The sequence below is a fragment of the Actinomadura sp. J1-007 genome (assembly GCF_009793335.1).
Classification (GTDB): Bacteria; Actinomycetota; Actinomycetes; order Streptosporangiales; family Streptosporangiaceae; genus Spirillospora; species Spirillospora yumaensis.
Genome location: NZ_WING01000001.1, coordinates 399449 through 511341, shown reverse-complemented (window position 1 = coordinate 511341; position 111893 = coordinate 399449). Strand labels below are relative to the sequence as shown.

109 protein-coding genes, 6 pseudogenes and 1 riboswitch (1 of these 116 cut by a window edge) are annotated in these 111893 nt (G+C 74.1%); of the genes and pseudogenes, 62 read left to right on the top strand and 53 right to left on the bottom strand.

The window, feature by feature from the left end:
- Positions 1-870 carry the 3' portion of an oxygenase MpaB family protein gene (locus GEV43_RS02310; protein WP_309239411.1) on the top strand. 3 nt of this gene lie to the left of the window's left edge, so only the last 870 of its 873 coding nucleotides appear in the window; the start codon falls outside the window, past its left edge; it ends in the stop codon at positions 868-870.
- A gap of 75 nt (positions 871-945) precedes the next feature.
- On the opposite strand, the gene GEV43_RS02305 is transcribed toward GEV43_RS02310, so the two are convergent.
- Positions 946-2550: a DHA2 family efflux MFS transporter permease subunit gene (locus GEV43_RS02305; protein ID WP_160819279.1), complete on the bottom strand. Its 1605-nt coding sequence runs from the start codon at positions 2548-2550 to the stop codon at positions 946-948.
- Positions 2551-2622: 72 nt separating this feature from the next.
- Here GEV43_RS02305 and GEV43_RS02300 point away from each other — a divergent pair, with 72 nt between their 5' ends.
- Positions 2623-3204: a MarR family winged helix-turn-helix transcriptional regulator gene (locus tag GEV43_RS02300; protein WP_160819278.1), complete on the top strand. Its 582-nt coding sequence runs from the start codon at positions 2623-2625 to the stop codon at positions 3202-3204.
- Here GEV43_RS02300 and GEV43_RS02295 read toward each other — a convergent pair.
- From GEV43_RS02295 to uraH, 7 genes are all read right to left on the bottom strand, one after another.
- A complete protein-coding gene (locus GEV43_RS02295) occupies positions 3188-3487 on the bottom strand; it encodes a metal-sensitive transcriptional regulator (RefSeq protein ID WP_160819277.1) in 300 nt (99 codons plus the stop codon). The two genes, GEV43_RS02300 and GEV43_RS02295, sit on opposite strands and share 17 nt — an antisense overlap.
- A 130-nt stretch (positions 3488-3617) precedes the next feature.
- The gene (locus GEV43_RS02290) at positions 3618-4208 is read right to left on the bottom strand and encodes a histidine phosphatase family protein (RefSeq protein WP_160819276.1); all 591 of its coding nucleotides are present in this window, start codon (positions 4206-4208) and stop codon (positions 3618-3620) included.
- 31 nt (positions 4209-4239) lie between these two features.
- A complete protein-coding gene (ald, locus tag GEV43_RS02285; protein WP_160819275.1) occupies positions 4240-5358 on the bottom strand; it encodes an alanine dehydrogenase in 1119 nt (372 codons plus the stop codon).
- Between the two features lie 147 nt (positions 5359-5505).
- Positions 5506-6315: an SAM-dependent methyltransferase gene (locus GEV43_RS02280; RefSeq protein WP_160819274.1), complete on the bottom strand. Its 810-nt coding sequence runs from the start codon at positions 6313-6315 to the stop codon at positions 5506-5508.
- Positions 6316-6450: 135 nt separating this feature from the next.
- Complete coding sequence (locus GEV43_RS02275) at positions 6451-7617, bottom strand: glycerate kinase (protein ID WP_309239410.1); 1167 nt, start codon at positions 7615-7617, stop codon at positions 6451-6453.
- 141 nt (positions 7618-7758) lie between these two features.
- Positions 7759-9105, bottom strand: coding sequence for an NCS2 family permease (locus GEV43_RS02270; RefSeq protein ID WP_309239409.1), 1347 nt, complete (start codon positions 9103-9105; stop codon positions 7759-7761).
- Positions 9106-9324: 219 nt separating this feature from the next.
- On the bottom strand, positions 9325-9657 hold the full coding sequence (gene uraH / locus GEV43_RS02265) for a hydroxyisourate hydrolase (RefSeq protein ID WP_160819272.1): 333 nt from the start codon (positions 9655-9657) through the stop codon (positions 9325-9327).
- Between the two features lie 231 nt (positions 9658-9888).
- On the opposite strand from uraH, the gene GEV43_RS49195 reads away from it, so the two are divergent.
- The 12 genes and pseudogenes from GEV43_RS49195 to GEV43_RS02220 all read left to right on the top strand — a co-directional run bounded on the left by GEV43_RS49195 (position 9889) and on the right by GEV43_RS02220 (position 20853).
- Complete coding sequence (locus GEV43_RS49195; protein ID WP_375539026.1) at positions 9889-10230, top strand: PucR family transcriptional regulator; 342 nt, start codon at positions 9889-9891, stop codon at positions 10228-10230.
- Between the two features lie 15 nt (positions 10231-10245).
- Positions 10246-11397, top strand: coding sequence for a helix-turn-helix transcriptional regulator (locus GEV43_RS02255; protein ID WP_241682743.1), 1152 nt, complete (start codon positions 10246-10248; stop codon positions 11395-11397).
- Positions 11398-11423: 26 nt separating this feature from the next.
- Entirely contained in the window at positions 11424-11549 is a 126-nt protein-coding gene (locus GEV43_RS53575) for a hypothetical protein (RefSeq protein WP_302930623.1), read from the top strand.
- A gap of 173 nt (positions 11550-11722) precedes the next feature.
- The gene (locus GEV43_RS02250) at positions 11723-13045 is read left to right on the top strand and encodes a DUF5685 family protein (protein ID WP_160819270.1); all 1323 of its coding nucleotides are present in this window, start codon (positions 11723-11725) and stop codon (positions 13043-13045) included.
- A gap of 103 nt (positions 13046-13148) precedes the next feature.
- Positions 13149-14105 (top strand): annotated as a pseudogene (locus GEV43_RS49190) (AMP-binding protein); the annotation flags it as partial.
- A gap of 311 nt (positions 14106-14416) precedes the next feature.
- Positions 14417-14581: pseudogene (locus tag GEV43_RS55830) on the top strand (hypothetical protein); the annotation flags it as partial.
- 36 nt (positions 14582-14617) lie between these two features.
- Positions 14618-14806: a hypothetical protein gene (locus tag GEV43_RS49180; RefSeq protein ID WP_241684122.1), complete on the top strand. Its 189-nt coding sequence runs from the start codon at positions 14618-14620 to the stop codon at positions 14804-14806.
- A 92-nt stretch (positions 14807-14898) separates the two neighbouring features.
- A complete protein-coding gene (locus GEV43_RS02240; protein WP_160819269.1) occupies positions 14899-15597 on the top strand; it encodes a copper resistance protein CopC in 699 nt (232 codons plus the stop codon).
- Positions 15594-17828 (top strand): cytochrome c oxidase assembly protein, encoded by a 2235-nt coding sequence (locus tag GEV43_RS02235; RefSeq protein ID WP_160819268.1) that lies wholly within the window; start codon positions 15594-15596, stop codon positions 17826-17828. Before GEV43_RS02240 ends, GEV43_RS02235 begins: the two co-directional genes overlap by 4 nt.
- 80 nt (positions 17829-17908) lie before the next feature.
- Positions 17909-19138, top strand: a complete 1230-nt coding sequence (locus GEV43_RS02230; protein ID WP_309239408.1) for a histidine kinase — start codon at positions 17909-17911, stop codon at positions 19136-19138.
- A pseudogene (locus GEV43_RS02225) lies at positions 19135-19796 on the top strand (response regulator). The gene GEV43_RS02230 and the pseudogene GEV43_RS02225 overlap by 4 nt, the downstream one beginning before the upstream one ends.
- A 118-nt stretch (positions 19797-19914) precedes the next feature.
- The gene (locus tag GEV43_RS02220; RefSeq protein ID WP_160819267.1) at positions 19915-20853 is read left to right on the top strand and encodes a TIGR03621 family F420-dependent LLM class oxidoreductase; all 939 of its coding nucleotides are present in this window, start codon (positions 19915-19917) and stop codon (positions 20851-20853) included.
- 65 nt (positions 20854-20918) lie between these two features.
- Here GEV43_RS02220 and GEV43_RS02215 read toward each other — a convergent pair whose 3' ends face one another.
- The gene (locus tag GEV43_RS02215) at positions 20919-21809 is read right to left on the bottom strand and encodes a TIGR03564 family F420-dependent LLM class oxidoreductase (protein ID WP_160819266.1); all 891 of its coding nucleotides are present in this window, start codon (positions 21807-21809) and stop codon (positions 20919-20921) included.
- 89 nt (positions 21810-21898) lie between these two features.
- On the opposite strand from GEV43_RS02215, the gene GEV43_RS53570 reads away from it, so the two are divergent.
- The gene (locus GEV43_RS53570) at positions 21899-22438 is read left to right on the top strand and encodes a TetR/AcrR family transcriptional regulator (protein ID WP_160819265.1); all 540 of its coding nucleotides are present in this window, start codon (positions 21899-21901) and stop codon (positions 22436-22438) included.
- A 55-nt stretch (positions 22439-22493) separates the two neighbouring features.
- Here the strand turns inward: GEV43_RS53570 and GEV43_RS02205 are convergent, their stop codons facing one another.
- The gene (locus tag GEV43_RS02205; RefSeq protein WP_160824238.1) at positions 22494-23636 is read right to left on the bottom strand and encodes a S1C family serine protease; all 1143 of its coding nucleotides are present in this window, start codon (positions 23634-23636) and stop codon (positions 22494-22496) included.
- Between the two features lie 200 nt (positions 23637-23836).
- Between GEV43_RS02205 and GEV43_RS02200 the strand changes: the two genes are divergently transcribed.
- Positions 23837-24934, top strand: a complete 1098-nt coding sequence (locus tag GEV43_RS02200) for a hypothetical protein (RefSeq protein ID WP_160819264.1) — start codon at positions 23837-23839, stop codon at positions 24932-24934.
- Between the two features lie 114 nt (positions 24935-25048).
- On the opposite strand, the gene GEV43_RS02195 is transcribed toward GEV43_RS02200, so the two are convergent.
- The gene (locus GEV43_RS02195) at positions 25049-25621 is read right to left on the bottom strand and encodes a hypothetical protein (RefSeq protein WP_160819263.1); all 573 of its coding nucleotides are present in this window, start codon (positions 25619-25621) and stop codon (positions 25049-25051) included.
- Positions 25522-26838, bottom strand: coding sequence for a hypothetical protein (locus GEV43_RS02190; RefSeq protein WP_160819262.1), 1317 nt, complete (start codon positions 26836-26838; stop codon positions 25522-25524). Before GEV43_RS02190 ends, GEV43_RS02195 begins: the two co-directional genes overlap by 100 nt.
- A 101-nt stretch (positions 26839-26939) precedes the next feature.
- Here GEV43_RS02190 and GEV43_RS02185 point away from each other — a divergent pair, with 101 nt between their 5' ends.
- From GEV43_RS02185 to GEV43_RS02165, 5 genes are all read left to right on the top strand, one after another.
- Complete coding sequence (locus tag GEV43_RS02185; RefSeq protein ID WP_309239407.1) at positions 26940-27614, top strand: response regulator transcription factor; 675 nt, start codon at positions 26940-26942, stop codon at positions 27612-27614.
- 91 nt (positions 27615-27705) lie between these two features.
- A complete protein-coding gene (locus GEV43_RS02180; protein WP_160819260.1) occupies positions 27706-28026 on the top strand; it encodes a hypothetical protein in 321 nt (106 codons plus the stop codon).
- Positions 28023-29243: a HAMP domain-containing sensor histidine kinase gene (locus GEV43_RS02175; protein ID WP_206681420.1), complete on the top strand. Its 1221-nt coding sequence runs from the start codon at positions 28023-28025 to the stop codon at positions 29241-29243. Before GEV43_RS02180 ends, GEV43_RS02175 begins: the two co-directional genes overlap by 4 nt.
- A complete protein-coding gene (locus GEV43_RS02170) occupies positions 29240-29785 on the top strand; it encodes a hypothetical protein (protein ID WP_160819258.1) in 546 nt (181 codons plus the stop codon). Before GEV43_RS02175 ends, GEV43_RS02170 begins: the two co-directional genes overlap by 4 nt.
- A complete protein-coding gene (locus GEV43_RS02165; RefSeq protein WP_160819257.1) occupies positions 29782-30447 on the top strand; it encodes a hypothetical protein in 666 nt (221 codons plus the stop codon). Before GEV43_RS02170 ends, GEV43_RS02165 begins: the two co-directional genes overlap by 4 nt.
- A gap of 17 nt (positions 30448-30464) precedes the next feature.
- On the opposite strand, the gene GEV43_RS02160 is transcribed toward GEV43_RS02165, so the two are convergent.
- The 4 genes from GEV43_RS02160 to map all read right to left on the bottom strand — a co-directional run bounded on the left by GEV43_RS02160 (position 30465) and on the right by map (position 34041).
- A complete protein-coding gene (locus tag GEV43_RS02160; protein WP_175249964.1) occupies positions 30465-31181 on the bottom strand; it encodes a metal-dependent hydrolase in 717 nt (238 codons plus the stop codon).
- A 181-nt stretch (positions 31182-31362) separates the two neighbouring features.
- Entirely contained in the window at positions 31363-32364 is a 1002-nt protein-coding gene (locus GEV43_RS54550) for a DNA polymerase ligase N-terminal domain-containing protein (protein WP_160819256.1), read from the bottom strand.
- A 58-nt stretch (positions 32365-32422) separates the two neighbouring features.
- A complete protein-coding gene (locus GEV43_RS02150; protein ID WP_160819255.1) occupies positions 32423-33112 on the bottom strand; it encodes a helix-hairpin-helix domain-containing protein in 690 nt (229 codons plus the stop codon).
- 77 nt (positions 33113-33189) lie between these two features.
- Positions 33190-34041: a type I methionyl aminopeptidase gene (gene map / locus GEV43_RS02145; protein WP_160819254.1), complete on the bottom strand. Its 852-nt coding sequence runs from the start codon at positions 34039-34041 to the stop codon at positions 33190-33192.
- A 69-nt stretch (positions 34042-34110) separates the two neighbouring features.
- Between map and GEV43_RS02140 the strand changes: the two genes are divergently transcribed.
- Positions 34111-34302 (top strand): hypothetical protein, encoded by a 192-nt coding sequence (locus GEV43_RS02140; RefSeq protein WP_160819253.1) that lies wholly within the window; start codon positions 34111-34113, stop codon positions 34300-34302.
- 42 nt (positions 34303-34344) lie between these two features.
- Here the strand turns inward: GEV43_RS02140 and GEV43_RS02135 are convergent, their stop codons facing one another.
- Positions 34345-34944: a hypothetical protein gene (locus tag GEV43_RS02135; protein WP_309239406.1), complete on the bottom strand. Its 600-nt coding sequence runs from the start codon at positions 34942-34944 to the stop codon at positions 34345-34347.
- Positions 34945-35043: 99 nt separating this feature from the next.
- Between GEV43_RS02135 and npdG the strand changes: the two genes are divergently transcribed.
- From npdG to GEV43_RS02115, 4 genes are all read left to right on the top strand, one after another.
- On the top strand, positions 35044-35736 hold the full coding sequence (gene npdG / locus GEV43_RS02130) for an NADPH-dependent F420 reductase (RefSeq protein ID WP_160819252.1): 693 nt from the start codon (positions 35044-35046) through the stop codon (positions 35734-35736).
- Positions 35737-35806: 70 nt separating this feature from the next.
- Positions 35807-36865, top strand: a complete 1059-nt coding sequence (locus GEV43_RS02125) for an NAD-binding protein (RefSeq protein ID WP_309239405.1) — start codon at positions 35807-35809, stop codon at positions 36863-36865.
- Positions 36866-37057: 192 nt separating this feature from the next.
- On the top strand, positions 37058-37489 hold the full coding sequence (locus GEV43_RS02120; protein ID WP_160819251.1) for a hypothetical protein: 432 nt from the start codon (positions 37058-37060) through the stop codon (positions 37487-37489).
- Entirely contained in the window at positions 37486-38259 is a 774-nt protein-coding gene (locus GEV43_RS02115) for a hypothetical protein (RefSeq protein ID WP_241682742.1), read from the top strand. The genes GEV43_RS02120 and GEV43_RS02115 overlap by 4 nt, the downstream gene beginning before the upstream one ends.
- A gap of 52 nt (positions 38260-38311) precedes the next feature.
- On the opposite strand, the gene panB is transcribed toward GEV43_RS02115, so the two are convergent.
- The gene (panB, locus tag GEV43_RS02110) at positions 38312-39160 is read right to left on the bottom strand and encodes a 3-methyl-2-oxobutanoate hydroxymethyltransferase (protein WP_160819250.1); all 849 of its coding nucleotides are present in this window, start codon (positions 39158-39160) and stop codon (positions 38312-38314) included.
- Between the two features lie 223 nt (positions 39161-39383).
- Here panB and GEV43_RS02105 point away from each other — a divergent pair, with 223 nt between their 5' ends.
- The 4 genes from GEV43_RS02105 (at position 39384) to GEV43_RS02095 (ending at position 43882) form a co-directional block, all read left to right on the top strand.
- Positions 39384-40952, top strand: a complete 1569-nt coding sequence (locus GEV43_RS02105) for an MFS transporter (RefSeq protein ID WP_160819249.1) — start codon at positions 39384-39386, stop codon at positions 40950-40952.
- 14 nt (positions 40953-40966) lie between these two features.
- Entirely contained in the window at positions 40967-41623 is a 657-nt protein-coding gene (locus GEV43_RS02100) for a TetR/AcrR family transcriptional regulator (protein WP_160819248.1), read from the top strand.
- A 133-nt stretch (positions 41624-41756) separates the two neighbouring features.
- A complete protein-coding gene (locus GEV43_RS49160; RefSeq protein WP_241683212.1) occupies positions 41757-42161 on the top strand; it encodes a PAS domain-containing protein in 405 nt (134 codons plus the stop codon).
- Positions 42161-43882 (top strand): SpoIIE family protein phosphatase, encoded by a 1722-nt coding sequence (locus tag GEV43_RS02095; RefSeq protein WP_241682741.1) that lies wholly within the window; start codon positions 42161-42163, stop codon positions 43880-43882. The genes GEV43_RS49160 and GEV43_RS02095 overlap by 1 nt, the downstream gene beginning before the upstream one ends.
- 252 nt (positions 43883-44134) lie before the next feature.
- On the opposite strand, the gene GEV43_RS02090 is transcribed toward GEV43_RS02095, so the two are convergent.
- From GEV43_RS02090 to GEV43_RS49150, 3 genes are read right to left on the bottom strand one after another with little or no spacing between them, the layout of a single operon-like run.
- The gene (locus GEV43_RS02090; RefSeq protein WP_160819247.1) at positions 44135-45931 is read right to left on the bottom strand and encodes an NAD+ synthase; all 1797 of its coding nucleotides are present in this window, start codon (positions 45929-45931) and stop codon (positions 44135-44137) included.
- 59 nt (positions 45932-45990) lie between these two features.
- The gene (locus GEV43_RS49155) at positions 45991-46566 is read right to left on the bottom strand and encodes an MFS transporter (RefSeq protein WP_309239404.1); all 576 of its coding nucleotides are present in this window, start codon (positions 46564-46566) and stop codon (positions 45991-45993) included.
- Positions 46548-47228, bottom strand: a complete 681-nt coding sequence (locus GEV43_RS49150; RefSeq protein WP_309239403.1) for an MFS transporter — start codon at positions 47226-47228, stop codon at positions 46548-46550. The genes GEV43_RS49155 and GEV43_RS49150 overlap by 19 nt, the downstream gene beginning before the upstream one ends.
- A gap of 56 nt (positions 47229-47284) precedes the next feature.
- Here GEV43_RS49150 and GEV43_RS02080 point away from each other — a divergent pair, with 56 nt between their 5' ends.
- Positions 47285-48253, top strand: a complete 969-nt coding sequence (locus GEV43_RS02080) for a DUF5937 family protein (protein WP_160819246.1) — start codon at positions 47285-47287, stop codon at positions 48251-48253.
- A gap of 9 nt (positions 48254-48262) precedes the next feature.
- On the opposite strand, the gene GEV43_RS02075 is transcribed toward GEV43_RS02080, so the two are convergent.
- Entirely contained in the window at positions 48263-49303 is a 1041-nt protein-coding gene (locus tag GEV43_RS02075; protein WP_309239402.1) for a hypothetical protein, read from the bottom strand.
- Positions 49304-49461: 158 nt separating this feature from the next.
- Between GEV43_RS02075 and GEV43_RS02070 the strand changes: the two genes are divergently transcribed.
- The 5 genes from GEV43_RS02070 (at position 49462) to GEV43_RS02050 (ending at position 56975) form a co-directional block, all read left to right on the top strand.
- Complete coding sequence (locus GEV43_RS02070; protein WP_160819245.1) at positions 49462-50289, top strand: transporter substrate-binding domain-containing protein; 828 nt, start codon at positions 49462-49464, stop codon at positions 50287-50289.
- Positions 50290-50324: 35 nt separating this feature from the next.
- Complete coding sequence (locus GEV43_RS02065; protein WP_160819244.1) at positions 50325-51116, top strand: amino acid ABC transporter permease; 792 nt, start codon at positions 50325-50327, stop codon at positions 51114-51116.
- Positions 51113-51916 (top strand): amino acid ABC transporter ATP-binding protein, encoded by an 804-nt coding sequence (locus GEV43_RS02060; protein WP_160819243.1) that lies wholly within the window; start codon positions 51113-51115, stop codon positions 51914-51916. The genes GEV43_RS02065 and GEV43_RS02060 overlap by 4 nt, the downstream gene beginning before the upstream one ends.
- Positions 51917-52315: 399 nt before the next feature.
- A complete protein-coding gene (locus GEV43_RS02055; protein WP_160819242.1) occupies positions 52316-53677 on the top strand; it encodes a glutamine synthetase family protein in 1362 nt (453 codons plus the stop codon).
- 85 nt (positions 53678-53762) lie between these two features.
- A complete protein-coding gene (locus GEV43_RS02050; RefSeq protein ID WP_160819241.1) occupies positions 53763-56975 on the top strand; it encodes a bifunctional [glutamine synthetase] adenylyltransferase/[glutamine synthetase]-adenylyl-L-tyrosine phosphorylase in 3213 nt (1070 codons plus the stop codon).
- Here the strand turns inward: GEV43_RS02050 and GEV43_RS02045 are convergent.
- Positions 56957-57766 carry a phosphatase PAP2 family protein gene (locus tag GEV43_RS02045; RefSeq protein ID WP_160819240.1) on the bottom strand — a complete coding sequence of 270 codons (810 nt, stop codon included), beginning with the start codon at positions 57764-57766 and terminating at the stop codon, positions 56957-56959. The two genes, GEV43_RS02050 and GEV43_RS02045, sit on opposite strands and share 19 nt — an antisense overlap.
- Positions 57767-57771: 5 nt before the next feature.
- Positions 57772-58593, bottom strand: a complete 822-nt coding sequence (locus GEV43_RS02040) for a phosphatase PAP2 family protein (protein WP_175249963.1) — start codon at positions 58591-58593, stop codon at positions 57772-57774.
- Between the two features lie 605 nt (positions 58594-59198).
- Between GEV43_RS02040 and GEV43_RS02035 the strand changes: the two genes are divergently transcribed.
- Positions 59199-60530 carry an alpha/beta hydrolase gene (locus GEV43_RS02035; RefSeq protein WP_160819239.1) on the top strand — a complete coding sequence of 444 codons (1332 nt, stop codon included), beginning with the start codon at positions 59199-59201 and terminating at the stop codon, positions 60528-60530.
- A gap of 19 nt (positions 60531-60549) precedes the next feature.
- Here the strand turns inward: GEV43_RS02035 and GEV43_RS02030 are convergent, their stop codons facing one another.
- The 3 genes from GEV43_RS02030 to GEV43_RS02020 form a co-directional block, all read right to left on the bottom strand.
- Positions 60550-60957: an OsmC family protein gene (locus tag GEV43_RS02030; protein ID WP_160819238.1), complete on the bottom strand. Its 408-nt coding sequence runs from the start codon at positions 60955-60957 to the stop codon at positions 60550-60552.
- 69 nt (positions 60958-61026) lie between these two features.
- Positions 61027-63135: a DEAD/DEAH box helicase gene (locus tag GEV43_RS02025; protein ID WP_309239401.1), complete on the bottom strand. Its 2109-nt coding sequence runs from the start codon at positions 63133-63135 to the stop codon at positions 61027-61029.
- Positions 63136-63227: 92 nt separating this feature from the next.
- Entirely contained in the window at positions 63228-64337 is a 1110-nt protein-coding gene (locus GEV43_RS02020; RefSeq protein ID WP_160819236.1) for a helix-turn-helix domain-containing protein, read from the bottom strand.
- Between the two features lie 83 nt (positions 64338-64420).
- On the opposite strand from GEV43_RS02020, the gene GEV43_RS02015 reads away from it, so the two are divergent.
- Positions 64421-64627 (top strand): hypothetical protein, encoded by a 207-nt coding sequence (locus GEV43_RS02015; protein WP_160819235.1) that lies wholly within the window; start codon positions 64421-64423, stop codon positions 64625-64627.
- Positions 64628-64678: 51 nt separating this feature from the next.
- Here the strand turns inward: GEV43_RS02015 and glnA are convergent.
- A pseudogene (gene glnA, locus GEV43_RS02010) lies at positions 64679-66102 on the bottom strand (type I glutamate--ammonia ligase).
- 185 nt (positions 66103-66287) lie between these two features.
- On the opposite strand from glnA, the gene GEV43_RS02005 reads away from it, so the two are divergent.
- The gene (locus GEV43_RS02005; RefSeq protein WP_160819234.1) at positions 66288-66773 is read left to right on the top strand and encodes an RDD family protein; all 486 of its coding nucleotides are present in this window, start codon (positions 66288-66290) and stop codon (positions 66771-66773) included.
- 113 nt (positions 66774-66886) lie between these two features.
- Here GEV43_RS02005 and GEV43_RS02000 read toward each other — a convergent pair whose 3' ends face one another.
- Positions 66887-67582, bottom strand: coding sequence for a DUF4191 domain-containing protein (locus tag GEV43_RS02000; RefSeq protein ID WP_160819233.1), 696 nt, complete (start codon positions 67580-67582; stop codon positions 66887-66889).
- A 36-nt stretch (positions 67583-67618) separates the two neighbouring features.
- Positions 67619-68548 carry a lipoyl synthase gene (lipA, locus tag GEV43_RS01995; RefSeq protein WP_160819232.1) on the bottom strand — a complete coding sequence of 310 codons (930 nt, stop codon included), beginning with the start codon at positions 68546-68548 and terminating at the stop codon, positions 67619-67621.
- 165 nt (positions 68549-68713) lie between these two features.
- Between lipA and GEV43_RS01990 the strand changes: the two genes are divergently transcribed.
- Positions 68714-69223, top strand: a complete 510-nt coding sequence (locus tag GEV43_RS01990) for a DUF1877 family protein (RefSeq protein ID WP_160819231.1) — start codon at positions 68714-68716, stop codon at positions 69221-69223.
- A gap of 232 nt (positions 69224-69455) precedes the next feature.
- On the opposite strand, the pseudogene lipB reads toward GEV43_RS01990, so the two are convergent.
- The 3 genes and pseudogenes from lipB to GEV43_RS01975 all read right to left on the bottom strand — a co-directional run bounded on the left by lipB (position 69456) and on the right by GEV43_RS01975 (position 71973).
- Positions 69456-70132 (bottom strand): annotated as a pseudogene (gene lipB, locus GEV43_RS01985) (lipoyl(octanoyl) transferase LipB).
- A gap of 125 nt (positions 70133-70257) precedes the next feature.
- Positions 70258-70995 carry a peptidase E gene (locus GEV43_RS01980; protein ID WP_160819230.1) on the bottom strand — a complete coding sequence of 246 codons (738 nt, stop codon included), beginning with the start codon at positions 70993-70995 and terminating at the stop codon, positions 70258-70260.
- Between the two features lie 105 nt (positions 70996-71100).
- Positions 71101-71973: a TIGR01777 family oxidoreductase gene (locus GEV43_RS01975; RefSeq protein WP_160819229.1), complete on the bottom strand. Its 873-nt coding sequence runs from the start codon at positions 71971-71973 to the stop codon at positions 71101-71103.
- 32 nt (positions 71974-72005) lie between these two features.
- Here GEV43_RS01975 and GEV43_RS01970 point away from each other — a divergent pair, with 32 nt between their 5' ends.
- A complete protein-coding gene (locus GEV43_RS01970) occupies positions 72006-72320 on the top strand; it encodes a hypothetical protein (protein WP_160819228.1) in 315 nt (104 codons plus the stop codon).
- Between the two features lie 21 nt (positions 72321-72341).
- Here GEV43_RS01970 and GEV43_RS01965 read toward each other — a convergent pair whose 3' ends face one another.
- The 4 genes from GEV43_RS01965 to GEV43_RS01950 form a co-directional block, all read right to left on the bottom strand.
- Positions 72342-73067, bottom strand: a complete 726-nt coding sequence (locus GEV43_RS01965; protein WP_160819227.1) for a DUF981 family protein — start codon at positions 73065-73067, stop codon at positions 72342-72344.
- A gap of 665 nt (positions 73068-73732) precedes the next feature.
- Positions 73733-75268: a 2-oxoglutarate dehydrogenase, E2 component, dihydrolipoamide succinyltransferase gene (gene sucB / locus GEV43_RS01960; protein ID WP_160819226.1), complete on the bottom strand. Its 1536-nt coding sequence runs from the start codon at positions 75266-75268 to the stop codon at positions 73733-73735.
- Between the two features lie 46 nt (positions 75269-75314).
- On the bottom strand, positions 75315-76703 hold the full coding sequence (gene lpdA / locus GEV43_RS01955; protein WP_160819225.1) for a dihydrolipoyl dehydrogenase: 1389 nt from the start codon (positions 76701-76703) through the stop codon (positions 75315-75317).
- Between the two features lie 127 nt (positions 76704-76830).
- The gene (locus GEV43_RS01950) at positions 76831-78288 is read right to left on the bottom strand and encodes a leucyl aminopeptidase (protein WP_160819224.1); all 1458 of its coding nucleotides are present in this window, start codon (positions 78286-78288) and stop codon (positions 76831-76833) included.
- A 108-nt stretch (positions 78289-78396) separates the two neighbouring features.
- Here GEV43_RS01950 and GEV43_RS49145 point away from each other — a divergent pair, with 108 nt between their 5' ends.
- Genes GEV43_RS49145 through GEV43_RS01940 form a run of 3 tightly spaced genes read left to right on the top strand, consistent with a single transcriptional unit; the run spans position 78397 to position 79766 of the window.
- The gene (locus tag GEV43_RS49145; RefSeq protein WP_241682739.1) at positions 78397-78540 is read left to right on the top strand and encodes a hypothetical protein; all 144 of its coding nucleotides are present in this window, start codon (positions 78397-78399) and stop codon (positions 78538-78540) included.
- Positions 78501-78737 (top strand): GntR family transcriptional regulator, encoded by a 237-nt coding sequence (locus GEV43_RS49140; protein ID WP_309239400.1) that lies wholly within the window; start codon positions 78501-78503, stop codon positions 78735-78737. Before GEV43_RS49145 ends, GEV43_RS49140 begins: the two co-directional genes overlap by 40 nt.
- A 3-nt stretch (positions 78738-78740) precedes the next feature.
- Complete coding sequence (locus tag GEV43_RS01940) at positions 78741-79766, top strand: DUF1648 domain-containing protein (RefSeq protein ID WP_160819223.1); 1026 nt, start codon at positions 78741-78743, stop codon at positions 79764-79766.
- Between the two features lie 31 nt (positions 79767-79797).
- Here the strand turns inward: GEV43_RS01940 and GEV43_RS01935 are convergent, their stop codons facing one another.
- Positions 79798-80526 (bottom strand): adenosylcobinamide-GDP ribazoletransferase, encoded by a 729-nt coding sequence (locus GEV43_RS01935; protein ID WP_375539077.1) that lies wholly within the window; start codon positions 80524-80526, stop codon positions 79798-79800.
- 339 nt (positions 80527-80865) lie between these two features.
- A complete protein-coding gene (locus tag GEV43_RS01930) occupies positions 80866-81810 on the bottom strand; it encodes a bifunctional adenosylcobinamide kinase/adenosylcobinamide-phosphate guanylyltransferase (protein WP_160824231.1) in 945 nt (314 codons plus the stop codon).
- Positions 81811-81861: 51 nt separating this feature from the next.
- Between GEV43_RS01930 and GEV43_RS54545 the strand changes: the two genes are divergently transcribed.
- Together GEV43_RS54545 and GEV43_RS01920 are read left to right on the top strand one after the other, a co-directional pair.
- Complete coding sequence (locus tag GEV43_RS54545; protein ID WP_160819222.1) at positions 81862-82782, top strand: thioredoxin domain-containing protein; 921 nt, start codon at positions 81862-81864, stop codon at positions 82780-82782.
- A gap of 43 nt (positions 82783-82825) precedes the next feature.
- Positions 82826-83023, top strand: a complete 198-nt coding sequence (locus tag GEV43_RS01920) for a hypothetical protein (RefSeq protein WP_160819221.1) — start codon at positions 82826-82828, stop codon at positions 83021-83023.
- Between the two features lie 429 nt (positions 83024-83452).
- Here GEV43_RS01920 and GEV43_RS01915 read toward each other — a convergent pair whose 3' ends face one another.
- The gene (locus GEV43_RS01915; RefSeq protein ID WP_160819220.1) at positions 83453-84454 is read right to left on the bottom strand and encodes an aldo/keto reductase family protein; all 1002 of its coding nucleotides are present in this window, start codon (positions 84452-84454) and stop codon (positions 83453-83455) included.
- A 96-nt stretch (positions 84455-84550) separates the two neighbouring features.
- A complete protein-coding gene (locus tag GEV43_RS01910) occupies positions 84551-85096 on the bottom strand; it encodes a DUF3043 domain-containing protein (RefSeq protein WP_309239399.1) in 546 nt (181 codons plus the stop codon).
- 162 nt (positions 85097-85258) lie between these two features.
- Between GEV43_RS01910 and GEV43_RS01905 the strand changes: the two genes are divergently transcribed.
- The 5 genes from GEV43_RS01905 to GEV43_RS01885 all read left to right on the top strand — a co-directional run bounded on the left by GEV43_RS01905 (position 85259) and on the right by GEV43_RS01885 (position 89100).
- Positions 85259-86074 (top strand): PspA/IM30 family protein, encoded by an 816-nt coding sequence (locus tag GEV43_RS01905; protein ID WP_206681040.1) that lies wholly within the window; start codon positions 85259-85261, stop codon positions 86072-86074.
- Complete coding sequence (locus GEV43_RS01900; protein ID WP_160819218.1) at positions 86071-86349, top strand: hypothetical protein; 279 nt, start codon at positions 86071-86073, stop codon at positions 86347-86349. The genes GEV43_RS01905 and GEV43_RS01900 overlap by 4 nt, the downstream gene beginning before the upstream one ends.
- A 340-nt stretch (positions 86350-86689) precedes the next feature.
- Positions 86690-87607, top strand: coding sequence for a zinc metalloprotease HtpX (gene htpX, locus GEV43_RS01895; RefSeq protein ID WP_160819217.1), 918 nt, complete (start codon positions 86690-86692; stop codon positions 87605-87607).
- Between the two features lie 3 nt (positions 87608-87610).
- Positions 87611-88180, top strand: coding sequence for a hypothetical protein (locus GEV43_RS01890; protein ID WP_160819216.1), 570 nt, complete (start codon positions 87611-87613; stop codon positions 88178-88180).
- Between the two features lie 122 nt (positions 88181-88302).
- A complete protein-coding gene (locus tag GEV43_RS01885; RefSeq protein ID WP_160819215.1) occupies positions 88303-89100 on the top strand; it encodes a maleylpyruvate isomerase family mycothiol-dependent enzyme in 798 nt (265 codons plus the stop codon).
- A 16-nt stretch (positions 89101-89116) separates the two neighbouring features.
- On the opposite strand, the gene nadA is transcribed toward GEV43_RS01885, so the two are convergent.
- Entirely contained in the window at positions 89117-90271 is a 1155-nt protein-coding gene (gene nadA / locus GEV43_RS01880; RefSeq protein ID WP_160819214.1) for a quinolinate synthase NadA, read from the bottom strand.
- A gap of 251 nt (positions 90272-90522) precedes the next feature.
- On the opposite strand from nadA, the gene GEV43_RS01875 reads away from it, so the two are divergent.
- Positions 90523-90885, top strand: a complete 363-nt coding sequence (locus tag GEV43_RS01875; protein WP_160819213.1) for an iron-sulfur cluster assembly accessory protein — start codon at positions 90523-90525, stop codon at positions 90883-90885.
- A 287-nt stretch (positions 90886-91172) separates the two neighbouring features.
- Positions 91173-92159, top strand: a complete 987-nt coding sequence (locus tag GEV43_RS01870) for a carbohydrate kinase family protein (RefSeq protein WP_160819212.1) — start codon at positions 91173-91175, stop codon at positions 92157-92159.
- Positions 92160-92362: 203 nt separating this feature from the next.
- Here GEV43_RS01870 and GEV43_RS01865 read toward each other — a convergent pair whose 3' ends face one another.
- Both GEV43_RS01865 and GEV43_RS01860 read right to left on the bottom strand, forming a co-directional pair.
- Entirely contained in the window at positions 92363-92659 is a 297-nt protein-coding gene (locus GEV43_RS01865; RefSeq protein WP_160819211.1) for a sulfurtransferase TusA family protein, read from the bottom strand.
- A gap of 52 nt (positions 92660-92711) precedes the next feature.
- Complete coding sequence (locus GEV43_RS01860; RefSeq protein ID WP_241682738.1) at positions 92712-93851, bottom strand: cysteine desulfurase family protein; 1140 nt, start codon at positions 93849-93851, stop codon at positions 92712-92714.
- A 181-nt stretch (positions 93852-94032) separates the two neighbouring features.
- Here GEV43_RS01860 and coxB point away from each other — a divergent pair, with 181 nt between their 5' ends.
- From coxB to GEV43_RS01840, 4 genes are all read left to right on the top strand, one after another.
- Entirely contained in the window at positions 94033-94827 is a 795-nt protein-coding gene (gene coxB, locus GEV43_RS01855; RefSeq protein WP_160819209.1) for a cytochrome c oxidase subunit II, read from the top strand.
- Positions 94824-96491, top strand: coding sequence for a cytochrome c oxidase subunit I (ctaD, locus tag GEV43_RS01850; RefSeq protein ID WP_160819208.1), 1668 nt, complete (start codon positions 94824-94826; stop codon positions 96489-96491). The genes coxB and ctaD overlap by 4 nt, the downstream gene beginning before the upstream one ends.
- Positions 96492-96494: 3 nt before the next feature.
- Entirely contained in the window at positions 96495-96905 is a 411-nt protein-coding gene (locus GEV43_RS01845) for a cytochrome c oxidase subunit 4 (protein ID WP_160819207.1), read from the top strand.
- Between the two features lie 112 nt (positions 96906-97017).
- Positions 97018-98283, top strand: coding sequence for an Ig-like domain-containing protein (locus GEV43_RS01840; protein WP_309239398.1), 1266 nt, complete (start codon positions 97018-97020; stop codon positions 98281-98283).
- A 172-nt stretch (positions 98284-98455) separates the two neighbouring features.
- Here GEV43_RS01840 and GEV43_RS53155 read toward each other — a convergent pair whose 3' ends face one another.
- From GEV43_RS53155 to GEV43_RS01810, 7 genes are all read right to left on the bottom strand, one after another.
- The gene (locus GEV43_RS53155; RefSeq protein ID WP_309239397.1) at positions 98456-98806 is read right to left on the bottom strand and encodes a M48 family metalloprotease; all 351 of its coding nucleotides are present in this window, start codon (positions 98804-98806) and stop codon (positions 98456-98458) included.
- Positions 98692-99798: a M48 family metalloprotease gene (locus tag GEV43_RS01835; protein WP_254715861.1), complete on the bottom strand. Its 1107-nt coding sequence runs from the start codon at positions 99796-99798 to the stop codon at positions 98692-98694. The genes GEV43_RS53155 and GEV43_RS01835 overlap by 115 nt, the downstream gene beginning before the upstream one ends.
- A complete protein-coding gene (locus GEV43_RS01830; RefSeq protein ID WP_160819206.1) occupies positions 99795-101201 on the bottom strand; it encodes a hypothetical protein in 1407 nt (468 codons plus the stop codon). The genes GEV43_RS01835 and GEV43_RS01830 overlap by 4 nt, the downstream gene beginning before the upstream one ends.
- Before the next feature lie 48 nt (positions 101202-101249).
- Positions 101250-102074 (bottom strand): CHAP domain-containing protein, encoded by an 825-nt coding sequence (locus GEV43_RS54540; RefSeq protein WP_160819205.1) that lies wholly within the window; start codon positions 102072-102074, stop codon positions 101250-101252.
- Between the two features lie 98 nt (positions 102075-102172).
- Positions 102173-102706, bottom strand: a complete 534-nt coding sequence (locus GEV43_RS01820; protein WP_160819204.1) for a C40 family peptidase — start codon at positions 102704-102706, stop codon at positions 102173-102175.
- Between the two features lie 29 nt (positions 102707-102735).
- Positions 102736-102906: riboswitch (cyclic di-AMP (ydaO/yuaA leader) on the bottom strand.
- Between the two features lie 476 nt (positions 102907-103382).
- Entirely contained in the window at positions 103383-104297 is a 915-nt protein-coding gene (locus tag GEV43_RS01815; protein WP_309239396.1) for an NlpC/P60 family protein, read from the bottom strand.
- A gap of 377 nt (positions 104298-104674) precedes the next feature.
- On the bottom strand, positions 104675-106078 hold the full coding sequence (locus tag GEV43_RS01810) for an NYN domain-containing protein (protein WP_309239395.1): 1404 nt from the start codon (positions 106076-106078) through the stop codon (positions 104675-104677).
- Between the two features lie 128 nt (positions 106079-106206).
- Here GEV43_RS01810 and GEV43_RS01805 point away from each other — a divergent pair.
- The 4 genes and pseudogenes from GEV43_RS01805 to GEV43_RS01795 all read left to right on the top strand — a co-directional run bounded on the left by GEV43_RS01805 (position 106207) and on the right by GEV43_RS01795 (position 109203).
- A pseudogene (locus GEV43_RS01805) lies at positions 106207-107986 on the top strand (DEDD exonuclease domain-containing protein).
- Positions 107987-108063: 77 nt separating this feature from the next.
- Positions 108064-108459, top strand: a complete 396-nt coding sequence (locus tag GEV43_RS54535; RefSeq protein WP_309239394.1) for a rhomboid family intramembrane serine protease — start codon at positions 108064-108066, stop codon at positions 108457-108459.
- Positions 108417-108812 (top strand): rhomboid family intramembrane serine protease, encoded by a 396-nt coding sequence (locus tag GEV43_RS54530; RefSeq protein WP_309239393.1) that lies wholly within the window; start codon positions 108417-108419, stop codon positions 108810-108812. The genes GEV43_RS54535 and GEV43_RS54530 overlap by 43 nt, the downstream gene beginning before the upstream one ends.
- Positions 108813-108915: 103 nt before the next feature.
- Complete coding sequence (locus GEV43_RS01795) at positions 108916-109203, top strand: Lrp/AsnC family transcriptional regulator (protein WP_160819202.1); 288 nt, start codon at positions 108916-108918, stop codon at positions 109201-109203.
- Between the two features lie 103 nt (positions 109204-109306).
- On the opposite strand, the gene trpD is transcribed toward GEV43_RS01795, so the two are convergent.
- Complete coding sequence (gene trpD / locus GEV43_RS01790; protein WP_160819201.1) at positions 109307-110356, bottom strand: anthranilate phosphoribosyltransferase; 1050 nt, start codon at positions 110354-110356, stop codon at positions 109307-109309.
- A gap of 93 nt (positions 110357-110449) precedes the next feature.
- Positions 110450-110872 (bottom strand): response regulator transcription factor, encoded by a 423-nt coding sequence (locus GEV43_RS01785; RefSeq protein WP_160819200.1) that lies wholly within the window; start codon positions 110870-110872, stop codon positions 110450-110452.
- A gap of 320 nt (positions 110873-111192) precedes the next feature.
- On the opposite strand from GEV43_RS01785, the gene GEV43_RS01780 reads away from it, so the two are divergent.
- A complete protein-coding gene (locus GEV43_RS01780) occupies positions 111193-111852 on the top strand; it encodes a heme-copper oxidase subunit III (protein WP_160819199.1) in 660 nt (219 codons plus the stop codon).
- Positions 111853-111893: the final 41 nt, after the last annotated feature.

Sequence of the window (111893 nt, the reverse complement as noted above, 5' to 3'; positions counted from 1 at the left end):
CACGAGGACTTGCGCGAGGGGCCGGGCGACGACCTCGGCCTTTTCGGACCGGGATCGGTGACCTGGCGGGTCATGGGGGAGCCGGTGCTGATGGTCGGCGGCGTCCGGGCGCTGCTGCTCCAGGCGCTGCACCCGCGGTCGATGTGGGGCACCGCGCAGAACTCCGAGCTGATGGACCGCGACGCGGCCTGGGCCAGGCTCGCGCGGACGGTCGAGTTCGTGCGGATCCGCACCTACGGGACGCACCGGGAGGTCGAACGGGTCGGCCGCCGCGTCCGCAAGCTGCACTCGAAGCTCACCGGCCTGGACCTGCGCACCGGCGAGACGTTCCCGGTGGACGACCCCGAGAACCTGCTCTGGGTGCACATGGGCGAGGTCGACTCCTACCTGGACGTCGCGCGCCGCGCCGGGGTCGGGCTCTCGCGCGCCGACGCCGACGCGTTCGTCGACGAGCAGCGCCGCGCCGCCGCCGTGGTCGGACTCGACCCGGCCGACGTTCCCGCGTCGGTCGCGGAGATGAAGGACTACTACGCGGAGATGCGGCCCAGGATCTGGGCGTGCAAGGAGGCCCGCGAGGGGCTGCGCCGGATGTTCAGCCCGGACGTGCCGCGCAACCTGCTGCCGCTCAAGCTCGCCGCGCCCGGCGTCGGGATGCTCGTCGTCTCGACGCTGCCGCGCTGGGCGCGCCGGATGTACGGGCTGCCCGGCCTGCCGACGTCCGACCTCGCCGCGACGCTGACGCTCAAGGGCCTGTACCGCACCACGCACGTCATCCCCGAGCGCTACCGCTACACCCCCGACGCGCAGCGGGCGCGGCGCCTGACGCGCGAGCGCGCCGCCGGCCCGGACGCCTGGTCGATCGCTTCGTAGCGCCGCCCGCGCGGCCGCCGCGCCGCGCTCGGAGCGGGCCGGGGCGCACCGGTCGGCGCGCCCCGGCCCGCCGGGTCAGTGGGACGCGGGGAGGTTCACCGGCACGTCCTCGTCCGCCGTGCCGCCGGAGGCCGACGCGCCGTGGCGCGGCAGCAGCAGCGCGGGCACGATGAGGACGGCCGTCAGCCCGAGCGCGACCCAGAACGTGCCGCCGAACGCGTCGGCGATCTGCGGCCCGAACCGTTCGCGGACCTGCGCGGGGATCTCGCCCACGCCGCCGCCCGAGCCGCCCGGCGCCTTCGGCAGCCCCGAGCCCAGCTCGCGCGACAGGATCACCGCGAGCAGCGCTGTGCCGAACGACCCGCCGAGCTGGACGATGATGTTGAGCGCGCCGGTCGCCCGCGACACGGCGGCCCGGCCGAGCGTGGTCAGCGCGGCCGACATCGTCGGCATCATCGTGCAGCCGAGCCCGAGCCCGCGCACGTACAGGGCGGCGCCGAGCAGCCAGTACGAGGTGCCCGACTCCAGCAGGACGAACGGGATCGTGCCGAGCACCAGCAGCACCACGCCGACCGGGACGACCCGGCCCGCGCCGAGCTTGTCGGTGAGCAGCCCCGAGAACGGCATCGCGGTCGCGGCGCCGAGGCCCTGCGGCGCGAGCAGCAGCCCCGCGGCGAGCGCGCCCTCGCCGCGTCCGAGCTGGTAGTAGAGCGGGATCAGCAGCATCGACCCCATCAGCGCGGTGCCGACGAAGAACACGCCGCCCGCCGCCGTCGCGTACACCCGGTCCCTGAACAGCCGCACGTCGATCAGGGCGCGCTCGCCGAGCCGGGCGCTGTGCACCGCGAACAGCGCCACCAGCGCCGCGCCGCCCGCGAGCCACGCGATCGTGGACGGCGACCCGAACCCGCCCGAGCTGCTCGCGGTCGACAGCCCGTAGATCAGCAGCACGAAGCCGGGCGGCAGCAGGAGCAGGCCCCGCACGTCCAGGGTGGCCGCGCGGTGCTCGCCGCCCGCGCGGGGGATCTTCCACCAGGCCAGGGCCAGCGCGACCGCGCCGACCGGCAGGTTGACGAAGAAGATCCACCGCCACTGGACGTCCTCGACGAGCCAGCCGCCGAGGATCGGGCCGAGGACCGGGCCGAGCAGCATCGGGATGCCGACGATGCTCATCACCCGGCCGAGCCGCCTCGGACCGGCCGCCATGGTCAGGATCGCCATCCCGGTCGGCATCAGCATCCCGCCGCCGAGGCCCTGGACGACGCGGAACGCGATCAGGCTCTCGATGTTCCAGGCCGCGCCCGACAGCGCCGAGCCGAGCACGAACAGCACGATCGAGGTCATCCACACGCGCCGCCCGCCGAACCGGTCCACGGCCCACCCCGTGATCGGGATGACCGTGCCGAGCGCGAGCAGGTAGCCGGTGATGACCCACTGGATGGTGGACAGCGAGGCGTGGAAGTCGCGGCCGAGCGTCTGGAGCGCCACGTTCACGATCGTGGTGTCCAGGATCGCCATGAGCGTGCCGGACACGATCACCAGGCCGAGCACGATGACCCGGCGGTCGAGCCGGTCGGACTGCTCCTGGTACCCCGCCCCGGTCCCGGCTCCGGCTCCCGCCTCGGGGCCCGGCGGCCGTGTCCCGGCGGGCCCCGGGCGGGCTTTCGCGTCGTCAGGCATGGGTGCCCCCTAGAAATGCCTTGAAGTTCAACGTGTTTGCAGTGCACCACGGAATATGTTGAACTTCAAGGCATGAGTGGGGACGAGCGGGACGCCGGCTCCTCGGCCGAGGCCGATCTGGAGACGATGGTCCAGCTCATGGGCCGGATGGCGCGCCGGATGAAGGGCGCGGGCTCGCACGGCGAGGCGCGGCGGCTGCTCGACCGGATCGCCGCGGCGGGGCTCGGGCCCCGGCACGTCCCCGTGCTGTTCTCGCTCGTCCTGCACGGCCCGCAGCCGGTGGGGGTGCTGGCCGGGCACCTGGCGCTCAGCCCGGCGACGGTCAGCCAGCTCGTGGGCGAGCTCCAGCGCGGCGGGTTCGTCGACCGGCGCGCCGACGAGGCCGACCGGCGCCGCATGATCGTCAGCCTGGCCGGGCACCACCGCGACCTGGTCGAACGGTTCGCGCTCGCCCGGATCGAGCCGCTGCGGATGGCCCTGCGCGCGCTCGGCGAGGAGGAGCGCGCCCACTTCCTGCACGGCTGGGCGACGGTGGTCGAGATGATGGAGCGCTACGCGGACGGCGACACGGGCGGCGACGCGGCCGACGGCGGCGGCGCGGCGTGCGAGCCGGACGGGAGCCGGGACGGCCCGGAGGTCAGCCGCGGCGCATGAGCCGCCCGACGGCCGCCATCAGCTCGGTGGACATGACCTCCGACTTGCCCTCCTCGGCGCCCTCGGCGACGCAGTGGCGGACGTGCCCGTCCAGCAGGCCGAGCGCGACCTTGTCGAGGGCCGCCTGGACGGCGCTGATCTGGGTGAGCACGTCGATGCAGTAGCGGTCGTCGTCGACCATCCGCTCGATGCCGCGGACCTGGCCCTCGATGCGGCGCAGCCGGGTCTGGAGCTGGTCCTTGGTGGCGGTGTAGCCGCGGGTCGGGGTCTCGCTGGTGGCCATCGTCGTCCTCGCAATCGGTCCGGGGGCCGCGTCCGCGGGGCCGCCGCGGTCTACTCAACCCCCTAGGGGTATCGTATACGGCGGACCGCCTGTTCCGGCGCGCCCGGCCGCCGCGCGCGCCCGGTCCCGGTCAGCGCGGCGGGACGTTCCACGACGCGATCACCGGGCGGCCGTGCTCGGTGCCGAGCGTGGACAGGGTACCGGTGTCGAGCGCGAACAGCCGTCCCGCGGCCGGGTCCAGCCCGAGCCTGCGCGCGGTGAGCACCCGCAGCACGTGCCCGTGCGCGACCAGCACCACGTCGCCCCGCTCCAGGTGCGGCTCCGCCCGCGCGATCACCGCGTCGACCCGCTCGCCGACCCGCTCGACGCTCTCGCCCGGGTGGTCGGCGTCGCCCGGGACCACCCCGTCGTCCCACAGGAACCAGCCCGGACGCCCCTCGCGGATGGCGGCCGTCGTGATGCCCTCGTAGCCGCCGTAGTCCCACTCCCACAGGTCGGGGTCCACCTCGTCCACCCGCAGGCCCGCGAGCTCGGCGGTGCGCCGCGCGCGCTCGGCGGGGCTGGCGAGCACCCGCGCGATCGTCCGCCCGGCCAGCAGCGGCGCGACGGCCCGCGCCTGCTCCTCGCCCCGCTCGGTGAGCGGAAGGTCGGTGCGCCCGGTGTGCCGGCGGGCGCGGCTCCACTCGGTCTCGCCGTGCCGCAGGATGATCAGTTCCCCCATGGGCCCCACTGTACGGGGCGGAACGGACGGATCAGGCGGCGAGGACGTCCTCCAGCGGCGTGTAGGGCAGGTTGTGCGCCTCGGCGACGTGGTCGTACACGACCGCCCCGGCGTGGGTGTTGAGGCCCTTGGCGAGGGCGGCGTCGCCGCGCAGCGCGTCGCGCCAGCCGAGGTCGGCGATCCGCACCGTGTAGGGGAGGGTGACGTTGGTCAGCGCGTAGGTGGAGGTGTTCGGCACCGAGCCGGGCATGTTGGCGACGCAGTAGAAGATCGAGTCGTGCACCCGGTAGGTGGGGTCGGCGTGCGTGGTCGGACGCGAGTCCTCGAAGCAGCCGCCCTGGTCGATCGCGATGTCCACGAGCACCGAGCCGGTGCGCATCCGCGCGACGGTCTCGTTGGAGATCAGCTTGGGCGCCCGCGCGCCGGGGATCAGCACCGCGCCGATCACCAGGTCGGCGGCGCGCGCCTCCTGCTCGACGGTGTAGGCGTTGGAGACCAGCGTCTTCAGCCGGCCCTGGTAGATCGCGTCGATCTGGCGCAGCCGGTCGACGTTGACGTCCAGGATCGTCACGTCGGCGCCCATGCCGACCGCGATCTGCGCGGCGTTCAGGCCGGACACGCCGCCGCCGATCACCACGACCTTCGCCGGCGCCACGCCCGGCACGCCGCCCGGGAGCACGCCGCGCCCGCCGTTGGAGCGCATCAGGTTGTACGCGCCGACCTGCGGCGACAGCCGGCCCGCCACCTCCGACATCGGCGCGAGCAGCGGCAGCGACCGGTCGGGGAGCTGGACGGTCTCGTACGCGACGGCGGTCACGCCCGCCGACAGCAGCGCGTCGGTGCACGCCCGCGAGGCGGCGAGGTGCAGGTAGGTGAACAGCGTCTGGCCGTCCCGCATCCGGGCGTACTCCGGCTCGATCGGCTCCTTGACCTTGAGGATCAGGTCGCCCTCGGCCCAGACCTCGTCCGGCCCGTCCAGGATCTTGGCGCCCGCGGCGGTGTAGTCGTCGTCGGGGATCGCCGAGCCCAGCCCGGCGCCCCGCTCGACGAACACCTCGTGGCCGCGGCGGCTGAGCTCGTGCGCCCCGGCGGGGGTGATCGCCACCCGGTACTCGTGGTTCTTGATCTCTCGCGGCACGCCGATCTTCACGGGGGTCCTCCGTCAACGCTGACCAGGATGTACGCCTACAGCGTGGAGCCCGCCGGCGCGTCCCGGCCATGTCCAGTCTGTATAGGTGTTCCCCGTTCTGCTGACAGTATGTAAACCCGCGCGGGACGGGTCGCGCGCGTCCGCGGCTCAGGGCTTGCGGGCGATCCCGCCGTACATCAGGCGCTGCCCGACGCTGAGGTCGGTCGCCACCTCGGCGTCCGGCCGCCACAGCGGCAGCGGCACCACGCCGGGGTCGAGCAGCTCCAGCCCGTCGAAGTAGGCGGTGATCTCCTCGGGGGTGCGGAACCGGCCGGTGCCGAGCAGCGCGAGGTACTGCTTCTCGGCGTCGCGCGACTCCTGGCTGGACGCGCAGAAGTGGGTGACGAACAGGTGGCTGCCGGACGGGACGGCGTCCATCAGCGTGTCCACGATCCGCTGCGGGCCCTCGTCGTCGTGCAGGTGGTGCAGGATGCCGACCAGCATCACGCCCACCGGGCGGTCGAAGTCGATCAGGCGGCGGACGTCCGGGTCGGCGAGGATCTCCTCGGGGGAGCGGACGTCGGCGGTGACCACGGTGGTGCGGTCGTTCTCGGCCAGCAGCGCCCGCCCGTGCGCCAGCACGATCGGGTCGTTGTCGACGTAGACGACGCGCGACTCGGGGGCGACGGCCTGCGCGACCTGGTGGGTGTTCTGGACGGTCGGCAGCCCGGAGCCGAGGTCGAGGAACTGGCGCAGCCCCGCCTCGCCGGCCAGGTACCGCACGCCGCGGCCCAGGATCTCGCGGTTGTAGGTCGCCACGTCGTAGATCTCCGGCACGACCCGGACGATCTGCTCGACGAACGCCCGGTCGACCTCGAAGTTGTCCTTGCCGCGCAGCACCACGTCGTACGTCCGGGCGATGCTCGGCTTGGTGACGTCGATCCCGAGCGAGGCCCAGTCGTACCGCTCGTCCGCCATGTCCCATCCTCCGCGTCCATGCCGCTGTGGAGTTGTCCCGGGGCCGAGGGGCGTCCCCCGGAATGATCGTAGTTGTCCAGCGCACGCCCTGTCCGCGACTGGGCGATCTTCGTTGGAACGATCCGCGCGCGGGGGTCAGCAGGCGGCGGGCGGCAGCCACTCGTCGGCGATCGCGACCGTGAGCCGCTCCAGCAGCGGGCCCGCCTGCCGCATCCGCCGGTCCTGGTCGCGGTCGATGCCGTCCAGCGCGTACACCGCCTGGATGCGGGCCTTGCGGAGCTGCTCGCCGGTCAGGCCGCGGCGGGCGGTCACGGCGACGACGGGCGCCCCGGCGCGCGCCGCGCCCCGCGCGACCGCGATCGGCGCGCCGCCCCGCAGCGACCGCGCGTCCAGCGTGCCCTCGCCGGTGACGACGAGCATCGCGCCGCGCGCCTTCTCGGTGAAGCCGAGCAGGTCGAGCATCAGGGAGGCGCCCGGCTCGACGGTCGCGCCGAGGAACGTCAGCGCCGCGAACCCGACGCCGCCGGCCGCGCCCGCGCCGGGCAGGTCGCGGGCGCTGCGGCGGGCCGCGGCCTCGGCGAGGTCGGCCCAGCGGCGCAGGCCCGCGTCGAGCACGCGCATCTCCTCGCGGGTCGCGCCCCGGCGCGGCCCGCCCGCGAGCGCCGCGCCGGCCCGGCCGAGCAGCGGGCCCGCCGACCCGCCCGCCACCACCACCCGCACCCCCGACAGGTCGGGCAGCCCGCGCAGGTCGAGGGCGTGCAGGGAGCGCAGCGCAGCGCCGCCCGGCGGCAGCTCCTTGCCGAGCGCGTCGAGCAGCCGCCCGCCGAGGCCCTGGACGAGCCCGGCGCCGCCGTCGGTGCAGGCGCCGCCGCCGAGCCCGAGGACGATCCGCCGCGCGCCGAGCCGTACGGCGTGCGCGACGAGCTGGCCGGTGCCGAGGCTGGAGGCGGTCAGCGGGCGGGGCTTGCCGCCGGGCAGCCGCCGCACTCCGGACGCCTCGGCCAGCTCGACCACGGCGCTGCGGCCGTTCAGCGCGAGGGCGGCGGTGACCGGGCGGCCGGTCGGCCCGCACACCTCCACCTCGACCCGGCGCCAGCCCGCCGCGATCGCGGCCTCGGCGGTGCCCTCGCCGCCGTCGGCCACCGGCAGCTCCAGCAGCGGCACGTCGGGGCGGGCGCGGCGCAGGCCGGCGGCCAGGTGGCCGGCCACCTCGGCCGCGGAGAGGGCGCCCCGGAACCGGTCGGGCGCGAGCAGGACGTGACCGCGCGGAGAGGGGTCGGGTGAAGAGTCCGCGGACACCACAGCCACGCCTTTCATGCCGAGGGGTAAGGCACTACCTTCTGCTTACGCCATGACGGCACTAATTGACACCCGGATCTGCCGTGAGAGTTTCAAATACGCCGCGGGAAGGCGGGTGACGCAGGGTGCTCGCGTTGTTCCAGGCTATTTGATTCCGAAGATCTTCTCCACGACGTTCAGCCCGAAATAGACCACGAAGACGGCCGAGATCACCCACAGCAGCCAGTGCGTCCGGCGCCACCGCCCGAGCGCCGCCTGGACGAGCGTATAGGAGACCACGCCCGCGCCGATGCCGTTCGTGATCGAGTAGGTGAACGGCATGAACACGATGGTGAGGAACGCCGGGATCGTGATCCCGATGTCGTCCCAGTCGAGCTTGGCGACCTGCGCCATCATCAGCGCGCCGACCACGACCAGGGCGGGCGCGGCGGCCTGCGCGGGCACCACCTGCGCGAGCGGCGTCAGGAACAGCGTCACCGCGAACAGCGCCCCGGTCGCCAGGTTGGCCAGGCCCGTGCGGGCCCCCTCGCCGACCCCGGCCGCCGACTCCACGAACACCGTGTTGGCCGACGAGCTGGTGACGCCGCCGAGCGCGGCCGACACGCCGTCCACCGACAGCACGCGGCCGAGCCGGGGCACCTGCCCGCGCTCGTCCACCAGGCCCGCCTCGTCGCTCACGCCGAGGATCGTGCCCATCGCGTCGAAGAACCCCGACAGCACCAGGGTGAACAGCACCACCAGCGCCGTCACCACGCCCGCGCGGCCGAACCCGCCGAACAGGTCCACCTCGCCGAGCAGCCCGAAGTCGGGGCTGGCGAACAGCTTGTCGGGCATGTCGGGCGTCACCACGCCCCAGCCGCCGTCCTTGACGGACGCGTTCGCCTGGATCACCACCGCGAGCACGGTCGCCGCGACGATCCCGATCAGGATCGCGCCCTGGACCTTGCGCACGTACAGCACGATCATCAGCAGCAGCGCGAACGCGAACACCACCGTCGGCCAGGTCTCCAGGTGCCCGCCGGTGCCGAGGGCGAGCGGGGGACTGGCCGCGTTCGAGGTCACGAACCCCGAGTCCACCAGCCCGACCAGGGCGATGAACGCGCCGATGCCGACCGCGATCGCGTGCTTGAGCGCGAGCGGGATCGCGTTCATGATCCGCTCCCGGACGCCGGTCAGCGCGAGCAGCACGATGATCGCGCCCTCGATCACCACCAGCCCCATCGCCTGCGGCCAGGTCATCTCCGGGGCCGCCTGGAACGCCACGACCGCGTTGATGCCGAGCCCCGCCGCGAGCGCGAGCGGCGCGTTCCCGACCAGGCCCATGATGACCGTGGTGACCGCCGCCGACAGCGCGGTCATGGTGGTGAGCTGCGGGATCGACAGCTGCGCGCCGGTGACGTCCTTGGCCCCGCCGAGGATGATCGGGTTCAGCAGGATGATGTAGGCCATCGCGAAGAACGTGGTGACGCCCCCGCGCAGCTCGCGCGCCACGGTGGTGCCCCGGGCCGACAGCTCGAAGAACCGGTCCAGCGGGCCCCCGGCGCCGGGGGCGGCGGGGTGTCCTCGGCCCCGGCGGTACTGACGTGCGACATGGCGGCGCGCTCCGGATTCGTCCGCGCGAGGCGGGTGGTGATCACGTGAAAGGCGAGCACAGGGTAACTGCCCGCGCCCCGCCGCCGTCGAACCGGCACCCGCCGCCCGGCGGGCGCGTCAGTCGCCGCGGTAGGTGGAGTAGCCGTACGGGCTGAGCAGCAGCGGGACGTGGTGGTGCCCGCTGCCCTCCGCCACGGTGAACACGACCACGACCTCGGGGTAGTAGGTGTCGGTCCCGAGCTCGGCGAAGTACGGGCCCGTCCCGAACCGCAGCCGGTACGTCCCGGGCTCGGAGCCGCCCCCGCCGAGCGCCGTCCAGCGGCCCCGGCCGTCGGTCCGGCCCTCCAGGACGGGCCGCCAGGTGTCCTCCGCGTAGCGGTCCAGCCGTACCGGGACGGAGGCCGCCGGGCGCCCGCGATGCGTGTCGAGAACGTGCGTGGAGACGGTCATCGCGCAAGTACACCAGCCGGGGCCGGGCCGCGCGCCACCCGGCCCGTCAGGAACGGCGCGCGGTCCTGTCAGGACGGGCGCCCGGCCGTCCGGGCGCGGGCCGCCGGGTTCCGAGCATGTGACGATTGCCGGTCCTGTGCTCCCTGGTGGGAACGCTCCGCTATAGCCTGCCCTGGTGCGAATGGGACACTGGGCGGGCGCGGGCGGCGAGGAGGGGGTCACGGGCGCGCGATGGGCACGGACACGGGCGCCGACCCCCGCGTCGACTCGTACGCGCTGCTGCTGGCCTCGGTGCCCGAGCGGACGCGGTGCTCGTTCCGCGACCGGATGCTCGGCCCGCTGGAGGAGTACGACAGCGAGCGGCGCGCCGAGCTCCTGCACACACTGGAGGTCTTCCTGTCCTGCTCGGGGTCCTGGAGCCGTACGGCGACCCGGCTGCACGTCCACGTGAACACGCTTCGGTACCGAATCCGCCGAATCGAGGACCTCACCGGCCGGGACCTCGGCACACTGGAAGATCGAGTCGACTTCTTCCTCGCCCTGCGCGCCACGCGCCCGGCGAGAACCTCGTAGGCGGGTGGTCACACGATGGATCGGGAGACACTGGGGCAGCGGATCAGGGCCCTGCGCATCAGGCAGGGCGTCAGCCAGGCCCAGCTCGCCTTCCCCGAGCTTTCCGACAGCTACATCTCACTGATCGAGAGCGACAAGCGGGTCCCGGCGCCGAGCGTGGTGGACCTGCTCGCCGCCAAGCTGAACTGCTCGGCCACGTACCTGGTCAGCGGCGTCAGCGAGGACGTGGTGGACGAGCTGCGCGTCACGCTCGACTACGCCGAGATCGCGCTGCGCAACGGCGCGTCCGCCGAGGCCCGCGCCCGCTACGCCGAGGTGCTCGCCAACGCCGACGCGGTCGCGCTGCCCGACATGCTGCACCAGGCCCGCTGGGGGTACGCGCTCGCGCTGGAGGCGTCCGGGGAGCTGGAGGAGGCCGCCGCCGGGCTGCGCGACCTCGCCGCGTCCGCGTCCGCCGAGGCCGACCTCGACCACTGGGCCAAGGTGCACGTCGCGCTCAGCCGCTGCCTGCGCGAGCTCGGCGACCTCAGCGACGGCGTCCGCGTCGCCGAGGGCGCCCTGCGGCACCTGGTCGCGACCGGCGCCGACTCGACCGACGCGGCCGTCGACCTCGGCGCCGCGCTGCTCGCCGCCTACGTCGAGCGCGGCGACCTCGTCCGCGCCGGGCAGCTCGCCGAGCAGCTCGTCGAGCGCGCCGAGCGGATCGGCACCGCCCGCGCCCGGATGGCCGCGTACTGGGAGGCCGCCTACGTCGCGGAGGTGCGCGGCGGCTACGAGGACGGCGCCGCGCTCGCCGAGCGGGCCCTCGCGCTCGCCGGTGAGGAGACCGGCGGCGACCCGCGCGGCCTCGCGCGGCTCCGCGTCTGCTACGCGGGCCTGCTGCTGCGCGCCCGCCCGGACGAGCCCGCCCGCGCCCGCGACCTGCTGTCGCGCGTCCGCGCCGAGATCAGCACCAGCGCCGACGGGGAGATCGACGTCGCCCGCTGCCTCACCGAGCTGGCCCGCGCCGAGAACCTGCTGGGCCGTCCCGCCGAGGCCGTACGGCTCGCCGAGGAGGCGCTGGCCCTGCTCGGCGACGCCCCGCGCCGCGCCACCGCCGGGGCGCTCACCGTGCTCGGGAGGCGTCGGCGAAGCTCGGCCGCGGCGACCACGCCGTCGAGGCGCTGACCCGGGCCGCCACCCACCTGGAGGAGATGGAGGCGTCGCGCGAGGCCGCGCAGGCGTGGTTCGACCTCGCCGAGGTGCTCGCGGGCAGCGGCGCCGGCGAGGAGCCCCGCCTGACCGCCTACCGCCGCGCCCTCACCTGCGTCGGCGTCTGACCCCGCGGGCGGAGCGCGCCCGGCCCGTTCCGGCCGCTCCGCCCGTACCCGCCGGTGGACCGTTCCCCGGACGGGTGAACCGTTCCGGCCCCCGCCGCGTCAACCCTTGATGTCATGATCGCCCGGAACCCCGGGCCAGGGATGTGGCGAACGAGGCGGGGAGTGGGGCGGAGATGTTCGGAATCGTCCGGCCGTGCCGGCATGTGCTGTGCGGGCCGCTGTTCAAGGACTGGATGGCGCACCTGTGCGGGATGTGCCTGACGCTGCGCCGCGAGCACGGCCAGGCCGCGCGGCTCGTCACCAACTACGACGGGCTGCTGGTGTCGGTCCTCGTCGAGGCGCAGCGCCCCGACCGCTCGCCGCGCCGCAAGGCCGGGCCGTGCGCCCTGCGCGGGATGCGGACCGCCGAGGTCGTCGCCGCGCGGGCCGAGGGCGCGCGGCTCGCGGCGGCGGCCTCGCTGCTGCTCGCCGCGGGCAAGACCCGCGACCACATCGCCGACGGCGACGGCCCGTACGCGCGGCGGCTCGTCGCCGCGGCCGCCGAACGGGTCGCGTCCCGCTGGGACGCCGCCGGAGGCCGCACCGGCGCGTCCGTCGGGTTCGACCCGTCCGTGCTGCGCGAGGCCATCGGGCGGCAGAGCGCGCTGGAGTCGGCGGGCGGCCTCGGCCTGCTGGAGCTGACCGCGCCGACGGAGACGGCGGTCGCGGCGGTGTTCGCGCACACGGCCGTCCTCGCGGGCCGGGAGCGCAACGCCGCGCCCCTCGCCGAGGCGGGCCGGTTCTTCGGCCGCCTCGCCCACCTGGCCGACGCCGTCGAGGACGTCCGGGACGACCTGGCGAACGACGCGTACAACCCGCTGACCGCCACCGGGACCGGGCCCGCCGAGGCGCGCCGGTACTGCGACGACGCCCTGCACGGGCTGCGGCTCGCGCTCGCCGACGCCGAGTTCGAGAACCCGCGCCTCGTCCGCGCGCTGCTCGGCCGCGAGGTGCGCCGGACGGTCGACCGCGTGTTCGCCGCGTACCCCGGCGGCCCCGCGCCGCAGCCGCCGTACGGTCCGGGCCCGTACCAGCAGGGGCCCTACCAGCAAGGCCCGTATGGCCCTGGCCCGTACCAGCAGGGGCCCTATCAGCAGGGCGGTCAGCAGCAGGGGCAGTGGCCGGGCGGGCAACCGCCGGTGGGCGGCGGGGGCGACTCCGGCTGGGGCGGCTGGGGCGGCGGGCACGGCGGAGGCGGCGGGCACGGCGGGCGGAAGCGTCCCGGCTGGCCGGTCCCGTGCTTCACCGGCGCGCTCGTCTGCGCCACCTGCGGGGTCTTCCAGCCCGAGTGGAGCGAGCACCAGGCCAAGGGCTGCTCCGACCGCTGCTGGTGCAGCCGCTCCTGCGACTCCGGCTGCAACTGCGACGGCGGCTGCGGAGACTGCTGCAACTGCTGCGACGGCGACTGCGGCTGCGGGTGCTGCGAATGCTGCGGCTGCTGTGCCTGCGACTGCTAGCCCGCCCCCGGCGTACCCGGCGAGCGCGCCGGACGACTCTTGACCAAGCGTACGCTTGGGTGGCACGCTCGCAGGCGTGGCGATCCCCGCAACGTTCGCGAAGATGCTGCTGGAACGGGCCGGTGACGCGCGCCCCGGGCTGCTGTCCGAGGACGGGACGCGCACCTGGGCCGAGGTCGTCGCCGAGGCGCGCGTGCGCGCCGGGGCGCTGGAGGCGATGTGCCCGCCACCGGCGCCGGGGCGGCCCCGCCACGTCGGGGTGCTGCTGGAGAACGTGCCCGAGTACGTCTACTGGATCTGCGCGGCGGCGCTCGCCGGGGCGACGGTCGTCGGCGTCAACCCGACCCGGCGCGGCGCGTCCCTGGCCGCCGACGTCCGGCACACCGACTGCGACGTGATCGTCACCGACGCCGAGCACGTCCCGCTGCTGGAGGCGGTCCCGGACGGGCCGCCCGTCCACGTGGCCGGCTCGGCGGAGTACCGGCGCCTGCTCGGCGCGGCCGAGCCGGTCCACCGCGACCCCGGGCCCGGCGAACGGCTGCTGCTCCTGTTCACCTCCGGCTCGACCGGCGCGCCCAAGGCCGTCGCGTGCAGCCAGGGCCGCCTGGCGTCCATCGCCGTACGGGCCGGGGACATGGGCATCACCCGCGACTCGGTCACCTATGCCGCGATGCCGCTGTTCCACGGCAACGCGGTCATGGCGAACCTCGCGATGGCCGTCCACGCCGGGGCGGCGGTCGCGCTGCGCCGCAGGTTCTCCGCCTCGGGGTTCCTGCCGGACGTCCGCCGCTACGGGGTGACCTACTTCAACTACGTCGGGCGCGCCCTCGCGTACGTCCTCGCCACGCCCGAGCGGCCGGACGACGCGGACAACACCCTTCAGGCCGCGTTCGGGACCGAGGCGTCCGCGCAGGACATGGCCCGGTTCGCCGAGCGGTTCGGCTGCCGGATCATCGAGGGGTACGGGTCGAGCGAGGGCGCCATCTCGCTGCGCAAGACGCCCGGCACGCCGCCCGACGCGCTCGGCCTGCCGCCGGACGGCGCGCGGGTCGCGATCCTCGACCCCGAGACCGGCCTGGAGTGCCCGCGCGCCCGCTTCGACGCCGACGGGGCCCTCACCGCCCGAGCGCCGCCATCGGCGAGATCGTCGGGCTGGACGCCGCCGCCGCGTTCGAGGGCTACTACCGGAACCCGGAGGCCGACGCCGAACGGGTCAGGGACGGCCGGTACTGGAGCGGCGACCTCGGCTACCGCGACGAGGCGGGCTACTTCTACTTCGCCGGGCGCGGCAACGACCGGCTCCGCGTCGACAGCGAGAACTTCGCCGCCGCGCCCGTCGAGCGCATCCTCGCCAGGTGGCCCGTTGTGGTCATGTGCGCCGTCTACCCGGTGCCCGACCCGCGCACCGGCGACCAGGTCATGGCCGCGCTCGAACTGCGCGACGCGCCCGGCGGCCCCGGCGGTCCCGGCGCGGCGGACGGGTTCGACCCGGCGGCGTTCGCCGCGTTCCTGGCCGCCCAGCCCGACCTCGGCACCAAGTGGGCGCCCCGCTTCGTCCGGATCGTCCCGGCGATGCCGCTGACCGCGACGGGGAAGGTCGACAAGCGGCCCCTGCGCCGCGACCGGTGGGAGGCCGGCGACCCGGTCTGGTGGCGCCCCGGCCGGGACCTGGCGTACGAGCCGCTGGACGCCGGGCGGGCCGCCGCGCTCCGCGCCGAGTTCGAGGCGAACGGCCGCGCGGTCGTCCTGCGCAACCCGTGAGCGGGCTCCCGGCGGCCCCGGGCGCCACCACGGGGAGGGCTCAGTAGGGTTAGGAAGGCATCCCGTCCAGAACGAGAGATTCCGGCCTTCCGATGATGACCCTCACGCCCCGCCGGCGGTTGCGCCGCCTCGGCCTCGTCGCCGCGCTCACCGCGGCGTTCGGCACCGCCCTCGCGACGCCCGCGCTGGCGCACACCCGGCTGGTGGGCAGCACGCCCGGCAAGGACGCCTCGGCGGCGTCGGTGACCGAGGTCGAGCTGGTCTTCAGCGACACGATCGGATTCGCGAAGGTGCTGGTCAAGGACGCTGAGGGCAAGGAGTTCCAGGACGGCGCGGCCCGGCGCGACGGCGTCAAGGTCACCCAGCGGCTGAACGGGCCCCTGCCCGCCGGGCGGTACAGCGTCGCCTACGCCGTCGTCGGCGAGGACGGGCACCGCATCGAGAAGTCCGACCTGAGCTTCACGGCCACCGCGGGCACCGGCGACGCGGCGGCCGGGGGCGGCGCGGGGCAGACCACCGTGGGACCGGCCGAGCCGAAGCGCGACGTGTCCGCCGCCCACACCCACCCCGCGAAGGCCGACGAGGACGGCGGCTCGTCCGGCGCGTCCGCCTGGATCATGATCGGCGTCGGGCTGCTGATCGGCGTCGGCATCGGCGTCGCCATCGTGGCCCGCGCCAAGCGCAAGGCCGGCGGCGGTCCGCCCCGCCCGGCGGCCGGCGCCGGGGCGGGCAAGGGCCCGGACGCCGCCAAGGGCGAGGGCCCGGCGGACGACGGCGGCACGGGCCGGTGAACAGCGGCAGCCTGCGCGTCCTGCGCGCCGCGGCGGTCGCGGCGGCGGCGTCGGTCGCCGTCCTCGTGGCGGGCCTCGTCCTCGGGGGCTCGGTCGCGGAGAAGGTCATCCCCGGGCTGGGCGACGCGGGCGCCGTCACCCGCTGGGGGCTGCCGGTCTCGCGGCTCGTGATGGACCTCGGCGCGGCCCTCACCGTCGGCGCGCTCCTCGCCGCCGCCGCGCTGCTGCCCCTGGAGGGCCGCCGGGGCGACGTGCGGCTGTCCGGCGACGCGACCGGCTACCTGCGCGCCGCGTCCTGGCTGGCCGCCGCCTGGGCCGCCGCCGCGGCGGCCAACCTGGTCTTCACGGTCGCCGACGTGCTCGGCGAGCCGGTCGGCGAGATCATCACCGGCAGCGAGCTGAGCAGCTACGTCGGGCAGCTCCCGCAGGGCACCGCGCTGATGCTGGTCGTGCTGCTGACCGTCGTGGTGGCGCTGCTCGCCCGGACGACCACGACGCCCGCCGCCGCGTTCGGGCTGCTCGCCCTCGCCGGGATCGCGCTGCTGCCGCCGCCGCTCACCGGCCACTCGGCGTCCGCCGCCAACCACTCGGTCGCCGTCACCGGCGTCGCGCTGCACGTCGCCGCGATCGCGCCGTGGGTCGGCGGGCTCGCGGTCGTCGGGGCGCACGCGCTGCGCGGCCGGGCCCGGCTGGACGTCATGGCCGGGCGGTTCAGCCGGATGGCGCTGTGGTGCTACGTCGTCGTCGGCGCCAGCGGCCTGGTGAACGTGATCGCGCGGCTGCCCGACCCCGCCGAGCTGCTCAGCACCGACTACGGGCGGCTCGCCCTCGGCAAGATCATCGCGTTCGCGGCGCTCGGCTGGTTCGGCTGGTGGCACCGGGAGCGGACGCTGCCCGCGGTCTCCGCCGGCAAGCCCTGGGCGTTCGCCCGGCTCGCCGCGGTCGAGGCCGCGGTGATGGCCGCCGCGATGGGCCTGGCCGTCGCGCTCGCCCGCACCGCGCCGCCCGCGCCGACGGCCGAGGAGAGCGCGGTCAAGGCCCTCATCGGCTACGACATGCCCCCGCAGGTGAACCCGGGCCGGCTCGCGTCGCTCTGGCAGTTCGACCTGTTCTTCGCGGTGCTGGTGATCGTGCTCGGCGGCGTCTACCTCGCGGGCGTGGTCCGGCTGCGGCGGCGCGGCGACGCGTGGCCGCTCGGCCGCACCGCCGCCTGGTTCACCGGGCTGATCACCATCGTGCTCGTGACCGAGACCGGCGTCGCCAAGTACGCGCCGATCCTATTCAGCGTGCACATGGTCCAGCACATGGTGCTGAACATGCTCACCCCGATCTTCCTGGTCGTCGGCGCGCCGGTCACCCTCGCGCTGCGCGCGTTCAAGCCCGCCCGAGTACGGGGCGACCGGGGCCCGCGCGAGTGGCTGACCGCCGCGCTGCACAGCCGGTTCACCGCGCTCATCGCGCACCCCGCCGTCGCGACGGTCATCTTCGTCGCGGGGACGTTCGTGCTGTACTTCACCCCGCTGTTCGAGTCCGCGATGCGCAACCACCTCGGGCACATCGCGATGACGGCGCACTTCCTGCTGGCCGGGAGCCTGTTCTTCTGGGTGCTGCTCGGCGTCGACCCCGCGCCGAAGCGGCTGCCGTACCCGGGGCGGCTCCTGCTGCTGTTCGTCACGATGCCGTTCCACGCGTTCTTCGGCATCGCGCTGATGAACCTGTCGCAGCCCCTGGCCCGCGGCTGGTACGCGGCCGTCGATCCGGCGTGGGGCACCTCGGTGCTCAAGGACCAGCACACCGGCGGCGCGATCGCCTGGGCGTTCGGCGAGATCCCGACGTTCATCGTGCTGATCGTCCTGGCGTTCCAGTGGTACTTCGACGACCAGCGGCAGGCCCGCCGCGAGGACCGCAAGGCCGACCGCGCGGAGGCGCGCGGCGACGGCCGCCCCGAGGACGATGAGCTGGCGGTCTACAACGCGCGCCTCGCGAAGCTCGCGGAGAAGGACGAGAAGGCCCGCGAGGACGAGCGGACGCGCCGTTCGGCCGACGCGGCGGGCAAGGCGGCGGCGAAGGCGGGCAAGGCGGAAAAGGCGGCGGCCAAGACCGCCAAGCCCGCCAAGCCCGGCAAAACCCCCAAGGGCGGCGACGTCGGCGAGACCGGCGAGGCCGGCGAGGCCGATGCGCCCGACGACCGGGACGAGCCCGCGGGGGACGAGCGGGCGCCCAAGTCCTGACCTCGGATTTCCCCTCGCGGGGGAGGCGGCCCGCCGCGCGGGGGAGGAGAACGGGCTGCGCGTTCTGCCAGGATCGTCGTGTGCACCGCATCCTCCGTCCGCTGATCGCGGGGACCACCTGGCGACGGTGGTCCTACCTCGTCGTGGGCGGGGCGCTGCTGATGCCGTACTGGTTCCTCGCGATCACGATCACGCCGGCGCTGTCGTTCCTCGGGACGGTCGCCAAGTTCCTCCTCGTGCTGCTGGTGCTGCCCGCCGCCGGGACGTTCGTCACCGGGCTCGTCCCGACCGTGCGGCTGCTGGAGAGCTCCATGGCGAAGGAGCTGCTGGGCGGGCCGTGCGCGGCGCTCGTGCCCGGGTCGGCGCGGTCGTGGGAGAGCCGGTTCCGCACGGCGGCGTGGTTCGGGACGCACCTGTTCACCGGCGTGGTGGTGAGCGGGCTCAGCCTCGCGGTCCCGCCGTTCGCGGTGGTGCTGATCATCGCGCCGCTGGTGTCGTGGGACGGCCGGTTCCTGGAATCGTGGGGCTGGAGCGGCGCCTGGCACCAGTGGCCCGCGCCGTTCGCGGGGCTGGCGGCCCTGGCGGCGCTGGCCGCGGTGATCGTCGCCGCGGGCGCGCTGCTGTCGCGGCTCGCGCCGCGCTTCCTCGGACCGTCCGCCGCCGAGCGGCTCCATGAGATGGAGGCCCGCGCGGTACGGCTCGCGGAGCGCAACCGGCTCGCGCGGGAGCTGCACGACTCGGTCGGGCACGCGCTGAGCGTGGTGACCCTCCAGGCGGGCGCGGCGGGCCGGGTGCTCGGCACCGACCCGGAGTTCGCGCGCGAGGCGCTCGGCGCGATCGAGGAGTCGGCCCGCGCCGCCCTGGAGGACCTGGACCACGTGCTCGGCCTGCTGCGCGAGGACCCGTCCCGCACCGCGCCGCAGCCGACCCTCGACGATCTCGAACGGCTGCTGGAGCAGACCAGGATCGCCGGGGTGCGGCTCGACGCCGAGGTCGGCGCGGAGGTGGCGCACGTGCCCGCGGCGGTGTCGCGCGAGGCGTACCGGATCGTGCAGGAGGGCCTGACCAACGCCCTGCGGCACGCGGGGAAGGTGCCGGTGCGGCTGCGCATCGGCGTGACCGGAGACAGACTGGAGATGGCGATGAGCAACCCGCTGGGCGCGCCCGCGCAGGGCGGCGGCCACGGCGGCGGGCGCGGGCTCCGCGGGATGCGCGAGCGCGTCACCGTGCTGCGCGGCCGGATGAGCGCGGGCCCCGACGGCGACCGCTGGCGCGTGCGGGTCTCGCTGCCGCTGAGGTCCGGGTCATGACGGTCCGCGTGCTGCTGGTGGACGACGAGCGGCTGATCCGCGCCGGGCTCGCCGCGATCATCGGCGCGGAGCCGGACCTGGAGGTCGCGGGGGAGGCCGCCGACGGCGCGGAGGTCCCCGGGCAGGTGGCGCGGCTGCGCCCGGACGTGATCCTCATGGACGTGCGGATGCCGAAGCTGGACGGCATCCAGGCGACCCGCCGGATCCTGGCGACCGCCCCGAGCCGCCCAAGATCATCGTGGTGACGACGTTCGAGAACGACGAGTACGTCTACGACGCGCTCAAGGCGGGCGCGAACGGCTTCCTGCTCAAGCGGACCCGTCCCGAGGAGATCCTCCAGGCGATCCGGATGGTGGCGAACGGCGACAGCCTGCTCTTCCCCGCCGCCATCCGCGCCCTCGCCGCCGAGCACGCCCCCTCGGGCGGGGCGGGGCCCGCGCCGGGCGCGCCCTGGCACGGGCGGCTCACCGAGCGGGAGGCGGACGTGCTGCGGCTGATGGCCAAGGGCCGCTCGAACGCCGAGATCGCCGCCGAGCTCTACGTCAGCCCGCAGACCGTCAAGACGCACGTCGGCAACCTGCTCGGCAAGCTCCAGGCCCGCGACCGCACGCAGGCCGTCATCCTGGCGTACGAGACGGGCTTCATCACCCCGGGCTGACCGGGCCCGCCGAGAACGCGGGGGCTTCGGCCTCAGACGGCGTTCGCGGGGGGCGCAAGGGTTACGCGAGGGGCGTAGAGGGATGCTCCGGACGGGCGGCGCGGGGCATGATCGGGCGATGAGAGGTTTCCGTTTCGGGTTCAACTTCTTCGACATCAAGTCCCGCCAGGACTTCATCGACCAGTGCCGGCGCGGCGAGCGGTACGGCTACGACGTGGCGATGGTGCCCGACCACCTCGGCTCCCCCGCGCCGTTCCCGACGATGGTCGCGGCGGCGGAGGCGACCGAGCGGCTGCGCGTCGGGTCGCTCGTGCTGAACGTGCCGTTCTGGAACCCGCACCTGCTCGCCCGCGAGATCGCCTCGGTGGACCGGCTCACCGGCGGACGGCTGGAGGTCGGGCTCGGCGCGGGCCACATGAAGTGGGAGTTCGACGCCGCGGGCATCCCGTGGGAGCCGTTCGGCGCGCGCGCCGCGCGGATGGAGGACACGATCGAGGAGCTCGGGCGGCTGTTCGCCTCGTCCGGCTACGAGGAGCGGGCGGCCGTCAACGAGTTCTACGGCCTGGCCGGGCTCGAACCGGTGCAGCGGACCGGGTTCGGCGGGTCGGGGCCGCCGCTGCTCGTCGGCGGGACGGGCGACCGGGTGCTGCGGGTCGCCGCCGAGCGCGCCGACATCGTGGCCGTCGCGGGGACGTACCAGGCCGAGGGCAGGCCGCCGGGGACGCTGCTGCTCGGCACGGCGGAGCAGGCGGAGGAGCGCGTGGCGTTCGTCCGGGAGAGGGCCGGGGAGCGGTTCGGCGGCATCGAGCTGAGCGCGCTCGTCCAGCAGGTGCGGGTGACCGGTGACCGGCGGGCGGCGGCCCAGGAGCTCGCCGCCAAGCACCTGCCGCACATGAGCGTGGAGCAGGTCCTGGACACGCCGTTCCTGCTGCTCGGCACCGAGGAGCAGATCGCCGAGCAGCTCCTGGCGGGCCGCGAGCGGTTCGGGTTCACCAACATCACGGTGCACGCGCCGTTCATGGACGCCCTGGGCCCGGTGATCGAGCGCCTGCGGTAGCGCGCGGGCGGCGGGCGGGCGGTCAGCGGCCGGCGGGCCGGCGGAGGACGGCGGTCCGGCGGCGGTCAGCGGAGGGAGGCGAGGAGCTCGATGAGCTCCCGCTCCCGGCCGAGGGGGCTGACGAGCAGGTCGGTCGTCCCCGCGTCGCGGAAGCGGGCCACCTGGCGGCCGATCTCCCGCTCGTCCCCGGCGATGATCGTCTCGTGCACGCCGGACAGGCCCTGGCGTTCGAGGTGGGCGCGGTAGCCGGGGAACGACCCGGCGAAGCCGAGCCGCTCGGCGAGGGCGGCGCGGGTGCCCTCCGCGTCGTCCGTCAGCGCGACCACGACGCCCGCGAGGACGCGCGGCGCGGGCCGGCCCGCCGCCGCGGCCGCCTTGGTGATCGCCGGGACGATGTGGTCGGCGATCGCGGCGGCGTTCGTCCAGGTGGTGACCGTGCCGTCGGCGAGCTCGCCCGCGAGGCGCAGCATCACCGGGCCGAGCGCTGAGATGATCACCGACGGCGGGGGCGTCCCGGGGACGTCCACCCGGCCCGAGGCGCTGAGCGTCTCGCCGCGGAACCCGACCTCCTCGCCGCGCAGCAGCGGGCGCAGCGCGGTCAGGTACTCGCGGACGTGCCGCACCGGGCGCTCGTACGGCAGCCCGTACTGCTCCTCGATGATCTGGGGGTGGCTCGGGCCGATGCCGAGCGTGAACCTGCCGCCGGCAAGGGCCTGGGCGGTCATCGCCTGCGCGGCCATGGCGAGGGGGTGGCGGGAGTAGGTCGGCACGATCGCCGTGCCGACCTCCATCCCGGGGGCCTCCCGCGCGGCGAGCGCCGCGACGGTGATCGCGTCGAAGTCGGTCGTCTGGCCGAAGAACGCGCTGTCGAGCCCGGCCTCCGCGGCGTCCCGCGCGAGGCCGGTCAGCGCGTCCAGGGGCGCGGCGCCCGCGATGGTGAACAGGCCGATGCGCATGGTTCCTCCAGGATGAATCGGATATTCCGGTTCCGTTTTCGCCCTAGGGTAACCTGAACTCAGGATTCCGGTTAAGGGGGGCGGGAGGCGTGCGAGCCGACGCGCGGCGCAACCGCGAGCGCATCCTCGCGGCGGCGCTGGAGCTGTTCGCCGAGCGGGAGCCCTGCGTCCCTATGGAGGACATCGCGCGGGCGGCCGGGGTCGGCGTCGGCACGCTCTACCGGCACTTTCCCGACCGCGCCGAGCTGGTCGAGGAGATCGGGGCCGACGCGCTGCGCGGCCTGAACGCGTTCGTCCGCGAGCGGTCCGCCGGGGACGCGCCGCGCTGGGAGGTGCTGCGCCGGGTGGTCGAGTACTGCGCTGGCCGCCCGTTCGCGCTGATCAAGAAGCTGGCCGAGGACGGCGGCACCGGGCGCCCCGAACGCCGCGCGCTCCAGCGGGAGTGCGGCGCGCTGCTCGCCGGGCTCGTCGCGGACGCGCAGCGGGAGGGCACGCTGCGCCGGGACGTCACGCCGAGCGAGGTCGTGGACCTGCTCGGCGTGGTGGTGTGCCGCCCCGGCGCGCGCGCCGACGACCCGCTGACCACCGTGATGATGGACGGCCTGAGAGCCCGGACCCCGCACGGGTAGCGGGGCCCGCACGGTAGCGGGGCCCGCGGGACGGCTCCGGGCCCCGGCGGCGCGGTCAGGTGCCCGGGAGCTCGCCCAGGGTGATGTCGGCGGTCCGCTTCGAGCCGTTCCGCGACTGGAGCTGGACCTTGGCCTTGTCGCCCGGCCGCAGGGCCGCGAGGACCTCGGCGAGCTCGGTCTGGTTCGGCGTCGGCGTGCCGTTCACCGAGAGGATCAGGTCGCCGGTCGCCACGCCCGCCTTGGCCGCGCCCCCGCCCGACTCGACCTCCGTCACTGTGACGGCCGTCTCCCGGCCGCTCCGCGGGTCGATGATCGTACGGACCGTCACACCGAGCGCGGCCCGGCCCGACTGGGCCACCTTCCCGTCCCGGACGAGCTGCGGGACGATCCGCTTGACGGTGTTGCTGGGCGTCGCGAACCCGATGCCGACGGCCGCGCCGCCCATCTGCGGATCCGAGGCGGCGGCCGTCGGGACGCCGATGACCTGCCCGTTCATCGTGACGAGCGCGCCGCCGCTGTTGCCCGGGTTGATCGCCGCGCTGGTCTGGACGGCGTTGCCGATCGTCGCGCCCGGGAACGCCCCCTCGCGCTTGGTCGACACGGTCCGGTTGAGCGCCGAGACGATGCCGTTGCTGACGCTGCCCGACAGCCCGAGCGGGTTGCCCATCGCCAGCACCATCTGCCCGACCCGCACCGAGCCGGAGTCGGCGAACGCGGCCGGGCGCAGCGACCCGCCGCCGACCCGCACTACGGCGAGGTCGTCGGGCGCGAACGCGCCGACCAGGGTGGCCTTCATCGGCTGCCCGCCGCTCGCGGACGTCACCTCGATCCGGTCGGCCCCCGCCACCACGTGCGCGTTGGTGACGATGTCGCCCCCGCCGTCGTAGACGACCCCCGAGCCCTCGCCCCGGTCGGTCTCGATCTTGACCACCGAGGGCAGGACCGCGTTGACGACCTTCTCGTACTGCTGCTCGACCTCGCCCGCGGTACCGGCGTCCGGCACCGGGGCCGCCGATCCGGACCCGGACCCGGAACCCGAGCCGGAGCCCGAGCCCGAGCCCGGCGCGGGGCTCGCCGGGGCCCGCCTGCCGGTCCCGTTCGCCGCGCTGCCGTCCTCGGCGCTCCCGCCGCACCCGGCGAGCAGCAGCGCCCCGGCGAGGGCGACGGCGCCCGCGCCCGCGGCCGTGCCGCACTTCATGTCCACCAGAGACCACCTCCGGTGCGGTTCTCCCCGGTCCGGGAACGCCGCGCCAGCACGGCGCGCGGCGCGCCCGCCATCTTTGGCCGCATCGGGTCCCGGCTTTACCCGGAACGATCCTCGATCCCCGCTTACACCTCGTTTACCTGCGGTTCGTTATGAATGAGGCAGTAGGGACGAAGGCCGACGATCGGGGGATCATGGACGCCGTAACCCTGTCCGAACTGCGCAAGCCGCGGGCCTTCCCGGCGGTGTCGGTGCTCATGCCGACGCACCGCCGCGGGCCGGAGAACCGGCAGGACCCGATCCGGCTGCGCAACCTCCTGGCGGAGGTGCGGCGGCGGCTGAGCGCGGACGCCCGGGTGCCGCCCGACGCCGCCGAGCAGATCGTGCGCGGCCTGGAGGACGCCGCCGGGGAGCTGGACCCCCGGCACGCCGCCGACGGGCTGGTCCTGTTCGCGGCGCCCGGCGGGGAGCGCCACGCGTTCGCCATCGACCAGCCCGTGGACGAACGGGTGATCGTCGACACCGGCTTCGCGACCCGCGACCTGGTCGCCGCCTACACCCGCGCCCGGCGCTACTGGCTGCTGTCGCTGTCGGACCAGTGCGACCGGCTGTGGGACGGCGAGGGCGAGGAGCTGGCCGAGGTGACCGCCGCCGGGTTCCCGGTGCGGCCCGGCGCGGCCGAGGACGAGGGGTACGGCGGCAGGCTGTCGCCGCGCGCCGGGCAGACCGCCGACGAGGCGCGCCGCAGGCGCCTGCGCGACACCCTCGCCGCCCTGGACCGCGTCCTCGCCCGGGACCGGCGGCCCGTGGTCGTCGCGGGCGTCACCCGGCACCAGGCGTACTTCGACGAGATGGCCGGGCCGCACGTGACCGTCGCGGGCCGGATCGACGGCAGCCACGAGGGCGCCGCGCCGAGCACGCTGGTGGAACGGGCCAGGCCCGTCCTGCACGCCTACGAGGACCTGCGCGAGGTCGCGGTCCTCGCCGAACTGGAGGCGGCCCGCTCGCTCCAGCGGTACGCGGGCGGCCTGTGCGAGGTGCTCGGGCTGGCCGAGGAGGGACGCGGCGAGCACCTGGTCGTGGAGCGCGGCTACTACGCCGCCGCGGTGCGGACGGTCGAGGAGTTCGTGCCGGTCGAGGGCCGTCCGGGCGCGCTGAGAGGCGCCGACGTCGTGGACGACGTGGTGGACCACGTGATCGAGACCGTCCTGGAGTACGGCGGCGAGGTGACGTTCGTCTCGGACGGCTTCCTCGTCGACCACGACCGGATCGCCCTGGTCACGCGCTTCTGAACGGCCGCGCCCCTCCCGCGCCGAGCCCCGGCCCCGCCCCGGTCGCCGAACGCGGCCGGGGCGCGAGGCCGACGTGCGGGCATGCCGGCATGCCGGCGTGCGGGCGTGCGGGCGTCAGCCGCAGGACGGGGCGTACCAGGCGACCCAGCGGAGGTTCCAGGAGCGGTGCTCCTCGGGACGCCAGCCCGCGGGGTGGCGGGGCCAGGACGCGGCGACGGGAGCGCCCTCGGGCAGGCCCACGACGACCGTGCAGACGCCCGGGGCGGGCTGCCCGGCGCGGGTGTCGGTGCGGCCGATCCGCGTCCACCACACCGGGTACATGAGCATCGTCCGCAGCCGCCAGTCCAGCGACGGATCGACGGCCACCCCGCCGGAGACCGCCGCGCGCGCCAGCGGCGGGACGGGCTCGACCCGCTTCGGCGAGGGCCCCGCCACGAACGTCGCCGCGGCCACGTTGACCCCGGCGAGCAGGAGCGCGACGGCGACCGGAGCGCGCCCGCCCGCCCGGCCCGCCCCGAGGAACGCGCACAGCAGCCCGAGCGCCGCGAACGACGCCGCGACGAGATGCAGGGCCGTGCGGTCGCCCGTCAGGAACGAGGTCTCCGGGAAGTCGAACGCGATGTAGGAGTGGGTGCGCAGCCGTTCGCCCGCGTACGCGGTGACCCAGAGCCCGGTCCCGGCGAGCACGAGCGCGGCCCCCGCGGCGCACCGTGCCGCCGGGCGCGTCCCCGCCCTGACCAGGACCGCCGCCCCGCCAGGGCGTACACCAGGGCGAGGCAGGCCAGGTAGCGGCCGTACACGAAGTTGCCCACCCGGTGCTCGTCGGGCAGCGCCGCCGACGAGGCGTACGCGATCCCGCACGTGGCCGCGAGCAGCGCGCCCGCCGCGACCCGCGTCCCGGCGGGCGTCCGGCGCCGCAGCAGCGCCGCGGCGACCGCGACGAGCCCGGCGCCCGCCAGCCCCCAGGTGGAGACGACCAGGTACCAGACCTGCCCGGCCGCGCCGGACAGCGCCCACGCCTGCCCGTCGAGCGTGGTCAGCCGGTGCTCCAGGTTGCCCGCGAGGTCGCGGGTCCCGCCCGGGTACAGCGCGGCCTTCAGGGTGTCGTTCAGCCACGACTCCAGCAGGTAGACCGCGACGGCGGCGGCGAGTCCCGCGAGGCAGGCCCGCGCCCACGCCGCCCGCGGCGCCCCGCCCCGGGGCGCCCCGCCCTGCGGCCCGTCCTCCCGGCCGCCCGCGCGCGGCGCGCGGAACCAGGCGTACGCGGCGAGGACGGCGAGCGCGCCGACGTGCACCGCCAGCAGGACGCTGCCGCGCGAGTGGACGCACGCCGCGCAGCCGACGACGGCGCTCGCGGCGACGGCGTCGCGCGCCCGGCCCGCGCGGGCGAAGCGGTCGAGCAGCAGCAGCCAGCCGAGCACGAGGACGGGCAGGACGGCGTCCGCCAGCGCGAACGCGCCGAACACCGTGACCGCCGGAAGCAGGGCGGCGGCCCACGCCAGCGGCAGCGCGGAGCGGCGGGACAGGCCGAAGCGCCGCGCCGCCAGGTAGCCGAGGGGGAACAGGCACGCCCCCGCCAGCGCGTTGATCACCAGGACGATGGTGTAGACGGTCACCGGATCGTGGCTCGCCCAGTACGCCGGGGCCAGCAGCAGCGGGTAGCCGGCCTGGTAGAACGTGTTGTCCGACAGGTCCGCGCCGTGCCCGCCGGCGAGCCAGCGCGCCGCGACCAGGTAGCCGGTCTCGTCGGGGTTGGCGACCGGGCCCGTACGGGCGCGGGCGAACCAGAGCCGCACGCAGACCTGCGCGAACCAGCCTGCCGCCAGCAGCCAGGGCAGCATGCGGCGGGGGCGCCGCACGGGAACGGCCGCCGTGCGCCGAGGGGGATCGATCACGAGCGTCATGCCCTCAACCGTCACGGCGGGCTGTCCCGATCGCGTTCGGGAAATGTCCGGATCCTGTGACACGGCCGGGACCATTGGGCCGAATGTCCGATAATGCTCGGGTGGCCAGCATTCTGTTCGTCGAGGACGACCCGTCCGCCAGGGCCGCCCTGGAGCTCGCGCTGACCCGGCAGGGCCACAGCGTGACCTCCCGGGCGACCGGGGAGGACGGCCTGGACACGCTGCGCGCCCGCCGCCCGGAGATCGCGATCCTGGACGTCATGCTGCCGGGCATCGACGGCATCGAGGTCTGCCGCCGCATCCGGCGCGACGACGACCTGCCGGTCATCCTGCTCACCGCGCGCGGCGACGACCTGGACGTGGTGCTCGGCCTGGAGGCGGGCGCGGACGACTACGTCGTCAAGCCCGTCGAGCCCCGCGTGCTGGACGCCCGGATCCGCGCGGTGCTGCGCCGCGCCGAGCAGACCCACGCCGACCGGTCCGCGTACGGCGACCTGATGATCGACCGGTCGGCGCTGCGGGTGACCAAGGGAGGCCGCGACATCCGCCTCACCCCGACCGAGCTGCGCCTGCTGCTGGAGCTGACCCGCCGCCCCGGGCAGGCGCTGACCCGCCAGCACCTGCTGTCGGAGGTGTGGGAGCACACCTACCCCGGCGACTCGCGGCTGGTGGACGCCTGCGTGCAGCGGGTCCGCGCCAAGATCGAGGACGAGCCGGCCGAGCCCCGGCTGATCGAGACCATCCGGGGATTCGGCTACCGCTTCGTGGCGCCGTGATCGCGGCGGCCCGGCGCGGACGCCCGAAGCGGCTCCGGACGCCGCGCCTCGTTCCGCCGCGCCTCGTTCCGCCGCGCCTCGGACCCGGCCGGTGGCCCTCGCCGGGGCGGCGCGCGGGGGCCCGGAGGACGGGACGCGGCGCCGGTGGTTCACGGGGCTGCGGGCCCGGCTCGCCGCCGCGTTCACGGCGGTCGCGCTGCTGGCGTCGGTGCTGGCGTCCGGCATCTCCTACGTGCTGCTGCGCAACGCGATGCTCCAGCGAGCGCAGGACACCGTCCTCGCCGAGGTGCGGCAGACGCTCGCCCGGCAGGTCCCCCGCAGCTCCCGCCGGACGTCAACAAGGACCTCGGGCTGGAGCTCGCCGGCACCCTGGCCACGGCCGGCGGGCGCAAGGCGGCGGCGGTGCCGATGACGTTCGACGGGACCGTCAACCTCCCCGCCCGGACGGCGCTGGACGTCCCGGTCAGCAAGGCGTTCGCCAAGCGGGCGCAGAAGGGGATGGTGTTCCAGCGCATCGTCCGGGACGGCAGGCCGTACCTGCTGGTCGGCACCCGGATGTCGGAGTACACCACCACCGAGGACGAGCCCTGGCGCACCTCCCCGCCGGTCGTGTACGTCTCGGCGAGCCTCGCGAAGGAGGCCGCCGACCTCAGCTCCTACACCAAGGCGATCGGCATCGCCGACCTGCTGGCGCTGGTCGCGGCGCTCGCGCTCGCGCTGCTCGCCACGCGCGGCGTGCTGCGCCCCGTGCGCCGCCTCGGCGACGCCGCGCGCGCCCTCGGCGACGGCGAGCTCGCCATCCGGCTCGACGTGCGGGGCCGGGACGAGCTGGCCGACCTCGCCCGCACGTTCAACGGCACCGCCGAGGCGCTGGAGCGGACCGTCACCGAGCTGCGCGCGATGGAGGCGGCGTCCCGCCGGTTCGTCGCGGACGTCTCGCACGAGCTGCGCACGCCGCTGACCTCGATGATCGCGGTGACCGACGTGCTGGCCGAGGAGACCGCCGCCTCCGACGAGGGCGGCACGGCGGCGCGGCTGATCGTGGCCGAGACCCGGCGGCTCGGGCAGCTCGTCGAGCACCTCATCGAGATCAGCCGGTTCGACGCCGGCGCCGCCGCGCTCGTCCTGGACGACGTCGTCGTGGCGGACGCGGTCGCCGCGACGCTGCGCGCCCGCGGCTGGAGCGACCGGGTGGAGGTGGACGGTCCGGGCGACCTGGTCGCCCGCCTGGACCCGCGCCGGTTCGACGTGGTGGTCGCCAACCTGGTCGGCAACGCCCTCAAGCACGGCCGCCCGCCCGTCCGGGCGGCCTTCTCCGCGTCCACGCGCGCGGGCGTCCCCGGCTTCGCGCTGACCGTCACCGACCGCGGTCCGGGACTGCCCGAGGACCTGCTCTCCGTCGCGTTCGACCGGTTCGTCAAGGCGGAGGCGGCGCGGTCCCGCAGCGAGGGCAGCGGCCTCGGCCTGTCGATCGCGCGGGAGAACGCCGTCCTGCACGCGGGCACCCTGGACGCCGCCAACGCCGCGGAAGGCGGCGCGGTGTTCACCTTGTGGCTCCCCCTGGAGCAGAACGAGCCCCCGCCCGAAAACCAACCGGAGCGAAGGAACCGCCCGGAGGAACCCGAGTGAGCGCAAGGCCCCGACCACCCCTCCGGACGGCGGCGCGGTCGCTCCTGCCGGCGGCGGCGCGGCCGCTGGCCGCGGTGGCGGCCGCGGTGGTGCCCGTCGTGCTCGCCGCCGCGTGCGGCGTCCAGCCGACGGGGATCGTGAGCGCCGGGGCCGGGCCGGTCGCGTCCGGGTACGCGGCCGACGTCACCGTGTACCTGGTCCAGGGCGCGCGGCTGCACCGGGTCACGCGGCCCGGCCGTCCCGGGCACCCCTACCTGGCCATCGAGCAGCTCTCGGTCCCGCCGACCACGCAGGACCGGCGCCGCGGCCTGACCACCGAGATCCGGCGGCCCCTCAGCGCGCAGGCGGGGGACCGGCCGGGGCAGCTCGTCGTCGCCGAGTACGGCGGGCCGTACCTCACCCGCTGGACGCGCCTGGCCAAGGCGCAGGTCGCCTGCACGGCCGAGGCGATCCCGGGCGTCTCGTCCGTCACGCTGGCGACCTGGGAGGACGCGCTCAACCGGCGGGTCCCCTGCGCCGGCTACCGGGACCTGCTGGCATGAGGGGCCTGCGGCACGCGTGGACGGCCGCGGCCGGCCTGGTCCTGCTGGGGGCCGCGGCGGGGGCGGCCGGGGCGGGCTGCGGCATCCAGCCGACCGGCATCGTGACCGCGGGCGACGGGCCGCCCGCCTCCGGGCAGGCCGGTCCGATGACGGTCTTCCTCGTCGGCCCGGACGGACGGCTCGCGTCCACGGTGCGCCCGGGACTGCCGGGCCACCCGTACGCGGCGGTCTCGCAACTGGCCATCCCGCCCACCAGCGGGGAGCGGCGCCGCGGCCTCACCACCGCGGTCCCGGAGCCGCTGCGGCTCTCGGCCCGCTCGTCCCCCACCCAGGGCGGGCCGACCGGCGGCGTCCTGGACGTGGACGTGCGGCTGGACGTTCGGCTGGACGCCAAGGACGCCGTGGCCGAGCTCAGGAAGCGGCAGCCGCTGTGGTCGCGCCGGGCGCAGGCGCAGGTCGCGTGCACCGCCGAGACGATCCCCGGCGTCACCAAGGTACGGCTCACCGGCCTGGTCAGCTTCAAGCCGGGCCCGCGCACGCGGCCGGGCATGGACAACAGCGTCTGGGTCACCGGCCTGCTCGGCGCGGACCTCCGGGAGTGGGAGGACCTCGGCTGCTCGGACTTCCCCGACCTCCGCCCCGCCGCCCCCCGCGCCCCCTGACCGGCCGCGGCGCGGGGTCAGCCCTTGGTGAGCCAGCGGGTGGTGACCTCGCCGATCACCGAGCGGATCGCCATCACCGCGATGCCGAGGGTCAGCAGCGGCGCGACGACCCAGCGCTCGACCTTGCCGTCCGTACGGGGGATCACCGGGACGTCGAGCCGCCAGGGGAACGGCCACAGCACCGGGCACCCGCGCGGCGTGAGGCAGTCGCCCGCCACGTGCGCGAGGCAGCCGAGCGTCACGGCGAACCCGACGAACGTCATGTCCAGGTCGTGCATGGCCCACACCGCGATGCCCGCGACCGCGCAGTCGGCCAGCGCGGACTGCGGCTCCTTGCCCTCGAAGTCCAGGCCGATCCCGCGCAGCCCGAAGCCGACGATGACGAACAGCGCGGCCCACCAGCCGTACACGAGGTTGGTGGCGAGCCAGTCCATCGCCCAGCCCATCGCGACCGCGAACAGGATCGAGTGGGTGGCCTGCCGGTGCCCGCCCGACGCCTTGCCGACCCACTTGCAGAACGTGTGGGTGATCGGGCCGAAGGTGTTGGCGATGCGGCCGTTGTGGTGGTCGACGTCGGGCAGCAGCGCCGCGCCCGCGCACACGACCGCCCCGGCGGCGAGCTGCGCGGGCGACAGGTGGATCGCGTGGTCGCCGAGCCACTCGTCCCGGCTCAGCACGGGAACGGCGGCCAGCCACGCGAGCGCCCCGCTGAGGGCGTGCGTCTTCCCCATCATGCGCCGTTCCCCCGCCTATCCGCCCGTTTCGCCCGCACGGCCGGACTCTAGCCCGCTAGTGATCGTTTTCAGCGGCGACGCGCCGAAAGTGGGCGATACGTCCGTTTGATGCGCACGCGGGCCCGGCGGTTCCGCCCCGGCGCGTCGCGGAGCCGCGCCGGAACGGGACGAACGCGGGGGGTCAGAGCTTGAGCAGCCGCCAGGCGCCGGAGCGCTCGCCCGGCTCGTACGGCGAGTCGAGCCGCTTGGCGACGACGCCGCGCAGGCCCCGCTCCTTGGCGGTGTCGCGGACGGCCCGCCCCTCGCCCGGGTACCAGGGCGCGGTCTGCCAGCGCGGCCCGGCGAGGCCGAGGTCGCCGAGCCGCTCGCGGCGCTCCTCGTACGGGACGTCCAGCAGCGGATGCCCGTCCAGGTGCAGCAGGTCGAACACCAGGTACGTCTCCTGGCCCTCCACCGAGGCGAGCTCACCGTCCAGGACGACCCGGCGGGCGCCGAGCGACTCGCCGAGCGGGCCGCCGAGCCCCGCCGGGGACCGCGCCTCGCGGCCCCGGCCGTCGGTGAAGCGCGTCCGGCCGCCCTCGACGTACGCCAGCAGCCGCCGCCCGCCCCACGCGAACTCGAACCCGTAGTGCTCCTCGTCGCGCGGCAGCCGGGCCCGCTCCTGCGGCAGCATCGGCCGCACCCGCTCCGGCAGAGGCTCGGCGTCGGGGTCGGCGGGCGGGTCCATCCGGTGGATCATCCAGTTCTTGCCGCGCGTCCTGAACAGCGCGTACAGCCCGGTGACGCGGGAGCCGTGGAACACGGCCTTCACCTCGCGGTCGGTCCACTTGCGCGTCTCGTACGTCCCCCGGTCCCAGATGTAGACCTCGCCGCCGCCGTACTCGTCCGCCGGGATCTCGCCCTCGAACGCGGCGTACTCCAGCGGGTGGTCCTCGGTGTGCACGGCCAGGTGGTTGGTCTTCGGGCTCCACGGGACGCCCTTCGGCAGCGCCCACGACACGAGCACGCCGTCGCGCTCCAGCCGCAGGTCCCAGTGCAGGCTGGACGCGTGGTGCTCCTGGATCACGAACGTGTCGTCGTCGCCGTGCGGGAGGTCGCGCTCGTCCGGCACGGGCTCGGGCGTCCTGCCCGCGTCGCGCTTGCCCCGGTACTCGGCGAGGCGGTCCTGTCTCTTCTCGGCCACATCCCGTGCATACCCGCGCCGGCGCGGCCAACCTCGGGGGCCGCCGGGACGGCGCGCGTCAGCGGACGAACACCGCGTAGTCGGCGATGTCGCCGGTCAGCGCCGGGGGCAGGCCCGCCAGCGCCGCCAGCTCCTCGGCGGACACGAACCCGCCGGTCTCCTCCCGCACCCGCTCGATCCGCACGGCCAGCTCGGGCGTGATCCCGGGCAGCAGGGTGAGCACCTCGGCCGGGGCGTGGTTGACGTCCACGAGACCGCCGTCCTTGTACTGGCGCGGCAGGTCGGGACGGCCGATCCGCAGCTCGCGGGCCAGGCCCGGGTCGTCGGACGCGAGCCGGCGGGCCTTGTCGCGCAGCAGCCGCTGCTGCCGGACCCGTTCCACGACGGCGTCGTTGCCGAGCCCGGAGAGCCCGTCGGGGTCGAACACCCGGCGCCGGATCAGGAACGCGTGCCCGCAGCCGACGACCGCGAGGACGAACATCAGGATCCCGACGAGCCGCTGCGCGCCGTCCTGCTTGCCGACGTCCGGCATCAGGGTCACCAGCAGCACGAAGATCGCGATGTAGACGGCGGAGGAGACCAGCAGGTGCGCGCTGCGCCGCCACAGCGCCGCCCCCGCGAAGGTGAAGGGGGTGGCGTAGCCGAGGGTGAGGAACGGCAGCGCCGCCCACGTCACGCTCAGCGCCGCCCGGCCGGGCGGCATGCTGTCGGAGGGGACCCGCGGTTCGTACGGCGCTGGGGCGTTCATCTAGAGGATCTCCCGGCCGGTATGGGTGATGTGGACTCTAGATCCTTTTTGTACCCGGGCGAGCGGCCGGGAGGGGGTTATGGAAGGGTCAGGATCTCGTGGCCGTCATCGGTCACCAGCAGCGTGTGCTCGAACTGCGCCGTCCGCCTGCGGTCCTTCGTCACGACCGTCCAGCCGTCGGCCCACATGTCGTAGTCGAACGACCCGAGCGTCAGCATCGGCTCGATCGTGAACGTCATGCCCGGCTCGATCAGCGTGGTCGCCGCCGGGTCGTCGAAGTGCGGGACGACCAGGCCCGAGTGGAACGTCGTCCCGATCCCGTGCCCGGTGAAGTCGCGCACCACCCCGTAGCCGAACCGCTTGGCGTACGACTCGATGACCCGGCCGATCACGTTGAGCGCCCGGCCCGGCTTGACGGCCTTGATGCCGCGCATCATCGCCTCGTGCGTCCGCTCGACCAGCAGCCGCGACTCCTCGTCGACGTCCCCGCACAGGAACGTCGCGTCGGTGTCGCCGTGCACGCCGTCCACGAACGCGGTGATGTCGATGTTGATGATGTCGCCGTCGCGCAGCACCGTGTCGTCGGGGATGCCGTGGCAGATCACCTCGTTGATCGAGGTGCACAGCGACTTCGGGAACCCGCGGTAGCCGAGCGTGGACGGGTAGGCCCCGTGGTCGAGCATGAACTCGTGCCCGATCCCGTCGAGCTCGTCGGTGGTGACCCCCGGCCGGATGTGCTTGCCGACCTCTTCGAGCGCCTGCGCGGCGATCCTGCCCGCCACCCGCATCTTCTCGATGATCTCAGGGGTCTTGACGTCGGGCTCGCCGGTCTTCGGGCGCTTCTTTCCCACGTACTCCGGCCGCGCGATGTGCGCGGGAACCTTGCGCATGGGAGACACGTGACCGGGCCGGAGTAGTTGGGTCGTCATAGTGATGGAGTGTAGTCAGCCGCGGCCGGGCACGAATCCGGAGGCGGCGGCGAGAGCGGAGGATTCCCCATGAGCGGTGACGAGACCGACGGCGACTGGTGGTTCTGCCTCAGGCACATGCGGGTCGAGCACGGGCCCGGCTGCCCGGGCAAGGACCGGATGGGCCCGTACGCCTCCGAGTCCGACGCGGCCGGCGCGCTGGCCCTCGCCCGCGAGCGCAACGAGGCGTGGCGGCGCCAGGACCGCGACGAGGACGACTGAGGACGACCGGGAGCGCCCTCCGGACGGGTGTCCGGAGGGGGCTCAGTCGAGCGTGGGGCCGCTGACCGTCTCCAGGAGCCTGGCGAGCCGTCCCCGCAGGCCCCTGCCGCGCTCGGCGCGGAGCGCGGCCGGGTCCTCGCCCGCCGCCGCGCTGACCAGGTGCTGGGCCCCGTCGAACGACACGAGGGGCTCGCTCGCGGGCACGGTCAGCGCCTCGTGCGCGAGGCCGCGCAGCTCCTCGTCGCCGCCCTCCAGCGCGAGGATCACCGCGCCCGTGCGGCGCGCGTCGTCGACCCGTTCCAGCAGCGGGACGGGCGCCTCCTCCTCGGCGACCACGAACAGCGTCTCGCCCCGCCGGGCCTCCTCCAGCCGTTCGAGCCCGACCTTGAGATGCGGCGGCGCGTCCGGCGGCGGCGCCCACCGCACCAGCGTGGGTGCGAGGCCCGGCAGCCCGCCGAGCCTGCTCTCGTCGTCGAGATGCGCCGCCAGGTGCCACGGGTCGTCGCCCGGGGTGCCCACGAGCATCAGCCCGCCCGGCGTGCGGGACGTGACCCGCAGCGCCCGTCCGAACTCCTGGGTGCGGTCCAGCCAGCCCGTGGCCGCGAGCACCTCGCGCAGCATCGTCACCTGTTCGGCGTCCACGGGACCATGGTGCCTCACGTCCCGCCGGGAGCAGGCGGTTTCCGGCACCCGGGAGGCCGGATCGGTCCCGCCGGGACGCCACCTGGCAGACTCGCGGACATGACTGAGCAGCAGAAGACCCCGTACGACCTGCCCGACGCGAGCGGCCTGAGCATCGGCATCCTCGGCGGCACCGGCGACCAGGGCAAGGGCCTCGCCCGCCGGTTCGCCCTCGCCGGGCACCGGGTGACGATCGGCTCGCGCAAGGCCGAGCGCGCCCAGCAGGCCGCCGACGACCTCGGCGCGGGGCTGCCGGTCCGGGGCGCGGAGAACCCGGTCGCGGCGGGGGAGTCCGACGTGGTGATCGTCGCGGTGCCGTGGGACGGCCACAAGGCCACGCTGGAGTCGCTGCGCGCGGAGCTGAGCGGCAGGATCGTGGTCGACTGCGTGAACCCGCTCGGCTTCGAGAAGGGCAAGGGCATGTACGCGCTGCCGGTCGAGGAGGGCAGCGCCGCGCAGCAGGCCGCCGCCGTCCTGCCGGACAGCCGCGTGGTCGCCGCGTTCCACCACGTGTCGGCCAAGCTGCTGCTCGACCCCGAGGTGGACGAGATGGCGCTGGACGTGCTGGTGCTCGGCGACGACCGGGAGGCGACCGACCTCGTCCAGGCCCTCGCCGGACGCATCCCCGGCATGCGCGGCATCTACGGCGGCAAGCTGCACAACGCCCATCAGATCGAGGCGTTCACCGCCAACCTGATCTCCATCAACCGCCGCTACAAGGCCCACGCCGGGCTGCGCATCACCGACGTCTGATCGGGCGCCGCGGCGACCGCGGGCCCAGCGCGCGGGCGCGGGCGCGCCGGGGATTCACTATCGTGGCGGGGTGATCGAGGAGGGCCCCTCGGGGGGACGGCCCAGGGTCCTGCTGCCCAAGGCCCGCGTCGGCCCGCTCCGCGCGGTGCTGAAGCGCGTCGGCATCGCCCTGCTGCTGCTGTTCGCGGTCGTCGCCGTCGTCTACCTCGGGCGCCGCGGCTACCGCGACACCGCCGGCGGCACGCTCTCGCTGCTCGACTGCTTCTACTACGCCACCGTGAGCGTCTCCACGACCGGCTACGGCGACATCACGCCGGTCAGCGAGACGGCGCGGCTGGTCAACACCGTCTTCGTGACGCCGGTCCGGGTGCTGTTCCTGATCGTCCTCGTCGGCACCACCCTGGAGGTGCTCGCCGAGCGCACCCGCGAGGACTGGCGCAAGACCCGTTGGAGGGCCCGCGTGCGCGACCACATCGTGGTGGCCGGCTACGGCACCAAGGGCCGCAGCGCCATCAAGACCCTGCTCGGCAGCGGCGTCGACCGCGAGTCGATCGTCGTGGTGGACCCCGACCCCCGCGTGGTCGGCGAGGCCGCCGAGGCGGGCTTCGTCGGCATCGTCGGCGACGCCACCCGCAGCGCGGTGCTGAAGCAGGCGGCGGTGCAGCGCGCCCGCGAGATCGTCGTCGCCAGCGCCCGCGACGACACCGCCGTGCTGATCACCCTGACCGCCCGGCAGCTCAACCCCCGGGCCGGCATCCAGGCGGCCGTGCGCGAGTCGGAGAACGTCCCGCTGCTGCGGCAGAGCGGCGCCGACCACGTGGTCACCTCGTCCGAGGCGGCCGGGCGGCTGCTCGGGGTGTCGACCGGCCAGCCGCACGTCAGCGAGGTCATCGAGGACCTGCTCGACCAGGGCAGCGGGCTCGACCTGGTCGAGCGCGACGTGCGCCCGGAGGAGACCGGCGGCCCGATCTCGGCGGTGCCCGAGCCCGCGCTCGCGATCGTCCGCGACGGCCGCACGCTGCCGTACGACCACGCGGCCTGCTCCCTGCTGCGGGACGGCGACCGGCTCATCGTGGCGCGCTCGTCCCCGCGCGCGGGCGAGCACGCCGCGGACGGCGAGGAGCGGTAGCCGTACGGCACCGGGTTCCACCGGGCGCCCGCGCGGACGGGTGGCCGCGGGGCGATTCTTCCGGGACCGGCCGGAGCGGAGCCTGGACGGCGCGCGTCCAAGTGCGCATGTTGGGGGATGGGACTTTTCCGGTCATCGCGCCGTTCCCGCCCCGGCGCGCCATATGATCGGAACGCGACAGGGCAGGTGAAGATGAGGCAGATCCGGTCGGCGGACCCGTGGAGCACGTTCCTCACCACTCAGGGACGCGGCGCAGGCGTGACCGCCCCCCGCTCCGTCCCCCCACCGGCGGAGCCGGCCCGCACCGGGCAGGGCCACGGCGACGACGTGGGCGCCGCCGACGCGCGCGGCCGCGTCCTCGAACGGCTCCGCGCGGCCCGGGGCCCGCTCACGCTGGAGCAGATCCACCACGCCACCCGGCTCGGGCTGCTGGAGGTCGCCGACGCCGTCGAACGGCTCCGCGACCAGGGCCTGGTCGCGGTCGAGCACGAGATCGACGAGGTCGTCCGGCTCACCGGCGACCCCGCACCCGGCACGGACGGCCCGGCGGCGGGCACGGGCGGCCCGGGGCCGGGAGCGGGCGGCGCGCGCGGCGCGGGGAGCGCCGGCGGGCCCGCTGCATGACCGGTTACCTCGTCGCGGTCTCGCTGAGCTGCCTGGTCGGGGTCGCCGAGCTGATCAGCCGCTACCGGGACCGCCCGGCCACGCTGCTGCGCGTCCCGAGCACCTGGGCGTACGTGCTGATCAACGGGGCGGCCGGCGCGGGGTCGCTGCTGCTGCTGCACACCTTCGACTGGAGGTTCGGCGTGCGGTCGCCGGACGTCGCGTCCGCCACGCAGGTGCTCGTCGCGAGCCTCGGCTCGATGATGGTGTTCCGCAGCGCGGTGTTCACGGTGCGGGTGGGCGACGAGGATGTGGCGGTCGGGCCGAGCACGCTGCTGACCTCGCTGCTCGCCGCCGCCGACCGCGGCGTGGACCGGATGCAGGCCAAGACCCGCGCGCAGGAGGCGGGCGAGATCATGCGGGGCGTGTCGTTCGCCCGGTCGCGGCTGGCGCTGCCCACCTACTGCCTCGGCCTGCTCCAGAACGTCTCCGCCGAGGACCAGGCCGACCTGCGCACGGCGGTGGACGCCCTCGCGGGCAGCGAGATGACCGACGGGCAGATGGCGCTCAACCTCGGCCTGCTGCTGATGAACGTCGCCGGGCCGGACGTGCTGAGCGCGGCCGTCGACACCCTCCGCGAGGAGATCTCGGCGGACCCCCCGAGGGCGTCCGTCCCGCCGCCCCGCAACGGCGCGGGGAGCGCGGGCGGCGGACGCGCCGGAGGCTCCGGGCAGGGGGACGGCTCGCACACGCCCGAGGCCGCACGCGCGAACCCCGACGCGACGGCCTGACCGCGCCGCGAGGGGCGGGCGGGCCCGCGCGCCGGGGTCCGGGGCCCGGGGATCAGCGGTAGGAGTGCTCGGGCGCCGGGTAGACGCCGTTGACGACCTCGTCGGCGTACGTGCGGGCGGCGTCGCCGAGCGCGGCGCCGAGGTCGGCGTACTTCTTGACGAACTTGGCGGTGTGCGGGGTCAGCCCGGCCATGTCCTGCCACACCAGGACCTGCGCGTCGGTCTGGTTGCCGCCGCCGATGCCGATCGTCGGGATCGACAGCGACGAGGTGACGCGGGCGGCCAGGTCCTCGGGCACGCATTCGAGGACGACCGAGAACGCGCCCGCGGCCTCCAGCGACTTGGCGTCGGTGAGCAGCTCCTCGCCGGACTCGCCGCGGCCCTGCACCCGGTAGCCGCCGAAGACGTTCACCGACTGCGGGGTGAGGCCGAGGTGGGCCATCACCGGGATGCCCGCGGCGACCATGGCCTCGACCTGCGGGAGGATCCGCCGGCCGCCCTCCAGCTTGATCGCGTGCGCGCCGGTCTCCTTCATGAACCGGGTCGCGTTCGCGAGCGCCTCGGGGACGCCGGTCTGGTACGAGCCGAACGGCAGGTCGGCGACCACCATCGCCCGCTTGGAGCCGCGCACGACGGCGGCGGCGAGCGGGATCAGGTCGTCCACGGTGACGGGGATGGTCGAGTCGTAGCCGTAGACGACCATCGCGGCGGAGTCGCCGACGAGCAGCACGGGGATGCCGGCCTCGTCGAAGATCCGCGCGGTGAGCGCGTCGTACGCGGTGAGCATCGGCCACTTCTCGCGCCGCTCCTTGGCGGCGGCGATGTCGCGTACGGTGACCCTTCGCCCCTGCTGGCCGCCGTAGAGGGCGGTCGGCTGCGCGGGCGCTGCTGAAGAAGACATGGAGTACCTCCGGTCTCGAATCGCCACGGTGGCGTATCCGGACGGAACCGATCGTGCCACTTGGTGAACGATTCGGGTACCCCTCCCGATTCCTGATCTCCGTCACATCCGGGCGTCCGAGGCGTCCCCGGGAATACAAAACGATACGGTTGCGTATCGTAGAGGGGAGGCGTACGCTCGACGCCGTATTACGAAACGTACTCGTATCGAATTTGGGAGCGACTTGGATCCGCAGACCATCCACCGGCGGCGCTGGCCCATCCTCGGCGTGCTGACCGTCGGCCTGCTCGTCGTCGTGCTCGACAACACCATCCTGAACGTGGCGCTCAAGACGATCGCCGACCCCGACGAGGGCCTCGGCGCGACGCAGAGCCAGCTCGAATGGTCGATCAACTCCTACACGCTGGTCTTCGCCGGCCTGCTGTTCACCTTCGGCGTGATCGGCGACCGGATCGGCCGCAAGCGGGTGCTCATCGGCGGCATGGCGGTCTTCGCCGTCGCCTCGCTGCTGTCGGCGTACGCCCAGACCCCCGACCAGCTCATCTGGGCCCGCGCCCTGATGGGCCTCGGCGGCGCCGCGGTCATGCCGCAGACACTGTCGATCATCACCAACGTCTTCGAGCCCGCCGAGCGCGCCCGCGCCATCGGCATCTGGGCCGGCGCGGTCGGCCTCGCCGTCGCGATCGGGCCGGTCACCGGCGGCCTGCTGCTCGCCCACTTCTGGTGGGGCTCGGTCTTCCTGATCAACGTCCCGGTGATCGCCGCCGGCGTCGTCGCGATGGTCTTCCTCGTGCCGGAGTCGCGCAACCCGAGCCCGGGGCGGCTCGACCCCGTGGGCGTCCTGCTGTCGATCGTCGGCCTGATCGTGCTCTCGTACGGCATCATCCAGGGCGGCGAGAAGGGCGCCTGGCTGGAGTTCGGCGTGCTCGGCCCGATCGTGGCCGGCCTCGCGGTGCTCGCGCTGTTCGTCTGGCACGAGGCCCGCGCCGACCAGCCCGCGTTCGACGTGCGGCTGTTCCGCGACCCGCGGATGTCGGCCGCCGTCGCGTCGATCGCGCTGTGCTTCTTCGCCGCGGCCGGGGTGTTCTTCTTCTCCAACTTCTACATGCAGTCGGTGCGCGGCCTGTCCCCGCTCCAGTCCGGCGCGATGGTGCTGCCGTTCGCGGCGGCGCAGCTCGTCTTCTCGCCGCGCAGCGCGGCCATGGTCCGCCGGTTCGGCGCCAAGGCCGTCTGCACCGTCGGCCTCCTGCTGGTCACCGCCGCGCTCGTCGGCTACCAGTTCGTCGGCACCGACACCCCGCTCTGGGTGCTCGGCCTGGTCTTCTTCGTCCAGGGCACCGGCATGGCCAACGTGATGCCGCCCGCGACCGAGTCGGTCATGTCGGCGCTGCCGCGCGAGAAGGCCGGCGCCGGATCGGCCGTCAACAACGTCGCCCGGCAGGTCGCGGTCGCCATGGGCGTCGCCGTCCTCGGCTCGGTCGTCGCCCAGGTGTACCGCGACGACCTGCGCGGCGACCTGGCCGCGCTCCCGGCCGGCGCGCGCGAGGCGGCGGGCCAGTCGATCGAGAGCACGCACGCCGTCGCCGGACGGATGGGGCCGGCGGGCCAGGCCCTGATCGACCCGGCGAACGCCGCGTTCGTCCACGCCATGCACACCGCCGCGATCGCCGCCGCCGTCATCGCGTTCCTCGGCGCGATGGTCGTGCTGAAGTGGATGCCGGGACGGGACGCGTCCGCGCCCCCCGCGGCTCTCCCCGAGCCCGAACGCGAGCCGGAGGACGCCCGGGTATGAGAGCGTGACCTGCGATGACCGAGACGACAGACCGCGACACCGCGCCCGCGACGGCGCCCGGCCGCCCCGCCGACCGCGGGGCCGGCCGGGCCGCCGGGACGGGCCGGGCCCCCGGCCGCCCCCGCAGCGAGCGCGCCGAGAAGGCCATCATCGAGGCCACCCTGGACCTGCTCGGCGCGGAGTCGGGCGTGGACGGCGTGTCGATCGAGGCGGTCGCCGCCCGCGCGGGCGTCGGCAAGACCACGATCTACCGGCGCTGGCCCAACAAGGAGGCGCTGATCGTCGGCGCCCTCGCCGAGGCCAAGCCGCCGCTGCCCGAGCCCGCGGGGGAGTCGGTCCGCGCGGACCTGGTGGCCCTCGCGTCCGCCCTCGCCGCGGACCGGCGCGCCAAGTACGGCAGGTGCTTCTGGAACGTCGTCGGCAGCGCGGAGAAGTACCCGGGCCTGTACGCGCGCTACCAGCAGGACGTCATCGAGCCGCGCCGGGAGATCATCCGCGGGGTGCTGCGGCGCGGGGTCGAGAGCGGCGAGCTGCGCGCCGACCTGGAGTTCGAGGTCGCCGTGGCGATGCTCGTCGGCCCGTTCTCGGTGAAGACGCCGCGCAACCGGCTGCCCGCCGGATACCCCGAAGCGGTGGTGGACACCCTGCTGAGGGGCGTCTCGGCGGGATAACGATCAGGTGCCGGGCCGCCGTTTTCGGCGCGGTAGTCGTGATCTTCTCCCCCGATCCGGCGTCATGCACCATACTGGCGCACGGGAGTGGTAGGACGACCGGCTGTCTGGAGCGCGTCAGGTGAGATCCGTGATGGCGCCGCGAGGCGATGCGCCCGCCGCCGATTCGGCGTCCCGCACCCTGGTCCTCGGCATCGACGGTGCGCGCCGCATCGTCCGCTGCGGCCCCAACGCGGCGGCCGTGCTCGGCCGCGAGCCGGGGGAGCTGATCGGCCTCGCGGCCGCGGACCTGGTGGGCGAGGAGAGCAAGGCCGAGCTGGAGGGGCTGCTGGAGGCGATCGCCGCCGGCCAGGAGCGCACGGCGGTGCTGACCGTCCTGCGCGGCGGCCCCGCGCCCGGCGGGGCGGGCCAGGGCGGCGAGGCCGGGACCGACGCGGTGGTGACCGCGCAGCCCATGCTCGGCGACGACGAGCCGGGCGGGCTGCTGTACGTGCGGGTCGCGCTGCCCCGAGCGAGCGCTACCAGGACCCGGGGCTGATGCGCCGGGCGCTGATGGACGACCCGCTGACCCGGTTCGGCGCGTCCCTCGACCTCGACCAGAGCGCGCGCGGCCTCGTCGACGTGATCGTCCCGCACTACTGCACGACCGCGTCGGTGCTGGTGCTGGAGAGCCTGGTCGCCGCCGACGAGGTGCACGCCGAGTCCGGCTCGGCGGTGCTGCGCCGCATCGCGGTCACCTCCGACGACCGCAACCCGATGTGGACCGCGACGTTCCCGGTGGGGGAGGTGCTGATCTACCCCGAGGGCACCCCCTACCGCGAGGTGCTCGACACGGCCCGCCCCGTCCACCTGCCGCACGTCGACGTCGGCGCGGCGAGCGACATCGCCAGGCGGTGGCGGCGGCACCCGGTGAGCGACCTGCTCACCGGCGTGTCGATGGTGCTGCTGCCGCTCATCGCCAAGGACACGCTGCTCGGCTTCATCGCCTGCACGCGCGTGCCGGGGTTCCGCAAGTTCGACGCCTACGACGTCGAGATCGGCATGGAGTTCGCGTCGCGTGCGGCGATCGTCATCGACAACGCGCGTTTGTTCAGCCGGGAACGCGCCACGGCGCTGACACTACAGCGCAGCCTGCTGCCCAACCGGCTGTCCGCGCCGTCCTCGGTGGAGGTGCGGCACCGCTACCTGCCCGGCAGCAAGCTGGTCGAGGTCGGCGGCGACTGGTACGAGTCGATCGCGCTGCCCGGCGCCCGCGTCGCCCTGATCGTCGGCGACGTCGCCGGGCACGGCGTCCGCGCGGCCGTCACGATGGGGCGGCTGCGCACCGCGCTGCACACGCTCGCCAACCTGGAGCTGCCGCCCGCCGACGCGCTGCACGTGATGCACGAGCTGATGATCGAGCTCGGCGAGCAGGAGCCGCACTTCGCCACCTGCGTCTACGCGGTGTACGACGCGACCACGGGCACGATCGAGGTCGCGTCCGCGGGGCACCTGCCGCCGCTGCTGGTCTCCCCGGACGGCGCCAACGACTACCTGACGATCCCGCCCGCCCCGCCGCTCGGCGTCTCGGGCGGCGCGGCGATCGAGAGCCGCGAGTTCACCGTCGAGGACGGCAGCGTCTTCGTCATCTACACCGACGGCCTGGTCGAGAACCGGGGCCGCGACATCGACGACGGCCTCGCCCGCCTCCAGAACATCTTCGGCCCCGGCAGCACCGAGCGCCCGATGGAGGACCTCGCCAAGGCCACCCTCGCCGGCGTCTACGCCGACCACCACCGCGACGACATCGCCGTGCTGATCGCCCGGCTGAACCGCCTCCCCGAGGACCGCCGCGCGTCCTGGACGTTGCCGTCCGACCCGGCGGCCGTCCGCCGCGCCCGCGGCCTCGTCCGGTCCCGGCTGGACGAGTGGGGCCTCGGCGACCTGACCTACACCACCGAGCTGCTGGCGTCCGAGCTGATCACCAACGCGCTGCGGTACGCGCCGAACGACCCGATCGAGCTGCGGCTGCTGTTCGAGCGGACGCTCGTGTGCGAGGTGCTCGACCGCTCGGCCGCGCTGCCCCGGCTGCGGCACGCCGCCGACGACGACGAGAACGGCCGGGGCCTGCTGGTCGTCAGCCAGCTCGCCCACCGCTGGGGCACGCGCCGCACGGCGGCCGGCAAGGTCGTGTGGTGCGAGCAGACCGTCCCCGGCATCGACCCCGACCCGTCGGAGCCCGCGTCGAGCTGGCCGGGCGAGAGCCACCACCGAGAGTGACCCGCCGGCGCGCCCCCGACCGGGCGCGCCGTTCACGCCGTCCGCGCCCACCGCACGTCCGCGCCGTTCGTGCGTCCGCGCTGCCCGTGCGCCCGCGCCGCCCGCGCCGTCCGCGCGTCCGGGCTGCCCGTGCGTCCGCGCTGCCCGCGCGTCCGGGCCGTCCGCGCGTCCGGGCCGTCCGCGCTGCCCGTGCGTCCGCGCTGCCCGTGCGTTCGGGCCGCCCGCGCGCCCGCCCGTGCCGTTCCGCTGGGGTCAGCGGGTGCCGGGCTCTCGCCAGCGGTTGGTGATGGGCACGCGGCGGTCGCGGCCGAAGTTCTTCGGGGTGATCTTGGGGCCGGGCGGGTACTGGCGGCGCTTGTACTCCGCGAGGTCCACCAGCCGGATCACGCGCTCCACCAGCGCCGGGTCGTGGCCCGCCGCGACCAGGGCGTCGCGGCCCATGTCGCGCTCGACGTAGTCGACGATCAGCGGGTCGAGGATCGTGTACTCGGGCAGGCTGTCGCGGTCGCGCTGGCCCGGCCGCAGCTCGGCGGACGGCTCCTTGACGATGATCTCCTCGGGGATCGGCTCCTCCTCGAACGGGTGCAGGAACGGCAGGTCGGGCCGGCCGACCGCGCCGTTGCGCCAGCGGGCGAGCCGCCACACCATCGTCTTGGTCAGGTCCTTGATCGGCGCGAAGCCGCCCGCCGAGTCGCCGTAGAGGGTGGAGTAGCCGGTGGCCAGCTCGCTCTTGTTGCCGCCGGTCAGCACGAGGTGGCCGTCCTGGTTGGACAGGCCCATCCACACGTTCGCGCGGATGCGGGCCTGGAGGTTCTCCTCGGCGAGGCCGTCGAGGTCGAGCTCGGCCTCGAACGCCTCGACCATGCCGCGGATCGGGACGACGCGCGAGTTGATGCCCTGCCGCTTGACCAGCTCCTCGGCGTCGGTGACCGACCCCTCCGAGGAGTAGCGGCTCGGCAGCAGCACCGCGTGCACGGCGGCCGGGCCGATCGCGTCGGCGGCGATCGTGGCGACCAGCGCCGAGTCGATGCCGCCGGACAGGCCGAGGATCACCGACCGGAAGCCGTTCTTGCGGACGTAGTCGCGGGTGCCGAGCACGAGCGCGCCGTACACCTCGGCGAGGTCGGGGAGCGGCTCGGCGACCGGCTGCGGCGCGACGGCGTAGGCGGGCGGCGGCCCGGCGGACACCGAGTGCCGGTCGACGGTGATCGTGGTGCCGTCGAGCGCGTCCACCGGCGTGCGGCCGGGCCGCACGCCGGGATCGGCGGCGGGCAGCGCCAGGTCGGCGATCAGCAGCTCCTCGGTGAACTGCGGGCCGCGCGCGAGCAGCGTGCCGTCGGCGCCGACCACCATCGAGTCGCCGTCGAAGACCAGCTCGTCCTGGCCGCCGACCATGTTGACGTAGGCGAGCGCGCAGCCCGCCTCGCGGGCCCGCTCGGCGCACAGGTCGAGCCGGACGTCGTCCTTGTTGCGCTCGTACGGGGAGGCGTTGATGGCGAGCAGCAGGCCCGCGCCCGCGGCGCCGGTGACGCTGACCGGCCCGCCGTCCTGCCAGAGGTCCTCGCAGATGACGGTGGCGACGTCCACGCCGTTCAGCCGGACGACGGGCAGCCGGTCGCCGCGCACGAAGATCCGGTACTCGTCGAAGACGCCGTAGTTGGGCAGGTGGTGCTTGGCCGAGCGGACCAGCACCTCGCCCCCGCACAGCCACGCCGCCGCGTCCAGCGGCGAGCCCGCGGGCTGCCCGGCGCGCACGAGGCTGACCGTGCGGCGGTCGAGGTAGCCGGTGACGACCGGCAGGTCGCCGAGGCCCTCGGCGGCGAGGCGGCGCGCGACGCCGTCGAGGGCGCGCTGGGACGCCTGCACGAACGAGGTCCGCAGGGCGAGGTCCTCGACCGGGTAGCCGGTCAGGAACATCTCGGGGAACGCCACCAGGTGCGCGCCGGCCTCCGCGGCGCGCCTGGTCCATTCCACGAGGAGGTCGGCGTTGCCGTCGAGGTCGCCGACGGTCGGGTTCACCTGCGCGAGAGCGATCCGGAGCTGTGCCACGCGCCCCAGTCTAGTTCGGGCGATCTGGTCTCGTCACTCTGACGAGAAGTGGAGGCCGCTCAGACGGCCAGGACCCGGCGGCGGCGGATCGCGGGGGCCAGCGCGAGCTGCCCGAGCGCGGCCACCAGGCCGAGGGCCATGCAGCCGAGCCACAGCGCGGACGTGCCGCCGAGGCCGAGGAGCTGGGTGCCGCCGAGCGGCGCCAGCAGGAACCCGCCCGACCACGCGAGCCCGTACAGCCCGCCGTACCGGCCGCGCAGGTGCGGCGGCGCCAGGTCGGCGACCACCGCCTGGATCACCGACGCGGCGACGATCTCCCCGACCGACCACACCAGGATCGTCGCCATGTACGACCACAGCGACCCGGCGAGCGCGGTCAGGCCGTACCCGACCGCGACCGTGGCGGCCCCGGCGACCATCACCAGGCTGTGGTCGCGGCGGGCCAGCCAGGCGTTCACCAGCGGCTGCACGATGATGATCAGCACGCCGTTGGCGGCGATGGCCAGGCCGTACACCTGCGGCCCGAGGCCCTGCTCGCGCATCGCGAGCGGCATCGTGGTCATGCCCTGCATCAGCACGAACGTGTAGACCAGCGTGATCAGCACGTACGCCACCATCACCCGGTCGCGCAGCACGTCGGCGAACCGGCCCGGCCGCTCCCCGCGGTCGCGGGCGCGCGGGTCTCCGGGACGGCCCGCCACACCAGCGCCCCGAACGCCACGCACGTCACCGCGTCGATCCAGAACAGCCACAGGAAGCCCTGCTGGGCGAGCGTCCCGCCGAGCACCATCGCGAACGCCCAGCCGAGGTTGACCGCCCAGAACAGCAGCCCGAACGCGCGCGGCCGGTCGTGCACCGGGATCAGGTCGGCGACCATCGCCTGCGCCGCCGGCCGGTACATGTCCAGGACCAGGCCGAGCACCAGCGCCGCCGCGCTGATCGCGAGGATGCCCTGCGCGTACCCGAGGGCGAGCATCCCCGCCCCGGTCGCGAGCATGGCGAACGTCAGCGTGGCGCGCCGCCCGATCCGGTCGGCGAGCACGCCGCCGACGAGCTGGCCCGCGAGCGACCCGGCGCCGAGCACCGCCATGACCAGGCCCGCCTGCCCGAGCGATAGCCCCCGCATGGTGGTCAGGTAGAGCCCGAGGAACGGCTCGACCATCGTCCCGAGCCGGTTGAGCAGGCTGCCCGCCCACAGCACCCAGAACTGCCGGGGGAGCCCGCCGACGCGCGTGTGCACGAACGCGCCGAGCCGCCCGCGCGGCGGGATGACAGCAGAGTCGCGCAGTGTGGTCACTTACCCGATCCTCGGGGCGGGCGCCCGACCGGCGATAATCATTTAGTGAGGGCTAAATGATCGAGCTGGTGTTCGCGCCGGACGACGTGGCGCGCGTCCGGTTCGCGTTCTCCCCGCTGTGGGAGCTGGTGCGCAGCGTCCGGGTGCTGAAGGACCCGTCCGGGTACGCGCTGCACCTGCCGTGGGCGCACGCGGTGCACGCGTCCGCGCGGGGGCTGGACCTCGGGCCGCTGTGGGAGCTGGTCCCTCCGGCGGGCTACATCCCCGACTTCCTCACGCCGCCGCCCGAGACGCCGTTCCCCGACTTCCACGCCGAGCTGGACGCCGTGCGGGCCACGCCGCCGGAGGTGGTCGCCGGGGAGCTGCGCTGGATCGACCCGTCCTGGGGACGGACCGAGGCGTGGAACGATCTCGCCGCCGAGCCCGAGCGCACCGTGGAACGCGTCACCGCCCTGCTCGACGACTACTGGGCCGTCGCGCTCGAACCGTTCTGGGAGCGGATCCGCGACCTGCTCGACGGCGAGCTGCTGCGGCGCGCGCGGGCCCTCGCCGCGCAGGGCGCCGAGGGGCTGTTCGCCGACCTGCACCCGACGGTCGCCTGGGCGACCGACACGCTGCGCGTCGACCGGGCCCGGGGGCTGCGCTACCGGAGCGAGCTGGCCGGGCGCGGACTGCTGCTCGTGCCGAGCGTGTTCGTGTGGCCGCACGTGTCGGTGATGATGCCGCCCTACCAGCCCGTCCTCAGCTACCCGCCGTACGGCGTCGCGACGATCTGGGAGGCCGCGCCCGCCGCGCCGCCGGACGCGCTCGCCGCGCTGATCGGGCGCCGCCGCGCCGAGCTGCTCCTCGCCCTCGGCACGCCCGCGTCCACCACCGACCTGGCGCGCCGGATGGGCGTCACGCCCGGCGCGGTCAGCCAGCACCTCGGCGTCCTGCGCGCCTGCGGCCTGGTCGCCGGGCACCGCCTGGGCCGCCGGGTCCTCTACACGCGGACCGGTTCGGGCGACGCCCTCGTCAACGGGTGAGGGCGGCGGTCAGCGCAGGGACGCGAGGGCGTCCAGGCGGCGGGCCCGGTCCGGGTCCTCGGGGACGCCCCCGGCGTAGCGGCCCGACTCGGCCAGCCACTCCAGGTGGGCGCGCGGGGTGTCCAGCAGCACCGCGACCACGCGTGTGGCGGCCGTGCGCTGCTCCTCGGTCAGGCGCAGGTGGCCGAGGGTCTCGGGGAACGCGGCGACCTCGGCCTGCACGTCGGCGGCGCGGGCCGCGATCCGTTCCACCACGAGGCGCGCGGCCTGCTCGGCCTCCACGCCCCGCGCCGCGGCGATCACGCCGACGAGGTTGTGCACGTCGCCGCGGGCCGCCTCCAGGCCGTACGACACGACGTCGTTCGACCAGGCGACGACGTCGGCGGTGCCCTCGGAGACGAGCTTCCACGCGGGCGTACCGAGCACCCGCGCGGGCATCTCCACGCCGAGCACCGGCTCGACCAGGTCGTAGAGGAACGGCCCGCACGCCCGGCGGCGCGCGAAGGCGTACCCGTCCGGCGTGAGGCGCCGGCCGACGCGGCGGCGCACGGCCTCCTCGGCGCAGGCCGCGCGGTGGTCCTCCATGTGCTGGAGGAAGCGGCGGCGCCAGTCGCGGGACGTCCCGGGCGTGGTGAGCAGCCACAATTCGGCGAGCGCGGCCTCCAGCGGCCGGGCGCCGGGACGGGCCCGGCCGCGCCGCACCGCCCCGAGCAGCTCGTCGTACAGCCCGTACACGGCGGTCGCGCTGCCCGCGAACGGCGCGCGGTCGACCGTGTCGTCCAGCGCGAACGTCCAGGTCAGCCAGCGGGCGAACAGCTCCACCCGGTCCAGCTCGGCGGCCGGGAACGCGCGGGCGGCCATCCGCTCGCAGTGCGCCCGGCCGAGCGGGGTGGTGTCGGGGTCGCCGAGGACCAGGCCGATACCGCGCGCCCACGCGTCCAGGCGCTCGCCGAGCTGCCAGGCGCCCGGATGCACGGCCGACGGGGCGGCCAGCGGGGCCGCCCGGTCGGTCAGCGGGAGAAGCAGCGAGACGTCCACGACCCGGCCCACGCTAATGATCGACCGGGGGCCGGGCCGGTGATCGCCACGTCAATTTTCGGGAAACGGGCCCCGGAACGGGGGAGGACGGTGGGTGGACCGCCGCGTGCGGGCACGCGAGCGCGCGGCGTGGCATAGTTCGGTCACCTGCGAGATCACCAGGAGGAAGCGTGTCCGGACGAACCCCCCGCCGTCGGGCGCTCGTGGCGCCCGCCGTGCTCGCCGTGCTGGCGCTCGCCGCGTCGGCGTGCGGCGGCGGCGACGGCGCCACCGTCAAGGGCGTGAAGGTCATCGACAAGGGGGCCCTGACGACCTGCACCCACCTGCCCTACCCGCCGTTCCAGGTGGAGCGGGGCGGGAAGGTCGTCGGCTTCGACGTGGACCTGATCGACCTGGTCGCCAAGAGGCTGGGGCTGCCGCAGAAGGTGGTGGACACCCAGTTCGAGACGATGAAGACCGGCGCGGCGCTGAACGCGGGCAAGTGCGACCTGGTCATGGGCGGCATGACGATCACGCCCGACCGCACGCAGATGATGGACGTCTCCAAGCCCTACTTCGACGCCACGCAGGCCCTGCTCGCCAAGAAGGGCAGCGGCGTCAAGACCCTGGACGACGTCAAGTCCCGCAAGCTCAAGATCGGCTCCCAGTCCGGCACCACCGGCGAGGACTACGTCAAGGGCAAGGGCTTCGACCCGAGCTCGTTCGACAACTCCAACGCCGAGCTCGACGGCCTGCGCACGGGCCAGGTGGACGTCATCGTGCAGGACTACCCGGTCGTGCGGGGCTGGCTGAAGGACCCCGCCAACTCCAAGTACGAGATCGTCGCCAACCTCAACACCGGTGAGAAGTACGGCTTCTGGTTCCGCAAGGGCTACAACCCCGAGCTGGTCAAGCTGACCAACCAGGCGATCGACGAGGCGAAGGCGAACGGCTCGTACAAGGCCATGTACGAGAAGTGGGTCGGGCCGATGCCGAAGACCGGGGCCGGCCCCTCGTGACCGCCGAGCCGTTGAAGGCCGGGCCGGCGCCCGGGATGTCCCGCCGGCGCCGGCGGCGGCTCGTCCTCGGCGGGCAGTACGGCGCGTTCGTGGTCGTCGTCGCGGTGCTCGCGGCGCTGGCGGACTGGCCGCAGCTCCAGGACAACTTCGCCAACTACGGCAAGGCCAAGGGGCTGTTCCCGGAGATCCTGACGGTCGGGCTGCGCAACACCGTCGTGCTGACGGCGCTCGGGTTCGCGATCGGCCTCGTGCTCGGGCTCGTGCTCGCCCTGATGAGGCTGTCGTCGGCGGCGCCGTACCGGTGGACGGCGACCGCCTACATCGAGGTGTTCCGCGGCCTGCCGCTGCTGCTGATCTTCGTGTTCGTCGGGTTCGGGGTGCCGCTGGCGTTCCCGGGGCGGACCGTTCCCGGCGGCACGACCGGCGCGGGCGCCCTCGCGCTCGGGCTGGTCGCCGCGGCCTACATGGCCGAGACGATCCGGGCCGGCATCGAGGCGGTGCCGAAGGGCCAGATGGAGGCGGCCAGGTCGCTCGGCATGCCGTACGGCCGGGCGATGGCCTCGATCGTCATCCCGCAGGCGTTCCGGATCGTGATCCCGCCGATGACCAACCAGCTCGTCCTGCTCTGCAAGGACTCCTCGCTGATCATGTTCCTCGGCATCTCGCTGGGCGGCCGGGACCTGACCAAGTTCGGGCGCGACCTCGCGGGCCAGCTCGGCAACACCACGCCGATCGTGGTCGCGGGCGTCTGCTACCTGATCATCACCATCCCGCTGAGCCAGCTGGCCCGGTGGCTGGAGGCACGGCAGCGGAGGGGAGAGCGGTGAGCGCGCGCAAGGGGCCCGGGGGGCCCGCGGAACCCGCCGGGGACGCCGGCGCGGCGGCGATCGAGATCCGCGGGCTGCGCAAGTCGTTCGGCGACAACGAGGTGCTGAGCGGCATCGACTTCCACGTGGACGCGGGCGAGGTGGTCTGCGTGATCGGGCCGTCCGGGTCCGGGAAGTCCACGCTGCTGCGCTGCGTCAACCTGCTGGAGGAGCCGAGCGCGGGCACGGTCCGGGTCGCCGGCGCCGAGGTCACCGACCCCGACATCGACATCGACGCCGCGCGGCGCCGGATCGGGATGGTGTTCCAGTCGTTCAACCTGTTCCCGCACCTGACCGCGCTCGGCAACGTGACGATCGCGCAGCGCAAGGTGCTCAAGCGGGACCGGGCCGAGGCCGAACGGGTCGCCCGCGCCAACCTGGAGCGGGTCGGCCTCGCCGACAAGGTGGCCGAGTACCCGGGGCGGCTCTCGGGCGGCCAGCAGCAGCGGGTCGCGATCGCGCGGGCCCTCGCGATGGACCCGCGGGTGATGCTGTTCGACGAGCCGACCTCGGCGCTGGACCCCGAGCTGGTCGGCGACGTGCTCGGCGTCATGCGCGAGCTCGCCGAGGACGGCATGACCATGCTCGTGGTCACCCACGAGATGAGCTTCGCCCGCGAGGTCGCCGACCGGGTGGTGTTCATGGACGGCGGCGTGGTCGTCGAGGAGGGCCCGCCGTCCCGGGTGCTGGACGACCCGGAGCACGAGCGGACCCGGACGTTCCTCGCCCGCGTCCTCGACCCCGCCGGGCAGGGCCCGTGACCCCGGCCGGACCCGTGACCCCGGCCGTCGCCGGGACAGTGGCCGGGGCCGCCGCCGGGGCGTGAGCCGCCGCGATCGGGGCCGGGGCCGTGATCGGGGCCGAGGCCGTGCCGGGCCCGGCCCCGTATGGCACAGTTGAGATGCCGGTATGCGTGTTTCGTGCTGGTCGGAGGCGCGCGGCGGGACCGTTCCGGTGGACGGCCGGCCGCCGTCCCCGGCCCGTAACGTCGCGGTAACAGCCGGCGGGCATACTGCACAGTGGCCAGACCTGCCGACACCTGCGGAAACTCCGTTCGGCGGCGCCCGGCTCGGGTACGCCTCCGGCGACGGGGCACCCCCGCGGACCCTCCGGAGGGCGTCCGGGCGGGTGTCGGCACCGCACCATCGAGGGAGAAGGCTTTGGACCGACAGCAGGAGTTCGTGCTCCGCACCCTGGAGGAGCGTGACATCCGCTTCATCCGGCTGTGGTTCACCGACGTGCTCGGGTTCCTGAAGTCCGTCGCGGTCGCGCCCGCCGAACTCGAAGGCGCCTTCGGCGAGGGCATCGGCTTCGACGGCTCGGCGATCGAGGGCTTCGCGCGGGTGTTCGAGGCCGACATGATCGCCAAGCCCGACCCCGCCACCTTCCAGGTGCTGCCCTGGCGCAGCGAGGCCCCCGGCGTCGGCCGGATGTTCTGCGACATCCTGATGCCCGACGGGACGCCGAGCTTCGCCGACCCCCGCTACGTCCTCAAGCGGGCCCTCGCGCGCGCCGCCGACCTCGGGTTCACCTTCTACACCCACCCCGAGGTCGAGTTCTTCCTCCTGAGCGACAAGCCGGAGGACGGCCGCGAGCCGCAGCCCGCCGACGCGGGCGGCTACTTCGACCACACCCCGCACAGCGCCGCGCACGACTTCCGGCGCAACGCGATCATGATGCTGGAGTCGATGGGCATCTCGGTCGAGTTCAGCCACCACGAGGGCGCGCCCGGCCAGCAGGAGATCGACCTGCGGTACGCCGACGCGCTCACCACCGCCGACAACATCATGACGTTCCGGCTGGTGATGAAGGAGGTCGCGCTGGAGCAGGGCGTGTTCGCCTCGTTCATGCCGAAGCCGTTCACCGAGCATCCGGGCTCGGGCATGCACACGCACATGTCGCTGTTCGAGGGCGACCGCAACGCGTTCTACGAGCCGGGCGCCGAGTTCCAGCTCTCCAAGGTCGGGCGGGCGTTCATCGCGGGCCTGCTGCGGCACTCCGCCGAGATCACCGCCGTGTGCAACCAGTTCGTCAACTCCTACAAGCGGCTGTGGGGCGGCGTCGGGTCGGCGGCGGGCGCCGGCGGCGAGGCGCCCTCCTACATCTGCTGGGGCCACAACAACCGCTCCGCGCTGGTGCGCGTCCCCATGTACAAGCCGCACAAGGGGCACGCGACGCGCATCGAGTTCCGCTCGCTGGACACCGCGGCCAACCCCTACCTGTCGTTCGCCGCGATCCTCGGCGCCGGCCTCAAGGGCATCGAGGAGGGGTACGAGCTCCCGCCCGGCGCCGAGGACGACGTGTGGGCCCTCACCTCCGCCGAGCGGCGGGCGCTCGGCATCGAGCCGCTGCCGCAGAGCCTGGACGAGGCGATCCACGCGATGGAGCGCAGCGAGCTGATGGCCGACGTCCTCGGCGAGCACGTCTTCGACTTCTTCCTGCGCAACAAGCGGCAGGAGTGGGAGGAGTACCGCCGGCAGGTCACCGAGTTCGAGCGCAAGCGCCTCATGGCCGTCCTGTAGCGGCGCGCGGACGGAGACGCAATCGAGATCCGACCCCCGCGCCCGTCTCCGCGCCTCCGGCGCGCCCTCGGAATACGGTGATGACGTGAGCGAGCCGTGGACTCCCGACCGCCGTCCCTCCCTCCCGGGCCGCCTCGCGCGGCTGGGCTTCACCGACCCCGGCCGCGCCGAGCGGTTGCTGCTGGGCGCGGGACGGGACGGCGCCCCCGCGATCGGCGACGACCTCCTCGACTCCCTCGGCGGCACGGCCGACCCAGATCTCGCCCTCGGCGGGCTGCTGCGCCTGCTCACGGCCGCCGACGAGGCCGGCCTCGGCGGCGGCGTCCGGGAGGCGCTCGCCAAGGAGCCGGGCACCCGCGAGCGGCTGCTGGCCGTCCTCGGCGTCAGCGACGCACTCGGTGACCATCTCGGACGGCACCCCGAGCACTGGCGGGTCCTGCGCGACGACGGACCGGTCCTCGTGCCGCCGCCCGCCGCGCCGGTCGCGCCCGCCGAAGGCGCTCCCGAGGGCGGTTCCGGGGACGGTTCCGGAGACGATTCCGGGGACGGGGCCGTCCCGGCGGGGCCCGGCGCCCGGCCGGAACCGGCCGTCCTGCGGGCCGACCTGCTGCGCGCGGTCGGCGCCGACCCGTCCGACGCCGAGCCCGTGGCGCGCGACGCCGAGCCCGCGACGCTCGTCGCGCTGCGCGTCGCCTACCGGGGCCGCCTGCTCGCGCTCGCGGGCCGCGACCTGACCGGCGTCGCGGGCGTCGCCGACGTGGCGGGCGAGCTCGCCGACCTCGCCGCCGCCGCGCTGGAGGCGGGCCTCGCGATCGCCCGCGCCGAGGTCCCCGGCCACGAGGCGTGCCGCCTCGCGGTGATCGGGATGGGCAAGTGCGGGGGCCGCGAGCTCAACTACGTCAGCGACGTCGACGTGGTGTTCGTCGCCGAGGCCCGCGGGGACGGCGACGCCGGCGCCCCGGTGGACGAGGACGCCGCGCTGCGCACCGCGACCCGGCTCGCCTCGGCGATGATGCGGGCCTGCTCGGCGAGCACCGTCGAGGGCTCGCTGTGGGACGTGGACGCCGCGCTGCGTCCCGAGGGCAAGGCGGGCCCGCTCGTCCGCACCCTGGCCAGCCACCGCGCGTACTACGAGCGCTGGGCGAAGACCTGGGAGTTCCAGGCGCTGCTGAAGGCCCGCCCGATCGCCGGGGACGCCGGACTCGGCCGCCGCTACCTGGACGCCATCGCCCCGATCGTGTGGAGGGCCGCCGAGGGCGTGAGCTTCGTCGAGGACGTCCAGGCGATGCGGCGGCGCGTCGAGACCGACCTCAACCAGCGCACCGCCGAGGCCGAACGGCAGCTCAAGCTCGGGCCCGGCGGGCTGCGCGACGTGGAGTTCGCCGTCCAGCTCCTCCAGCTCGTGCACGGGCGCGGCGACGAGTCGCTCCGCAGCCCGACCACGCTCGACGCCCTCGACGCGCTGTCGCGGGGCGGCTACGTCGGGCGGGACGACGCGGCGGCCCTGGCGTCCGCCTACCGGTTCCTGCGCCGCGTCGAGCACCTGATCCAGCTCCACCGGCTGCGCCGCACGCACACCGTGCCGGACGACCCGGCCGACCTGCGGCGCCTCGGCCGCGCGCTCGGGCTGCGCACCGACCCGGTGGGGGAGTTCACCGCGCTGTGGCGGCGGCACGCCCGCGAGGTGCGCCGCATCCACGAGAAGCTGTTCTACCGGCCGCTGCTGCGCGCGGTGGCCCGGCTGCCGGGGGAGGAGGCGAGGCTCACCCCGGAGGCGGCGCGGGCCCGCCTGGTGGCGCTCGGCTACGACGACCCGGCCGGGGCGCTGCGGCACATCGAGGCGCTGACCGCCGGGGTGTCGCGGCGGGCGGCGATCCAGCGGACGCTGCTGCCGGTGATGCTCGGCTGGTTCGCCGACGCGCCCGACCCGGACGCGGGCCTGCTCGGGTTCCGGCGGGTCAGTGACGCCCTCGGCACCACCCCCTGGTACCTGCGGCTGCTGCGCGACGAGGTGACCGTGGCCGAACGGATGGCGTGGGTGCTCGGCTCCAGCCTGTACGCCACGGACCTGCTGCTGCGGGCCCCCGAGGCGGTGACCATGCTCGGCACGGCCGCCGAGCTGACGCCCCGCCCGTACGAGTCGCTGCGCTCGGAGGCCCTCGCCGCCGTGCGCCGCCGCGCCGAACCCGAACCGGGCCCGGCGGGCGCTCCCGCCGCGCCGGGGGGCGCGGCGATGCCCGCCGAGGACGCCGTCGCGGTCATCCGGGCGCTGCGCCGCCGGGAGCTGTTGCGGGTCGCGGTCGCCGACCTGCTCGGCATGGTGGACGTCCGGACGGTCGGGGAGGCCCTCACCGACATCGCGACCGTCACGCTGGAGGCCGCGCTGCGCGTCGCCGCCGGCAAGGTCGAGCTGGAGGCGCGCTCGCCGCTGCCGACCCGGATGGCGGTCGTCGCGATGGGCCGGTTCGGCGGCCACGAGCTCGGCTACGGCAGCGACGCCGACGTGATGTTCGTGCACGACCCGCTGCCCGGGGCGGACGACCGGGAGGCGAGCCGCGCCGCGCATGCCGTCGCCGAGGAGATGCGGCGGCTGCTGTCGCTGCCCGCGCCCGACCCGCCCCTGGAGATCGACCCCAACCTCCGGCCGGAGGGGCGGCAGGGGCCTCTGGTCCGCACGCTCGCGTCGTACGCGGCGTACTACGCCCGCTGGTCCGAGCCGTGGGAGGCGCAGGCGCTGCTGCGCGCCGACCCGCTGATCGGCGACCCGTCCCTGCGCGAGCGGTTCCGGGCGCTGATCGACCCGCTGCGCTGGCCCGAGGACGGCATCGACGACGACGCCGTCCGGCAGATCCGCCGGCTGAAGGCCCGGATGGAGTCCGAACGGCTCCCGCGCGGCGTCGAGCGGCGCCTGCACACCAAGCTCGGGCCGGGCGGCCTCGCCGACGTGGAGTGGGTCGCGCAGCTCCTCCAGCTCAGGCACGCCCACGACGTGCCCGCGCTGCGCACGACCCGTACCCTCGCGGCCCTGGACGCCGCGGTCGACGCCCGCCTGCTGGACGCCGCCGACGCCGTGGAGCTGGCGGACGCGTGGCGGCTCGCCACCCGCATCCGCGGCTCGATCATGCTGGTGCGGGGCCGCGCGTCGGACCTGCTGCCGACCGACCACCACAAGGAACGCAGCGCGATCAGCCAGATGCTCGGCTACCCGGGCACCGGCGACCTGCTGGAGGACTACCGGCGGCACGCCAGGCGGGCGCGGGCGGTCGTGGACCGCGTCTTCTACGGCGCGACCGACTGACCCTGGCTGCGTTCGGGCACGGCGGCCCGCGCCGCGCGCACGGTGACCTCGGACACCGCGAAGCCGAACGCCAGGGCGGCCATCCCGCCGACGGCGTCGAGCAGGTAGTGGTTGGCCGTCCCCATGATCACCACGATGGTGGCCGCCGGGTACAGCGCGGCGAGGACCACGGCCCAGCGCCGCCGGGTGATCCCGATGATCACCACCGCGCACCACAGCGACCAGGCGGTGTGCATGGACGGCATCGCGGCGTACTGGTTGGACACCGAGGCGGTCGGCCCCGAGTCGTAGATGCCCCACGTGCCGAAGCTGATCACGGTGTCGGTGAAGCCCGGCAGCATCCGCGGCGGCGCGAGCGGGTAGAGCCAGAACCCGGCCAGCCCGATCAGCGTGGTGGCGAACAGCATCGTCCGGTAGCGGCGGTAGTGGCCCGGCTGCCGGACGTACAGCCAGACCAGCACGCCGATCGTCATGACGAAGTGCAGGGTCGCGTAGAAGTAGTTGGCGGCGACCGCGACCCAGCCGTGCGCGGTGAACAGCCGGTTGAGCGCGTACTCCACGTCGAGGTTCAGCGCGTACTCGAGGTTGAGGATCGCGTAGGCCCGGTGCGCCGCCATCGCGTGGTCGGTCGGCACCAGGTTGCGCACCAGCTCGTACGCGCCGTAGCAGAGCAGCATGATCAGCAGCTCCGGCCACAGGCGCGGGCGGGCGGCTCCGGCGCGCGGGCGGTCCGTCGTGGTCGCGGCGGCCGTACCGCGGCCGGTCCCCGAGGCGCCTGCCGAGGTGGCCATGGCCTCTAGGGTCTCAAATGCCCGATCCACGTGCGCCACCGGCCGTCGCGGAGTCGGCCCGGCCGCTCCTCGCCCGGTCGAACGAGCGCCGGGCGAGCCCGCGGCCCGCGCCCGCGCCGCCAGGACCCGTTCGGGCAGTGCCGGTAGAGCACCCAGGAGACCGCCAGGCTCCCCAGGATCAGCACGACGCCGGCCACCGCGTCCAGGACGTAGTGGTTGGCGGTGGACAGGATCACGAACACGGTCGTCGCCGGATAGAGCACGCCGAGCAGCTTGGCCCACCGCTGGGACGCCATCCGCACCAGGATGAACCCGCACCACAGCGCCCATCCGGCGTGCATCGAGGGCATCGCCGCGTACTGGTTGGTGAGGCTGCCGGACGCGTCGCTGGCGTACAGGCCGAACGAGTGCAGCGCCGTCACCGGGTCGACGAAGCCCGCGCTGTCGAGGAACCGCGGCGGGGCGAGCGGGTACAGCCAGAAGCCGACCAGCGCCACGCCCGTCGCGACCATGATGGACGTGCGCAGCCACCGGTACTGGTTGGGCCGGTAGCGGTAGAGCCACACCACCACCCCGAGCGTCACCGCGAAGTGGGCGGTGGCGTAGAACATGTTGGCGGTCCGCGCGAGCCAGGGCACCTGGAGGAGCATCCGGTTGAGGCCGAGCTCCACGTCGAGACCGAGGAACCGTTCGGCGCCGAGGATCTGGTCGGCGTGCCTGAACGCGGGGGCCGTCCCGTCCTGGTGCAGCACGATGCGCGTCAGCGTGTAACCGCTGTAGAACAGCACGATCAGCATGAGCTCACGCCACACCGGAGGTGCCGTCATCCGGGGCACCCGGAGGCGGGCACCCCGTCGCGCGTTCTCGCCGCCGGCTCTCTCGGCCTGCGCTCGGCGAGCTGCTGGGGGGGCGGTTTGGGCCATGCTACCTATCTTTGCCTCGCGGGCACCTTTTGAGATCACCGCGACGAATGGTCTTCATCTCAGCCTTGAGTAGTACGACCCCGACGCGGTGTCCGGACTTTCGGGGGAGTGCCCCTGGGGGTCTCCACCCGGGTACGGGCCGGGGTGCGGCGCTGTCGATTTGATCAGGAGTCAGCATAGGAGGCGATGGGTACGTCAGGACCGTCCCCCCGGCACTTGATCGGAGGGGACGAATGCCGCGGAAGGCGTCAATACCCGTCACGGTGGTCGTTAGCGCCGCCGCGCTGGCCGCTATCGGACCGGCCGCCTGCGGCGTGTCGGACTCCCCCTCGGGAGCCACCCCCGCGACCGGCTCCGTGCCCGGTCCGGCCCGTTCGGGGCGTTCGGGCCCCGCCGGCGGCCTGCCCGCCTCCATCACCGGGCAGCGGCCCGAATGGCGGGCGTGCCAGGGCCTGCCGAAACCCGTACCCGGTACATCAACGCCTCCTTCGGGCTTCCAGTGCGCCACCGTGAAGGTGCCCCTCGACTACGCCAGGCCCGGCGGCGACACCATCGGGCTCGCCCTCCTGCGCGTCAAGGCGACCGACCCGTCCAAGCGCGTCGGCTCGCTCGTGTTCAACTTCGGCGGCCCCGGCGGCGACGGCGTCACCGCGCTCGCCCAGTCCGCCGGGAGCTACCGCACCCTCAACACCCGGTACGACCTGATCGGCCTCGACCCGCGCGGCGTCGGCCGCAGCGCCCCCGTCACGTGCGTGGACGACCGCCGGATGGACGAGATCAACGCGCAGGACGACTCGCCCGACGACGCCGCCGAGGAGAGGGCGCTCACCGCCGCCCGCGAGTCGTACGACAGGGGATGCGCCGCGCGGTCGGGGCGGCTGCTCCCGCACGTCGGCACGCCCAGCGCCGCCCGCGACCTGGACGTCGTCCGGACCGTGCTCGGAGACCGCGGGCTGCACTACTTCGGCGTGTCGTACGGGACGTGGCTCGGCGGCAGCTACGCGCACCTGTTCCCGCGGGCGGTCGGGCGCGCCGTGCTGGACGGCGCGGTCGACACGAGGATCAGCACCGAGGACCTCGACCTCCAGCAGGCCGCCGCGTTCCAGCGGGCCCTGCGCAGCTTCGGGACGGCGTGCGCCGGGCTCGGCCGGGACGCGTGCCCCCTCGGCCGCGACTCCGCGTCCGTCGTCGCGGCCATCGGCACGCTCCTGGACGGCCTGGACAGGGCGCCGCTGCCCACCTCCGGCGGGCGCAGGCTCACCCAGTCGCTCGGCACCACCGGCGTCAGCGCCGCGCTGTACTCCGAGCAGGCGTGGCCGACGCTCGCGCAGGGCCTCGCCGAGGCCGTCCGGCAGCACGACGGCACCACCCTCCTCACGCTCGCCGATCTCCAGAACGGCCGCGAGGACGACGGCCGCTACTCCAACCTGTCGGCCGCGAACACGGCCATCACCTGCGCCGACACCCCGGACCGCTACACCGTCCAGGATGTCCGGCGCGTACTGCCGAAGTTCAGGAACGCCTCGCCGGTGTTCGGGCCGTCGATGGCGTGGAGCATGCTCCAGTGCACCGGCTGGCCCGTCAGGGGCGACGCCGCCGCGCAGCGGGTGGCGGCCCCGGGCGCGGCGCCGATCCTCGTCGTCGGCAACACCGGCGACCCCGCCACCCCGTACGCCTGGGCACCGGCGCTGGTCAAGGAGATCGGGAAGAGCGCCGCGCTCCTCACCCTCAAGGGCCAGGGCCACGGCGCCTACGACACGAACGACGCGTGCGTGCGCGCCGCCGTCGACGCGTACCTGCTGGACGGCAGGGTCCCCGCCGACGGCACGACCTGCGGGTGAGCCAGGCCCGGAGCGCCGGTCACGTCAGGGTCACCGGGACGACCTGCTCGACGGTCATCGGCTCCTTCAGCGCGTTGCCGACCGTGCAGTAGCTGTCGTGGACCCGCTTGGCGACCTTGGCCAGCACCTCCGCCGCCTGGTCGTCGCCCTCCGGCAGCTCCACGTCGTAGGTGACGGTGATCGTCCCCAGCCGGCTCGTCGCGATCTTGTCGGCGGACACCCGCGTGGCGAGCCGCACCATCCGGTGGCCGCGCTGCGCGGTGAGCGGCTCGACCGAGACCAGCTCGCAGCCGCCGAGCGCCGCCAGCATCAGCTCGACCGGAGTGAACGCCCCCTCGACCCCCGACTCGCCGATCGCGACGCTCGCGCCCCGGTCGTTGCTGGCCTGGAAGCCGTCGCCGGTCCGCTCCACCCTCACCTCGGGCATGGGTTCCCCTTCGGTCGCAACACTGTCCGCCCATCGAAACACGGCAGGTGGGCCGCTTCTTCCCCGGGGTCAGGAAACCTCGCGGGCGCCCGCGTCCAGCCGTTCGCGCTCCTCCTCGACGATCCGCCGGGCGAGCGAGGACTCCGATACGTCCACCGCCTCGGGCGCGGCCTCGGCGAGGTCGCTGCGCCGCGCGTACGCGTCGAACAGCCGCGCCTTGGTCCCGAGGATCTCCAGCATCCGCTGGTCGACGCCGCCCGGCGTGAGCAGCCGGTGCGCCTGGACGCGGCGCGCCTGCCCCATCCGGTGCGCCCGCGCGACCGCCTGCTCCTCCAGCGCCGGCTTCACCTGCGGCTCGCAGATGACCACCACGGAGGCGGCCTGGAAGTTGAGGCCGACCCCGCCCGCCTGGATCTGCGCGAGCAGCACCCCGTGCCCGTCCCCGGCGGCGAACGCGTCCACCATCGCCTGCCGCCGCACCGCCGGCACGTCCCCGGTGATCGGGCCGACCACCCCGTCGCCGAGCGCCTCCCGCACGGCCGCCAGCACGTCCCGGAAGAACGAGAACACGACCACCTTCAAGCCGTTCTCCGCCGACTCCTGCACCAGCTCCACCAGCCGCCGCAGCTTCGCCGACTCCGCCGGGACGGCGTAGGCCGCGCGCCGCATCGCCATGAAGTTGCCGTCCCGCACGGCCTGCCGGTACGCCTCCGCGTCCGCCTCGCCCATCTCCTCCCACTCGTCCACGCGGACGACCTCGGGCAGTTCGAGGAGCACGTCCTGCTGGTTGCGGCGCAGGTACACGGGCGCGATCCGCGCGCGGAACGCCTCCGGCCCCGCGATCGCGTCCACCGGCCGCACGTCCGCCGCGAGGTCGGGCCGCAGGAGCGCGACGAGGTTGCGGAACTCCGCGACCCGGTTCTCCATCGGCGTCCCCGTCATGAACAGCACCCGCTCGGCCCGCCCGCACCACGCCGCGACCGCCTGGGAACGGCGCGCCTCCGGGTTCTTGACGAAGTGCGCCTCGTCCACGACCAGCAGCTCCACCCGCACGCCGCCCGGCACGCCGAGCGCGTGCAGGCTGTCGAGGGTCGTCACCGCGACGCCGCCGTCCCGCGCCCAGTCCGCGAGCACCGCCGCCCGGTCCGGGCCGTGCGCGGCGACCGCGGGCAGGTCGCTGCGCGCGCGGAACTCCCGCAGCCAGTTGACCAGCACGCTCGCCGGGCACACCACCAGGAAGCGCCCCCCGCCCGCCGCCGCCAGATGCGCGATCACCGCGATGGCCTGCACGGTCTTGCCGAGCCCCATCTCGTCCCCGAGCAGGACCCGCCGCTGCGCCAGCGCGAACCGCGCCCCGAACGCCTGGTAGCCGCGCAGCGACACCCGCAGCCGCGACTCGTCGAGCGGCTCGGCCCGCACCCGCGCCGCGAGGTCGTCCGGCAGATGCCCTTCGCCCGCGCCGCGGTCGGGCTCCAGCGCGGCGATCTCGGCGAGCAGCGCCCGGTACTCCGAGGCGTCCGCCTCGAAACCCGCCCACGCCTCGACCCCGGGCACGTCCGGCCGGAGCAGGTCGGCCGACACCTGGGCGAGCAGCAGCCCCGTCCCGGCCCGCCCCTCCCGCTCCACGGCCTCCGCCACCCGCGCGAGCGCCGCGCGGACCGCCTCCCGCCGCCGCGCGCGAACGAACCGCATCCGCCACCTCGACCGCGCCGGCCGCGCCTCCTCGACCGCCGCCGCGAGCCGTTCCACCAGGCCCTCCGCGGCCCGCGCCGCCCGCACCCGGTCGGGCCCGGCCGCCACGAGCCGGTGCAGAGCCACCACAAGAGCGGTCACCCGCGGATCCCGCTCGCCCGCGTCGAGCCGTACGGGCGCCGCCCGCACCGCCGCCTCCTCGATCTGCCGCGCCGCCGCGTCCATGGCGTCGGCGGTCTGCGCCCCCACACCGGGCAGCAGCCGCAGCCCGTTCCGCCCCGCCCGAAGCACGTCCCCGACCGTCTCGAACCCGGCCTTCTCCAGCGCCCCGAGCCGCAGCCGCCCGGACGTCACGTCCCTGAGCCGTTCGATGGGGATCGCGGCGAGCTGCCGATCGACCACCTCCCGCCGAAGCGGCTCCAGAACCCCCAGCACCTCCGCCCGCGCCCGCTCGTGATCGCGGATCAGCGCCTCGGCCGCCCCCACCAACTCACCCGCATCACGCAGAACGTCCTTAGCCCCCGCCATAGCGAACGTCCCTCCACCACCCGACACCCCGCCCAGAATGCCACGCCCCTTCAGCGCAACTCCCCGACCCGCCCCCCAAGCCGCCCCGACCCGAGCCGTTCGGCGATCCCGGCGAGCTCCGCACCGAGCAGCCGGGCCGCCTCCCGCTCGCCGGCCTGGAGCCTGACCCGGCCGAGCTGGTAGACGAACTCGCCCGCCCACTCCGAGCCGCGCATCTCCCCGGGCAGAGCCTCCAGCCCTTCGTTCAGGGTGTCGGCCGCCTTCTCGTTGAACCGGGGATCGTCGCGCCCGAGGTACCGGTAGGCGAGGCCGCGCTGCAACTCGAAGAACCCCGGCACGTGGTAGTAGAGCCAGGGCGGCGCCTCCTCCCGGCGCTCGCGCGCCGCGGCGGCCTGCTCCTCCGACAGGTCGAGCATCCGCCGCGTCTCGGACGCGTCCCCGAGCATGGCGTGCCCGCGCGCCTCCTGCGCCGCGGAGATGGCGCGCTGCCCCGGATAGAGCCCGTCACCGCGGAGCGCGGCGGCCGAGAGCCCGATCACCGGTCCCGGCGTCCCGTTCATCCACGCGAGATGCCCCTTGAAGGACAGGACCTCCGACACCAGATCGACGTCACCGCTCTCCACAGCCCACTCAAGCGCGCGATCGAGCCATCCGTTCCCCCCGGCCAGATCGCCCACGTTGGCCCGCAGCCAGCCGTAGAACTGCGCCCACTGCGCGGCGACGTGGACGACCTTCACCCGAACCGGCCCGCGCGCCTCGATCACCAGACGCCGCAGAACCACCAGATTCGCCCGAACGGGTTCGAGCAGCGGAGCCGACCCGACGGAGTCCTCAATACGTCGCTGCGCGTCGAGGACGACGGCAAGTGATTCGACGACTTTCAAATCCGTACGCACGGGCCGTCGCGCGGCGAGCAGGAGCCGTTCCTCATCGTCGGGGGTCAGTGCAGGACGGGCCGGGGAGGTGCGCGCGAGCGCTGTGAGAGTTCCGTCGGCGCCCAGTGCGTGGTCGATCTGCGCGGCCATGTCGTCGGACGGCGGTTTGAGGTCGCGGGAGATCCGCGACAGGTGGCCGGGGTCGGCGGGCAGCGTCTTCGCCAAGGCGCGCAGGCTGACGCCTCGTTCGGCCATGAGCGCCCGCATCTTCTCGCCAAAGGTCACAGCCTCACCCGCTTCGCACCGGGATGGTCCGTTGTGGGTGCTGCCCGCGCCGGTGGGGCAACCGGTCAACGCCTTCCACGCTAATGCGCGGTGCGCTCGGATGGTGGGCGGAGCGGCGCTCGTACCCCGGATGGTCGATCATCAGGGCTGAGCCGCGCGGGAGGTGGTGGGCGCTCCGCAACCCGGTCGTGGACGAACGGGGGCAGGTGGTGCCGTACGCCGTGACCGCGCTCGACCGCGACACGTACGGGGAGCTCGCCGAGGCGTTGCGCGAGCAGGCGGGGCCCTAGTCGCGGCGGGGGCGCGCCGAGCGGTGCGGAGGGCCGGCGCGCCCCGTACGGCTAGATGTCGTAGTAGAGCTCGAACTCGTGGGGTGGGGGCGGAGGCGGATCGGGTCGATCTCGAACTCGCGCTTCATCGCGATCCACGTCTCGACGAGGTCGGGCGTGAAGACGCCGCCCTCCAGCAGGTAGTCGTGGTCGGCCTCAAGGGCGGCGAGGACCTCCTCCAGCGACCCGGGGACCTGCGGGATCGCGCGGGCCTCCTCGGGCGGCAGCTCGTAGAGGTCCTTGTCGACCGGCTCAGCGGGCTCGATCTTGTTCTTGATGCCGTCCAGGCCCGCCATCAGCATCGCCGAGAAGGCGAGGTACGGGTTGCAGGACGGGTCGGGCACGCGGAACTCGACGCGCTTGGCCTTCGGGTTGGAGCCGGTGATCGGGATGCGGATGCAGGCCGAACGGTTGCGCTGCGAGTAGACCAGGTTGACCGGCGCCTCGTACCCGGGGACGAGCCGGTGGTAGGAGTTCACCGTCGGGTTGGTGAACGCCAGCAGCGACGGCGCGTGCTTGAGCAGGCCGCCGATGTAGTAGCGGGCGTTGTCCGACAGGCCCGCGTAGCCGACCTCGTCGTAGAACAGCGGCGAGCCGTCCTTCCACAGCGACTGGTGGCAGTGCATGCCCGAGCCGTTGTCGCCGAAGATGGGCTTCGGCATGAACGTCACGGTCTTGCCGTTGGCGCGCGCGACGTTCTTGACGATGTACTTGTAGAGCTGGAGCTGGTCGGCGGTCTTCAGCAGCGTGTCGAACCGGAAGTCGATCTCCGCCTGCCCGGCCGTGCCGACCTCGTGGTGCTGCATCTCGACGTGGATGCCGCTCTCCAGGAGCTGCGCGACCATCTCCGAGCGCAGGTCGGTGTAGTGGTCCATCGGCGGTACGGGGAAGTAGCCGCCCTTGTACGGGGGCTTCGCGCCGAGGTTGCCGCCCGCCTCCTCGCGCCCGGTGTTCCACGCGCCCTCGACCGAGTCGAGGTAGTAGTAGCCCGCGTTCTGCTTGGTCTCGAACCGGACGTCGTCGAAGATGTAGAACTCCGCCTCGGGACCGAAATAGCACGTGTCGGCGATGCCCGTGCCGCGCAGGTAGTCCTGGGCCTTCTTGGCGACGTTGCGGGGGTCGCGGCTGTACGGCTCGCCCGTGAGCGGGTCGTGCACGAAGAAGTTCAGGTTCAGCGTCTTGTGCTGGCGGAACGGGTCGAGCACGGCGGTGCTCGGGTCCGGCAGCAGGAGCATGTCCGACTCGTGGATCTCCTGGAACCCGCGCACGGAGGAGCCGTCGAACATCAGCCCCTCGGTGAAGACGCTCTCGCCGAAGCTCTCGACGGGGAACGTGAAGTGCTGCATCTTGCCCGGCAGGTCCACGAACCGGCAGTCGACGAATCGGACACCTTCGTTCCTGATGAAGCTCAGGACCTCATCGGCGCTGCTGAACATCCAGCCTCCTTGGGGCGCTTTCGGCTTCCGGCAGGCTACGGACGGGCCGTTTCCCGTCCGTGTCCCATATGTTTCGACTGTGTTACGCGTCACTCCGCGCGGTACGGCACCTGCCCCTGTCCTCCTGTCCCTGCCCCAGGGGAGCCGGATCGGAAACGCTGGAAGGACCGGATAGCGTAGAGGCCATGAGCAGTGGCAAGCAGCGCCAGGCCGCGCAGGCGCGATGGACGCAGACGTGGCTGGGGGGAGCGCGCGCGGCGGGCGTCGACCTCGGCAAGCCGGGCGAACGGCTCGGGCTGCCCGAGACCGGCAGCGGCTCCGCCGCCGGGTACGGCCGCCGGCTCGTCGCCCTGTTCGTCGACTGGGCGCTGTCGCTGCTCGTCGCCGGCCTGCTCGCCCGCGCGTTCGACTGGACCCCGTCGCAGCGCAGCATGTGGACGCTGGTGATCTTCGGGATCCAGGCGTGGATCCTGGTGTCGCTGATCGGGACGACCATCGGCAAGCGGCTGTGCGGCATCCGCGTCGTCCGCCTCGACGGCCGCCCCGTCGGCCTCGGCTGGGGCCTCGCCCGCGCCCTGCTGCTCATCGTCGTCGTCCCCGCCATGATCTGGGACCGCGACTACCGCGGCATGCACGACCGGGCGGCCAACACGGTCGTCGTCAACATCTGACCGCCCCGCGCGGAGGAACGCAGCCGTCCCGAGACGCGAAGAGCGCCCCCGAGGGGGCGCTCTTTTCGTTCGCGGGGCCGGGGACGGGACCGGGCCCGGGGGCCGGAAAAGGGTCAGCGGGTCTTCGGCTTCGGGCCCTTCGGCATCCGGGCGCCCTTCGGCATCGGGCCCTTCGGCATCTGCATCGAACGGGGCAGGGCCTGGAGCCGGTCGTTCAGCTCGGAGACCTGGCCCTTGGTGAGGTTGCGGGGCAGCTTCATCAGGTGGCGCTGGAGCTTGCCCACCGGGATCTGGCCCTCGTCGTCGCCGACCTGGACGTCATAGATCGGCACCTGCTGGGCGGCGCGGGAGATGCGCTTCTTCTCCGCGCCGAGCAGCGGGCCGACGCGGCTGCGCGGGCCCTCGGAGACCAGGATCACGCCGGGGCGGCCGACCGCGCGGTGCACCATGTCGAGGTTGCGGTTGCCGCTGACCGCCTCGGTCACCGTCCAGCCGCCGCGCATGTTCTTCAGGATCGCGGCGGCGGCGCCCGGCTGCCCGGCGATCACCTTGTACTGGGCGCGCTGCGCGAGCTGCCCGAAGACGATCATGCCGACCGCGAACGCGGCGAGGACGCCGAGCGGGATGAAGAACCAGAGCTGGCCGATGAGCAGCCCGATGAGGATGACGACGACCAGGGTGCCGATCGCGGACGCGAACACGATCGGCAGGGCCTTCGGGTCGGCCTGGCGGAGCACCTGGGCGACCATGCGGATCTGCTTGAAACGGCCCGGACGCTCCTGGGCCCCGTCCGTGGGCTTTTTCGACATGTTCTCAAGGATAGTCGTGTCGTACCCCTCGAACGTTCACCCCTGGCGGGCTTGGATTGCTTGTTGGTAGAGGCGGCCGGCGCGGTAGCTGGAGCGGACCAGGGGGCCGGACATGACGCCGGTGTAGCCGATCTGGTCGGCTTCGTCTTTGAGTTCGATGAACTCGTGGGGTTTGACCCAGCGTTCGACGGGGTGGTGGCGGGGGGTGGGGCGCAGGTACTGGGTGATGGTGATCAGTTCGCAGCCCGCGGTGTGCAGGTCGCGCAGGGCGGCGGAGATCTCGGCGCGGGTCTCGCCCAGGCCCAGGATCAGGTTGGACTTGGTGACCAGGCCCGCTTGGCGGGCGCGGGTGATGACCTCCAGGGAGCGTTCGTAGCGGAACCCGGGGCGGATCCGCTTGAAGATCCGCGGCACCGTCTCCACGTTGTGCGCCAGTACCTGGGGGCGGGCGGAGAACACCTCGGCGAGCTGGGCGGGGTCGGCGTTGAAGTCGGGGATCAGCAGTTCCACCCCGCAGCCGGGCAGCAGGGCGTGGATCTGGCGGACGGTCTCGGCGTACAGCCACGCCCCGCCGTCGTCCAGGTCGTCGCGGGCCACCCCGGTCACGGTGGCGTACCGCAGGCCCATCGCCGCCACCGACTCGGCCACCCGCCGCGGCTCATCGCGGTCGAGCGCCGCGGGCTTGCCGGTGTCGATGTTGCAGAAATCGCAGCGCCGCGTGCACTGGTCCCCACCGATCAGGAACGTGGCCTCACGGTCCTCCCAACACTCGAAAATATTGGGACACGCCGCCTCCTGACACACCGTATGCAAACCCTCGCTCTTCACGAGGCCGATGAGCTCCCGGTACTGCGGCCCCATCTTCAGCCGGGTCTTGATCCACTCCGGCTTCTTCTCGATGGGGGTCTGGCTGTTCCGGGCCTCAATGCGCAGGAGCTTGCGCCCCTCAGGTGTCACCGTCGTCACCCGTTCAGGGTACGTCGCGTTGATCGGGGTCGGCACATCGGCCGGAAACCGCCCGTCGCGCGGCATACGGTGTGCTTATTCCCGCGTTTCCACCCTCCGTAGCAGTGGATCTCTTTAGGGTGACTCCCTGTCGTCACGCTCCACAGTTCGCGCAGGAGGGCCGCCGTGGGTCTGGGAATGTCGTACCTCAGGGTGCCGCCGGAGCTCGACGGGGAGCACGATCCCGCCCGGATCGCCCGCCGGGTCTTCGGCGACCCGGCCTGGCGCGGGCGGCCCCCCGGCGAGCTCCTCGACCTCGGCGGCGCGTGGCAGGCGCTGCACTATCTGATCACCGGGGACCCGTGGGACGGCCCGGAGCCCGGCTGCGACGTCGTGTGCGGCGGCCGGCTGCTCACCGAGGACGGCTCCGAGGAACTGGGCGCGGACGTGATCTACCTGGCGCCCGACCGCGTCAAGCTCTGCGCCGACCACCTGGCCGGCACCCCGTTCCGCGCCGTGGCCGCCCGCTTCGACCCCGCCGCGATGGTCAACGCGGGCGTCCAGGACGCCGGCCACCTCGACCTGCGCGCCCGCGACCGCGTCCTCGAACCCGCCTACACGGCCCTGACCCGCCTCTTCGCCGCCGCCGCCACCGAAGGCCAGCCCATCTACAAGACCATGTCCGAGACCCCCTGACCCACCCCCCGAGCCCGCGCCCGCACACGCGAGAGCCCGGCCCTGCGCAGGCGAGAGCTCGCCCCCCGTGCAGGCGAGATCGTGGCCCCGTGCAAGCGGGATCGCGCCCCGTGCAAGTGGAGGCGCGGCGCGGGCATGACCGACTTGCGCGGCGAGCGGGCGCGCGCGGGCGTGCCGGGCGGGGTGCGCTCGGCCGCCGGGGCCGCGGGTGTCGTGGGTGTGGCGGGACGGGTTAGACGCCTAGTTGGGCCTTGGTGCGGTGGAGGGTCTCGGTGGCGCCGAGGATGCCGGCCAGGTGGCGTTCGACCAGGGGGGTGACCTCGGCGACCGGGACGGGGCGGCCGAGCTCGCGGACGAGGTTCGTCGAGCCCGCGTCCCGGATCCCGCACGGAACGATCCGGTCGAACCAGTCCATGTCGTTGTCGCAGTTGAGCTGGAAGCCGTGCATCGTCACGCCGCGCGACACCCGGATGCCGATCGAGCCGATCTTGCGGTCGGGGCGCCGGGCACCCACAGGCCGCTGCGGCCCTCGACGGTGGTGGTCTCCAGGCCGAGGTCGGCGCAGACCGCCATCATCATCCGCTCCAGCAGCCGCACGTACGCCACGACGTCCACGGGATCGGGCAGCCGCAGGATCGGGTAGCCGGTGAGCTGCCCGGGGCCGTGCCAGGTGATCTTGCCGCCGCGGTCCACGTCCACCACGGGGGCGCCCGCGTCGCCGAGCGGCCGGTCGAGGGCCTCGGTGCGCTTGCCCGCCGTGTAGACGGCCTGGTGCTCCATCAGCAGCACGGTGTCGGGGATCTGGTCGTCGGCGCGGAGTTCGTGCGTGCGCCGCTGGAGGTCCCAGCCCTCCTCGTACGGCACCGCCGCGGTCCCGAAGCCCGCGTGCACGATCACCAGCCGCTCGATGCCGAGGGCGGGGGGCGGTTCGGGGGGCGCGCCCGCCTCGCGTACGTCTACGTCACTCACCCGGCCAGCTTATGCCTCGTTCGGCGCATGGCCAGAGCGCCCCCGGTGGGAGCGCCGAACGGGGGCTACAGGGAGGCGAGGAGGCGGGGTTCGAGGCGGCTCTCCTTGGCGGAGCCGTTCCCGTCGGGCTCGATCCGGTAGGCGCCCGCGTCCTTGCGGTACGACACGGCCTGGACGAACTCGGTGCCCACGTAGTGCAGGCCCACGGCCTCGTCCGCCGCGTACCCGCCCGGCAGCGAGCCCTCGCCGACGAGCTGCTGGAGCAGGGGGCGGCGCTGCGGGTCGCTGTCGTAGTGCACGCCGCACGAGTACGGCAGGATCCCGAGGCCGTCGTCGAGGGGGCGGAGCTGCGGGCCGTACGAGTCGGTGTTGCCGCCCACGTGCCAGCACAGCGCGCCCGCGCTCTGCCCGGACAGCACGACGCCCGCCCGCCACGCCTCGCGCATGATGTCGTCCACCCCGTGCAGCCGCCAGAGGGCGAGCAGGTTGGCGACGCTGCCGCCGGACACGTAGATGATGTCCTGGGCGAGCAGGTGCGCGCGCATGTCGTTGACGTTGGGCATCGGGAACAGCGCGACGTGGCTGATCTCGGCGTCCAGCTTGGCGAAACCGGCGTAGAACCGCGCGATGTACTCGGCGCCGTCGCCGACGGCGGTGGTCAGGAAGCACAGGCGCGGCCGGTCCTGCCCGGTGAGGTCGAGCGCGTAGCGCAGCAGGGGGCTCGGCGCGAGGCCCTCCCGCCCGTCCGGGACGAACGTCCCGCCGCCGATGGCGAGGATGTGCGGCTGGCCGTCGGTGCTCATCTTTTGCGCTCCCTTGCTCGCGTGACCCTTGCCCATGCGCCGATGCTCACCGTCACCGTATGGCTACCGGTCGGGATCGGGCCTCACTTTGACGTTTCTTGGGATTCATCCGCCGAGGGCGGTTTCCAGGTCCGTCGTGAAGCGGAAGCCCGCCTTCTGCAAGCGGTGCGGAACGACCCGCTGGCTGATCAGCGGCCCCTCGTCCGCGAACTCCCCGAGCGCCAGTTTCAGGGCCGCGCGCGGTACGGGCAGCACCGCCGGGCGCCCGAGCGCCTTTCCGAGAGCGCGCGTGAACTCGGCGTTGGTCACGGGTTCGGGCGCGGTCAGGTTGACCGGGCCGTCCAGGTCGTTGTCGATGAGGAACCGGAGCGCGGCGACCTCGTCGTGCAGGGAGATCCAGCTCGTCCACTGCCGCCCGTCGCCGAGCCTCCCGCCGAGGCCGAGCTTGAACAGGGGCAGGATCTGCCCGAGCATCCCGCCGTTGCGCGACAGCACGATGCCCGTCCGCGGGTGGACGACCCGTACCCCGGCGTCGGCGGCGGGCGCGGCGGCGGCCTCCCAGTCGCGGACGAGCCCGGCGAGGAACCCGCCGCCCAGCGGGGCGTCCTCGCCGGTCTCGCGGTCGCCGGTGTCGCCGTAGTAGCCGATCGCCGACCCGGAGACGAACACGTCCGGCCTCCGGTCGGCAGCGGCGATCGCCTCGGCCAGCGTCCGCGTGCCCAGCACGCGGCTGTCGCGGGCCTTGCGCTTGAAGGCGGGCGTCCACCTGCGCCCGATCGGGGCGCCCGCCAGGTGCACGACCGCGTCGGCGCTCTCCACGGCCGCCGGGTCGACGTGCCCGTACGGGTCCCAGCGGGCCTCGTCCGGCCCGTCCGGCTCGCCCCGTACCAGCCGGACGACCTGGTGCCCGTCCGCGCGCAGCGCCCGCACCAGCGCCGTTCCGATGAGCCCCGACGAACCCGACACGGTCACGTTCATGGCCCCACCCTAGGGTGTGTAGCCTCCAGGGCATGTCGAAGATCCCCACCGCCGCCGTGGCCGCCGCCGGACTCGTCGGCGGGTACGCCACCGCCCGCTTCACCCGCCGCCGCCCGCTCGGCGGCGCGGTCCTCGCCGGGGCGGGCGCCTACTGCGCGAGGGAGTGGGCCCGCACGTCCGGCCCCAAGGGCGCGGCCGCGCTGCTCACCGTCTACCTCGCGGGCTTCGGCGGCTCGCACCCCCTCGCCAAGAAGGTCGGCGCCTGGCCCGCCGTACTCGGCGCAGCGGCCGTCACCGCCGCGACCGCCTACACCGTCTCCGACCGCCGGCCCCCCACCCTCTCCTGACCCGCGCGTTTCGGCCCGTTGTCACATGGTGTTGACGATGAGGCCGATGTGGGTGAAGTAGTTGAGTGCGCCGAAGATCAGGAAGAGGGCGCCCGCGACGGCCCAGCAGATGCCGACGGCCCTGATGATGGGGCCGGCCGGCGTGTTGAGGGCCGCCGGGAACAGGACGGCTCCGACGCCCACCAGGGCGTACAGGAGCGAGATGAACGTCGCCTCGATCATGGGGTGGCCCGAGAGCAGGCCCGAGATCGGCTCCTGCTCGGGGGCGGCGAACAGCTCGTACCACAGGCCGGCGGCGGCGATGGCGAAGCAGGCGAGGCCCATCCCGAGGATGAAGATCGAGATCGGGCCCGCGAGCCCCTTCACGTGGGCGGGCCGGTCCGGGCTCTCCTCCAGGAGCTTGCCGCGCTTCCACAGCAGCAGCGCCGCGAACAGCATCAGCACGCCGAACGCCAGCGCCGGCTCCCCGAAGATGATGTTGTCGAACGGGAAGCCGCCCGCGGCGAGCGGCCACGTCAGGGTCATGTGCAGGCCGGTCAGGGTGAGGATCGTGCCTAGCACCCCGTACGCCAGCGCCCAGCCCTCGGTGTGCAGGACCGCGCGGGGGGCGACCAGGCGGCGGCCGAGCTCCACCGTGAGCAGCAGCCCGGCGCCCGCGGCGACCGCCATGATCGTGTTGTAGGTCGGCATCTCGGCCCAGTTGATCTTCAACGGGGCGTCCGCCGCCAGGTGCGCCGTCGTCCACATGGCTCCCCCTCGTGTCCGTTACCGCCGGAGGTACCCCGCGGGGGGACCCGCGCGTTGATCTTGGGCGAGATATGAACACCCCTTGGCCCGAACCGGGCCCGCCCAGCGCCGGACCGGCCCGGACCGGCCCGGACCGGCCCGGAACGGCGCGGAACGGCCGCCGGGGACCGCTGGTCGGAGGCGGGAGGGACGGTGCGGAGAGCGGGTGCGGGGCGCGAGACCACCCGCCGGGCGGGGACGGGGGATGGGGGCGGGGACCTGTCGCCGGGCGGGCGAGGGCCGGCAGCCGGAGGGCCGTTAGCCGGAGGGCCGGAGGGCCGGAGGGGCGGTGCGAGGAGCGGGTGCGGGCCGCAGTTCGGCCGCCGGACGGGGACGGGGGCGGAGACCTGTCGCCGGGCGGGCAAGAGCGGCTGCCGGGACCGTTAGCGGGCGGTGTGAGGAGCGGGTGCGGGAGGTGAGATCGGCCGCCGGGCGGGGACGGCGGCGGGCTCTGTTGCCGGGTGGTGGACGGTCGCCGGGCGGCGGGGAGCGGAGGCGGGGCGGCAAGGGAGCGGGCGGCGGGGGCGGGGGAACGAACGGGCGGCGGTCGGGGGAGTGGGGGTCTGAAACGCGGGACCCCGCCGTCCCGGAGGGGCGGCGGGGTCGCGTGGTGTGCTGGGGGTGGGTCAGAGGCCGAGTTCGGCCTCGAAGTTGCCCTCCTCCAGGCGGTGCTTGATCGTGGCGAGGAAGCGCGCGGCGTCCGCGCCGTCGATCAGGCGGTGGTCGTAGGTCAGCGCCAGGTACATCATCGACCGGACCGCGATGACCTCGCCCAGCTCCGGGTCGTCGATGACCGCGGGGCGCTTGACGACCGCGCCCGTCGCGAGCATGCCGACCTGCGGCTGGTTGAGGATCGGGGTGTCGAACAGCGCGCCCCTGCTGCCGGTGTTGGTCAGCGTGAACGTGCCGCCCGCGAGCTCGTCCGGGCTGACCTTGTTGGTGCGGGTCCGCTCGGCGAGGTCGGCGATGCGCTGGGCGAGGCCGCCCAGGTTGAGCTGCCCGGCGTTGTGGACGACCGGGACCATCAGGCCCCGCTCGGGCACGTCGACGGCCATCCCGAGGTTCTCCACGTCGTGGTAGGTGACCTCGTTGGTCTCGCTGTCGATCACCGCGTTCAGCTTCGGGTGGACCTTGAGGGCCTCGACCGTGGCGAGCGCGAAGAACGGCAGGAACGACAGCTTGACGCCCTCGCGGGCCTGGAAGTCGGCCCTGGCCCGGTCCCGCAGCCGCGCGATCTTGGTGATGTCCACCTCGACCACGCTGGTGAGCTGCGCGGAGACCTGGAGCGACTCGACCATGCGGCGGGCGATCGTCTGCCGGATGCGGGTCATCTTCTCGGTCTTGCCGCGCAGCGCGGCCTGCTCGGCCGGGGCGGCCGGCGGCGCGGACGGCGCCGGGCGCGCGGCCTGGGCGGGAGCGGCCGGAGCCGCCGCCGGGGCCGGGGCCTGCGGCGCGGGCGCCGCCTGCTGCTGCGCCGCCTGCTGCTGGGCGGCCTGGGCGGCGCGGGCGGCCTCCAGGACGTCCTGCTTGCGGATGCGGCCGCCGACGCCGGTGCCCTCGACCGAGGACAGGTCGACGTTGTGCTCGGCGGCGAGCTTGCGGACGAGCGGCGTCACGTACGGGCCGTCGCCGGACGGGGCGGGCGCCTGGGCGGCGGCCTGCGGCTGCGCGGCGGGCGCCGGGGCCGGCGGCTGCGGGGCCTGCTGCTGCGCCGGGGCCGCCTGCGGCTGGGCGGCCTGCGGCTGGGCGGGCGCCTGCGGCTGCGCGGCGGGCGGCGGCCACGCGGCGGGCGGCGGGGCCTGCTCGGCGGCGGGCGCGGCGGGCGCGGGCGGCTGCTCGGCCGGGGCCTGCTCCGGCTCGGGCGCCGCCTGCTCCTGCGGCGGGGCCTGCTCGGCCGCGGGCGCGCCGCCGGACGGCGCGTCGCCCTCGTCGCCGATGATGGCGAGCTCGGCGCCGACCTCGACGGTCTCGTCCTCGGCGACGGTGATGCTGGTCAGAACGCCGGACGCGGGCGAAGGGATCTCGGTGTCGACCTTGTCGGTCGACACTTCGAGAAGCGGCTCGTCGGTCTCGACGCGCTCACCCTCCTTCTTCAACCAGCGGGTGACGGTGCCCTCGGTAACGCTCTCACCGAGCTGGGGCATGGTGACGGAGACCGGCATGGCTCTCAGCGACTCCTTCGGAATTTCTAGATGAAGCGTGCGGCGTTCAGCCGTGCACGTGCAGTGGCTTGCCGGCGAGCGCGAGGTGTGCCTCGCCGACGGCCTCGGACTGGGTCGGGTGGGGGTGGATGAGCTGGGCGACCTCGCCGGGCAGGGCCTCCCAGTTGTAGATGAGCTGGCCCTCCGCGATGAGCTCGCCGACCCGCGCGCCGACCATGTGGATGCCGAGGACGGGTCCGTCCACGGCCGCGATCACCTTGACCTCGCCCTGCGTCCCCAGGATCTTGCTGCGGGGGTTGCCGGCCAGGTCGTAGGTGACCTCGTGGGTCTCGTACCCGCGCTCCCGGGCGGTGGCGGTCGTGATGCCGACCGACGCGACCTCGGGGTCGGAGTAGGTGATGCGGGGCACGCCGTCGTAGTCGATCGGGGCGGGGGTGAGCCCGCCGAGCCGTTCGGCGACGAGGATGCCCTCGGCGAAGCCGACGTGGGCGAGCTGCGGGGTCGGGATCAGGTCGCCGACGGCGGAGATGGTGGGGACGCTCGTACGGCACAGCTCGTCCACCTTGACGAAGCCGCGCTCGGTCTCGACGCCCGCCTCGGCGAGGCCGATCCCGTCGGAGACCGGGCCGCGGCCGACCGCGACGAGCAGCAGCTCGGCGTCGATGGTCTTGCCGCCCTCCAGGGTGACCGCGACGCCGCCCTGCGTCGGCTTGGCGCTCTCGAACCGCGTGCCGAGCTCGTACTTGATGCCGCGCTTGCGGAACGCGCGCTCCAGCCGCTTGGAGCTCGACTCCTCCTCCAGCGGCAGCAGGTGCGGGAGCGCCTCGACGATCGTGACCTCGGCGCCGAACGAGCGCCAGACGCTGGCGAACTCGACGCCGATCACGCCGCCGCCGAGGACGACGACCGTGCCGGGGACGTGCTCCAGCTTGAGCGCGTGATCGCTGGAGATCACGCGCTCGCCGTCGATCTCCAGGCCGGGCAGCGACCGCGGCGCGGACCCGGTGGCGAGCACGATGTGCCGCCCCTCCACGGTGCGGGCCCCGTCCGGGCCGGTGACCTCGACGGTCGTCGGGCCGGCCAGCCGGCCGTCGCCCTCGATCACCTCGATGCCCTTGGACCGGATCAGCCCGGTCAGGCCCTTCACGGTCGTCGTGACGACCCTGTCCTTGTAGGCGTTGACGCCCGCCACGTCGATGCCCTCGTAGGCGACCTTGACGCCGAACGCCGCCGCGTCGCGGGACTGGTCGGCGATCTCGGCGGCGTGCAGCAGGGCCTTGGTCGGGATGCAGCCGCGGTTGAGGCACGTGCCGCCGAGCTTGTCGCGCTCGACCAGCGCGACCGACTTGCCGAGCTCGGCCGCGCGCAGCGCGCACGCGTACCCGCCGCTGCCACCACCTAGGACCACGATGTCGAAGGGGCCGCTGTTGGCCACTGGACGCTCCCTCTCCCGTTATTCGCGCCGTCGGGGCGCCTTGGGCGGGGCGGGTCGCACCGGTGCCGGGCCCCCGCCGCCACGAGAAACCTCTTCACTTCTCCTACCCGGGAACACCGGGAGGCCGCTACAGAATCCCCGCCGCCAGATCCTCGGCGACCTGGACCAACGTACGTGTCGCCGCTCCGGTGCCGCCCTTGGGGGTGTACCCGTAGGGCTCGCCCTTGTGGAAGGCCGGGCCGGCGATGTCGAGGTGGGCCCAGCGCACCCCGTCCGGCACGAACTCCTTGAGGAACACGCCCGCGACCAGCATGCCGCCCCAGCGCTCGCCGCTGATGTTGGCGATGTCGGCCACCGCGGAGTCGAGCCCCTTGCGCAGCTCCGCGGGCAGCGGCATCCCCCACGACGCCTCGCCGGCGCGGTCGGCAGCCGAGACAACCTTCTCACGAACGTCGTCGTCGTTGGCCATGACCCCGGCGGTCCGGGCGCCGAGCGCGACGAGCTGCGCGCCGGTCAGCGTCGCGACGTCCACGATGAGGTCGGGGTCGTCCTCGGTCGCGCGGACGATCGCGTCGGCCATGACCAGGCGGCCCTCGGCGTCGGTGTTGAGCACCTCGACGGTCTTGCCGCCGTAGATCCGCAGCACGTCGGAGGGGCGCTGCGCGCTGCCGGACGGCATGTTCTCGGCGATCGCGAGGTAGCCGACCACGTTGACCTCGGGGCCGATCTTGGCGATCGCGCGCAGGGCGCCGAGCACCGCGGCGGCGCCGCCCATGTCGGACTTCATCCAGTCCATCGAGTCGGCGGGCTTCAGCGATAGGCCGCCCGAGTCGAACGTGATGCCCTTGCCCACGAGCGCGAGCGTCTTGGCCGCCTTCGGGTGGGTGTAGGCGAGGCGGACCAGCCGCGGCGGGTTGGCCGAGCCCTGCCCGACGCCCGCGATGCCGCCGTAGCCGCCGTCCACCAGGGCCTTCTCGTCGAGCACCTCGACGGCGAGGCCGGTCTCCTCGGCGACCCGGGCGGCGGTGCCGGCGAGGTCCTCGGGGACCAGGTCGGACGGCGGGGTGTTGACCAGGTCGCGGACCAGGTTGATCGACTCGGCGAGGACCGTCGCCCGCTCGACGGCGGCGGCGTCGGAGCCGAGGACGCGCAGCTCGCCGACCGGGTCCTTCTTCTCGCCCGTGCGGTACGCGCCGAAGCTGTAGTTGCCGAGCAGGGCGCCGAGGGCGACGGCCTCCACGCCGCCGGGCAGCGCCACGGCGACCTTGGCCGAGCCGGCCAGCGCCCGCACGCCCGCGCCCGCCGCGCGCCGTACGGCCTCGTCGTCGGGGTCGTCGCCGAGCCCGACGGCCACGACCACCCGCGCGGGGATCGCGCCGAGCGTCGGCAGCTTGGTGACCTCGCCGGCCTTGCCGGTCGCGCCGAGTGCCCGCAGCCCTTCGGCGAGCCGTCCGCCGAGGGCCTTGTCGAGGTCCTCGGCGCCCGCTGCCGGGCGGGCCCCGGAGTCGCCGGGGGAGACCCCGATCACGATGGCGTCGACGTCGAGGGTGGCCGGGGCTGCGCTGTCAAGGCTGATGCTCGTCACGTGCTCTGATGTTAGTCGTCCCGGTGACCGGTTTCGCCCTTTTGGATCAAGCCTTACCTTCTCCCCGTTCGCCCGGATGGCATTAATGGTGCTAGTTTCATTGGCACCATGTTGATCAGGCTGGCCGACGACGACCCCCGGCCCCTGCACGAGCAGGTGGCGTCCGCGATCCGGCGCGCGATCGCGGCGGGGAGGCGCCGCCCGGCTCCCGCGTGCCGCCGGCGCGCGAGCTGGCGGACGCGCTCGGCCTGAACCCCAACACCGTCCTGCGCGCCCTGCGGCGGCTCCGCGACGAGGGGCTGCTGGAGTTCCGGCGGGGCCGCGGGATCCGCGTCGCCGCCCGTCCCGAGCGCGCCGACCTGGTCCAACGGGTCCGCGCGCTCGTCGCCGACGCCGAGCGGGCGGGCGTCACCCGCGCCGAGCTGCTCGCGCTGATCGAAGGAGTGTGACCCATGGCCTCCCGTCCGGACCCCGGCCCGGCCCCCGTCTCGCGCCGTTCCCTCGTCCTCACCGTGTCGCTCGCCGCGGTCGCCGGGCTCGCGCTGATCCCGGTCGCGCCGCTGGCGCTGCGCGACCGGCTGCCCGACCCGCTCGCGACGCACTGGGGCGGTGGCGGGACGGCCGACGGGCACGCCTCGTTCGGGGCCAATCTCGGGTTCCTCCTCGGGCTGTGGATGGTGTTCTGCGCGGTGGCGCTGCTGTGCGGCTGGACGGCGTGGGGCCGCCGGTCGGTGCGGGCCTGGACGGCGGGCCTGCTCGGCTTCGGGGCGGGGATGACCGCGGGCGTCCTCGCGACCATGCTGCGCGCCAACCTGGACCGGTCCACCTGGCGGGACGCGGGGACGATCGGCTGGCCGGTCGTCGCGCTCCTGATCGCGGGCTCGGCCGCCATCGGGCTCGCCTGCTCGCTGCTCGGCCGGATCGGGCCGGAACGGGGTCCGGAGGCCGCCCCGGCCCCGGAGGACGCGCCGCGCATCGCCCTCGGCGCCCGGGAGCGCACGGTGTGGATCGGGTACGTCCGCAGCACGTGGATGGTCGTGCTCGGCGGCGTCCTCCTCGTCGGCGGGTCGATCGGCACGCTCCTCGCCCTCCTGCTGCCCGGCTCGCTGGTGCCGGGGAGCACGCCGGCGATCGCCGCGGCGTGCCTGCCGCTGACCGGCGCCGTCGGGCTCGCCCTGTCGTTCGTCCGGGTGACCGTGGACGCGCGCGGGCTCGCCGTGGCGTTCGGGCCGTTCGGACGGCCGGTGCGGCGCATCAAGCTGGACCGGATCTCGCTCGCGTGGGCCGAGGACCGTTCGCCCGCCCAGGCCGGGGGCTGGGGCTACCGGATCAACGGCCTCGGCACGACGGTGATGCTGCGCGGCGGCGAATGCCTCGTCGTCCGCCACGGCGACGGCCGCGACTTCGCGGTGTCGGTGGACGACGCCGAGCGCGCCGCCGCCGTCCTCAACTCCCTCCGCGAGCGCTCCGCCGCCTGATCCGGCGCGGTCCTGCGGCCCGACTGGGCGGTCAGGGGCGGGCGGCGAGGACGATCAGCGCGGCGGTCGCGGCGGTCTCGACCAGCGCGCCGAGCACGTCGCCGGTCACGCCGCCCAGCCGGCGCACGGCATGGCGCAGCAGGAGCAGCGCCGCGCCGACGCCCGCGGCGACGGCGGCCAGCGCCCGCGCGACGCCGCCCGGCCCGTCGGCCGCGTACGCCGCCACGGCGGCCACGAGCACGACGGCGGTCGCCGCGGCGGCGGCGCGCGGCGGCACCGTCCCGGCGACCAGCGCGCCGAGACCGCCCGGCCGCGCGGACGGCACGCCCGGCCCGCACGCCCACGGCAGCGCCAGCCGCCCCGTCACGCCCGCGACCAGCGCGGCGGTCGCGGCGTGCGGGGCCGAGGCGAGGCAGGTGGCCTGGACGAGCAGCGTCAGCACCAGCGTCACGACGCCGAACGGCCCGATGTCCGACCGCTTCATGACGGCGAGCGCCTCGTCCGCCGGACGGCCGCTGCCGAGGCCGTCCGCGAGGTCCGCGAGCCCGTCCAGGTGCAGCGCCCGGGTGATCGCCGCCGTCGCGGCCACCGCCAGGACCGCGCGCGGCAGCGGGGACAGCCCCGCCAGGTCCCCGCCCACCAGCACCAGGGCCGCGGCCCCGCCCGTGATCAGCCCGACGGCCGGCGCGCAGACCATGGCGCGCCGCGCGGTCCCGCGCCCGGCCTCCCCGGAGAACGGCAGCGGGACGACCGTGAGCAGCGTGACCGCCAGCCGCAGCCCCGCCCCCAGCGCCCCGCCGCGCCCCCGCCGCCCCGGCCCCTCACCGCGCCCCCGCCCGCCGGCACCCCGCCGAGTCCCCGCCGACCCAGCGCCGCCCCGCTGTCCCGCCTGTCCCGCGCCTCCCCGCTGTCCCGCCTGTCCCGCCTGTCCCGCGGCTCACCGCTGTCCCGCCGACCCGGTGCCTTCCCGTTGTCCCGCCGACCCGGCGCCGCCCCGCTGTCCCGACTGTCCCGCGCCGCCCCGCTGTCCCGCCCGTCCGGCGCCTCACCGCTGTCCAGCCTGTCCCGCGCCTCCCGGCTGTCCCGCCCGTCCGGCGCCTCACCGCAGCTCCGTCACGCGTCCGGCCACGACCAGCGCGGCCTCATCGGACTCGGCGGCCAGCCGCTGGTTGACGGTCCCGAGCACGTCGCGGAACGCGCGGCCCGCCCGGTTGTCCGGGACGAGCGACAGCCCCACCTCGTCGCTCACCGCGATCACGTGCGCGGACGTGCCGCGCCACGCCGCGACCAGCTCGTCGATCCGGGACGCCGCGCGGGACGGGTCGTCCCACGCGTCCGCGCCGTCCATCACGGCGGCGACCCACGTCCCGATGCCGTCCACGAGGAGCGGGCCCTCTGCGGACGCCAGCACGTCCGCGAGGCCGGTCGTCTCGACGGTCCGCCACCAGGACGGCCGCCGCCGCCGGTGCGCCTCGATCCGCGCCGACCACTCCGCGTCGCCGTCGCGGACCGCGCCCGTCGCCACGTACGTCACGTCCCCCTGGGCGATCAGCCGCAACTCCGCCTCCGCCGACTTGCCCGACCGCGAACCGCCCAGCAGCAGCGTCCGGTACGGACCGGCGAGCGGCCCGCGCCAGTACCCGAGCCGCCGCTCCAGCTCCTCCGCCGACGGCACCCGGTGGTCCACGTGCACGGCCATGACCCGCGTCATGTCCGTCACCGCCCCCGCGTTCCGCAGCAGGCCGAGGTGCTCCGGCGCCCCGGCGAGGTCGAGCAGCACCGCGTCGTACACCGCGCCCGGCGCCGGCTCGGGCCGCGCGCCCGGCCCGGAGGCGACGAGGAGCCGCCCGCCCGCCGGGGCGTCCGCCTCGTACCCGCCCGGGACCTCCCGCCGCGCGCACGCCTCCAGCGGGACGCCGTCCACCCGCACGCTGGTCGGCTCGTACCTGACGCCCGCGATCCGCAGCCGGTTGCAGGACGCGCAGCGGCAGCCGCGGACGGGCCATCCGCCGGGCCCCGCGGTGCCCTGGAGCTCGATCTTCATAACGGACACGGACGCTACCCTGGTCGTTCCCGTGAGCGCGAAGGAGACCTGGTGGGCAACCCCCCGAACACGCCCTGGCCGCAGCAGCCGGGTCCCCCGCAGGGACCCTACGGCCCACCCGGAAACCCGCCCGGAGGCCCGCCGCCCGGCGGCGGTCAGCCGGGCCCGCCGATGGGCCCTCCACCGCCGGGACCGTACGGCGCGCAGGGCCCGCAGTGGGCGCCCGCCGGGCCGCCGCCGCCCAAGAAGGGCGGCGCGGGCCTGGTGATCGCGCTCGTCGCCGGCGCCCTGGTCGTCGTCCTGGCCGCGGTCGGCGGGATCGTCTACGCGATGAGCGGCGGGGACGACGCGAGCGACGCGGACGCCGGCCCCGAGGTCGAGCTGAGGGTCGGCCAGATCGCCGGCGGCGCCGAGGCGCGCCCCGAACCGGACGGCAGCCTCACCATGGTGCGGCCCGGCGTCGTCCGGCCCGTCGTGGACGTCTACGAGGACTTCGCGTGCCCCCACTGCGGCGCGTTCGACCGGATGCACGACCCGATGCTGAAGCAGCTCGCCGTCGCGGGACGCGCCAAGGTCGTCTTCCACCCGATGGTGGTCTTCGGCGAGAGCGTGCAGCCCGCGCGCGACAACGCGATGCGCGCCGCCGCGGCCCTGCGCTGCGTGGGCGACGGGGCCCGCTGGCTCGCCTACCAGGACGCCGTCTACCGGCACCAGCCCGCGAGCCTTGAGACGAAGGGCTACGCGACCGCCGACCTGGTCTCGTACGGGGCGCCGGTCGGCCTCACGGGCGACGACTTCGCCAAGTGCGTCGAGAGCCAGCGGTACGCGCCGAAGGTGGCCGAGGTCAGCCGCCGCTACATCGCCGGCGGCGTCCAGGGCACCCCGTCCGTACGGGTGGACGGGCGCACGCTGCCCACCACCGACACCGGCAGCGCGGACGCCCTGCGCCGCGCGATCGAAGCCGCGGGCTGATCGCAGCGGCTAGTCTCACGGGCGACGAGGGAGGTCGAGCGGTATGGCGTGGAGCTGGCGGCTGGAGAAGACCGGCGGGCAGGCGGCCGGGACGTCCGAGGAGACGTTCCCGACGCAGGCCGACGCGGAGTCGTGGCTGGGCGAGAACTGGCGCGCCCTGCGCGAGGAGGGCATCGACACGGTGACGCTGCTGGACGGCGACTCCGACGTCTACCCGATGAGCCTGCTCGACCCGGAGTGACCTTCCGCGCCGCCCCGCCCCCCGCCGCGGACGCGCCCGGCACCCCCGAACGAGCCCGCGGCGACGGCCTCCGGGCACGCCCGGGAAGCGCAACGCCCGCCGGTCGCTCAACGCGCGCTGGTCGCTCAGCGTGTGGCGGTCGCTCAACGCGTGCCGGTCGCTCGAGCGGCGGCCGTTCAACGTGCGGCGGTCGCTCAACGCGTGCCGGTCGCTCAACGCGCGCCGGTCGCCTCAACGCGCGCCGGTCGCTCAACGCGCGCCGGTCGCCCAACGTGCGGCGGTCGCTCGACGCGTGTCGGACGTTCGACGCGTGCCGGTCGCTCGACGCGTGCCGGACGCCTCAACGCGCGGCGGACGCCCAACCCGCGCCGGTCGCCCAACGCCCGCCGGTCGCTCAACGCGCGGGGGGCGCTCAACGCGCGGCGGGTGTCAGGGGCGTTGGGCGGGGCTGATCGTTCGCGACGGGTCGCGGATGACGACCGGGCCGAGCACGTCGTCGATGCGCCGCAGCACCTCGGCGTCGAGCTTGACCCCGGCGGCCCGGACGTTGTCGCGGACCTGCTCGGGGCGGGACGCGCCGACGATCGCGGCCGACACGTTCGGGTTCTGGAGCGTCCAGGCGATCGCGAGCTGGGCCATCGTGAGCCCGAGCTCGTCCGCGATCGGCCGCAGGTCCTGGACGCGGGCCAGCAGGTCGTCGCTCAGGTACCTCTTGATCATGTCGGCGCCGCCCCGCTCGTCGGTGGCGCGCGACCCCGCCGGCGGCGCCGCCCCCGGCTTGTACTTGCCGGTCAGGACGCCCTGCGCGATCGGCGACCACACGATCTGCCCGAGCCCCTCGCGCTCGGACAGCGGGACGACCTCCTCCTCGATGACCCGCCACAGCATGGAGTACTGCGGCTGGTTCGACACGATCCGGTCCAGGCCCATCTCGTCGGCGATCCTCAGCGCCCGCTCGATCTCCTCGGCCCGCCACTCCGAGACGCCGACGTACAGCACCTTGCCCTGCCGGACGAGGTCGTCGAACGCCCGCATCGTCTCGTCCAGCGGCGTCTCGTGGTCGAACCGGTGCGCCTGGTAGAGGTCCACGTAGTCGGTGCCGAGGCGGCGCAGCGACCCCTCGATCGACTCGCGGATGTGCTTGCGGGACAGTCCGCTGTCGTTCGGGCCGCTCCCGGTCGGCCAGTAGACCTTCGTGCAGATCTCCAGCCCCTCGCGGCGCAGCCCCTTCAGCGCCCGCCCGAGGACCTCCTCGGCGCGGGTGGCGGCGTAGACGTCCGCGGTGTCGAACGTGGTGATGCCCTCGTCGAGGGCCGCCGCCACGCACGCGCGGGCGGCGTCCTCCTCGACCTGGGAACCGTGGGTGAGCCAGTTCCCGTACGCGATCTCGCTGATCTTCAGGCCGCTGCGGCCAAGGTGTCGGAACTCCATGGGACCGACCCTAACGGCGTGTGATCGCCCTCACCCGCCCAGGTGCCGGTCAGGCCGGACGGCGGCGGGAGCGGGGGAGGGGGTTCGGCGCGGCGGTCAGATCTTGTCCTTCTCGCCGATCTTGACCTGGGGGGACGGCACGCGCAGGCGGCGGATCTGCATGGCGCGCATCGCCGCGTACATCCCGAGGCCCTTGCGGTCCTCGTCGGGGAAGCGGGCGGCGGCCAGCTTCTTGATGCCCGTGTTGAGCATGAAGCCCTCGATGAACACGATCGCGAGCAGCACCGGCGGCGCGAACAGCACCAGCAGCTTGGCGGCGGCGATCGGCAGCAGGCTCAGCACGACGATCAGGAACATCGCGTACATGAGGTACGACGCGAACGTGCGGCGGGAGTCGACGTAGTCGCGGGCGAGCCGGCGGACGGGCCCCTTGTCGCGCTTGAGGAGGTACTTCTCCTCTCCCTTGGCCATTCCCTCGCGGGTCCTGACGCGCTCGGTGGCCTGCCGTTCACGGGTCTTCTTGTACGCCTCCTTGCGGGTGGAGGGCGCGGTGATCGGCTGGCGGCGGCGCTTCTCGGCCTCGCTCCGTTTGGGCGTGGGCCGGCCCTTTCCCCCCGGCTTTACTACCTGAGGAGGATTCACGGGGGCTTCCTGGGTACGACGTCGGAACACGGGATCAGCCTACCGGGTGCGAACATCGTGGCTGCCTCGCGCGTTAACGCGTAGGGTGATAAGACCCCAGCAGTGGTCATTGAGCCCAGTTGGTGAACTGAGCTACAGCACGAAGGGACCGGCGCCAGCGCGATGAGCGTGATGAAGCGAATGTCGATGATCTTCAAGTCCAAGGCGAACAAGGCCCTGGACCGGATGGAGGATCCTCGTGAGACCCTGGACTATTCGTATCAGCGCCAGCTCGAGATGCTGCAGAAGGTCCGTCGGGGTGTCGCCGACGTCGCGACCTCGCGCAAGCGCCTCGAACTGCAGATCAACCAGCTCGAAGGGCAGCAGAACAAGCTGACCGACCAGGGCAAGAAGGCGCTCCAGGTGGGCCGCGAGGACCTCGCCCGGGAGGCGCTGACCCGGCGGGCGGGGCTGGACAGCCAGCTCGGCGACCTGCGCGCGCAGTACCAGCAGTTGCAGGGCGAGGAGGAGAAGCTCACCCTGGCCTCGCAGCGGCTCCAGGCCAAGGTCGACTCGTTCCGCACCCGCAAGGAGACGATCAAGGCCACCTACACGGCGGCCGAGGCGCAGACCAAGATCAACGAGGCGTTCTCCGGCATCTCCGAGGAGATGGGCGACGTGGGCCTCGCGATCCAGCGCGCCGAGGAGAAGACCGAGACGATGAAGGCCCGCGCCGGGGCCATCGACGAGCTGCTCGCCTCCGGGGCCCTGGAGGACTTCTCCGGGCCGAAGGACGACATCCAGGCCGAGCTCGACCGGATGGGCTCCGGGCCGGGCGTCGACCTCGAACTGGAGGCGCTGAAGGCCGAGCTGGGCCAGGGTCCCGCGCCGAAGGAGCTCAACCAGGGCACCTCCGCCGCGCAGCCCCAGCAGCAGGCGCAGCAGCAGGACGCCCCGCAGCAGGCGCCGTGGCCGCAGAAGCCCGGGGGTGCCCAGTGATCGTCCGGCTCATGGGCGAGGGCCAGCTCGACGTCGCGGCCGACGAGCTGTCCTCCCTCAACACGCTCGACGACGAGCTCGAGGCCGCCATCGAGTCGGGCGACGAGACGCTGTTCCGCGCCGCCCTGCACGCGCTGCTCGACAACGTGCGCAAGGTCGGCAAGCCGCTGCCCGCCGACAGCCTCGCGCCGTCCGAGCTCATCCTGCCGCCGGCCGACGCGCACATCGACGAGGTGCGCTCGATGCTCGGCGACGAGGGCCTGATCCCCGACTGATCCCGGGCTCTGGAACGACCCCCAGGGCCCGGGGACCGGCCGGGGAGGTCGTACGCCGGGGTACGGGAGTGCCCGGCGCTCCGCATCCGCCGCCCGACCGGCGCCGCCCAGGCGGCCCCCCGGCGGTCCGGCGTTTCCCGTGCGGGCCGCGCACGGCGGTCCGGCGGTACGGCGCGCGCCCGACGGCCCGCCCGGCGGCGCCGGCCGTCGCGGTGGCCGCCGGCGCGGCGCGAACGGCCCGGCCGTCCTGCGGGCCGCGGGCCCGGCTCCCCCTGGCGCGGGCACAAAACCCGTGCTCCGCACGTTGTCAAGTATGAGTTGGGGAGAACAGGGGGATCGGATGACCCGGACGCGCTATGCCTCCGACCGGGGGCTGACGTCGCGGATGCTCGTGACCATGTTCCTGCTGGGACTGGTCTATGTCGTCTTCGTCGGGGCGTTCTTCGTGATCGCGCCGAAGTGGGGGATGGTCGCCCTCGCGGTGGCCGTCGTGTTCATGCTCGCCCAGTACTTCTTCTCCGACAAGCTCACCCTGTTCGCCATGCACGGCCGCGAGGTGACGCCGGAGGAGGCCCCCGAGCTGCACGGCGTGATCGACCGCATCAGCGCGATGTCGAACGCGCCGAAGCCGAAGGTCGCGATCGCCGACACCGACGTGCCGAACGCGTTCGCCACCGGGCGCAACCAGAGCAAGGCCGTGGTGTGCGTGACGACGGGCCTGCTGCGGCGGCTCGACCCGGTCGAGCTGGAGGGCGTGCTCGCCCACGAGATGGCGCACATCGCGCACCGCGACGTGGCGGTCATGACGATCGCCTCGTTCCTCGGCGTCTGCGCCGGCCTGATCACCAGGTTCGGGCTGGAGTGGGGCCTGTGGGGCGGCTTCAACCGCCGCGACAACGACCAGAACACCGGGATGATCCTGCTCGCCGTGGTCGCCGTCAGCGCGGTCGCCTACGCGATCAGCTTCCTGCTGACCCGCGCGCTGTCGCGCTATCGCGAGCTGTCCGCCGACCGGGCCGCCGCGCTGCTGACCGGACGGCCCTCGTCCCTGGCGAGCGCGCTGACCAAGGTGTCGGGCGAGATCGCGCGGATCCCGAGCCGCGACCTGCGGTCCGCCGAGCCGTTCAACGCGTTCTTCTTCGCCCCGGCGTTCACCAAGGGGTTCAGCGTCTCCTCGCTGTTCTCCACGCACCCGACGCTGGACAAGCGGCTCGCGCAGCTCTCGAAGATCTCCGACCAGCTCAGCAGGGGAGCCTGACCCGTGGGATTCCTGGACACGCTGCTCGGCCGCTCCAAGCCGGCCAAGCCCGACCTCGACCGCCTGTTCGCGCTGTCCACGGCGGCGATCACGCTGGAGGCCGCGACCGGCTTCACGCCGACCGGGCTCGGCTCGGTGTGCTTCCGGGCCGCCGAGGGCGGCGCGTTCGCGCAGATCCAGCGGGACGTCCAGCAGCTCCTCGACGCCGACGAGGGCCCGAAGGTCGAGCTCAGCACCGACGCGTACGGCTACACCTGGCTGCTCGCCAGGCACGCCCCCGAGGAGCTGCCCGCGCTGGTCACCGACCTGCACGCGGTGAACGCCTCGCTGGAGTCGGGCGGGTTCGGGCCGCACCTGCTGTGCTCGCTCGCCGGGTTCACCGGCCCGGACGGGCGGCGCCTCGCGCTCGTCTACCTCTACAAGCGCGGCACGTTCTACCCGTTCGCGCCGCTGCCCGGCGACAAGCGCGACAACGCGCTGGAGATCCAGGTGAAGGGCGCGGTGGGAGCCGACCTGCCGTTCGAGGAGGACCTCGCCCGCTGGTTCCCCGTGTGGGGAGCGCCCGGCCTCTGAGCCACGGCCTCTGAGCCCCGGTCTCTGAGCCCCGCGCGGGACGCCCTCCGGACCGCTTACGCCCGGCCGCGAGGTGTGACATCGTCGGGGAAGCGATCTGGACGAACAGCGCGGGAGGGGTCATGACGGCAGGGACCTTGGATCACCACCGCTACTGCGACGCGACCGAGGCGCAGCTCGCCGCGATCCTCGACGCCGCGGACGCCGCCGGGCCCGACGAGCCCGTTCCGGGCTGCCCCGGCTGGACGGTCGGCGACCTGCTCCGCCACCTCGGGTACGTGCACCGCTGGGCGGGCGGGATGGTCGAGGTCGCCGCCCAGGACGTCGTGCCCATGCGCGACCTCGCGGGAACGGCCCCGAAGGACCCCGCCGAGCTGCGGGCCTGGTTCGTGGACGGCGCGGCGGCGCTGCTCGCGGCGCTGCGCGCCACCGACCCCGAGACCGTGATGTGGGCCTGGGGGGCCGGGGGCCGCGCCGGGTTCTGGGCGCGGCGGATGCTGCACGAGAACGCCGTCCACCGCTGCGACGCCGAGGTCGCCGCGGGCCGTGACCCGGCCGTGGACGCCGACATCGCCGCCGACGGGATCGAGGAGCTGCTGGGGCTCCTCCCGCGCGCGTCCATGTTCGCGCCGAAGACCGCGAACCTGCGGGGCAAGGGCGAGGTGCTCGCGCTCGCGGCGCCCGACGCCGGGGCCCGCTGGCTGCTCCGCCTCCAGCCCGACGGCTTCACCTGGACCCGGGAGGACGCCGCCGCGGCAACGGGCGGCCCGGACGTCTCCGACGCCCAGGCCGCCGTCCGCGGGAACGTGTCGGACCTGTTCCTGTTCCTGTGGGGCCGCCGCAAGCTCGGCGACCCCCGGCTGGAGTTCTCCGGCGACGACGCGCTGCTCGTCCACTGGGTGGAGAACTCGGCCCTCTGACCGGCTCCCCGTCCGGTTACGGGAGCGCGAGCATCTGGTCGAGGGCCAGGCGGGCGTAGTGGGCGGTCTCCTCGTCCACCCGGATCTGGTTGACGACCCGCCCGTCCGCGAGGGACTCCAGCGAACGGACCAGGTGCGGCAGGTCGATCCGGTTCATGGTCGAGCAGTAGCAGACGGTCTTGTCGAGGAACATCACGTTCTTGTCCGGGTGGGCGTTCGCCAGCCGCCGGACGAGGTTCAGCTCCGTGCCGACCGCCCACGCCGACCCGGCGGGCGCGGCCTCCAGGGTCTTGATGATGTACTCGGTCGAGCCCACCCGGTCCGCGGCCGTGACGACCTCGTGCCGGCACTCGGGGTGGACGAGCACGTTCACGCCCGGCACCCGGGCCCGCACGTCGTCCACCGAGTCCAGGCTGAACCGGCCGTGCACCGAGCAGTGCCCGCGCCAGAGGATCATCCGCGCGTCCCGCAGCTCCCGCTCGCCGAGTCCGCCGCCGGGCCGGTGCGGGCTGTAGACGACGCAGTCGTCCAGCCCGAGGCCCATCTCCAGGACGGCGGTGTTGCGGCCGAGGTGCTGGTCGGGCAGGAACAGCACCTTCGACCCCTTCGCGTACGCCCAGTCCAGCGCCCGCCTGGCGTTGGACGAGGTGCACACGACCCCGCCGTGGCGGCCGACGAAGCCCTTGATGTCGGCCGAGGAGTTCATGTAGGTGACGGGCACCACGTCGCCGGCGATCCCGGCGTCCTCCAGGACCTCCCAGCACTCCTCGACCTGGTCGAACGTCGCCATGTCGGCCATCGAGCAGCCCGCCGCGAGGTCGGGCAGCACGACCCGCTGGTGGTCGGCGGTCAGGATGTCGGCGGACTCGGCCATGAAGTGCACGCCGCAGAACACGACGTACGGCGCCTCGGGCCGCGCCGCCGCCTCCCTGGCCAGCTTGAACGAGTCGCCGGTCACGTCCGCGAACTCGATCACCTCGTCGCGCTGGTAGTGGTGGCCGAGCACGAAGACCCGCTCGCCGAGCGCCGCCTTGGCCGCGCGGGCACGTTCCACCAGGCCGGGGTCCGAGGCGGGCGGCAGCTCCCCGGGGCAGTCCACGCCCCGTTCGCTCGCCGGGTCCGATCCGCTGCCGAGCAGCAGCAGTGGAAGGTCGCGCACTGGAGTGGTCACGGGAGTTCTCCCTCCTGCGACGGGGGACTTATCGTCGCTTTGACGACTAATGATGGCACACGGGCGGGCGGGGCGGCGCGGGCAGGGGGGTGTGACGAGGACCGCACCGGGTAGGTGCGTGAAACACTCTGGAAAAGCGGAATGGCCTCATCGCGAGGTACGTTGTCCTACGTTGAGAGGCGTAGGACGACCTCGACGACAGCGACAGTTCGCCGCCACGGGCGGTGCAGTGAGACCCGGGAGCTGAACTTATGACGGTTTCAGGCGAGACCACGCAGGAGACCACGCAGCAGGGCGTCGTCCTCACCGACGCCGCCGCCGAGAAGGCCAAGGGCCTGCTCGAGCAGGAGGGCCGCGACGACCTCGCCCTGCGTGTCGCCGTGCAGCCGGGAGGCTGCTCGGGCCTGATCTACCAGCTCTTCTTCGACGAGCGCGAGATGGACGGCGACCAGGTCCAGGACTTCGACGGCCTGAGCGTGCGGGTCGACCGGATGAGCGCCCCCTACCTCACCGGCGCGACGATCGACTTCGTCGACTCCATCGAGAAGCAGGGCTTCACCATCGACAACCCGAACGCCTCGGGCTCCTGCGCCTGCGGCGACTCGTTCAACTAGCGGCTCCCCGGCCCGCCGGCCCCGACCGGGGCGGCGGACCGTCACGGACCGCTCACGGAACGGCCCGGCACGCTCGAAGCGGCCGGGCCGTTCCGTCGTGTCCGGCCGCCCCCGCTCCAGCCTCGGTCGAGGCGCGATCCAGGGGGCCCAGGGACGCCCCGGTAGGGGTGTGCGCCGACTGCGTTGTGTGGTGCCATGGCAAGTAGTCTTTCCTGGCCCGCGAATCCTTAGGTGGGTTCGGAACAGCCGGCGAGAAGCCGGACGAGACCAACGAGGAGAGCGACGCCGTGCGCATCGCCGTGACAGGGTCCATCGCCACCGACCATCTGATGTCCTTCCCCGGAAGGTTCACCGACCAGCTCCTGCCCGACCAGCTCGACCGGGTGTCGCTGTCCTTCCTGGTCGACGATCTGGAGATCCGGCGCGGCGGCATCGCCGCCAACATCTGCTTCGCCATGGGCAACCTCGGCAAGGAGTCGATCCTCGTCGGCTCGGTCGGCGCCGACTTCGACGACTACCGCTCCTGGCTCGACCGGCACGGCGTCGACACCTCCTCGGTGCACGTGTCGGAGCTGCACCACACGGCCCGGTTCCTGTGCACCACCGACCAGGACCAGAACCAGATCGCCACGTTCTACGCGGGCGCGATGCGGGAGGCCCGCTCGATCGAGCTCCAGCCCGTCGCCGACCGCGTCGGCGGCCTCGACCTCGTCGTCGTCAGCCCGAACGACCCCGAGGCGATGAACCGGCACACCGACGAGTGCCGCACCCGCGGCATCCCGTTCGCCGCCGACCCGTCCCAGCAGCTCGCCCGGATGGACGGCGCGGACGTCCGCCGCCTGATCGACGGCGCCGCCTACCTGTTCACCAACGAGTACGAGAAGGCCCTCTGCGAGGAGAAGACCGGCTGGAGCGAGGCCGAGATCCTCTCCCGCGTCGGCATCCGGGTCACCACCCTCGGCGCCAAGGGCGTCATGATCGACCGCAAGGGCGAGGAGGGCGTGCACGTCCCGTGCGCCGCCGTCGCGAAGCCCGGCGACCCGACCGGCGTCGGCGACGCGTTCCGCGGCGGGTTCCTGTCGGCGACCGCGTGGGGCCTGTCCCTCGAACGCGCCGCCCAGGTCGGCAACGTCATCGCCGCCTACTCGCTGGAGGCCCCCGGGCCGCAGGAGTACGCGTTCGGCAAGGAGGCGTTCCTGGCGCGGCTGACCGACGCCTACGGCGCCGACGCCGCCGCGGAGATCGCCCCGCACCTCTCCTGCCCCAGCCCATGACGCGCTGAACGGCCGCGCTCCGCTCCGGCGCGGAGCGCGGCGACCGCCCGCCCCAGCGCGCGTCGCTGCACGGGGCGCGGCGCGGTCCGCATGTGCGGCGCGCGGTCCGCATGTCCGGCGCCGGTCAGTACGTGCGGCCCGCGGTCAGTACGTGCGGCGCGCGGTCAGCATGTGCGGCGCGGGTCAGCACATGCGGCGCGGGGTCAGTACGTGCGGCGGATGTGGAAGCCCCAGCCTCGCGGCAGCTGCTCCTCGCGGACGAAGTCCTGCGACTTCATCCGGCACCAGGCGGGCACGTCGGTGCGGGCGGCGACGTCGTCGGCGAGGACCGCGACGATCTGGCCCACCGGGACCTCGCGGATCCGCTCGGCGAGCATGATGATCGGGATCGGGCACTTGCGGCCGAGCGCGTCGATGACCAGCACCGGCGGCGGACCGGCCGGGGCGGGGGGCGGCGCCGCGGGCTCCGCGTCGCGGCGCGTACGGCCTCGGAACCTCATGGGCGTGACCGCCTCCCTTGGCTGGCCATCGGGGTGAACGGGATCGCGGGAGTCATGCCGGGCCCACTCCGGCGGTGCGGCGGAGCCGGGCGACGGCGTCGGGGAGCACGGCGAGGAAACGCTCCACGTCGGACGAATCCACCGCACGCGGCAGCGATACCCGCACGTTCCCATGCGTAATCACGCCCATCGCCTCCAGCACATGACTCGGTCGCAGCGTATCCGCCGTACACGAGCTGCCCGACGAAACCGCGAAACCCAACCGGTCCAGTTCCGTCAGCAGAGCCTCTCCCTCCACGTACAGGCACGAGAACGTGACCAGATGTGGCAAGCGCCGCACGGGGTCGCCGACGACCTCGACGTCGGGGACCGTGCGCGTGACGCTCTCGCGGATCCGGTCGACGAGCGCCGACAGGCGCGGCGCGTCGCCCTCCATCTCCGACCGGTACGCCTCCAGCGCCGCGGCGGCGGCGACGGCGCCCGGCACGTTCTCGAAGCCGGGGACGCGGCGGCCCTCCCGCTCGTCGTCGGGCAGCGGCGACCGCCAGCGCGTCCCCTTGCGGATGACCAGCACGCCCACGCCGGGCGGGCCGCCCCACTTGTGCGCGCTCGCCGCCAGGAACGACCAGCCGTCCGGCACGTACATCCGCCCCACCGACTGCGCCGCGTCCACGAGCAGGGGGACGCGGGCCGCGCGGCACGCCTCGGCCGCCTCGGCGACGGGCTGGACGGTGCCGACTTCATGGTTGGCGGACTGGAGGCACGCGAGCGCGGTGTCGGGACGCAGCGCGGCGGCGAACTCGTCGGGGTCCACCCGCCCGCTCCGCCCGACGCCGACGACCGTGACGGAGCCGCCGTCGCGCTCGTGCGCCTCGGCGGTGTGCAGGACGCTGGAGTGCTCGACCGCGCTCACCACCAGATGCCGCCCGACACGCCGACGCGCCCGGAGCGACCCGAGCATCGCCAGCTGGACGGCCTGGGTGCCCGAGGTCGTGAACGCGACCTCGTCGGGACGGACGCCGAGGACCCCCGCGACGCGCGCGCGGGCCTCGTCCAGCCGCACGCGGGCGCGCCTCGCGCCGCCGTACAGCCGGGCCGGGTCGGCCCACGCCCCGTCCAGCGCGCGCAGCAGCGCCTCCCGCGCGGCGGGATGGAGCGGCTCGGTGGAGGCGGCGTCGAGATAGCCTGCCAAGGCGCTCAGGTTAGCCACGCCAGAACACTAACCGGGCACCCGATCAGGGGTCGGCGCGACCCTCGCGCTAGTGTGTCCACCACACGTGTAACAACTGATCTCACCGCCCGGCAGGCCGGGCTTTCATCCGTGGGGAAGGCATTCCGTGAGTCCGACCCGCTCTAGGGAGCGGCGTACGCCTGTGCGCAGTCGCCGCGCATTGAAAAGCGCCGGCGCGCTAGGGCTGCTGGCGCTGTCCGCCACCGCGTGCAGCGGCGAGGCGTCACGCCTGGGCATGCCCGAGCCGATCAGCGACCAGGCCGAGCGCATGCTGAAGCTCTGGCAGGGCTCCTGGATCGCGGCGTTCGCCGTGGGCGCCGTGGTCTGGGGACTGATCATCTGGGCGGTGCTGTTCCACCGCAAGCGCTCCGATGACCTGCCGCCGCAGGTGCGCTACAACATGCCGATCGAGATCCTCTATACGGCGGTCCCGTTCGTCATCATCGCCGTGCTGTTCTACTTCACCGCGCGCGACGAGAACTACGTCGAGAAGACCACCAAGAATCCGGCGGTCACGGTCGACGTCATCGCCTTCCAGTGGAGCTGGCAGTTCGACTACAAGGAGAAGGACGCGTCGGGGCGCGAGCAGAAGGTCGCCTCGGTCGTCGGCACTCCGGTGGCGCCCAACGCTCCGCACGGTGCGAAGCCCGTGATGACCATCCCGGCGGGCAAGACGGTCCGCGTACGGCTGCACTCCAACGACGTCATCCACTCGTTCTGGGTACCGGCGCTCCTCTACAAGAAGGACGTCATGCCCGGCTACAACAACGAGTTCGAGTTCACGGCGAAGAAGCAGGGCACCTACGAGGGACGCTGCGCCGAGCTCTGCGGCGTCGACCACAGCCGGATGCTGTTCCAGCTCCAGGTCGTGTCGCCCGAGCAGTACGCCAAGTTCATCGCCGATTCCAAGGCCAAGATCGCGGGGGGTGCGCAGTGACCACGATCAGTCACGCACCGAGCGCGCCGATCGCCGCGTCGCGGACGAGCAAGGGGCGCATCATCGCCTCCTGGCTGTCGTCCACCGACCACAAGGTGATCGGCTACCTGTACCTGATCACGTCGTTCGTGATGTTCCTGCTCGGCGGCGTCCTGGCGCTGCTGATGCGGGCCGAGCTGTTCAAGCCGGGGCTCCAGATCCTGAGCAACGAGCAGTTCAACCAGATGTTCACGATGCACGGCACGATCATGCTGCTGCTGTTCGCGACGCCGCTGTTCGCGGGGTTCGCCAACGTGGTCATGCCGCTCCAGATCGGCGCGCCCGACGTGGCGTTCCCGCGGATGAACATGCTGGCCTACTGGCTGTTCCTGTTCGGCGGCCTCATCGTGCTCGCGGGCTTCCTCACGCCGGGCGGCGCCGCCAGCTTCGGCTGGTTCGCCTACGCGCCGCTGTCGGACGCGGTGCGCTCGCCGGGCGTCGGCGGCGACATGTGGGTGATGGGCCTGGCGATGTCGGGCTTCGGCACCATCATGGGCGCGGTCAACTTCATCACCACGATCCTGTGCATGCGCGCCCCGGGCATGACGATGTTCCGGATGCCGATCTTCGTGTGGAACATCCTGCTGACCTCGATCCTGGTCCTGCTGGCGTTCCCGGTCCTCGCCGCCGCGCTGCTCGCGCTGGAGGCCGACCGCAAGCTCGGCGCGCACGTGTTCGACGCCGCGCACGGCGGTGCGCTGCTCTGGCAGCACCTGTTCTGGTTCTTCGGGCATCCGGAGGTCTACATCATCGCGCTGCCGTTCTTCGGCATCGTGACCGAGATCCTCCCGGTGTTCAGCCGCAAGCCGCTGTTCGGCTACATCGGCCTGGTCTTCGCGACCATCACCATCGCCGGCCTGTCGATCACGGTGTGGGCGCACCACATGTTCGTCACCGGCCAGGTGCTGCTGCCGTTCTTCTCCTTCATGACGTTCCTCATCGCGGTGCCCACGGGGGTGAAGTTCTTCAACTGGGTGGGGACCATCTGGAGAGGACAACTGACGTTCGAGTCGCCCATGCTGTGGTCGCTCGGATTCCTCGTCACGTTCCTGTTCGGCGGTCTGACCGGCGTCATTCTGGCGTCGCCGCCGATGGACTTCCAGCTCTCCGACTCCTACTTCGTGGTGGCGCACTTCCACTACGTCGTGTTCGGCACCGTGGTCTTCGCGATGTTCGCCGGGTTCTACTTCTGGTGGCCGAAGATGACCGGCAAGATGCTGAACGACCGGCTCGGCAAGCTGCACTTCTGGATGCTGTTCCTCGGCTTCCACGGCACGTTCCTCGTCCAGCACTGGCTGGGCGCCGAGGGAATGCCGCGCCGCTACGCCGACTACGCCAACGAGTTCACCGGGCTGAACCAGGTCTCGACGATCTCCTCGTTCGTCCTCGGCCTGTCGATGCTGCCGTTCTTCTACAACATCTACATCACGGCGAAGAAGGGCAAGAAGGTCGAGGTCGACGACCCCTGGGGCTACGGCAACTCCCTGGAATGGGCGACGTCCTGCCCGCCGCCCCGGCACAACTTCAACTCGATCCCGAAGATCCGGTCCGAGCGGCCCGCATTCGACCTGCACCACCCGAAGGTGGGCGCCAAGGGCGAGCTCGCCGGGACGAAGGGGGAGTAGCCGATGCGCGTTCAGGCGTTCATGTTCTACGGGTGCGCGGTCTTCTTCCTCGCCACCGACGTCGTCTACTGGCTCTGGTCCAAGGACTGGACGGGCACGACCGCGCTCGCCCTGTCCATCGGGCTGGCCGGCCTGATCGGGTTCTACATCCACTTCACCGTGCGGCGGCTGGAGAGCTCCAACGGCGGGCCGCTGTACGAGGACGACCCCGAGGGCGACATCGCCGACGCGGCGGGCGAGCTGGGCTTCTTCAGCCCGCACAGCTGGTGGCCGCTGTTCCTCGGCCTGTCGGCCGCGCTGATCGCGCTCGGCGTGGTCTTCGGCTGGTGGATGGTCTTCCTCGGCACCGCCGCCATGCTGATGTCCACGATCGGTCTGGTCTTCGAGTACTACCGGGGTCACTTCGCCCACTGATCGGTAAAGGACGTTCAAGGGGGCGGAGGCCCGCGTTTACGCGGGCCTCCGCCCTTTAATAATGACCTCGTACACGTACGCACGGTGACATCTCAGTGACGGGGGAGCGACGGTGGGCGTCGGCGTTTCGGGACCGAGGGACCGGGGGCGTCGGGCCGCCGCGTTGCTCCTCGGGGTGGCGGTGGCGGCCGGGGCGGCCGCCTGTTCCAGCGATGACGCGCCGGACGGCAAGGACGCCGTCCGGCTCTCGGTCTCGCCCGGCGGCGGCGGCGACCGGCTCCGCCCCGAGAGCGAGATCGCCGTGCGGGCCAAGAGCGGCACGATCGAGAACGTGTCGGTGCTGTCCAAGGGCGGCGAGCAGGTCGAGGGCTACCTCACCCCGGACCGGACCCAGTGGCGTTCCCGCTGGTCGCTGAACCCCGGCGCCGCGTACACGGTCAACGCGACCGCGCTCGGACGGGACGGCAGGACGCAGAGCGTCAACAGCAGCTTCGCGACCGAGAAGGCGGAGAAGACGGTCGCGATGACGGTCGAGGCGCCGTTCAACAAGGAGACGGTCGGCGTCGGCATCCCGATCATCATGCAGTTCGACCGTCCGGTCACCGACCGCGCCGCCGTGGAACGGGCCCTGGAGGTGCGCTCCAGCAAGCCGGTCGAGGGGGCCTGGCACTGGTTCGGCGACCGGGAGGTCGTGTTCCGGACCAAGAAGTACTGGCCGGCGCAGACGAAGGTCAGCTTCCGGGCGCACCTGAGCGGCGTCCCCGCGGCCAAGAACGTCTACGGCGGCAAGAACTACACCGTCGACTTCAAGATCGGTGACGAGCACATCGTGAAGGCGGGCGAGAACTCGCACATGATGACCGTCCGCAAGAACGGCAAGAAGGTCCGCACGATCCCGGTCAGCATGGGCATGGGCGGTGCCGAGAAGTACACCACCACCAACGGCAACCACCTGACCATGGAGAAGGCGAGCCCGGTCATCATGGACTCGTCCACGGTCGGCTGCGGTCCCGGCTGCGCCGGCTACTACCGGCAGACGGTGTACTCGGCGGTCCGGATCTCCGACAGCGGCGAGTACGTGCACAGCGCGCCCTGGTCGGTCGGCTCCCAGGGCAACAGCAACGTCAGCCACGGCTGCGTCAACGTCAGCCCGTCCGACGCGAGCTGGTTCTACGACTTCTCCTACCGGGGCGACCCGTTCAAGGTGACGGGGACGAGCCGGGAGCTGGAGCCGGAGAACGGCTGGGGCTACTGGCAGCTCAACTGGGCCGACTGGATGAAGGGCAGCGCGCTCAAGCGCTCGGTGACGGCGGGCCCGCACCCCTCCGGCCCGCAGACGGCGGGCTCCCAGGCCGCCGACGCGGGCGCCGGCGCCTGACCCCGCCCCCGGTGGGGGACAGCGGACCCCGGCGGAGGACAGCGGGCCTCTGGCCCGAGGCAGCGGTCCCGGCGGGGGACAGCGGACCCGGTCCGGGGTCAGCGGTCCCGGTCCGGGGCAGCGGTCCTAGCGGGGGTCAGCGGTCGCGGCCCGGGGCAGGGGTCCCGGTGGGTCAGCGGTCGCGGAGGGGCGGGGGGACGGGGGCGTGGTGCATTCTGGCCCAGTCCCTGGCCATGGCGATCCGTTCGGGGCCGGCCGGGTGGGTGAGCCACAGCAGGTACTCCACCGGGTCCGGGGCGAGGTCGGAGATGTTGCGCACCGACAGCTCGTGCTGCATCGACGCGAACGTGCCCGGGTCGCGCGTGAGGTCGAGGGCGTGCGCGTCGGCGCGGGCCTCGATGTGGCGGCTCACGAGGTTCTGGACCGGCGTGCCGATCTGCGTGGCGACCGCGACGAGCGCGAGCAGCAGCGCCGCCGAACGGGGGTCGGACGCACCCGTTCCCCTGCGCGGCTCGGCCGGCACGTCCACCCCGCGCGCCGCAGGAGCCGCGGAGAGGTCAGCAGGAGCTGGAGGAGGCAGATCGCCCCGGCGACGCCGAGCGCGCCCACCAGCGTGCCCCACAGGACGTCGTTGTGCTTGGCGTGCCCCAGCTCGTGCGCGACGATCGACTCGATCCGGTCGCGGGGCGACTTGAGCAGCGTGTCGTACACCACGATGCGGCGGGTGGAGCCGAAGCCCGACACGTACGCGTTGAGGGACGTCGTCCGGCGGGACGCGTCGGCGACCAGGACGTCCTCGACGGGCACGCCGTCGCGGGACGCCATCGCCAGCAGGTCGGTGCGCAGGTCGCCCTTCGGCAGCGGGTGGAACCTGTTGAAGACCGGCTCCACCGCCACCGGGTAGAGGAACGACACCGCGACGACCAGCGCGAACCCGCCGCCCGCGGCGCCCGCCCACCAGTACCGGGGGAACCGCCGGACCAGCGCGTAGAGCAGCAGCAGCGCCACCGTGTAGATCACCCAGGTGACGCCGAGGGACTTGAGCTGGTCGACGAGCCAGGCGGGCCAGGACTGCGTGGAGACGCCGTAGCGGCGCAGCACCGACTCGCTCCAGATGTCGAACGGCAGGCCGCACAGCCGCAGCACCGTCGTCAGGACGACGGCGGCGAGCGCGATCCTGAGCGGCCAGCGCCGCACCCGCGCGGTCGTCCAGCCGACCAGGCGGGAGCCGGCCGGGCTCAGCCCGAGGGCGAGGACGACCACGAGCCCCGCGACCAGGCCGGCGTAGGCGGGCGGGTTCACCGCCGAGTCGAACGCCCGGGACCTGGCGATCTCGCCGGGGGAGAAGTCGAGCGCCGGGTCGGGGGCGGCGTGCCCGCCGGGGACGTGGCCGGGCAGCGGGTTCCACGGGGTGGTCAGGGCCAGCACGATCCCGACGGCGGCGAACAGCACGGCCGCCGTGACGGCGGCGGCGATCCTGGACGTCCGTGCGCCGCTGCCGGCCGGCTCGCTCATCCCAGCTCCTTGGTCAGGTGGTCGCGCCACAGGGCGGTGAGGCGGCCGGGGGTGAGGCCGAGCACGTCGCGGAGGGCGGCCGCCTCGCCGGCCCGCCCGGCGGCCCGGTAGAGCCGCACGAGCGCCGTCTCACCGTACCGGTCCGCGATCATGCGGCAGGCGAGCCAGGACTCCTGGTACGCCTGGGAGAGCCGTCCCGAGCCCGCGTCGAACGCGGCGGCGCCCGGCAGCGCGGAGGGGAGCCGTCCCGCCGCGACCTCGCGGCGCAGCTCGCCCGCCGCGGTCCGGGCGTCCACCTTCGCGCCGCGGTAGCCGACGTAGTCGGCGAAGCCCTCGATGAGCCAGAGCGGGGTGCGGCCGTCGCGGGCGCCGCCGGTCGCGACGTGGGTCAGCTCGTGGGTGAGGACGACGTCGCGGCCGAGCGCGTTCAGGCGGCCGAACGTGGCGGGCGCGATGATGATCCGGTCCTCGCCGCGCCCGCCGCCGGCGGCGGGCGCGACCGCGGCGAGCGCCGCGATCTCGTGGAGGTCCTGGCCCTCGCCGGCGAGCGCGGAGGCGCGGGCGGGGTCGGCGGGGACGAGGGCGACCGCCCGCCGCGCCCAGCCCCTGCCGAGGACGGAGGTGACGGCGGGCACGGCCGCGTCGAGGCGGCGCGCGATCTCGTCGAGGTCGCCGGCGTCGCCCGCGACCAGGCAGGAACGGCCCCGGACGGCGCGCAGCATCCCGCCGTCCCAGATGTCGGGGTCGTCGGTGAGGCCGCGGCGCGCGCCGTCCCCGACGATCCCCCAGGCCCCGGACCTGGGCGCGAACGCGAGGTAGCGGGTGCGGGCCACCTGGCCCCGGTCGAAGCCGCGCAGCCGGTAGCGGAGCTCCAGACGGACGACCGCCGTGCCGGCGCCCGCGTCCGCGCCGCCGTCCGGGGCGGCGGACTCGACGCGGACGAGCCGTTCCTCCCATGACTCCAGGGGCAGTGCGCGGAGGTTGTCGAACACGCGGGCCTGGGCGGCCTGGAAGGCGGCGGGCGCGGAGCCGACGGTGGCGAGGAACGCGGCGCGGTCGCCTTCCCGTACGGCGCGGGAGCGGTTGGCGAGCACGACGCGGGCTGGGCCGGGCTCGAACGGCACGGCGGGCGACGCGGAGGCCGGACGCGAGCCCGAACGGCCCGAACGGTCCGAGCGGGCGGCGGCGAGACCGGCCCCGGCGGCGACGCAGGCCGCCGCGCCCGCCGACCCGAGGAGCAGCGCCCGGCGCCGTGTCAGCCGCGCCCCGCCGCCGGAGCCCTCCGCAACCTCGGGGGCCTTCGGGGCGGGCGACGGCTCGGCCGGGGAGGCGGACGGCGCGGCCCCGCCCTCGGGCCGGTCGGTGCCGGTCCGAGGGCGGGGCCCGTCGGCGTCGTTCGCCATGCGCGCGATCCTATTCAGAGCACCCGGGTGCCGATGACCGGCGCCGTGTCAGCCCGCGTACTCGGGGTAGCCGTAGCCGACGATCTGGTCGGCCGAGCGCTCCCGGACGCGGACGGCGTTGGAGGTGTTGCCCTCCACGGCCTCGACGCCGTCGTCGGTGCCCTTGACGACGAGCCCGACGTGGTCGATGTCGTCCTCGGACCCGCCGCCGTCCCAGGAGTAGAACACGATCGCGCCGGGCTTCGGGGTGGTGCCCCAGCGGTCCTGCTCCTTGAACCAGCGGGCGTGGGCGACCGTCCACGCGTCGCTGCCGAACTGCTCGGAGAACCCGAGCCGTTCGCCGATCCAGGAGACGAACATGTCGCACCACTGGGCGTCGGCGTACTCCTGGACCGAGCCGCCGTCGCGCGCGACGGTCTGCCTGGCCCGGTCGGTGGACATGTACCAGTTCTGGAACTTGGTGGTGCCGCCGCCGTCCTCCTCCGTGCCGACCTGCGACCTGGCCAGGTCGATGGCCTGGGCGGCCGTGGGCCGTTCGGCCTCGGGCTTCGGCTTCGGCTTCGGCGCGGACTCGGGATCGCCGGCGGGCGCCGCCGCCCTGGGGGAGGCGGCCTGCTTCGGTACGGCTCTCGCGCCGTCCTCCGCCTTCTGGCCGTTCCCCGCCTTCGGGTCGGCCTTCGTGCTCCGCCCGCCGGCCGCCGCCATGTCGGTGGCGGCGGCGGAACGCCCGGCGCCGTCGGACCTGTCGGGGCCGACCACGGCCGCCTGGGCGGTCGCGGCGGCGGTCCCGAGCACGGCGGCGCCGACGACGAGGCTGCCGGTCGTGCGGAGGGTGAGCGAGAGCCTGTTCTGCTTTCGGTGTCTTCCAGTCACAGCGGGCCACTCCGGAAATGGGAAGGGGCGCGGCCGCCGCCGGGGGATAGGGGGCAGGCGGCGGCCGCGCCCTGGTACGGGACGGTCGGGAGAGCGCCCTAGTAGGGGCGTACGGCGCCGGAGAAGGACTTCTTCCGGTAGGCGTCGAGCTTCACGACCTTCACGTGGCTCCCGCTGTGCGGAGCGTGGATCATGTAGATCTTCTTGCCGACGTGCTTGGTGACGATCCCCACGTGGCCCTTGCCGTTGAAGAACACCAGGTCACCCGGGGCGAGCTTGTTCCAGGAGACCTTGTTCCTCACGGCGCTGTACTGGGCGCCGGTGACGCGGGGGAGTTTCACGCCGGCCTTCTTGTACGCCCACTGGGCGAGACCGGAGCAGTCGAACGCGTTCGGGCCCGCCGCGCCGTAGCGGTACGGCTTGCCCTTCTTCGCGTGGGCGTACTTGAGCGCCTTCTGCGCGGTCTTCTGCCGCTGCGCCCAAGTCTTGTGCTGAGCCTGCTTGACGACCTTGGCGACCGGTACCGCCTTGGCGGCGGCGTGGGCCGGGGGCGCGTGCACGCCCGCGACCAGGGGGAGGGCCACCGCGGTCGCGGCCACGAGACCGCCGGCGAGGCGGGCGGGCCGGGCCATGCTGATGACAGCGTTGCTGGACAGGGGTCACTCCTTCTTCCAGACGCCTACCGGGTTAGCTGACGGGTTCGGGCGTGGAAGGTGCCCTACGGCCGGGCCCGTGGGCCCCGGCCGATTCACCCCGTTGCCTGGTCCAGGGGGCTGGACCGGGCGGTTGGGTCCCCGGCTCCGCGCTGTGGCGGACTCGGCGCTGCCGCTGGCGTTCTCCCGGGCGCGATGGGGCCCGTGCACGGGACCCTTGTGTCCCGGTGCGGAGGAGCGGCGCTGAGTTGTGCAGAAGCGGCGGGCCCCGGATCCGACGTGGCGCGCTCTCAGCGCCATGCACGCTGCGGCGTGCGCACGGTTCGGCCGGGCCGGCCATGGGGGTCGCGGCACGTGGTTCGTGCCGCGGCACGGCGGTCGAGCCGCCGTGCGGGGCGCGGCGCATGGGAGGCGTCGCGTGGGACGCGGCGGCTGGAAGGCGCCGCGAGTGGTGCCAAAGTACCAAAGGGCAAGGCTTAGGCAAATCCCGGGCAAAAAACTTTACTTTGCAGGTCAGCGCGGGTACGCCGGGCGTCCTGCCCGTCCCCGGGAACGCCGAAGGCCCGCCGTCCGGTCCTGAGCGGACCTGGAGGGCGGGCCTGGACGTCGCGCGGCCGGGACCCGGAGTGAGCCCTGCCGGGTGGCCGTACGGCCGCTACGGGCGTCCCGCGCCGTAGTAGTTCGAGGCGTAGTAGCCGGAGGTGATGTCCACGACCTCGACGTTCTTGCCGGTACGCGGCGCGTGGATCATCTTGCCGCCGCCGACGTACATGCCGACGTGCCCGAGGCTGTTGAAGAACACCAGGTCGCCGGGCTGGAGGGAGCCCTTGTCGACGCGCTTGGTGGCGGCGTACTGGGAGTTGGTGGTGCGGGTGATGCTGACGCCCGCGGCGCCCCACGACTTCATCGTGAGGCCGGAGCAGTCGTACGAGCTCGGGCCGGTGGCGCCGTAGGAGTACGGCTTGCCGAGCTGCGCGTACGCGAAGTTCAGGGCCTTCGCCGCCGAGCCGCTGGCGGGGCCGTGGTACGAGCCGCCGGTGCCGCCGCCCTTGCCCGGGGTGTCGGCCTTCTGGCCGAGCTTGGCGAGCAGCTTCTTCTGCTGCGCGACCGACTTGTCGATCTTCTTCTTCTGGTCCCGCAGCTCCTTGGCCTTGCCCGCGACCTCGTTGTAGCCGGTCTGGGCCTGCGCCTCCTGGCGGCGCAGCCGCTGCGCGGAGGTGAGGAACTGGGCCAGCTCGCCGTTGCGGTTCGACGAGAGCTGCGCGAGCACCGACGCCTGGTCGAGCACGGCCTGCGGGTCGCGGCCGCCGACGAAGCCCTGGACGTCGCCGGTGTCGCCGTTCTTGTACGCCGAGGCGGCCATCTCGGCCATCTTGCGGCGCTGCTCCTCGAACGCGGTCTTCTCGGCCGCGCTGGACTTCTTGGCCGCCTGGAGCTTCTTCTTGGCGACCTTGAGCTGCTCGTTGACCTGGTTGTACTTCTCGACGAGCTGGTCGACCTGCTCGTTCAGTCTGGTCAGCTTCTTCTGGACCTCACTCGCGCTCGGCTTCGGCGCGGCCTGCGCCGTCACCGCCGGAATGCTGAAGGAGGCCGTCACGGCCAGGCAGGCGGTCGCCGCCAGCCGCCGCGAGGCGCCGCCCCCCAGGGCACCGCTCCGCTGGCTCCGCGAACGCGCGGAGGCCCCGGTGAGATCTTTGGCCACGGTCGAAATCGCCCCTCTCATCCAAGACGTCAGCGCCCGACATTAGCGATGGCCCACACCCGTCACAACCGAATCGTCACTCTTGCACTGGTTATTCGTGGAACACCCACTTTGTGTGAGCACAAGATCACTTACCGCTCCCGACAGCACGGGTCAGCCCCGCGTTCCGCGCGGAACGGCGCACCGGACGCGACGCGGGGGACACCGGTGACCTGAGTGGCAAGGGACCCGGACGGCTCGTACGGCTAGCCGCGGCCGAGCCGGCGCAGCAGCAGGGTGGACGGCGCGGGCCGCGCGCCCGCCCGCCGCGCCGCGTCCGCGACCTCCCGGTCGGACGACACGACCACCAGCGCGCGCCCGTGCGGCTCGGCGCGGACCAGCTCGCCGATCAGCTCGTCGGCGGTCTGCCCGGGACGGCTGAACAGCACCCGCACGCCGCGCGGCGCGGCGATCGCGACCGGCGCGTCCAGCTCGGCGCCGTCGAACACGCAGGTGACCTCGGCGCGGGTCTGCGCGGCGAGGCCGCCGAGGCCCGAGAGCAGTCGGCTGCGCTGGTCGGACAGCGGCAGCTCGCCGTAGCCCGACTTGGTGACGTTGTAGCCGTCGACGACGAGGTGCACGCGCGGGAGCGTCAGCAGCCGGTCGAGCAGTTGCGGGTCGCTGTCGGACAGCGCGCGGCCGGGCAGCGCGCCGTGCGCGAGCCGTTCGGGCTCCAGCCCGCCGACCGCGTCGGCCGGGCGCCCGATCGTGGACGGCAGCGCCAGCTCGCGGCGCACGCCCTGCGCCGCGTCCACCAGCGTGTCGAGCAGCATCCGCAGCCGCACGTCGTCGACGTTGCGGCCCTCGCGCGCGGCCCGCCTGGCGGCCTCGGCGTTGGCCTCGGCCTGCCCGACCCGCCCGCGCAGCTTGCGCAGCTCCTTGTCGGCGGCCGTGGCGACCTCCCGCGCGGCGGCCAGCTCCCGCTCGCTCACCGCGGCGACCTCCTCGGCCCGGTCCTGCGCGGTGCGCGCCTTCGCGCGCGCGTCGTGCAGCTTGCGGCGCAGCTCGGCCACCTCGGACTTCGCCTCGCGCAGCTCCGAGCGCAGCTTCTCCAGCTCGGCGGCGCGGGCGGAGCGGGCGGCGGCCAGCTCCTCGCGCAACGCGGCGACGCGGCGTTCGGCGGCCTCGCCCTCGACCGCGCTCGCGGACCGCTCCAGCTCCTCGCGCGCCGCCTCCACCAGGCCCGTCCACCCCTCGGGGCGCAGCAGGTAGGCGATGGCGGCGACCGCCACCGGGTCGGCGGCGGGCGGCACGTCGCGGGCCTCGACCGCGTCGACCAGGTCGGGCTGCGCCTCGCGCAGCGGCGCGGCCACCCGCAGCCGGAACGCCTCGTCCTTCTCCAGCAGCGCGGCGATCGGCTGCCCGGCGAGCTTGGCGCGCTTGCGGCGCTCGAACCGCGCGAACGGGCGCAGCTGCGCGGGGACCTCGTCGGACGGCAGCGCGCCGAGCAGCTCCGCGGCGGTCTCCACGACGCTCTGCCGGACCGCCTCGGGCAGGGGACGGGCCAGGCGCTCCGCCGCTTCCGGGCCGCTGTCGATGATCCCGCTCCTCCCAGACCGCTGCCGGTGCCCCGCGCTCTTCCGGGTGACAGGGTGTCTTCCCCGGGGCACAGGCACCTTAACCAGCACGGACACATGATCGGCCGGAACGCGCGCCGCGTGCGCGCCTCCGCCCCCGCGGCCACCGGTTCACCCTAGCGGGCGCGGCTCTGTCGGTGGCGTGCTCTACGTTCGCGGGCATGACGGCTGCGCACGGCGTCCAGGGAACCCTGGACGAGCTCGGTACACCCCTGGCCGAGGTCACCTTCGTGGTGGTCGACCTGGAGACCACGGGCGGGTCGCCGTCCGAGTCCGCCATCACCGAGATCGGCGCGGTCAAGGTGCGCGGCGGGGCCGAGCTGGGCGACTTCGGCACGCTGGTCGACCCCGGGGCCCGGTCCCGCCGTTCATCACCGCGCTCACCGGCATCACCACCGCGATGGTGACGGCCGCCCCCGGATGGACTCGGTGCTCCCCGCGTTCCTGGAGTTCGCGCGCGGCTGCGTGCTCGTCGCGCACAACGCGCCGTTCGACATCGGGTTCCTCAAGGCCGCGTGCACGGAGGGCGGCTACGCCTGGCCCGCGTTCCCCGTGGTCGACACCGTCGACCTCGCCCGCCGCGTGCTCACCAAGGACGAGGTCCCCAACTGCAAGCTCGGCACGCTCGCCCGCTACTTCCGCGCCGCGACCGAGCCGACGCACCGCGCGCTCGCCGACGCCCGCGCCACCGTCGACGTCCTGCACGGCCTGATCGAACGGCTCGGCTCGTTCGGCGTGACGTCGCTGGAGGAGCTGCGCGGCTTCGCCAAGGCGCCCACCTCCGAGCAGCGCCGCAAGCGGCACCTCGCCGACGAGGTGCCGAGCGCGCCCGGCGTCTACCTGTTCGAGGACGACGCCGGCGAGGTCCTCTACGTCGGCAAGAGCGGCGACCTGCGGTCCCGGGTGCGCAGCTACTTCACCGGTTCCGAGACGCGCTGGCGGGTGCGCGAGATGGTCGGCCTCGCCGAACGGGTCCGTCCCATCGTGTGCGCGACCGGCCTGGAGGCCGAGGTCCGCGAGCTGCGGCTCATCGCCGCGCACAAGCCGCGCTACAACCGGCGGTCCAAGTTCCCCGAGCGGGCCCTCTGGCTCAAGCTGACCGTCGAGCCGTTCCCGCGCCTGTCGGTCGTCCGCGAGGCGCGCGCCGACGGCGCCTCCTACCTCGGGCCGATGGGATCGCGGCGGCAGGCTGAGGAGGCGCGCGCGGCGCTGCACGAGGCCGTCCCGCTGCGCCAGTGCACGCAGCGCCTCACGCTCCGGCTGATCGAGCGCGGCCGGGCCCGCACCTGCGCGCTCGCCGAGCTCGGCCGCTGCGGCGCGCCGTGCGACGGCCGCGAGTCGCCCGACGCCTACGGGGTGCACGCCGAGACGGCCCGTTCGGTGATGGAGGGCGACGTGCGCCCCGTCGTCGCCGCCGCGCAGGTGCGCATCGACCGGCTCGCGTCCGAGCTGCGCTACGAGGAGGCCGCCGCCCAGCGCGACCGGCTCGCCGCGTTCGTCCGCGCCGCCGCCCGCGGGCAGCGGCTCGCGGCGCTCGCCCGGCTGCCGCAGCTCGTCGCCGCCAAGCCCGCGTTCGACGGCGGATGGGAGCTGTCGGTCGTCCGCTACGGCCGGCTCGCCGCCGCCGGGACGATCCCGCCCAACGCCCACCCGCGCCCCTACGTCGACGCGCTCATCGCGACCGCCGAGACGGTGTTCCCGCCCGCCGGGGGAGCGCCCGGCGGCGTCGCGCTCGGCGACGGGCCGTCCGGCGGGGCCACGGCCGAGGAGATGGAGTGCGTGCTGCGCTGGATGGACGCCCCGGGCGTACGGCTCGTCGAGGTCGACGGCGACTGGACCTGCCCGGCCCACGGCGCCGAGGGCCTGCGCCGCTGGATCGACAACGCCTACGCGCCGGTCGAGCCGGACGAGCGGCGCCGGTCCGGCCGCCCGCTAAGGTGACGGATGTATCCGGCGCCCCCGCGTTCCGGTGAAGCGTGCGTTCCGGTGATCCGGCGACTCGGTGAGGACTCCCGTGCATGGCCCTGCCCCTGTATGACAGCCAGCCCGCGAGGCGCGTCCCTTGGGTCACGTACCTGCTGGTGGCGGTCAACGTCGTGGTGTTCCTGCTGTCGCCCATGGCGCAGGTGTCGGGCTGGTACGGCGAGGGCCGCGTGCGCGAGTGCAAGACCGACCAGTACAGCTACCGCTACGGGGCCGTCCCGGACGAGCTCACGTCCGGCGAGCAGCGGGCGATGCCCCCGGACGTCGCCGGGCGCTGCGGCGACCCCACGTTCCGCAAGACGCCCTGGGTCTCCGCCTTCACCTCGATGTTCGTGCACTCGGGGCGCTGCACCTGCTCGGCAACCTCGTCGCGCTGTTCGTCGTCGGGATGGGCGTGGAGGACAGGCTCGGCCGATGGCGCTACCTGCTGAGCTACCTGCTGTTCGGGCTCGTGGCCGTCTACGGGTTCGCCTACACCTCGCCGCACTCGTCGGCGCCGCTGATCGGCGCGTCCGGGGCCATCGCGGGCGTGCTCGGCGCCTACCTGGTGCTCAACCCGCGCGGGCGGATCGTCAGCCTCGTCCCGCCGGTCGTCGTCGTCCGGCTGCCGGTGTGGGTGGTGCTCGGCTACTGGTTCGTCCTGCAATGGCTGTCGCTCGGCGACGAGGAGAGCAACGTCGCCTACACCGCGCACATCTACGGCTTCGCCGCGGGCATGCTGTTCGGGCTGCTCGCCCGCCGCGCCGGACCGTCCCGCGGCCCCATCTCCCTCAGCCGCGGCTGACCGCCCGGCCCGAACGCCTCGCGCGGCCCGCATGGCACGGCGGGGACGGGGGCCGTCGGGCCCGCGGGTAGAGTGCAGTCCGTTCCGAATCGGGAGGGGTGCAGTGGTCACTGCCATCGTGTTCGTCAAGGCCGACGTCGCGCGCATCCACGAGGTGGCCGAGACGATCGCCGCTCTGGACGGCGTCAGCGAGGTCTACTCGATCACCGGCGCGCACGACCTGATCGCGATGGTCCGGGTCCGCCGCCACGAGGAGCTGAACGACGTGATCCCGGGACGGCTCAACAAGGTGCCCGGCATCGTCGACACCGAGACCCACATCGCCTTCCGCACCTACTCCCAGCACGACCTGGAGGTCGCTTTCTCCCTGGGCCTCCCCGACGCCGACTAACCCCCCGCCGCCACGGCCCCGCCCGGCGCGCCCGTCACGTCCCGCCCGTCCCGTCGTCCCGTCGCGGTGGCCGGGCCGCCGCGGGGGCGTCTCGCCGTTCGGGTCAGTTCTTCAGGGCGCGGCTGAAGGCCACCCAGCGGTCCAGGAGTGTGCTCGCGGCACCTGTGTCGATCGCCTGGGCGGCCCGCTCGTACGCGGCGCGCAGCGTCTCGGTGAGCCGGTCGGGGGGCGGCGTGCCCTCGTAGGCCGTGATGAGCGCGGCGGCGTTGAGCAGCACCATGTCGCGGACCGGGCCCGTCCGGCCCCCGAACAGCTCGCGCGCCACCCGCCCGTTGAACGCGGCGTCGGCCCCCCGCAGGTCCTCCGGCCGCGCCGGGGGGATGCCGAGGTCGGCGGGGTCGAACACGGTCCTGGTGGAGGTGCCGTCCCGGACGACCCACACGGTGGACGTGCCGGTGGTGGTCAGCTCGTCCAGGCCGTCGTCGCCGCGGAACACCAGCGACGAGCAGCCCCGCTCGGCGAACACCCCCGCGATGATCCCGGCCATCCTCGGGTGGAACACCCCGACCGCCTGCGCGCTCGGCCTGGCCGGGTTGGTCAGCGGGCCGAGGAAGTTGAACACCGTCGGCGTGCCGAGCTCGCTGCGCGCCTTGGCCGCGTACCGCAGCGCCTTGTGGAACCGCGGGGCGAAGCAGAACGTGATGCCGAGCTCCTCGGCGACCCGGGCCGTCTCGGCGGGCGGCAGGTCGATCGCGACGCCGAGCTCCTCCAGCAGGTCGGCCGAGCCGCAGGACGAGGTCGCGGCGCGGTTGCCGTGCTTGACGACCTTCACCCCGGCCGCGGCCCCGACCACGGCGGCCATGGTGGAGATGTTGACGGTGTGGGCCCGGTCGCCGCCGGTGCCGACCAGGTCGCCGAACCGGCCCGGGACGTCCACCAGCGTGGCGTTGTCGAGCATGCCCTCGGCGAGGCCCGCGACCTCGGCGACGGTCTCGCCCTTGGCGCGGATCGCGACGGCGAAGCCCGCGATCTGCACGTCGGTGGCGTCGCCGCCCATGATGCGGTTCATCGCCCAGGCGGTCTCCTCGCTCGTCAGCGACTCGCCGTCGAGCAGGGCGTTCAACAGTGCGGACCAGGTCGTTCGCGCGTCCATTCGTTCCCCCAGGGTCGGGTGGGGCCCGCGGGGGCGCGCGGGTGCCGGGCCCCTGGGACGGGGGCTCGCCCCCGCCTCCCCGGCGAGCGGGTCTTACAGAGCCGGAAGGCGGTCGCCGGCCCGCCAGCGCATGAGGTCGGCGACCGCGACGGCCAGCGCCATCGGGTCGAGCGGCAGGCTCACCACGGCGTCGGCGCGGGACCAGGTGGCCAGCCAGCCGTCGTCGCGCCGCGCGATGATCGCGAGCACCGGCGGGCAGTCGTACACCTCGTCCTTGGCCTGGCGGCACACGCCGAGCCCGCCGGCGGGCTGCGCCTCGCCGTCCACCACGACCACGTCGATGCCGCCCTCGTCGAGCCTGGCGACCACGGCCGGCTGCGTCGCGACCTCGACGTACTCGACCGTCGGGAGGTCCGCGGCGGGCCGGCGCCCGATCGCCATCCGGATCTGGGCGCGGGTGTTCGCGTCGTCGCTGTAGACGAGGATCTTCATCGGGCTCTCCGGGGCGGTGCTCATGGCAGTGAAGGCTACCGGTTCGGGTGCGCGGGCACGAGATCCCGGGGCCGGTTCGATGTTACCCGCGGGTGACCGCGCGTTGCCGCGCGCGTGGCCGGGCACGCGCGCGGGCCTCCGGCGGCCCTCGCGGGGGCGCTCCGCGCGCGTCCCGGGGGTGTCGCGTGCGGCGGCGCCATCGCCAGATCGTTACCAGGAGCCCGTAACGCCTGGTGCGCAAGGGATTCGGGACGTCGGGAGAGCGCTCGCGAGGCGATCTCGGGACACGCTCGGGAACTCCAGAAGGGGGGTCATGCGTCGGTACCCGAACCGGTGACGTAATAATGCTGCCCGTGGCAACAGCATCCGCGATAGAGACAACACCTCACGCTCGGGCAAATCGTCCCAATCTAGTCAGCGTGGGGACGATCGTCTGGCTGTCGTCCGAGCTGATGTTCTTCGCGGCCCTGTTCGCGATGTACTTCACGATCCGCTCCGTGACGATCGGCCAGTCCGGGCACGACTCCTGGCCCGGCGCCAACCTGAACCTGCCCCTGTCCGCCGTGAACACCACCATCCTGGTCCTGTCCTCGGTGACGTGCCAGATGGGCGTGTTCAAGGCCGAGGCCGGCAAGGTCGGACGCGACGGCGGGTGGCTGAACTTCCGCCGGTGGGGTCTGCGCGAGTGGTACGTCCTTTCGTTCCTCATGGGCGCGTACTTCGTCGCCGGTCAGGCGTACGAGTACTACTCGCTCGTCAAGGAGGACGGCCTCACGCTCTCCTCCTCGGCCTACGGCTCGGTCTTCTACCTGACCACCGGTTTCCACGGCCTGCACGTCACCGGCGGGCTGGTCGCCTTCCTGTTCGTGCTCGGACGCACCTACGCCGCGAAGCGCTGGACCCACGAGCAGGCGACGAGCGCGATCGTCGTGTCGTACTACTGGCACTTCGTGGACGTGGTCTGGATCGGCCTGTTCGCGACCATCTACCTGCTCGACCTGTAAACGCCGTGTCCTTGGGGCCGAAGCCCCGGGGTCTGGGGGCC

Coding starts and splice junctions, on each gene's coding strand:
- GEV43_RS02305 (WP_160819279.1), bottom strand. CDS start 2,550: ATGCCTGACGACGCGAAAGCCCGCCCGGGGCCCGCCGGGACACGGCCG.
- GEV43_RS02300 (WP_160819278.1), top strand. CDS start 2,623: ATGAGTGGGGACGAGCGGGACGCCGGCTCCTCGGCCGAGGCCGATCTG.
- GEV43_RS02295 (WP_160819277.1), bottom strand. CDS start 3,487: ATGGCCACCAGCGAGACCCCGACCCGCGGCTACACCGCCACCAAGGAC.
- GEV43_RS02290 (WP_160819276.1), bottom strand. CDS start 4,208: ATGGGGGAACTGATCATCCTGCGGCACGGCGAGACCGAGTGGAGCCGC.
- GEV43_RS02280 (WP_160819274.1), bottom strand. CDS start 6,315: ATGGCGGACGAGCGGTACGACTGGGCCTCGCTCGGGATCGACGTCACC.
- uraH (WP_160819272.1), bottom strand. CDS start 9,657: ATGACCGTCTCCACGCACGTTCTCGACACGCATCGCGGGCGCCCGGCG.
- GEV43_RS49195 (WP_375539026.1), top strand. CDS start 9,889: ATGGGCACGGACACGGGCGCCGACCCCCGCGTCGACTCGTACGCGCTG.
- GEV43_RS02255 (WP_241682743.1), top strand. CDS start 10,246: ATGGATCGGGAGACACTGGGGCAGCGGATCAGGGCCCTGCGCATCAGG.
- GEV43_RS53575 (WP_302930623.1), top strand. CDS start 11,424: ATGGAGGCGTCGCGCGAGGCCGCGCAGGCGTGGTTCGACCTCGCCGAG.
- GEV43_RS02250 (WP_160819270.1), top strand. CDS start 11,723: ATGTTCGGAATCGTCCGGCCGTGCCGGCATGTGCTGTGCGGGCCGCTG.
- GEV43_RS49180 (WP_241684122.1), top strand. CDS start 14,618: ATGCCGCTGACCGCGACGGGGAAGGTCGACAAGCGGCCCCTGCGCCGC.
- GEV43_RS02240 (WP_160819269.1), top strand. CDS start 14,899: ATGATGACCCTCACGCCCCGCCGGCGGTTGCGCCGCCTCGGCCTCGTC.
- GEV43_RS02220 (WP_160819267.1), top strand. CDS start 19,915: ATGAGAGGTTTCCGTTTCGGGTTCAACTTCTTCGACATCAAGTCCCGC.
- GEV43_RS02215 (WP_160819266.1), bottom strand. CDS start 21,809: ATGCGCATCGGCCTGTTCACCATCGCGGGCGCCGCGCCCCTGGACGCG.
- GEV43_RS02205 (WP_160824238.1), bottom strand. CDS start 23,636: ATGAAGTGCGGCACGGCCGCGGGCGCGGGCGCCGTCGCCCTCGCCGGG.
- GEV43_RS02200 (WP_160819264.1), top strand. CDS start 23,837: ATGGACGCCGTAACCCTGTCCGAACTGCGCAAGCCGCGGGCCTTCCCG.
- GEV43_RS02190 (WP_160819262.1), bottom strand. CDS start 26,838: ATGACGCTCGTGATCGATCCCCCTCGGCGCACGGCGGCCGTTCCCGTG.
- GEV43_RS02175 (WP_206681420.1), top strand. CDS start 28,023: ATGACGTTCGACGGGACCGTCAACCTCCCCGCCCGGACGGCGCTGGAC.
- GEV43_RS02165 (WP_160819257.1), top strand. CDS start 29,782: ATGAGGGGCCTGCGGCACGCGTGGACGGCCGCGGCCGGCCTGGTCCTG.
- GEV43_RS02160 (WP_175249964.1), bottom strand. CDS start 31,181: ATGATGGGGAAGACGCACGCCCTCAGCGGGGCGCTCGCGTGGCTGGCC.
- GEV43_RS02150 (WP_160819255.1), bottom strand. CDS start 33,112: ATGAACGCCCCAGCGCCGTACGAACCGCGGGTCCCCTCCGACAGCATG.
- map (WP_160819254.1), bottom strand. CDS start 34,041: ATGACGACCCAACTACTCCGGCCCGGTCACGTGTCTCCCATGCGCAAG.
- GEV43_RS02140 (WP_160819253.1), top strand. CDS start 34,111: ATGAGCGGTGACGAGACCGACGGCGACTGGTGGTTCTGCCTCAGGCAC.
- npdG (WP_160819252.1), top strand. CDS start 35,044: ATGACTGAGCAGCAGAAGACCCCGTACGACCTGCCCGACGCGAGCGGC.
- GEV43_RS02120 (WP_160819251.1), top strand. CDS start 37,058: ATGAGGCAGATCCGGTCGGCGGACCCGTGGAGCACGTTCCTCACCACT.
- GEV43_RS02115 (WP_241682742.1), top strand. CDS start 37,486: ATGACCGGTTACCTCGTCGCGGTCTCGCTGAGCTGCCTGGTCGGGGTC.
- panB (WP_160819250.1), bottom strand. CDS start 39,160: ATGTCTTCTTCAGCAGCGCCCGCGCAGCCGACCGCCCTCTACGGCGGC.
- GEV43_RS02100 (WP_160819248.1), top strand. CDS start 40,967: ATGACCGAGACGACAGACCGCGACACCGCGCCCGCGACGGCGCCCGGC.
- GEV43_RS49160 (WP_241683212.1), top strand. CDS start 41,757: ATGGCGCCGCGAGGCGATGCGCCCGCCGCCGATTCGGCGTCCCGCACC.
- GEV43_RS02095 (WP_241682741.1), top strand. CDS start 42,161: ATGCGCCGGGCGCTGATGGACGACCCGCTGACCCGGTTCGGCGCGTCC.
- GEV43_RS02080 (WP_160819246.1), top strand. CDS start 47,285: ATGATCGAGCTGGTGTTCGCGCCGGACGACGTGGCGCGCGTCCGGTTC.
- GEV43_RS02065 (WP_160819244.1), top strand. CDS start 50,325: ATGTCCCGCCGGCGCCGGCGGCGGCTCGTCCTCGGCGGGCAGTACGGC.
- GEV43_RS02045 (WP_160819240.1), bottom strand. CDS start 57,766: ATGGCCACCTCGGCAGGCGCCTCGGGGACCGGCCGCGGTACGGCCGCC.
- GEV43_RS02040 (WP_175249963.1), bottom strand. CDS start 58,593: ATGACGGCACCTCCGGTGTGGCGTGAGCTCATGCTGATCGTGCTGTTC.
- GEV43_RS02030 (WP_160819238.1), bottom strand. CDS start 60,957: ATGCCCGAGGTGAGGGTGGAGCGGACCGGCGACGGCTTCCAGGCCAGC.
- GEV43_RS02015 (WP_160819235.1), top strand. CDS start 64,421: ATGCGCGGTGCGCTCGGATGGTGGGCGGAGCGGCGCTCGTACCCCGGA.
- GEV43_RS02005 (WP_160819234.1), top strand. CDS start 66,288: ATGAGCAGTGGCAAGCAGCGCCAGGCCGCGCAGGCGCGATGGACGCAG.
- GEV43_RS02000 (WP_160819233.1), bottom strand. CDS start 67,582: ATGTCGAAAAAGCCCACGGACGGGGCCCAGGAGCGTCCGGGCCGTTTC.
- GEV43_RS01980 (WP_160819230.1), bottom strand. CDS start 70,995: ATGAGCACCGACGGCCAGCCGCACATCCTCGCCATCGGCGGCGGGACG.
- GEV43_RS01975 (WP_160819229.1), bottom strand. CDS start 71,973: ATGAACGTGACCGTGTCGGGTTCGTCGGGGCTCATCGGAACGGCGCTG.
- GEV43_RS01970 (WP_160819228.1), top strand. CDS start 72,006: ATGTCGAAGATCCCCACCGCCGCCGTGGCCGCCGCCGGACTCGTCGGC.
- GEV43_RS01965 (WP_160819227.1), bottom strand. CDS start 73,067: ATGTGGACGACGGCGCACCTGGCGGCGGACGCCCCGTTGAAGATCAAC.
- sucB (WP_160819226.1), bottom strand. CDS start 75,268: ATGCCGGTCTCCGTCACCATGCCCCAGCTCGGTGAGAGCGTTACCGAG.
- GEV43_RS49145 (WP_241682739.1), top strand. CDS start 78,397: ATGTTGATCAGGCTGGCCGACGACGACCCCCGGCCCCTGCACGAGCAG.
- GEV43_RS01940 (WP_160819223.1), top strand. CDS start 78,741: ATGGCCTCCCGTCCGGACCCCGGCCCGGCCCCCGTCTCGCGCCGTTCC.
- GEV43_RS01930 (WP_160824231.1), bottom strand. CDS start 81,810: ATGAAGATCGAGCTCCAGGGCACCGCGGGGCCCGGCGGATGGCCCGTC.
- GEV43_RS01920 (WP_160819221.1), top strand. CDS start 82,826: ATGGCGTGGAGCTGGCGGCTGGAGAAGACCGGCGGGCAGGCGGCCGGG.
- GEV43_RS01915 (WP_160819220.1), bottom strand. CDS start 84,454: ATGGAGTTCCGACACCTTGGCCGCAGCGGCCTGAAGATCAGCGAGATC.
- GEV43_RS01905 (WP_206681040.1), top strand. CDS start 85,259: ATGAGCGTGATGAAGCGAATGTCGATGATCTTCAAGTCCAAGGCGAAC.
- htpX (WP_160819217.1), top strand. CDS start 86,690: ATGACCCGGACGCGCTATGCCTCCGACCGGGGGCTGACGTCGCGGATG.
- GEV43_RS01885 (WP_160819215.1), top strand. CDS start 88,303: ATGACGGCAGGGACCTTGGATCACCACCGCTACTGCGACGCGACCGAG.
- GEV43_RS01875 (WP_160819213.1), top strand. CDS start 90,523: ATGACGGTTTCAGGCGAGACCACGCAGGAGACCACGCAGCAGGGCGTC.
- GEV43_RS01865 (WP_160819211.1), bottom strand. CDS start 92,659: ATGAGGTTCCGAGGCCGTACGCGCCGCGACGCGGAGCCCGCGGCGCCG.
- GEV43_RS01845 (WP_160819207.1), top strand. CDS start 96,495: ATGCGCGTTCAGGCGTTCATGTTCTACGGGTGCGCGGTCTTCTTCCTC.
- GEV43_RS01835 (WP_254715861.1), bottom strand. CDS start 99,798: ATGAGCGAGCCGGCCGGCAGCGGCGCACGGACGTCCAGGATCGCCGCC.
- GEV43_RS01830 (WP_160819206.1), bottom strand. CDS start 101,201: ATGGCGAACGACGCCGACGGGCCCCGCCCTCGGACCGGCACCGACCGG.
- GEV43_RS01820 (WP_160819204.1), bottom strand. CDS start 102,706: ATGGCCCGGCCCGCCCGCCTCGCCGGCGGTCTCGTGGCCGCGACCGCG.
- GEV43_RS54535 (WP_309239394.1), top strand. CDS start 108,064: ATGGCCCTGCCCCTGTATGACAGCCAGCCCGCGAGGCGCGTCCCTTGG.
- GEV43_RS54530 (WP_309239393.1), top strand. CDS start 108,417: ATGGGCGTGGAGGACAGGCTCGGCCGATGGCGCTACCTGCTGAGCTAC.
- trpD (WP_160819201.1), bottom strand. CDS start 110,356: ATGGACGCGCGAACGACCTGGTCCGCACTGTTGAACGCCCTGCTCGAC.
- GEV43_RS01785 (WP_160819200.1), bottom strand. CDS start 110,872: ATGAGCACCGCCCCGGAGAGCCCGATGAAGATCCTCGTCTACAGCGAC.
- GEV43_RS01780 (WP_160819199.1), top strand. CDS start 111,193: ATGCTGCCCGTGGCAACAGCATCCGCGATAGAGACAACACCTCACGCT.